The sequence below is a fragment of the Flavobacterium olei genome (genome assembly GCF_039749035.1).
Lineage (GTDB): Bacteria > Bacteroidota > Bacteroidia > Flavobacteriales > Flavobacteriaceae > Flavobacterium > Flavobacterium olei.
Window position 1 is genome coordinate 230,687 of sequence record NZ_JBDKWC010000007.1, and the last position, 115,343, is coordinate 346,029.

The following is a 115,343-nucleotide window of genomic DNA, read 5'->3' on the forward strand; positions in this document are numbered from 1 at the left end:
CGATTGTATCAAACCCTACGCGAAGCAAGGCCTGTATATAGGAAACTTTATTTTTTGTGGGAATATAATCCCGAATCCCCTGCATAGCATCTCTGGGACATTCAATAATTTTGATTTCTTTACGCAAAGCTTACTCTTTTGTAATGGCTAAGTTAGTTTCTTTTTTATAGATATAAAAAATAATTTTAGTTGAAACAATTATTACAATATATTGTAATAGCACTTTACATTACCAAAATAGGTAATAAAACAAAATATTACCTAAAAGCGTAATAAAAAATTTAATTACTTATATTTGTAATAGAAAGTTTATTATTTTTTAATTATATTTGATTATGACCAGCATCATTACAGGAGATATTATCGGATCAAGAAAACAGGAATCTGCACATTGGGTCGAGGATTTAAAAAAAATACTTGCTCCATTGGGTAAAACACCAATTGAATGGGAAGTGTATCGTGGGGATGAATTTCAGATTGAAGTTAAAAATCCCGAAGATGCCTTATTGACCGCTATTTTGGTAAAAGCCCATTTACGCGCAATGAAATCAGACGCAAGAATGAGTATTGGCTTTGGAGATAAAACCCATAATGCCGAAAAAATTTCTGAAAGTAATGGTTCCGCTTTTATTAATTCCGGTGAATTGTTTGAAACTTTAAAAAAACAGAAAGTTACTTTAGCCCTACGAACCGGTGATAAGGATTTTGACGAAAAACTGAATTTAATGTTACAACTGGCTCTTACTTTTATGGATAGCTGGCTTGTACAATCGGCAGAATTTGTGGCCACTGCAATTGAAAATCCGACAGTATCGCAAGAGGATTTAGGACGAAAATTAGGCATTAACCAGGCTGCGGTAAGCAGAAGGCAAAAACGGGCCCAGTTTGATTTGGTGCTGCAGTTAGATCGATATTTTAGAACACAAATAAAACAACTTAGAGTCTCATGATTTTATTTATAAAACTGCTTCTTGCCCATTTACTTGGAGATTTTATCTGGCAGCCTAATTCATGGGTGGCCCATAAAGAAATTAAAAAACATAAAAGTATTTATTTATATGTGCATATTTTTCTTCACGGAGTTTTAGCTGCAATTCTGGCGGGAGAGATCAGTTTTATTCCATATGCCATCTTAATTGCCATAACGCACGGTATCGTAGATTTAATTAAACTCAACTTTCAAAAAGACACTACAAAACGTACCTGGTTTGTTGTCGACCAGATTGCTCATGTTTTAATTTTAGCAGGCGTCGTACTTCTATATCAAAACACCGTTATAATTCCTTTTTGGATTAATAACGAATTCTGGATTTTACTAACCGGATTTTTACTCGTAACAAAACCTTCCTCCATTTTTATTAAAACCATAATATCGATCTGGAGTCCCGAAAGTCAGGACAGTCATAAGGATAATTCGCTGGCCAGTGCAGGTAACTACATTGGCATTTTAGAACGTCTGCTGGTTGTTCTGTTTATATTAACGGCTCATTTTGAAGCCGTAGGATTTCTTCTGGCAGCCAAATCTATTTTTAGGTTCGGAGATTTAAAAGAAGCCAAAGACAGAAAACTGACCGAATATGTCATGATCGGAACCCTGATTAGTTTCGGAATTGCAATAGGAATTGGTTTTATACTTCAGGCGCTTTTACAGTTGCCCTAAAAGCTTTTTATTAATTGCCTTTATCAAAGCAGGACCTTCATAAATAAAACCGGTATACAACTGCACTAAACTGGCTCCTGCATTTAGTTTTTCAATTGCATCATCTGCAGAATGAATTCCTCCCACTCCAATAATTGGAAAAGCTTTGTTACTTTTTTCAGAAAGAAAACGAATTACCTCTGTAGAACGTTTGGTTAATGGTTTTCCGGACAAACCTCCTGTTTCTGACTGGTTAACAGATTGAAGTCCGTCTCTTGAAATTGTTGTATTAGTGGCAATTACACCCGCAATTTGAGTTGTTTTTATAATATCAATAATATCTAATAATTGCTCGTCAGTTAAATCCGGAGCAATTTTCAATAAAATCGGTTTTACTTTCTGAGTGCTTGTTTTTTGTTTTTCAACATTTCTGTTTTGCAATGTCTGCAATAAAGCGGTCAAAGGTTCTTTATCTTGCAAAGCTCTCAAATTAGGCGTATTAGGAGAACTTACATTTACGACAAAATAATCAACATGATTAAAAAGTGCATCAAAACAAATGATGTAATCCTTAACTGCATCTTCGTTATCTGTTACTTTATTCTTTCCGATATTTCCTCCTATTAAGACGCCTGAATTCTTTTTTAAACGTTCAACAGCTTCGAGAACTCCGCCATTATTAAACCCCATTCGGTTGATAATTGCATGATCTTCTTTTAAGCGAAATAATCGTTTCTTAGGATTACCTTCCTGTCCGAAAGGTGTAACAGTTCCTATTTCGATAAAACCAAAACCAAAATCACTTAACTCTTTATATAACTTGGCATCTTTATCAAAACCTGCAGCAAGTCCGACAGGATTTTTAAATTTAATTCCGAAAACTTCTCTTTCTAATCGTGTATCTTTTACTTCATAAATTGATCTTATAAGTGAGGAAACGCCAGGTATTTTTGAAATGAATTTTACAAATGAAAAAGTAAAGTAATGCACTTCTTCAGGATCAAACCAAAAAAGTATCGGACGAATTATCAATTTATACATAAGAGTTGTGTTGTTATTTTCGGATGCAAATTTAAATATTATAGTTTAAAAAGGTGCTTTTTTACGAAAACAAATAATTTCAATTTTGTTCAATTCCTAAATAACCCTGATTCTAAAAAAAATTGCTGTTATAAAGTAAAAGAATAACCTGAAGATGATTTTACTCCCCTTTTTGCGTTGCAAATTCTAAAATGAAACCATTTTAGATCTTTCAGTCTTCCTACTTCGTTTACATAATAGCTAATTTTGAGAGAGTTAAAAAAACAGAAATCCTCAATTTAATTAGAAATTTCAGTGTAATAAGACCACACGCTATAATGTCATTCAAACCTAATTAAATTTAGCATGTAAATCTTTTTTTTATAACTTTATACAACTAAAACCCTGAATATGAAAAATTTAGAATCAGCAATAACAAAAATCCCAGCACTCTGGTTTGCCGGATTGTTTTTTTTACTTTCAATTAACAGTTTTGCACAACGTGGACGAGGAGGTTTTCACGGAGCCGGTGGCGGGGGTATGCACAGAACAGCAGGCACATCTCAAATGAGACAGACCAGAGAAGCAGCACCTACTGTAACGACACGACCAGGATCTAACAATTCGGGAACCAAAATCAACAGGTCTTACAATAATTCAAATAGTAACAACAGAACCAATACTGTCAACAGAAATTCTAATACTATCAACAGAAATAATATAAGCAACAGAAATACCAATATTAGCGGTCAGACCAGAAACAATAATATAAACAGAAATCGTGACATCAACATCAATTACAATCGAAATACAATTGTGAGAAGAAATACAGTTATTTATACGCGACCTCCTTATGTGTATGGCGGTTACCGGTATAACACTTTTCATCCGTATTATTATCATCCTTACAGACCTTACTATTGGGGGCCGGTCTGGCATCCGTGGGGCTTTTTTGTGGCAACTTTAGCTGTGACTGCTATCGTCGTAAGCGTAGAAAGCACGCAATATCATTATGATCAGGGCGTTTGGTATGCGCCAAGCAATGGCGGTTATCAGGTTGTTCCTGCTCCGGTTGGAGGAACCGTAAATAGTATTCCGGGTGGCGCACAAACCGTTAATACGGGTACGGTAAATAATTATTACTACGGCGGTACCTATTATGAAAAAGAGGGTAACTCATACAAAGTCGTACCGCCAACGGCCGGAACGTTGGTAGATAATTTACCGGACGGTGGTAAAGAAGTTACAGTTGGAGATGTAAAATACATCAAATTTGGAGAAACTTACTATCAACCCGTGCAGGTTGATGGCAAAAATAAGTATGAAGTGGTTATGGTGGAAGAAGATAAAAAATAATTCAAATCTTTTAACTCTACAAGTTTAGTATAGTTAAGTTAATTTTTTATAATTTTATATCCGCTATAGACAATCAATTATGTCGTTTTAAATAACAAACCATGAAAAACAAACCATTTTGGATTTTGGCATTGCTTACCATATCCATCATTTCAATTGCTTACAGTTACAACCGATTTTCAGTAACAGAACAAAAAGCAGCGGTAGCAGCGATAGAATGTCATGATATCCCGACCAACGGAGAATCTGAATTTAAACCAACAATTGAAAATAAATTTAAACCAGCGGAAAAAGCTCCGGAAGGAATGGTCTGGATTCCGGGTGGTGAGTTTTCCATGGGTTCAAATGTCGAAGACGAAAGTTTGTGCAGCATAAAAGGTGTAACTAAAGATGCAGCTCCTGTTCATCGTGTATATGTCGACGGTTATTATATGGATGAAACCGAAGTAACGAATGAACAGTTTGAAAAATTTGTAAAAGCTACTGGCTATATAACGGTTGCAGAACAAAAGCCTACCAAGGAAGAATTTCCTACTGCAAGCGAAGCAGATTTAATTACGGGTTCTGTAGTTTTTACTCCTACTCCCTCTGCCGTTAATCTTAATGATTTTCTGCAATGGTGGCGTTATGAACCCGGTGCCGACTGGAAACACCCTGAAGGACCGCAAAGTACCATTAAAGGAAAAGAAAAATATCCGGTTGTTCATGTTGTTTATGAAGATGCTGAAGCCTATGCAAAATGGGCAGGAAAAAGACTTCCCACCGAAGCCGAATGGGAATTTGCTGCAAGAGGCGGAAAATCCGGAAATCTATATGCGTGGGGCAATGATTTAAAACCTAAAGGAAAATTTCAGGCTAACATTTATCAGGGGCATTTTCCAATAAAAGATGGCGACACGGGTGAAGACGGCTTTAAAGGAATCGCTCCGACAGCGCAATATACTCCAAATCCGTACGGGCTTTATGACATTGGCGGAAACGTATGGGAGTGGATTCATGACTGGTACAGCGTCGATTATTACAAATCTTTAGCAGAAAGCGGCAAGGTCACAAAAAACCCGCAGGGCCCGGGTGCTTATAATGATCCAAACGATCCAACACAGATTAAGCGTGTGCACCGCGGCGGCTCTTTTCTCTGCACAGATCAATATTGCACCAGATACATGGTGGGGACGAGAGGAAAAGGAGAAATCAGATCTGCCGCCAATCATGTCGGTTTTAGATGCGTAAAAAGCAAATAATAATCTTATAAAACTATAAAGGGATTCTGTTCAGAGTCCCTTTTTTAATTCACTCGGATATAGGAAGCTAAATTATCACGCAGAAAAATTTTTCTATATTTGCTAAAAATTCAAAAAAATGCAACATATTATAGATCGTTTTATTAGTTATGTAACAATAGATACTGAATCGGATCCAAATTCTCAAACAACACCAAGTACTCAAAAACAGTGGAATCTGGCCAACAAATTAGTTGAAGAACTAAAAGCAATTGGTCTTGATGAAGTAACCATTGACGACAAAGCTTATATTATGGCTACTCTTCCCAGTAATGTAGATCATGAAGTGCCGACAATTGGTTTTGTTTCTCATTTTGATACTTCACCGGATTTTAGCGGTGCAAATGTAAAACCACAAATTGTAACCCATTACGATGGAAAAGATATTGTTCTGAATGCTGAGAAAAACATTATTTTATCTCCGGATTATTTTAAAGATTTATTACTCTATAAAGGGCAGACCATTATTACAACCGACGGAACAACTCTTTTAGGTGCAGATGATAAAGCCGGAATTACAGAAATTGTTTCTGCAATGGAATATTTGATTCAGCATCCGGAAATTAAACATGGGAAAATCAGAATTGGTTTTACTCCGGATGAAGAAATCGGTCGTGGTGCACATCATTTTGATGTAGAGAAATTTGGTGCACAATGGGCATATACGATGGATGGAAGTCAGATTGGCGAACTGGAATATGAAAACTTCAATGCTGCCGGCGCTAAAATTACTTTTAAAGGAAAAAGTGTTCATCCAGGTTATGCAAAAGGTAAGATGATTAATTCTATGCTTCTTGCTAACGAATTTATTAACGAACTTCCAAAGGGAGAAACACCTCAGGAAACTAAAGGTTATGAAGGTTTTTTTCATGTTCATCATATAAAAGGTAACATTGAGGAAACCGTTTTGGAGCTGATAATCCGTGATCATAACAAGAAGAAGTTTGAAAAACGAAAAGAGCTTGTTCTTAAAATTGCAAGACAGTTCAATAAAAAATTTGCAAAGAAATTTGGTGAAGATATTGTGATTGCCGAAGTAAAGGATCAGTACTATAATATGAAAGAAAAGGTTCTGCCTGTAAAACATATTGTTGATATTGCCGAAAAAGCAATGAGAGAATTGAACATAAAACCAATTATAAAACCAATTCGCGGCGGAACAGACGGTTCTCAATTGTCGTTCATGGGATTACCTTGTCCGAACATTTTTGCGGGTGGTCATAATTTCCATGGAAAATACGAATATGTTCCCGCAGAAAGCATGCAGAAAGCAACTGAAGTTATTGTAAAAATTGCAGAACTTACTGCAATTCCCGGAATTTTCTCCTCTGCAGAAAAACCTAAATCAAGAAAGTAATTGGAATCGAAATCCGAAAATAAAGGCATTTGGAAATACGGCGATAAATGGGCAGAAGAATTACTTTTCTTAAAATCTATTATCGACAAAACCGAACTGACTGAAACCATCAAATGGGGTGGCCCAGTTTATGTTTACAACAAAAAAAATGTTATTGGACTTGGCGGATTTAAAGATTATTTTGCCATTTGGTTCTTAAATGGAGTATTTCTAAAAGATGAAAAAAAGAAACTGATCAATGCTCAGGAAAACTTAACTAAATCACTTCGTCAATGGCGTTTTACCTCTAAAGAAGAGATTAATGAAAAAGAAGTTATAGAATATATTCTGGAAGCGATTGAAAACGAAAAGCAGGGGAAAGTAATTCGAAAATCAAAAAAAGAAGCCATTGTTTCTGCCATTTTGGAAAAAGAAATGATCGAGAATCCAGCTTTAGCGGAAGCATTTCAGAAATTTTCTCCTTATAAACAATATGAGTTTCTGGAATATATTGAAAGCGCCAAACAGGAAAAAACGAAACTTTCCAGAATGGAAAAAGTGATTCCTATGATTTTGGGAAATGTTGGTTTAAATGATAAATATAGATAAAATATAGAAATTCGAATTTTTTAATTCCAATTCCAAGCTATAAGCAGCCTTTGTCAAAGTTTAAAACTTTGACAAAGGTTTTTTTGTGAGGAACTAATCAATGATCAAAAAACTATTTTAAAAGAAAAATCCCAAATTCTAAATATAGAATTTGGGATTTTTAAATTTATTTATAATCTTATAAAAATTATGCTTTCTTATTTAAAGCAGCACTCATCTCTAAAGAAATTGCCGAACGCTCTAATTTTAATTTTCCTGACATTGTTTCAATAATAACTGTAGTTTCTGCAAGCTCAACCACTTTACCGTGAAAACCACTTTTTGTTACTATTCTGTCTCCTACTTTCAGGCCGCTTTCAAATTCTTTTTCGTTTTTAGCTCTTTTTTGTTGTGGTCTAATCATGAAGAAATAGATTACTACAAACATTAAAACGAATGGCGCAAATTGAGTAAATTGTCCCATAATTTAATTTAGTTTTTGGATTTATATTTAATATTTTTTTCCTAGATAAGAATTTTAGATTTTTACATTAACCCTCTTCCTACTTTTACCATCTTTTTATTGGCCGTTAATTCTTTAACGAGATTATCTAAAATTCCGTTGATAAAAATACTGCTTTTTGGAGTAGAATATTCTTTAGCAATCTCTAAATATTCGTTAAGAGTTACTTTTACCGGAATCGACGGGAATTTTAAAAACTCGCAAATGGCCATTTTCAAAATAATTGTATCAATTTCGGCAATACGATCGCTGTCCCAGTTTGGTGTTTTGTCTTCGTATTCTTTAGCGAAAGCAGTTTCATTTAAAACCGTTCTTCTAAATAAATCTTTAGCAAAATCTTTATCCTCTACATCTTTATACAATCTTGGCACTCTAAAGTCGTCCGGATCCTGTGTTTTGATGGCTTTTAGCTGTTTGATGATATGCGTGTTTACCACTGGAATATCATCAACCCAGGTTAATTTGTCATCCTCTAAATATTCGTATAATTTATCATTCGGAACAATTACATCCGAAAATAAGTCAATTATAAATTGTCTGTCTTCTTCAAATGTATTCACATCATTGCTCATGTATTTTTTATACAAATCGCTTGATTTAACATCATTTAAAAGCAAAATGATATAATCATCATTTAAAGACCAATTATTGATTTTACGATTTTCTAAAGCAATACTAAGAGAATTGCTTTCGGCAAGAAGCTGAAAAATCTTATTGTTTACAAATTTTTGGTTTGGATTACGTTCTGCTGCAGTAGCAAGATGTTTTTTACTTGACAGATGTAAAAAAACAGATTCTTTTTTACAGATTTCTATCAATGAAGAAAGCATTATAAGGTATAAGTCCTGAATATTGTCAATGCTGTAAAAAAGAAATTTTTCCTCTTTTTCCATATTATCAGAACCGCTTTGGTGCATTGCATAAATGGATTGCATTACTTTAACGCGTATGTGTCTTCTGTTTACCACCTTGTAAGAACATTTAAAAATTAGTCTGCAAAAGTATAACTTTTATGCGTATATTAAAATAAATTCCTAAAAAAGTGACTGCTTTTAGCCACAGTTTTTCAGCATTCATCAAAAAAGAAACCTCCGTTTACAGATTATCTGCAAACGGAGGCCAATTTTATATAAACGAACAGTAAATATTCCTTAAAGAATATTATTTTCTGTTCTCGATTCTTCTTTGATCAATACGGTTTTGAGCAATTGTAAGAGCCGCTTTATGAGTAGTCATGTTGTTTTTTGCTGCAAAATCGATAATCTCCAAAGTAGTATTGTAGATGTTTTCGGTTTTAGTCATGATTTCAGCTTTACCATAGTTTGCCAATTCAGCGTAAACATTGATAATTCCACCAGCGTTAATCAGGAAATCAGGAGCGTATAAAATTCCTCTTTCTGTTAATCTCGTACCGTGAACATTCTCGTCTGCTAACTGATTGTTGGCCGCACCTGCAATTACTTTAGCTTTAATTTTTTCAATAGTAGCATCATTAATAGTCGCTCCCATTGCACATGGCGCATAGATGTCTACATCTGCAGTATATAAATCTTCTCCGGTATAAATTGTTGCATTGTATTTTGAAGCAACCTGATATAATTTTTCTTCATTAATATCTGTAATCGTTACCTGTGCTCCTTCTTTAGTTAAATATTCAACCAAAGTCTCACCCACATGTCCGATTCCCTGAACCAAAACTTTTTTACCTTCTAAAATATCAGAACCAAACTGACTTTTAGCAGCTGCTTTCATTCCTAAGTAAACACCATACGCCGTAACAGGAGAAGGATTTCCTGAACCACCTCTTTCCTCAGAAATACCCGTCACATAAGGTGTAACATCTCTTACAGTATCCATGTCTTTTGTCTCCATTCCGACATCTTCTGCAGTAATATATCTTCCGCTTAATGAGTGTACAAATTCACCAAATTTACGCATTAACTCAGGAGTTTTCTGGGTTTTTGCATCACCAATAATAACCGCTTTACCTCCTCCAATATTAAGTCCGGTAATGGCAGATTTAAAAGTCATACCTCTCGAAAGACGTAAAACATCATTTAAAGCTTCCCATTCTGTGTTGTAATTCCACATTCTGGTTCCTCCTAAAGCTGGTCCCATAACCGAATTATGAATACCGATAATTGCTTTTAAACCTGTATCTTTGTCATTGCAAAATACAATTTGTTCGTGATCGTCAAAAGATAACTGACCAAAAACAGGATCCATTTTTTGAAGTTCTTTTCCAGTTGCAAAAGTTGCATCCATAGCGCTAGTATAAATTAGTTAAAATTATGAATTTGTCAAAAAGACTTCTCAAACATAATTAAAAAATACACATGTGCTAATTTTTTATCTTTAAAATAACAATATTACAATCCAATTGTTTTGATTAAATCGCAAATTATTATAATTTTATTTAATAATAATTCTTAAATACAAAACAATTCAATATAAGATTTCTTAAAAAAATGAAAGAATTAAGCTATTTAAACAAATATTTCATCAAATATAAATACAGTTTTTCACTTGGTATTTTAATAACCATAATCGCACAAATATTTTCTTTATTTACTCCAAAGCTCATTAGTAAGTCACTGAATGCTATTGAAAATTTCGATAAATTATCAGCTGCAGACCAAAAATCTGAGGTAGTAATTGCCGCATTTCGACAGGATTTAATTCATAACGTTCTATTAATCATAGGAACAACGATTGTAGCGGGCTTTCTGACTTTCTTAATGCGTCAGACTTTAATTGTAATGTCCCGTCATATAGAGTTTGATTTAAAGAATGAAGTTTTCCGTCAGTATGAAAATCTTTCGCAAAATTTCTACAAACAAAACCGAACGGGAGATTTGATGAATCGAATCAGCGAGGACGTTTCAAAGGTCAGAATGTATGTTGGCCCTGCGGTAATGTATACTATTAATACATTTATTCGGTTTGCGATCGTTATATTATATATGTATAATGTATCGCCGAGACTTACCTTATATACCATATTGCCATTGCCGGTTCTTTCTTACTGTATTTTCAAATTAAGTTCTGAAATTAATAAACGAAGCACCACTTTCCAGCAATATTTGTCTAAAGTTTCTAGCTTTACCCAGGAAATCTTTTCGGGAATTCGGGTCATCAAAGCGTATTCATTAGAAAATCAACATCAAAATAATATGGTCAGTCTTGCAGAAGAAAGTAAACGTAAAAGTTTAAGTCTGGCAAGAGTGCAATCTTTATTCGGTCCCTTGATGATTGCCCTCATCGGAATCAGTAATCTAGTGGTTATTTATTTTGGAGGCGTAATGTATATTAACGGCACCATCCCAAACATCGGTACCATCGCCGAGTTTATATTGTATGTCAATATGCTGACCTGGCCGGTGGCGTCTTTAGGATGGGTTTCTTCGATGGTTCAGGAAGCAGAAGCTTCTCAAAAACGTCTGAATGAATTTCTGAAAATTGAACCTGAAATTAAAAACAATAACGAAAACTCTTCTGTAATTGACGGAAATATTGCTTTCGAAAATGTTTCTTTCACTTATAATGACACGAATATTAAAGCTTTAAAAGATGTTTCCTTTACAGTTAAAAAAGGAGAAACACTAGCGATTTTAGGAAAAACCGGTTCGGGAAAATCAACTATTCTTTCGCTTATTTCCAGACTTTACGATGTTACGGATGGAGAAGTTAAAATTGATGGCAATGAAATTAGCTCTTTAAACCTGAATGATCTTCGAAATAATATCGGAATTGTACCGCAGGATGCTTTTCTTTTTTCAGATACTATTAAAAACAACATTAAGTTCGGAAATCAAAATGCAACTGATGAAGAAGTGTTTGACGCTGCCAAAAATGCAGTGGTTCACGATAATATTATTGCATTTAACAAACAATACGACACCATTTTAGGAGAAAGAGGAATTACACTTTCCGGCGGACAAAAGCAGCGGGTTTCCATCGCAAGAGCCATTATTAAAAATCCTGCTATATTACTTTTTGATGATTGCCTTTCTGCCGTAGATACAGAAACCGAAGAAATGATCCTGAATAATTTGTTTAAAATCTCAAAAGACAAAACAACGATCATTGTAAGCCACCGAGTTTCTTCAGCTAAGAATGCAGACAAAATTATCATCCTCGAAGACGGACGCATCATTCAACAAGGCTCTCATAATCAATTAATAAATGAAGAGGGATATTATGCAGCGTTATATTTAAAACAACTTTCGGAAAAAGAATTACTTTAATTGTTGCGTAATAGATAATTTTTTATGATTTTTGATTACTATTAATTCCAAAAATGATAGAACGTATTATGAGAGAAAATGACATGTTAGAAAAAGAAGAGATTTTTTCTAAAGTTTTACGAGCAGGAAGAAGAACTTATTTCTTTGATGTGAGAGCTACCAAAGCTGATGATTATTATATCACTATTACTGAAAGCAAAAAATTTACTGAAGAAGATGGTTCGTTTCATTTCAAAAAACACAAAATCTATTTATACAAAGAAGATTTTGGTGCTTTTGCAGAAATCCTGGAAGAAATGACTTCTTATGTTTTAAACCACAAAGGCGAAGAAGTAATTTCTGAGAGACATCAAAAAGATTTTAAAAAAGAATATAGTTCTACTGAGAAATCTGAATCACGATCAAGTTTTACAGATATTGACTTTGATGACATTTAATCAAAATCAAATTTTACATAAAGTAAAAGTCCAAATTGTTCTGCATTTTGGACTTTTTTTATATATTTATTTGTGAGATGTTATTGGTAAAATGTAAAACGCTTTTTAGAACTCATTTTTTTATATAACATTCACTTTTAACTTCTAACATTCCACTTTTAAAAAATGAAAAAATTAATCATCCTCTTAACTTTCTTCCTTTACGGAATTTCACTTACAGCACAGAATACAGAATACGAAACCAAAAGCAATATCCAGTATTATAATGCTGCGGCTAATAAATCTGATAAATATATTAATGAAAGATGTGTCCTGGATATTTATTATCCTAAAAACAAAACAGGATTTGCAACGATCGTATGGTTTCACGGCGGAGGACTTACGGGCGGAAATAAAGAAATTCCGGAAGCTTTAAAAAATAAAGGTTTTGCCATAATTGGTGTAAATTACAGATTGTCGCCAAAGGTAAAAGCAGAAAAATGTATTGAAGATGCGGCGGCGGCTGTGGCATGGGCATTCAATTCTATTAGCAATTACGGCGGAGATAAATCACAGATCTTTGTGTCTGGGCATTCTGCCGGAGCTTATTTAGCCAATATGATTGGTCTGGATAAAAAATGGCTTCAAAAAGAAAACATAGACGCTAACCAAATTGCCGGATTAATTCCGTTTAGCGGGCAATGCATTACACATTTTGAAATAAGAAGAGAAAACGGAATTCCCGAAAAACAGCCAACAATTGATCAATTTGCTCCTTTATATTTTGTTCGTGCTGATGCTCCTCCATTATTATTAATTACCGGTGATCGTGAATTAGAAATGTTAGGACGTTATGAAGAAAACGCCTATATGGCCAGAATGATGAAATTGGCCGGACATAAACAAACTAAATTGTATGAGCTTGACGGTTACGGTCACGGAATGACAGAACCCGGTTTTCCGCTTTTGGTTAATGAAGTAAACCGTATTTTAAACGAACGCAAAAAATAATCACTAAATACAAATTCCACGGCAATGGAGACACAACTTTTAATTATTCCGGGACTCGGAGATTCCGGAGAAAAACACTGGCAGACTTTTTGGCATAAAAAATTTGAAAACTCTATTCGGGTTGTACAAGACAACTGGGATGAACCTATTCGCGAAGAATGGCTGGACAGATTAAGCGAAAACATTTTAAAATTAAACCAGCCCACAATTTTAGTTGCGCACAGTCTGGCGGTTTCATTGGTTTTGCACTGGGCAGAAAAAAATCAGAATTCTAATATTATTGGAGCATTTCTGGTGGCTCCGGCAGATGTAGATTCACCTCAGCACACGCCTGAGTGCATCAGGAATTTTGCGCCAATGCCCATTTACAAGCTTCCTTTTCCGTCAATAGTTGTTGCGAGCGAAAATGATCCCTACGCTACATTTGAAAGAAAAAAATATTTTGCAGAAAAATGGGGAAGCGATTTTGTAAACGTTGGACAAAAAGGTCATATTAATTCTGATTCTGATTTGAAGTATTGGGAAGAAGGTCAGCTCATTTTACGTGACTTTATTTCAAAAATTTAAGTCGGGCTTTCAGGTCTTCAGTCTTAGCGTCCCGAAGTTTCGGGACGCTAAGACTGACAATTCCACAAGCTATTAAGATAACTATCAACTCCAGCTCAAGAACTAGCCAATTCGAAGACCATTTGGAATTTTAAAATCGGGAGCAAGTAAAACGACATCTTCCTCCTCGCCTACTGCACCAAGCACCAAACACTCACTCATAAATTTTCCGATTTGTTTTTTTGGAAAATTGACTACCGCAATAATTTGTCTGTCGATTAAATCTTCTTTCTGATATCTTTTGGTAATCTGTGCCGATGATTTTCTAATTCCAATTTCAGGACCAAAGTCAATTGTTAGCTGATAAGCCGGCTTTCTGGCCTCAGGAAAATCATTTACTTCGACAATCGTTCCAACGCGCATATCAGTTCTTTCAAACTCGTTCCAGATTAAATCCATTTTATATATTTTGATTTACAAACCTATTAATTTTGTAATTAATGACCCTAATTCTATAAGCTTTTTCTTCCTGTTATATTTTAATTTTACCTCACACAAAATAGACACTAACGTAAAAAGATATATATAATGGAACATACTGAACCAAACGCATGTATGACGATTAAGGATTTTGAATCTAATCTGAAACAAATACATACCGACAAATACATTGAAACTGCTCAAAACGTACGACTTTACGTGAAAGATTACGGACAGGGAAAACCTGTAATTCTTATACACGGATGGCCGCTTTCTAATGAAATGTGGGAATATCAGATTGACAATTTAGTGCAAAATAATTTTAGGGTTATTGCCTACGATCGTCGCGGATTTGGTAAATCCTCTCAACCTTGGGACGGCTATGACTATGATACTCTGGCAGATGATTTACAGGAAATTATCGAACAATTAGAACTTACAGATGTAACTCTGGTAGGATTTTCTATGGGTGGTGGTGAAGTGGTTCGTTATTTCAGCCGTCACGGCGGAAAAGGTGTTACAAAAGCAGCTTTGATCTCATCTGTAGTTCCTTTTTTACTTAAAACATCGGATAATCCGGACGGTCATCCACGGGAAAAAAGTGATACTACCGCAGAAGCGATTAAAGAAGACAGAATTGCATTTATAGATAATTTTGGAAAAACATTTTTCGGAGTAAACATTATCAACAAGCCTCTAAGTTCTTCTTTATTAGAGTATTACAGAAATCTTTGTGCGGCAGCGTCGCCAAGAGCAACTTTAAAATGTGCAGAATCTTTCAGTTTCACCGATTTCAGAGATGAGCTTGATTTTGTAAAAGTTCCTACATTGATCATTCACGGAGATGATGATAAAATTGTACCAATCGATCTGACCTCTAAGAAAGCTTCTGAAGGAATCGCAAACAATACATATATTGTTTATGAAGGTGCACCACACGGTTTATTCTATACAGAAAAAGAGAAACTGAATGCAGATTTACTTCAGTTTCTTAATTCATAAAAAAATATAAAAATTTTACAGAAGTATCCAAAGAAGCAAGCTGATCCAGCTAACTGCTTCTTTGGATATTTTTTTATTGTGCTTTTATTTACAGATTTTTAAACCTATTTTTGAAAATCAAATTTGCATCAAATGGCACGAACTGAATCAACAATGCTTCCTCTCGGAACTATTGCTCCCACTTTTTACTTAAAAGACACCAACTCAAATGACTTTTATTCGTTTGGAGATTTAAAAGGTTCAAAGGGAACTCTTGTTATTTTTATCTGTAATCATTGTCCGTTTGTGCTGCATGTCATTTCAGAAATTGTTATGATCGCCAATGATTATCGCGTTCAGGGAATTGGTGTAGTGGCTATTTCCAGTAATGATATTATAAAATATCCCGAAGATTCCCCCGAATTGATGACTGAATTTGCAATGGAACACAAGATCGATTTTCCCTATTTGTATGATGACAGTCAGGAAACTGCAAAGTCGTATCAGGCAGCTTGTACTCCGGATTTCTATTTATTTGATAATCAAGACCAACTATTTTATCGTGGGCAACTCGACGATTCCAGACCCGGTAATGGAATTCCACTTAGCGGAAGCGACCTCAGAGGTGCCATTGACGCTTTACTTTACAACAGAAGTTTAAAAGAACCTCAACGTCCAAGTGTAGGCTGTGGGATTAAATGGAAGTAAAAACGTACGAAATTCAAAAAGATTACCTATCTTTGCCGATCAATTTTGATTGTCTAATGGGAAGTATAATATCATTTACAGTGTATAAAAAGTCGTTTTGCGTTGCAGAACCGCTTCCGGCTGTAATTATTTCGCATAGTAAGGCCTTTATTATTTAGGCCTCCGTCTACTTCGGTTTTTTTCTTCTTGACGGAGGATTTTATCAAATTTTATAATTCAATTTTATCTGAAAGCACATTTGCGCCTTCAGCTATTTCCGTTTTCTTTTAACACAGATTTATCTCAATTCAGAAAAAAGATTGAGGTCTTAATTGTTTTTCTTTAAATACATATAATAAATTAATATAATGAATACAGCTATGAAACCCATACCAACATTCTGCTCAGCAGATTACAAACTCCTACGTGAGTTGATTTTAAAAAGTAAAAATGATACAAATGCAAAAGAAGCCAATCAGCTTTCTCAGGAATTAGACCGGGCAGTGGTCAGCAAAGGAGAATTAACGGATGAATCAATCATCAGAATAAATTCTACCGTAACCGTTGAAGATGTAAAGGCAAAAAAACAAATGAAAATTCAAATTGTACTTCCCTCTGTTGCAGATGTAAAACAATCAAAAATTTCAATATTAGCGCCATTAAGTGTGGCTATAATTGGTTTTAAGGAAAATGACGAAGTAGATTGGGAACTTCCTGCCGGAATTAAAACTTTAAAGATCGTTGCTGTCAGCAATGCATAATTTTTTTGAACACCTCATTCGTGAAGGTGTTTTTTTATATCTTATCTAAAACAAAAAACTATTCAATACCATTACTGAATAGTTTAGTTCTTTTTAAATCGCAAATTTTATAACTGCGAATAAATGAAATTGTTGATTGATGCCATTTTCAAATCATCAAGCTTTGCCTTCTTTTGCATTCTCACCAAAATTGGTTTCCACTCTTCTTTACTAAATTGTTTGGGCTCGTACCATTTGTGGCATTTCGCACAATTATTATCATAAAGTTTTTTGCCTTCTGCCAAAGCGGTATCTCCAAATATTAAATCTTTAGCAGATACTTCCTTTGTCGGCGGCGGAGGTGGCGGTGGCGGCGTTTCTGCAACGGTCTTTTTACCGCCACATGATACTAATACCAAAACCATTCCGGCCAGAATTATATTTTTCTTCATTGTCTTTGTTTTTTGTAAATATAAAAAAAATCCCATTCGGCGGGCGAATGGGATTAGCTATAAAGACAATTTAAAATTGATCTAATTTTTATTTTACGTCCATTAATTCAACGTCAAAAATCAAAGTTGCGTTTGGCGGAATAACTCCTCCAGCACCAGCTGGTCCGTAACCTAAATCAGATGGAATTACAAAACGTGCTTTGTCTCCAACCTGCAATAAGGCGATACCTTCGTCCCATCCTTCGATAACTTGTCCGATTCCTAATTTAAATTCGATTGGTTTTTTACGCGGATAAGAAGAATCAAAAACTTTTCCGTTCTCTAAAGATCCTTCGTAGTGAACAGAAACTGTTTTACCTGCCTCAGCTCTTTTACCTTCTCCTTTTTGGATCATTTTATAACGTAAACCACTTTCTGTTTTATCAAAACCAGCAGCCAGTTGTTCCATTTTTGCTTCAGATTCTGCTTTTAAAGCAGCTTCTCTTTTCAGACGTGCTCCTTTTAAACCAATAAAAGACTCAATAGCATTCCATTTTTGCGCTTCTTCTCCAACTCTGATAATTTCTACAGAATCAAGATTATCACCTTGTGCTACAGCATCTACAATATCCTGTCCTTCTAATACGTGTCCGAAAACAGTGTGTTTGTTATCTAACCATGGAGTTGGAACGTGCGTAATAAAAAATTGAGAACCATTACTTCCAGGACCAGAATTGGCCATAGATAATACTCCCGGACGATCGTGTTTTAAACTTGGGTGAAATTCATCATCAAATTTATATCCCGGATCTCCTGTTCCGGTTCCTTTTGGACAACCTCCCTGAATCATAAAATCAGGAATAACTCTGTGAAAAGTTAATCCGTCATAGAATTTTTGTCCCTGAGGTTTTACTTTATTTTCCATATTACCTTCTGCAAGAGCTACAAAGTTCCCTACAGTTCCCGGCGTCAAATCGTGTGTCAATTTTACTAAAATCGAACCTTTGCTAGTATTGAATTTAGCGTATATTCCGTTTTCCATGTTGTTATTTTTAATTTCAACGCAAATTTACAAATTAATTTTTTAATCAATTTGCGCTTTCTGTTTTTTAGATTTATAAGTAAGTGCGTAAATGGCCAGTGATACTAACGACAAAACCATACATCCTATTGTGACGGCCGGCCATCCTCCTAATTTCCATAATAATAATCCGTAAGCAGATCCGGCAGCGGTTCCTAAAAAGCTAAAGGACATAAATACTGTATTTAACCTGTTTCTGGCTTCGGGCAATAGTGAGTAAACTCTGGTTTGGTTGGAAATGTGCACACCCTGAATTCCGATATCGATAAATACGATTCCGATTGCAATTCCGATTACACTTTCTGCTGAGAAATAAAAAACCAAAAAGCTTATTAATATCAATAAACAGCCATAACCAACTGCAATTCTCGAATTTCCTTTGTCTCCCAGCCTTCCAACAAGAGGCGCAGCCAATGCTCCCGAAGCACCAACAATACCGAACAAACCTATCGTAGCACTGTTAAAACCAAACGGATCTCCTGAAAGCAATAATACCATTGTCGTCCAGAAAGCGCCAAACTGAGCAAAACTAAAAACATTAATTGCCGTTGCTTCGCGTAAAACCGGCTCTGTTTTTATTAGTGTAAAAAGAGACTGGATCAATTGTCCGTAAGTTCCCTGAAACTGCGGTCTGTTTACCGGAAATTTATTCTGGATAACAAAAAAGATTAAAAGACAAATTCCGGCAGCAATGTAAAACATAGATCTCCAGCCCAGAACTTCTCCAATAAAGCCGCTTAAAGTGCGCGAAAGCAGGATTCCGACTAAAAGTCCGCTCATAATGGTCCCAACTACTTTTCCTCTTTGCTCGGGTGCGCTTAAAGATGCTGCCAGAGGCAAAATAAGCTGTGGTACAATAGATGTAATACCAATTAAAAGTGACGCGACCTGTAATACAAAGAAACTTTTTGCTGTTGCTGCAATTAGCAAGGCAATTACAGAGGCAAAAGTGGTCATTAAAATTTGTTTTTTTCGTTCTATTTTATCACCAAGCGGTACCATAAAAAACAATCCGATGGCATAGCCCGCCTGCGTAAGATACGTTATAGTTCCGGCATTGGCTTCGGGAATTTTAAATTCGTTGGCGATTAATACAATCAAAGGCTGGCAGTAATACAAATTTGCAACGATAAGACCAGTGCAAACTGCCATAAACAGTACGTTTGTTTTGGATAAATTCATATTACAAAAATACTATATTCAGCTTAAACTAGAAAAAGCTTCACTTTTTCTTTTATAAAATTCAGTACAATCAGCCGTTTTTATATTGAATCTGTATTATTGATGCTTAAACATTAATCGTAAAGATTTGCTTTCGCGAAAGCGGAGATAAAAACTGATTTGCTTATTTTAATATTCCAAAAAATCTTCTCTCATCGGACTAAAAACATCCGTCAGCATTCCAGCTTCCAGACATAGCACGCCATGAACCGCGTGAGGCGGGATATAAAAACTGTCACCTACTTTTAATGTTTCTGTAACGCCATCAATAGTGACATCAAATTTACCACTTTCAATGTAAGTTACCTGCGTGTGGTGATGGTCGTGCAGAACGCCGATTGCTCCTTTTTCAAAATGAACATTTACCAGCATTACCCGATCATCAAAAGCTAAAATCTTGCGTTTGATGCCTTCTCCTGCGACTTCCCACTCTATTTCGTCTCCTTTTATAAACTTTTTACTTGTTGTCATACTACACTTTTTAAATAGATATTCTACAAAAATATGGCTTTGAATATTAGGAGTTAGATTAATTCTTTAGAAATAAAATCACAACTCTTCTTTATAGAATCATAAGAATTTAAAGCAAAATTATTTTCCTGTTCCACAAAAAAATGAACCATTCCGGATTGTTTCGCAGCTGCAAAAAAAGGTTTAAAATCAATTGTTCCCGAACCTACTTCTGTATTTAAATCGTTATTCTTTTTATCTTTATCTTTAACATGCCACATTTTAAATCTTCCATGATTTTCCCTGAACAATTGAAGAGGATCGTTTCCTGAATGAACTACCCAGTATAAATCTAATTCGAAAAAAACCAAATCCTTATCGGTTTCTTTTAATAAAATATGGAATCCAGTTACTCCGTTATGGTTTTGAAATTCAAAATCGTGATTATGGTATGCTAATTTTAAACCTGCAGCTTTACACATTTTAGCCGCTTCATTGAGACGTGCAGCAATCTTTTTGTAATCTTCGATATTTCTTCTGAAAGGTTCATCAACCCAGGGAATCGTTAAAAATTCGCTTTTCAAAATTTTAGCTGCTTCAATTGAAGCAATTAATTCTGCGGTATTTCCATCATACAAAAAGCTTCCCAAATTATAATGTCCGCTAACCGCTTTTAAGTCATTTTCATCCAAAATCTGTTTTAATTCTTTTGGTGTCAATCCCCAAAATTGATCTTTGGTTGAAAAACCGTATGTTTCAACATTAGTATAACCCGCCTTTGCTACTTTTTCCAGAGTCGATTTTACATCTTTAGGAAGTTCTTCGCGAAGCGTATACAATTGTAATCCTATCTCTTTTTTATTCATAGAAAATGCTAATGACGGTAAAGCTAAAACTGCTGTTGTCGCCAGACCTGTTGTTACAATAAAGTTTCTTCTGGTAATCATTGCAATGGTATAAAATTCAGAAAGTAAATATATTATAAAAAATGACGCTCAAAGTTTTTTATGAAAATTTCGAGTGCTTTTTCTGTTTCAGCATCTACAATTTCTCCATTTGTATTAACTTTTCCACGCACGCCCTGAATTAAAAGCTGGGTCGAAGCATCAAGTTTAGCTTCGAGCGTTTTCATAATGAGTAAAAGTTGCTCATGTGCCATTTCTCCGGAAGCAGCAGCTGTAATAAGACCCGATTTTTTATGAGATAAAATAGTCGTCGAAACACACCATTCCAGGGCATTTTTTAAACTTCCCGGAAGACTGAAAACATATTCAGGAGTACAGATAATGATACCCTCTGCCTCTATTATTTTGTTTCGGAATGCAATAATATCTGCCGGAGGATTTTCGGTATCTAAATCCGGATTGAAATGCGGAAGCGCCGCTAAATCTTCAAATATTTCAACATTAAATTCTGCATTTAAATGATTGGCGATGTACTGCAGCATCTTAAAATTGCTTGAATTTTTTCTTGTACTTCCGGCGATGGCCAGTATTTTTATTTTTTGGATGGACATTGTACTAAATAAAAAATTCGTATTTCTAAGTAAGTCTTAAAAATACGAATTTCTTATAATCTTTTTAAAAAATTTAATTGGAAGTCAATAAATTCATTCCAAGCATTTTTTGTGAATCGATAGCCTGAGGAGGAAAATTTTGTTTCTCCTGTTTCGTAGAAGTTACTTTTCCTTCCTTATTGATATAAACATAATTATAGTTCCAGTAATTTTTTCCTGCCATTCCTTCAGAACCATTATTGATAAAAATCTGATCGGCATAAACCAGAATTTCTCCATTGTTATTATTTTCCAGAGTTCGAATAGGAGTTCCCCAGTTCGTTAATATCTGTGATTTAGTTTCTCCTACAGATCCTACCACTGCAGAACTGTTGCTCGCGCACGAAATAAAAAGCGAGACTAGTGCAGGCAGGAATATTAATTTCTTCATTAGATAATGTTTTTTAGAATTAGTTGGTGATAAATTCAATGTAATTAGGTGATGTAATAATACTTAAAGATAAAACATTTCGTCTTACATAATTATCTGAGTATGTTATATAATTATTATATGAAATTGAAAAACAATATCTTACAAACTAAAAACGAAAACTTACGGTCTTCTGTTTTTTTGAATTTTGTTTTTTTATTTGCCCACTATTAACTTGTATCTTTGCATTCGACAATAATTAGAGAATACGAAATGCGAATTGATATTATTACACTTTTACCCGAACTTTTAAGAAGCCCTTTTGAAGCTTCTATTATGAAACGTGCCATTGACAAAGGTCTGGTCGAAGTTCATTTTCACAATCTCCGGGACTATAGTACAAACAGACAGAAAAGTGTAGACGATTACCCGTTTGGAGGCGGTGCGGGTATGGTAATGACAATTCAGCCAATTGATGATTGTATAACACATCTTAAAAGTCAGCGGGAATATGATGAAATCATTTATATGTCGCCCGACGGAGAAACGTTAAATCAGAAAATGGCCAATACAATGTCTATGTACGAAAACATTATCATTTTGTGCGGACATTATAAAGGAGTTGACCAACGAGTGAGAGATCATTTTATTACGAAAGAAATTTCAATTGGAGATTACGTTTTATCCGGTGGAGAATTGGGAGCTTTGGTTTTATCTGATGCTTTAATTCGTTTAATTCCCGGAGTTTTAAGTGATGAAACCTCAGCATTAACAGATAGTTTTCAGGATAATTTACTTTCGGGACCAATTTACACAAGACCCGCAGATTACAAAGGATGGAAAGTGCCGGAAGTTTTAACCAGCGGCCATTTTGCAAAAATTGACAAATGGCGCGAAGACATGGCATACGAACATACTAAAAACAGAAGACCGGATTTATTGGAAGAAGAATAATTTGTTTTTGGTTTTTTTGTTTTAGTTTTTTTTTGTTTCAGGTTTCAGGTTGGATTATGCAATAAACTTGAAACCTGAAACCTGAAACCTGAAAGCAAACCCCTCCTAAACCTCAATTTATCAACAACTTAAAATAATTTACGATCTACATTTTATAATTCATAATTATTTTCTACATTTGCACCCGAATTTGACCAACCTCTGGCGAGATCCGTGCATGTTGTTCTAATATAAAAACCATAATTTAAATTATCATGGCAGATTTATTAAAATTCGTTCAAGACGAATTCGTTGCTAGAAAAGATTTCCCTGTATTCGGAGCTGGAGACACAATTACTGTTTTCTACGAAATTAAAGAGGGTGAAAAAACAAGAACTCAGTTTTTTAAAGGAGTTGTTATTCAAAGAAGAGGTTCTGGTAACACAGAAACTTTTACTATTCGTAAAATGTCTGGTGCTATCGGAGTTGAGCGTATCTTCCCGGTTAACTTACCAGCTTTACAAAAAATTGAAATTAACAAGAAAGGTGCTGTTCGTAGAGCGAGAATTTTCTACTTCAGACAACTTACTGGTAAAAAAGCTAAGATTAAAGATAAAAGAAGATAATCATTTATCTAAATGTTATAAAAAACCCGTTTCATATTCTTTGAAACGGGTTTTTTTTATGTTCTAAATTCAACACTGATAAAATTGCAATTTTTTAATAGCAAAATCATTGAATTAGCAATTTAACGAGTAGGAAATAACAATCTGTTAATTTCTCCTTTTCTCACCAAAACTCAACCGTTTTCGTTGTGATTTTATTATATTTGCTCCGCTCATTTTGAGCCGAATATACCTTTACATCGTTAACTTCTGACGATACGATTATAAAAAAAAAAGAAAATGACAAAATCAAAAATTTTTTACACCTTAACTGATGAGGCGCCGTTATTGGCAACTTACTCTCTTTTACCAATTGTTCAGGCTTTTACAGCGACAGCTGGAATTGAAATCGAAACCAGAGATATTTCGCTGGCAGGAAGAATCTTATCAAACTTCCCGGATTCTTTGACAGATGATCAAAAAACTGTTGATGCATTGTCGGAACTTGGACAATTAGCAACTCAACCAGAAGCTAACATCATTAAATTACCAAACATTTCAGCATCTGTGCCTCAATTAAAGGCAGCGATTGCCGAATTACAATCACACGGATATAACGTACCAAATTTCCCTGAAGATCCTCAAAACGATGCGGAAAAGGAAATTAAAGCAAAATATGCAAAAGTTTTAGGTTCTGCCGTAAACCCTGTTTTACGTGAAGGAAACTCTGATCGTAGAGCTCCAAGAGCTGTTAAAAACTTTGCAAAAGCAAATCCACACTCTATGGGTGCGTGGTCTGCAGACTCAAAAACAAAAGTAGCTTCTATGCCAGACGGAGATTTTTACGGAAGTGAAAAATCTTTGACCGTAAACGAGGCAAATGATGTAAAAATCGAATTTGTTGCTAAAGACGGATCTACAACTGTTCTTAAAGAAAGTACTCCGTTAAAAGCCGGAGAAATTATTGACAGCTCTGTATTAAGTGTAAAAAAACTTAAAGAATTTGCTGCTCAGGCAATTGCTGAAGCTAAAGCTGCAGGAGTTTTACTTTCTGTACACTTAAAAGCTACAATGATGAAAGTTTCTGATCCAATTATATTTGGCGCTATCGTTGAAGTATATTTTGCAGATCTTTTCAAAAAATACGAGTCTTTATTCGCAGAATTAAATATTGATACCAGAAACGGTTTAGGTGATATTTACGCTAAAATCGCCGGAAGACCAGAACAGGCTGAAGTTGAAGCTGATATTACAAAAGCAATAGAAAACGGACCAGCTTTGGCAATGGTTAATTCTGATAAAGGAATTACCAACTTACACGTTCCTTCTGATGTTATTGTAGATGCTTCTATGCCTGCAATGATTCGTACTTCCGGACAGATGTACAACAAAGAAGGAAAACAACAAGATACATTGGCGGTTATTCCAGACCGTTCTTATTCCGGAATTTACACGGCTACTATCGATTTTTGTAAAAAACACGGTGCTTTTGATCCAAAAACAATGGGAAGTGTTCCTAACGTTGGATTAATGGCTCAAAAAGCTGAGGAATACGGATCTCACGATAAAACTTTCCAAATGAAAGCTGACGGTGTTGTTCGTGTTGTTGATGCAAACGGAACTGTTTTAATGGAACAAAACGTTGAAACTAATGATATTTTCAGAATGTGTCAGGCAAAAGATGCTCCAATCCAGGACTGGGTTAAACTGGCTGTAAACAGAGCACGTCTTTCTAGTACTCCTGCCGTTTTCTGGCTGGATGAAAACAGAGCACACGACAGAGAATTAATCGTTAAAGTTGAAAAATACCTTAAAGATTACGATACAACAAATCTTGATATCAGAATTTTAAACCCAATTGCTGCTACAGAATTTACTTTAGACAGAATTATAAAAGGTTTAGACACTATTTCTGTAACAGGAAACGTTTTACGTGATTACCTTACAGATTTATTCCCGATTTTAGAATTAGGAACTTCTGCAAAAATGCTTTCTATTGTTCCTTTAATGAATGGCGGTGGATTGTTCGAAACTGGTGCTGGTGGTTCTGCTCCAAAACATGTTGAGCAATTTACAGAAGAAGGATATTTGCGTTGGGATTCTCTTGGTGAATTTTTAGCTCTTGGTGCTTCTTTAGAACATTTAGGACAAACTTTAGACAATTCTAAAGCAATTGTTTTAGCAGAAACTCTTGACGAAGCAAACGATAAATTCCTGGCAAACGATAAATCTCCTGCTCGTAAAGTAGGTCAGATTGATAACCGTGGCTCTCACTTTTATTTGGCATTCTACTGGGCTCAGGCGTTGGCTGCTCAAAATAAAGATGCAGAATTAAAAGCGGTCTTCACACCAATCGCTGCTGAATTTAAAGCTAACGAAGCTAAAATTGATGCCGAATTAATTGGTGCTCAGGGAAAAACGCAGAGCATTGGCGGTTATTATCAGCCAACTCCGGAATTGGTAAGCAAAGCCATGCGACCAAGTGAAACATTTAATGCTATTATTTCGAAAATAAAATAATTAAAAAGCTTTTCGGGCATTTTCCAATAAATAATCAAAAGGACAACTCTCAAGGTTGTCCTTTTTTTTATCTTAGCTATATTTAAAGAACTTCCGTGATAATAATTAAGTTAGAATCGTTAACCATGTATATCAAAATCAATACAATGATTACAAAAAGTACCTGCACATTTTTTCTTTTTATTTTAACGATTTTTACCTCATTTGCGCAGGAAAAATTCACGTTAAGCGGAACTGTCAGCGACAGCAAAAACAATGAAACCTTAATCGGGGTCAATATTTATATTCCCACCTTAAAAATCGGAACTACCACAAACGAATACGGATTTTATTCTCTATCGGCTCCCCAGGGACAATATGTGGTAGAAATAAGTTATGTCGGCTATCAAAGCATTCAGAAAAATATCATTTTAAATCAGAATACAAAAAGTAATTTTTCTATAACAGAAGGAAACGGCGAAGAACTTCAGGAAGTAATTATTACCGAAAATAAAGGGAAAATAAATGTAAAATCTCCCGAAATGAGCGTTAATAAGCTCTCTATTTCAACTATAAAAAAAATGCCTGTTGTTTTAGGAGAAGTTGATGTTCTAAAATCTATTTTATTACTTCCGGGCGTTACCAATGCCGGCGAAGGCGCTTCGGGCTTTAATGTCCGCGGAGGCGGTGCAGATCAAAACCTGATTCTTTTAGATGAAGCCATGATTTTTAATTCATCTCACGTTTTTGGCTTCTTTTCTGTCTTTAATCCTGATGCAATAAAAGATTTAAAATTGTATAAAGGCGGAATTCCTGCACGCTACGGAGGAAGAGCTTCTTCTGTTCTGGAGATTTATCAAAAGGACGGAAGCAGTAAGGATTTTCACATGAATGGCGGAATCGGTTTAATTTCAAGTCGTTTGCTTGCCGAAGGCCCGCTGGTAAAAGATAAAGGTTCTTTTTTAATTGGCGGAAGAGCTTCCTACGCCCACTTATTTTTAAAATTGTCTGAAGAAAATAAGAATAATGCAGCGTATTTCTATGATTTAAACACAAAATTAAGTTATAAACTTAATGACAATAACAGTGTATACTTATCGGGTTATTTTGGCCGTGATGTATTTCGTTTAAATAAAAGTTTTACCAATACATACGGCAACTCCATCTTAAATCTCAGATGGAATCATTTATATTCTAATAAATTATTTTCCAATCTTTCTTTAATCTACAGTGATTATTATTATGGTTTGGACCTGGATTTTGTAGGTTTTAAATGGGATTCCGGAATTAAGAATTACAATTTAAAATACGATTTCAAACATTATCTTTCCGATAAACTAAAGCTGAATTATGGTGTAAACGGGATCTATTACGAATTTAATCCCGGAACTATAAAACCTACCGGAGAAGATTCAGGAATTAATCCCGATCAGTTAGATAAAAAATATGCTTTTGAACCTTCTGTCTATTTGGATGCAGAAAGTCAGCTTTCTGAGAAAATTACAGTTGCTTACGGATTGCGTTACAGCTTATTTTACAGACTGGGTTCTTCTACCATCAATTACTATGATAATAATGAAGCTGTGGTCTTTAATGACAATTTGCAGATTTATGAGAAAGGGACACCCACTTCAACAAAGTATTTCGGTCAAAATAAAGTCATTCAAAAATATGACAATTTGGAACCCCGTTTTTCTGTTTCCTATCAATTAAATGAAGATCAGGCGATAAAAGCGAGTTACAATAGAATGGCGCAGTATCTGCAGTTAATTTCGAACACTTCATCTCCTACTCCGCTCGATGTCTGGATGCCAAGTGATACTTATATCAAACCGCAGCTGGCAGATCAGGTTGCTGTAGGCTATTTTAGAAACATTAATGATGATGCTTATTCCCTGGAAGTAGAGACCTTCTACAAGAAAATCCAAAACAGACTGGATTATATAGATGGTGCCGATTTAATTGCCAATGAAGCAATCGAACAGGTTATCCTAAATGGGCATATGAGATCGTACGGTTTGGAAATCATGGTCAGAAAAAACAAAGGCAGGTTTAATGGATGGATTTCTTATACACTTTCCAAATCAGAGCAGCAAACGCAGGGAAGAACACCAGAAGAACCTGGAATTAATAATGGTGAGTGGTATTCTTCTGCTTATGATAAAACACATAATTTAGCGATTACCTCTGCTTATAACCTGAATGAAAAATGGTCGTTTGGTGCCAACTTTGCGCTGCAGTCCGGTCAGCCGGTGACTTATCCGAACGGGCAATATGAATATTTGGGAATTACAGTTCCGAGCTACGGATTGCGAAACGAAAACAGGCTTCCCGCCTATCATCATTTGGATATTTCTGCCACTTTAACACCTCGCAAAAATAAAGACAGAAACTGGAAAGGAGAATGGGTTTTTAGTATTTACAATCTTTACAACCGTATGAATGCGGCGTCGATTAATTTCCGCCAGAATGTGGACACCGGAGTAAATGAAGCGGTACAATTATCCATTTTTGGAGTTGTTCCGGCTGTTAGTTATAATTTCAAATTCTAAAGAATGACTTTAGAAACTAAAAATAAACGTATGAAAAAATCATTTTTTTTAATCGCATTATTTATATCGCTCTTCTTTACAGCCTGCGAAGAAGTCGTTGATGTAGACCTAGAGACTGCTCCGCCAAAACTGGTAATTGAAGCAGCTTTAAATTGGGAAAAAGGCTCAGGTGGTGAACGTCAGATTATCAAATTAACGACTACAACAGGTTATTTTGAAAATACAATTCCAACCGTTTCCGGTGCCATTATCAGTATAAAAAACAGTCATAACGAACAATTTAATTTTAGTGAGATTAAAAAGACAGGTCAATATGAATGCACCAACTTCAAACCCGTTATTGGCGAAGAATACACCTTAACTGTAATTAGCAGGGGAAACAGATATATCGGAACTGAAACTTTAAAACCTGTAGCGCCCATTACCCGAATAGAACAAAAAAACGATGGCGGTTTTACCGGAAAAGATATCGAAATAAGAAGTTATTTTACAGATCCTGCAAACGAAGAAAATTATTATTTATTTAAATACTCTTATTCGAGTAAAATTACCTCAAGTTACTATGTTTCTGAAGATAAATTTTATCAGGGAAATGAAATTTTCAGCAGCACGGATGATGATGAATTGAAACCCGGAGACGATATTGAAGTTACCCATTACGGAATTTCCAAACCGTATTACAATTACATGAATATACTGGTAAGCATTGCGGGGAGTAATGTTGGTGGACCATTTCAGTCACCGCCTGCAACTGTAAAAGGAAATATGATCAATGTGACCAACAAAGACAATTATCCGCTGGGTTATTTTTCGTTAAGTGAAACCAGTACAAAAAAATATAAAATCGAGTGACTATGAAGCCAGTAATTAAAACTATCGCAGAAAAAAAACTTGTTGGACATGCTGTCGAAATGTCTTTCCTGGAAAATAAAACATTCCAGCTATGGAGCGGTTTTATGCCTAAGCGAAAAGAAATTAATAATGCTGTTGATGGCAATTTATATTCTTTAGAAGTTTATCCGGAAAATCATTTTGATAATTTTGATCCTAATGATACTTTTCAAAAATGGGCTGCAGTCGAAGTTTCCGATTATAAAAATGTCCCTGCAGAAATGAAAGCCCTACTTATTCCCACTGGTTTGTATGCCGTTTTTATTCATTTGGGTCCGGCTGCAGAAGCGCATAAAACGTATAGCTATATTTTTGCCGACTGGCTTCCTAATTCTGAATATACAGTTGATAACAGACCACATTTTGCTGTAATGAACGAAAAGTACAAAAAAGACGATCCGAATTCTGAAGAAGAAATCTGGATTCCTATAAAAAACAGAGACTAATCATGGTAACAGAAACATTAAAAACACTATTTAATCGCGATTTAAACAAACTTAAAACCGAAATTGAATCCTATGAAAACGAAAGTTCGATTTGGCAAATTGACAAAAATATCTCAAATTCTGCCGGAAACCTGTGTCTGCACCTAATAGGAAATCTTAACACCTACATTGGCACCGAACTGGGAAAAACAGGTTATATCAGAAATCGACCTTTAGAATTTTCATTAAAAGACATTCCAAAATCTGAATTAATTGAAAAAATTGAAGCCACAATTCAAGTCGTGAACTCCACTATGGAGACACTGAACGATACTGATTTAGAAAAAATTTACCCTCAGATTGTTTTCGAAAAAGAAATGACCACCGGCTTTTTTCTTATTCATCTGGCAACGCATTTAGGTTATCATCTGGGACAAATTAACTATCACAGAAGGTTGGTATTGTAGATTGTAGATTGAAGATTTTAGATTTTAGATTTTAGATTGGGATTTGAATTGTGGTATAGTGGTTTAATATTCTTTTTCTAATTTTCTAATTTTCTAATTATCTAATTTTCTAATTATCTAATTATCCAATTTCCCCAATTATCTAATTAACTTTGCATTTCATTTAAAACTACCAAATGTCATCACATCATATAGTCCGCGACGATCAGGAACCTGCTTTAATTATAGCCAATGGCGCTGCCTGCGACCCCGAATTATTGGGACAATTATTAGAATGGTCTCCGCTTGTTGTTGTTTTAGATTCTGCTATTGAACGGGTAATCGACCTCGGAATAAAAGTAGATGTCCTTTTGGGAGATTTCGATCGTGGCTTTGATCCTGAAATTTATAAAACTTCTCAGTTTCCAATCGAAATTGTCCATGCTCCCGATCAGGATAAAACAGATCTTGAGAAAGCTTTTGATTATCTGATAGAACGCAAAATTCCTGCAGCAAATGTTGTCTGGGCAACCGGAAGACGCGCTGATCACACGATTACCAATCTTACCAATATTGTACGTTATAGAAATCTGCTTAAAATTGTGATTTTAGACGATCATTCTAAAATTTTTCTTTTACCGAATAAATTCGAAAAATGGTACACCGCCAATACTCCTATTTCATTAATTCCGATTGGGGTTGTTAACGGCATTTTTTCATCAAATTTAAAATATACATTAAACGACGACACACTTACGATGGGCTACAGAACCGGAAGCAGTAACGCTGTAGCAAAAGACGGAATGGTGACTATAACACATCATGATGGAGATTTGCTTTTAATGGAATGTTTTGATTAGAAGCAACATTCAATCTTAACATATTAATCAAGGTTATCAATCACTTAAATCATTCGTACAAATTAAATTTCAGAAGAAAAGGATACCTATCTTTGCTTCAAAATCATACAAAATGCTAACAAAAGACAATTCAGAAAAAAACAATCTTCATCCTAGGAATCTTCATCGTAACCGTTACGATTTTGAGCTCCTTATTTCGAATTGTCCAGAGTTGAAGCAATATGTTTCAATAAACAAACATCAAATTGAAACCATTGATTTCAGCAATCCTAAGGCTGTAAAAGTTCTTAACAAAGCTTTACTCAAAACCTATTACAGCGTTGATTTTTGGAGTATTCCGGCCAACTATCTCTGCCCCCCAATTCCTGGCCGTGCCGATTATATTCATTACATCGCCGATTTATTAGCTGAATCTAACAATGGAGGAATTCCGAACGGAGATAATATCTTAGGTTTAGATATCGGAGCTGGCGCAAACTGCATCTATCCGATATTAGGAAATGCAATTTACAACTGGAGTTTTGTCGCCACAGATATTGACAAAAAAGCAATTGAAAACTGTACTAAAATAATCCAAGCGAATCCAAAATTGATAGAAGTTATTAGTTTGCAGCAACAGACCGAATCGCGTTTTATCTTTAAAAACATTATTACGCCAGAGGATCGTTTCGCTTTTACGATGTGTAATCCGCCTTTTCATGCTTCTGCCGAAGAAGCGAACAAAAGCGCTGTGAGAAAAAGCAAAAATCTTAATTTTAAAGAGAAAAAAAGTGATAATCCTGTTTTAAATTTCGGTGGACAAAGTAACGAATTATGGTGCAATGGAGGCGAAATTGCCTTTGTTACCCAAATGATTTACGAAAGCGTACATTATAAATCGCAGTGTCTTTGGTTTACCACTTTAGTTTCAAAAAAAGAAAATCTTCAGGCTATTTACAAAATTTTAAAAAAGGTAAATGCACTTCAGGTAAAAACAATCGATATGTCTCAGGGACAAAAAAACAGTAGAATTATTGCCTGGAGTTTTATTACTGAGCATGAATTAAAAGCATGGAAATTTTAAGAATCAGACATACCAGTCGCAATCCCAAAAAATTATAACCAACTATTCTAAATCTAAAATTTGATTTTATAATTCTCTTTTGCTACATTTAATATAAAATACTAAATATCAAAGCAATGGCAGAATATATTGGTTATCTCGCATCTGTTTTTATTGTTGGAGGTTTTATGTTAAAAAATCTTCGCACCATACGATTTATTAATATGTTTGGCTGTATTTGTTTTGTCATCTACGGCATTTTTTTAAACGATTACAGCGATTTTAGCCAATGGCTTTTACCTGTAATTATTCCAAATGCTATTTTAGCATTTGTTCAGATTTATTATTTGACAGCCGGAAAAAACACACCTTAAAATTTTGATAGTTTAAACCAAAATTCTGTTACACTGTTTTTTTTTGATTACAGTAATTTTATGTACACCTAATTTACTATCATGCTTAAATCTGCTCTTAAAATTGCGGTCTTATTTTTATTTATTGGCTGCGCTTCCACTCAAAAATTTACAGATTATAGTTTCAAAACTAAAAAAGAGAAAAACTCTTATGTAAAAGCCTACGACAAAGCACTTAAACTTTGGGATATTCCTTATACGGAAGAAGATGTTAAAACGTCATTTGGAACGGCACATGTTATTTTGGCGGGACCTAAAAACGGAAAAAAATTAGTTTTACTGCACGGAATGGATGCAAGCTCCACCATGTGGTATCCAAATATTAAAGCTTTAGCAAAAAATCATCGCGTTTATGCCATCGACTTCCTGATGGAACCTAATAAATCGGTATTAACAGGAAGACCTCTGTCATCAGACGATATTGTACAATGGTATAATGAAATTTTTGATCATTATCAACTAAGTAAATTTGATATTGTAGCCGCTTCACGCGGAGGCTGGATTGCCACATTGCTCGCTGTTCAAAAACAAAATTCAATTAATCGCATTGCTCTGCTCAGTCCTGCACAAACTTTTAAATTTATCGATAAACCCGGAAAAACAACGTCAGCATTAATGCTCAAACTTTTTCCTAACGAAAAGAAATTCAGCAAAACCCTCAAGACATTTTCCACACATCCGGAAAAAATAAGTCCGGTTTATAAAAGACAGTTTTATCTCGCCAATAAATACGCCAAATCTAATTCTAGTATGCTTAAAATGACTCCATTTTCCGAAAAGCAACTGGAATCGATCCAAAATCAGGTTTTGATTTTAATTGGTGATCATGATGTTATAAATGGCGAAGAAAGTATTATAAGAGCCCGAAAATTCATGGTTAACAGCGAAACTAAAATAATTAAGGATGCGGGTCATTTCTTATCTATTGATCAGTCAAAAATTGTAAACGATGCTATGATTGATTTTTTAAAATAAGTTTTTTCGAAGCCACAAATTGCACAATTAATGCGATTTATTTTTTCTGCTGATTAAATCGATCTGTGAAAACCGCAATAAAAAACAACACAAATACTGAAAAAACAGAACCAATTAATCTTTGTATCTTTACAAAACCAAATTTTCAGCGCTTCATATGAAATTTCAAGTTTCCTCAGAATATAGCCCAAAGGGCGATCAGCCTCAAGCAATTGAAAAACTTGCCAAAGGTGTAGTCGATGGCGAAAAATATCAAACTTTACTCGGAGTTACCGGCTCGGGAAAAACATTTACGGTTGCCAATGTGATTCAGGAAGTCCAAAGACCGACTTTGGTTTTGGCCCACAACAAAACGCTGGCAGCACAATTGTATTCCGAATTCAAACAATTTTTTCCTAATAATGCGGTAGAATATTTCGTTTCGTATTACGACTATTATCAGCCGGAAGCTTTTATGCCTGTTACAGGAGTTTTCATAGAAAAAGATTTATCTATAAACGAAGAGCTCGAAAAAATGCGTCTGAGCACTACTTCTTCCCTACTTTCAGGAAGACGGGATATATTGGTCGTAGCATCTGTTTCCTGCTTATACGGTATCGGAAATCCGGTCGAGTTTAAGAAAAACGTAATTGAAGTTTTTAGGGATCAGGTTATTTCAAGAACCAAATTACTGCATAATCTGGTTCAGAGTTTATATGCCCGAACAGAAGCCGATTTTAATCCGGGAACTTTCAGAATTAAGGGTGATACGGTTGAAGTCTACCCAAGTTATGCAGATGATGCTTTTCGAATTCACTTTTTTGGAGATGAGATTGAAGAAATTGAATCTTTTGATGCGAAGACTTCTCAGGTTATCGAAAAATTCAAAAGACTGACGATTTATCCCGCTAATATGTTTGTGACTTCACCCGAAGTTTTACAAGGCGCAATTTGGGAAATTCAGCAGGATTTGGTTAAACAAGTCGATTACTTTCAGGAAATAGGAAAACATCTGGAAGCAAAACGTCTGGAAGAGAGAACAAATTTTGATCTCGAAATGATTCGGGAATTAGGTTATTGTTCGGGAATCGAAAATTACTCCCGTTACCTTGACGGAAGACTACCCGGAACGAGACCTTTCTGTCTGTTAGATTATTTCCCAAATGATTATCTGATGGTGGTCGACGAAAGTCACGTGACCGTTTCGCAGGTTCACGCTATGTACGGAGGTGATAGAAGCAGAAAAGAAAATCTGGTAGAATACGGCTTTAGACTTCCTGCTGCAATGGATAACCGTCCATTGAAATTTGAAGAATTTGAAGCATTACAAAATCAGGTTATTTACGTTTCTGCAACTCCTGCTGACTATGAACTGCAAAAATCAGACGGTGTTTATGTGGAGCAAATTATTCGTCCAACAGGACTTTTAGATCCGGTAATTGAAGTTCGTCCGAGTCTGAATCAAATTGATGATTTAATCGAAGAAATACATGTTCGCTGTGAATTGGACGAAAGGGTTTTGGTTACGACTTTAACCAAAAGAATGGCCGAAGAACTCGCCAAATATTTAACTAAAGTAAATATTCGGTGCCGCTATATTCACTCTGAAGTGGATACTTTGGAACGTATTGAAATTATGCAAGATTTAAGAAAAGGTATTTTTGATGTTTTAATCGGAGTAAACCTTCTTCGTGAAGGTCTTGATCTACCGGAAGTTTCTCTTGTGGCCATTTTGGATGCAGATAAAGAGGGGTTTCTTCGTAACAGAAAATCCCTGACACAGACTATTGGCCGTGCTGCAAGAAATCTAAATGGAAAAGCCATTATGTATGCTGATAAAATTACGGAAAGTATGCAGAAAACGATTGACGAAACTAATTACAGAAGAACCAAACAAATTAATTACAACGTTGAAAATAACGTTGTGCCTCAGGCTTTAAATAAAAAGATTGAAAGCGCTTTTACCAAAAATCCTCTTGTGGAATATGAATTAGGGCATCCAATTCCTGTGGCGGCAGAACCATCTACTGCGTATTTATCTAAAGGAGAACTGGAGAAAATGATTCGCGAAAAGCGTAAAAACATGGAAAAGGCAGCCAAAGAACTTGACTTTTTACAAGCAGCTAAACTTAGAGATGAAATTAAAAAACTACAGGAACAGCTTGCTTAATTGTGCTGTTCCTGAAAAATCTCCATTATTTTAATTGGATTAATAATCGTATTTGGTGCTTTTTTCATCATTTCCAATATGCGTTTTACTGCAAAGAGATTTAAGCCCATTTCTAAAGCAATTTGCTGGATCGCCTTGTATTCTCGCTCATGAAGAACTCCGTCACAATGCATTAGCAATGCTAATCGGTAAAACTGATTGATACGCTGCATTTCAGACGGAATGGGAATAGATTTCATTTCCTGATGAAACAAATCCTGAAATTCGGTCTCAGAAATACTCAACTCCACAGCTACCAGTTTTAAAAAATCCAGTTCCCGTTTATGCAAGTGCCCATCAACGGTAGCCAGGGTGATCATTTCTAAAAGTAAACTCTTTTTTTCTGCTTCTGTATTCATCAATTTATTATTTTTAGCTAAAATATTGCTTTTAAATATAATTACAAAACAGGATGACGAATCGGATTTTTATAATGATTTTATTCTTCTCAGCTTTCGTGGGAATTGCACAGGAAAGCACGGCATCTAAAAACGTTTCCACTTTTACCATTGAGGCTCCTCAGTTAAAAACTTCAAAAAAAATCCGAATTTACCTTCCATATAATTATTCAAAAGAAATAAACAAAAAATATAGCGTTATCTATATGCATGATGCGCAAAATTTATTTGATGCCAAAACTTCTTTTTCTGGGGAATGGAATGTCGACGAAAAACTGGACAGCCTGAAAGCACCTGTAATCGTAGTCGGAATTGATCATGGAAATGATAAACGTATTGATGAATTAACTCCCTTTAAGAATGAAAAATATGGCGGTGGAAATGCAGATCAATATCTTGATTTTATTGTAAAAACTTTAAAACCCTACATAGATAAAAATTACCGCACCAAAACAAAGGCAAAAAATACCATTATTATGGGAAGTTCACTGGGCGGACTGGTTTCTTTTTACGGCGCTTTAAAATATCCGGAAGTATTTGGCAAAGCGGGAGTTTTTTCGCCATCGTTTTGGTTTTCAAAAGATATTTATACTTTCGCAGAAAAACAGTCTAAAATAAAAACTAAAATATACTTTCTTGCCGGTGACAAAGAAAGCGATGATATGGTAAATGATCTACATAAAATGGAACGTTTACTGGACACAAAACGCTGTTACTGTCTTCATCTCAATAAAACCAAAATTGTAACAGGCGGAGAACACAATGAAAAACTTTGGCGGGATGGTTTTGTCAAAGCGATTCTTTGGCTTGGTTATTAATTAAAAATATACAAATGCAATGAAACTGATTTTAAGAGAATACAACCTAAAACTAAAACATACATTTACAATTTCCAGAGAATCTATCGATTTTCAGCCTTCTCTGATTGTCGAGTTGCAAAGTGATGGACTTTCCGGTTTTGGAGAAGCTACTTCCAATCCGTATTATCATATTACGGTTCCTATGATGATTAAGGATCTGGAAAAAATCAGAAATAGCATTGAAAGTACCACAGATGAAACGCCTGAAGAATTTTGGGCAAAAATGCATCCTCATCTAGAAGATGACATGTTTGCTTTGTGTGCATTAGATCTGGCTTATAATGATTTATATGCCCGTAAAAAAGGCAAAAAATTATACGAATTATGGAATTACAAAACCGATCGCAATCCGATGACTGATTATACGATCGGAATTGATTCGATTGAAAAGATGGTTTTTAAAATGAAAGAACTTCCCTGGCCTATTTATAAAATTAAATTAGGAACTCAGGAAGATATCGCGATTGTAAAGGAACTTAGAAAACATACAAATGCCATTTTCAGAATTGATGCCAATTGTGGCTGGGGCGTTGATGAAACCATAAATAATGCGGTGGAACTACAAAAACTAGGCGTAGAATTTTTAGAACAACCCATGAGAGCTGATAATTGGGAAGGTCACAAAGAAGTCTTTAAACATTCTGTTCTTCCGGTTATTGCAGACGAAAGCTGTATTATAGAAGAAGATGTTGCAAAATGTTTCAATCATTTTCATGGAGTAAACGTAAAACTTGTGAAATGCGGCGGACTAACTCCGGGAAAACGAATGATTGAAGAAGCTAAAAAATTAGGTTTGAAAACAATGGTCGGTTGTATGACTGAATCTACCGTTGGAATTTCTGCCATTGCACATTTACTTCCGCAACTTGATTATGTGGATATGGACGGCGCACTCCTTTTAGCAGAAGATATTGCCACCGGAGTGACAATAAAAGATGGCATTGTAAGTTATTCAGGTCTAAACGGAACCGGAGTAACGCTGTTATAGTAATGATAGTCGATAAATTTCCAGATCGAATTATTGAAACAGATCAAAAACAGTATTTGTATTTTGGAGGAACGGCGTATTTGGGACTTCCAACAAATAAGGATTTTCAGGATCTGGTAGTGCAGAATATTTTAAAATGGGGAACAACCTATGGAAGTTCACGTACAGCAAATGTGAAGCTCAGTGCGTATGATAGCGGCGAAAAGTTCCTTGCTGTGCATATTGGTTCAGAAAGTGCTGTTACGGTTTCTTCGGGAATGCTGGCAGGAAAATTAGTTTTAGAAAAATTACGAAAAGAAACAGATTGCTTTTTTCATTTAAATGAAATTCATTCCGCTATCAGAGTTGAAAACAGTCTTCCTGTTTTTAGCAATGATAAGTTAAATGATCGTTTAACAGATCCATCAATGGAGAAAATAACGATTTTAACTGATGGCGTTCCTTCTTTTCAAACTGAAGCTGTTGATTTCTCTTTCTTAAAACATATTTCTAAATCTAAGGAAATTACATTGGTTATCGATGAATCACATTCGTTTGGAATTCTTGGCAAAAATGGCTGCGGAATTTATTCTTCCATTCAAGAACCGGTTAAAAGAAAAATCATGGTTTCTTCTTTAGGAAAAGCTTTTGGTTTAACCGGCGGCGTTGTTGCAGGAGATTCTGAATTTATCAGCGAAATAAAAGAAATCGAAACCTTTACGAGCGCCGCGGGAATGAATCCTGCTTTTGTACAGACACTTTCTGATGCCTCAGAAATTTATTCAAAACAACATCAAAAACTGTTAGAAAATCTGCTTTATATTGATTCTCTTTTAATAAAAAATGAACAAATTAAATTTGATAAAACTTACCCTTTGATCTACCTGCTTTCTCATCAAATGGTTGAAAAACTTAAAGCTGAGAATATAATTATTGCCAGTTTTAAATACCGCAAAGATGCAGAACCGTTAAATCGCATTGTGATAACTGCCAATCATCTTAAAGAAGATTTGGATCAATTAATTGGAGTTCTAAACCGATAATAAAGTTTGCACGAATTAAACTAATTTCCCAAATTCTGAATTAGGAATTTAGATTTTCATTCGTGGAATCTTATGCAATTCGGGGGTAAAAAAACTTTAGACAAGCTCCACATTTAAACGTATATTTGCAAGAATTAAGACATCAGGAACGTGGAACTTTAAACTACATAAAACCTGAAACAAAAAATAAAAAGATGACAAATAACGATATCCTAAAAAAACTTCGCGTGGCTTTGATGCTCCGTGATGATCAAATAGTTGAAATTTTAGAATTGGTAGATTTTAGAATTTCGAAATCAGAATTGGGTGCTTTTTTCAGAGCAGAAGATCACGAGAATTATATGGAATGCGGCGATCAGGTTTTGCGTAATTTCCTTAACGGATTAGTGATTCATTTAAGAGGTACAAAAGAAAACCCGAAAAACCCAAATGATGTTTTAGCTAAACACAAAGCAGAAATTCCGAAGAAAGAAACCAATAAAGAAAGACCTGAATTTAAAGCGGCACCAAAAGACAGCGAAAGAGCCAGAGGTGATCAAAAACCTTCAAAAACCGGAGCAGCTAAAAAACCTAAGAAAAAGGAATTTCCAAAAGGTAACGGCAAAGTACAAGTGGTAGAAAAAGTGGTTTACAAAAACGGTAAAAACAAGAAGTAATTTAACCGCAAAGTACGTAAGGTTTTTTTACCTTTAAGACTTAATAAAAACGCAAAGTTCGCAAAGCTATATGGATAAAGCTTTGCGAACTTTGTGTTTTTATTCATAATATTAAAAGAAAAAAATTAGCGTGCTTTGCGGTTAAAAAAAAACCAAAAAAAATCCCTCCGAAAATATCGAAGGGATTTTTATATAATTGGAATTTCTTATTTAATTAAGAAAGTGCAGCTTTAACCTGATCAGCAGCTTCCTGGAATTGAACAGCTGATAAAATTGGCATACCAGAATTATCAATTAATTCTTTTGCGATTTCAGCGTTAGTTCCCTGAAGACGAACAATGATTGGCACATTGATAGCGTCACCCATATTTTTGTAAGCATCAACAACACCCTGAGCAACACGGTCACAACGAACGATTCCACCAAAAATATTAATTAAGATTGCTTTTACGTTTGGATCTTTCAAGATAATTCTGAAAGCAGTTTCAACACGTTTAGCATCTGCAGTTCCACCAACGTCAAGGAAGTTAGCAGGCTCAAAACCAGCGTATTTAATTAAATCCATAGTTGCCATTGCAAGACCTGCTCCGTTTACCATACATCCTACAGTACCGTCAAGATCTACGTAATTTAAACCTACTTCTTTAGCTTCTACTTCGATTGGATTCTCCTCACGAACATCACGCATTTCAGCATATTTTGGTTGTCTGTACAAAGCATTATCATCGATATTTACTTTAGCATCAACAGCCATAATTTTGTTGTCAGATGTTTTTAATACAGGATTGATTTCAAACATAGAAGCATCAGAACCAATGTAAGCATTGTATAATGAATCGATGAATTTCACCATTTCTTTAAAAGCATTTCCGGAAAGACCTAAGTTAAAGGCAATTCTTCTTGCCTGAAAACCTTGTAATCCAACAGAAGGATCTACTTCTTCAGTAAAGATTAAGTGTGGTGTATGCTCAGCAACTTCTTCGATATCCATTCCACCTTCAGTAGAATACATAATCATGTTGCGTCCTGTAGCTCTATTCAATAAAACAGAAACATAAAATTCAGAAGTTTCGCTTTCTCCAGGATAGTAAACATCTTCAGCTACTAAAACTTTGTTTACTTTTTTACCTTCAGCAGAAGTTTGAGGTGTAATCAATTGCATTCCGATAATTTGTCCTGCAATTTCTTCAACTTGTTGTAAATTTTTAGCAAGTTTAACTCCACCGCCTTTTCCACGACCACCTGCGTGAATTTGCGCTTTAATTACATGCCATCCTGTTCCGGTTTCGGCAGTTAATTGTTTTGCAGCAGCCACAGCTTCAACTGCATTGTTAGCCACAATTCCGCGTTGAATGCGTACTCCGTAACTCGCTAAAATTTCTTTTCCTTGATATTCGTGTATGTTCATAATATAGAATTTGTCTGGCTCTGAATTTATTTCAGAAATAAAAGTGCGACAAAAATAGCAAAATTCAACTTAATAGTAAAATCTTTTTCAAATTAAAAATGGCATCTTTCTGGATTCCGTTTTCATCTAAAATGAAAGGAAAATAATCATTAAAGAATTGTATCTAAAATGTTAACACAAAATCACTAAAACGTTTGATATTTAACAAAAACTTCACTGATATCAGTACGTTCGTGACGATTTTTCTTAATATAATTTATTTGCAATTGTATTTTTAGCAATTCGCAATGCTTAATATGACAATATTATCAATTAAGAACCCTTTTTCTAATATTACAACAAAAATGAAAGCAAAACCATAATTTCAATACATTATGTTTAATGAAATCTTTATTTTTGTAGAAAAAATATCAAGAATGAGAGTTAAAGAACAAGGGCTTTATCTGCCTGAATTTGAACACGACAATTGTGGTGCAGGATTTATTTGTAATTTGAATGGTATTAAGTCAAATGATATTATTCATAAAGCATTAGACATCTTAATTAAATTGGAACATCGTGGTGCCGTAAGTTCTGATGGAAGAACTGGTGACGGAGCCGGAATTTTATTCGACATTCCTCATGATTTTTTTAAGAAAGTTTGTGACTTTGAAATCCCTGAAGCAAGAGAGTATGCAGTAGGAATGGTTTTTTTACCAAAAAGCAAAAACCAGGTTTCTTTTTGCATGAATGCATTTGAATCGACTGTTAAAGATCAAAATTTAAAGATCTTAGGCTGGAGAGATGTACCTGTTGACGTTGAAAATTTAGGGCAAATAGCCGCAGAAAAAGAACCTACAGTTAAACAAGTTTTCGTTTCTAAAAACGGTCAGGATTTAACTGAACAAGAATTTAATGCAAAACTTTTTGCAGCTAGAAAAATTGCAGAACATGCCATTAGAGGATCTAAAACCTCAGAAAGCCACATGTTTTATTTTACTAGTTTATCGACAACTACTATTATATATAAAGGTCTTTTGATGCCGGAAGACATCAGCCGTTATTATATAGATTTAAAAGATCCGGACCTGGTTACACGTCTTGCACTTGTACACCAGCGTTTCTCTACCAATACTTTCCCGTCATGGGATCTGGCTCAGCCATTTAGATACATGTGTCATAATGGTGAGATCAATACACTTCGTGGAAACGTAAGCCGTATGCGTGCTCGTGAAGAGCTTATGCAAAGCAAGGTTTTTGGCGATGATATTAAAAAATTATTCCCAATTATCTTAGAAGGAAAATCTGATTCTGCTTCTATGGATATGGTTGTGGAACTTTTATTGATGACAGGACGTTCCCTTCCTGAAGCTATGATGATGGTGGTTCCTGAAGCATGGGAAAAACACCAGACCATGTCTGCCGAAAAGAGAGCTTTTTACGAGTTTAATGCTTGTATTATGGAACCTTGGGATGGCCCTGCTTCTATTCCGTTTACAGATGGTAACGTAATTGGAGCTTTATTAGACCGAAACGGTTTACGTCCTTCTCGTTATACACTTACACACAGTGGTTTCGTAATTATGTCTTCTGAAATTGGTGTCCTGGATATCGATCCTGAAGATGTAATTCAACACGGTCGTTTGGAGCCAGGAAAAATGTTCCTTGTTGATATGAACGAAGGCCGTATCATTGAAGATGAAGAGGTTAAAAAAGCGATAGTTACAAAACGTCCGTACCAACAATGGATAGACGAAAACTTATTGCCGTTAGCTAAAGTTCCGTATACGAACAACCCTACTCCTGTTGAAAAATTAGATTTCTTAACCAGACAAAAGTTATTTGGTTATACCATTGAAGATTTAAAAACCATCATTAACCCGATGGGAGGCCAGGGAGCTGAAGCAATTAGTTCTATGGGTAACGATACGCCATTGGCAGTATTATCAGACCAGCCTCAATTATTGTACAACTATTTTAAACAGTTATTTGCTCAGGTTACCAACCCGCCTTTGGATGGTATTCGTGAGGAAATTATTACTGACATTAGTTTAGCAATTGGTGGAGATTTCAACATTTTTGAAATTGAATCTAAACAATGTAAAAAACTAAAAATCCAAAATCCGGTTATTTCTAATGAAGATTTGGATAAAATTAGAAATATCGATCACGCAGATTTCAAATCGGCTACGATTTCTACTTTATACAAAATAGAAAAAGGAGTTAATGGATTAGAAAGAGCTTTAGAAAAATGTGTTCAGGCGACTTTTAAAGCCGTTTCTGAAGGATGTAATATCATCATTCTTTCAGACAGAGGTGTAAGCGAAGAATTAGCTCCAATTCCTATGTTATTGGCTTGTTCTTACATTCACCACTCTTTGAATATTTTACAGGTTCGATCTAAATTCGGAATCATTATTGAATCTGCAGAACCTCGCGAACCGCATCATTTTGCTTTATTGTTCGGATATGGTGCAAGTGCGATCAACCCTTACATGGTAAATGAAATTATTTACGATCAGGTTGCACAGGGATTCATTACCGGAGTAAAAGCAGATTACGCTGTTGTAAACTACAATAAAGCGATTGCAAAAGGAATCGTAAAAATCATGAACAAAATTGGTATCTCTACGTTACATTCGTACAGAGCTGCCCAGATTTTCGAGATTTTAGGTTTAAACAAAACATTTACTTCTAAATATTTCCCTTACACGCCTTCAAGAATCGAAGGAATTGGTTTGATGGAAGTAGAAAAAGAAGTCAAAAAACGTTTCCAGAAAGCCTTCCCAAATTCAAAAATTGCAAACTTGCTTTCTCTTGAAATTGGAGGTATTTACAGATGGAGACGCGGCGGTGAAAAACACATGTTTAACCCAACCACTATTTCTAAATTACAACAGGCAGTTCGTTTAAACAGCCCAGAAAGTTATAAAGAATATTCTAATGCTGTTAACGAGCAAAGCTCTAACTTAATGACGATTAGAGGTTTATTTGAATTCAACAATTTAGATCCGATTTCTATTGATGAAGTAGAGCCATGGACAGAAATTGTGAAGAAATTCAAAACCGGTGCGATGTCTTACGGATCTATTTCAAGAGAAGCGCATGAGAATTTAGCCATTGCAATGAACAGAATTGGCGGAAAAAGTAATTCCGGAGAAGGTGGAGAAGATCCAAAACGTTTCCAGAAAGAAATTAATGGAGATTCCAGAAACTCTGCAATCAAACAAGTGGCGTCGGGACGTTTTGGTGTTTCGATCAACTATTTGACAAACGCTAAAGAAATCCAAATCAAAATGGCTCAGGGAGCAAAACCTGGAGAAGGTGGACAGTTACCTGGAGAAAAAGTAGTGCCGTGGATTGCTGAAACCAGAAATTCTACACCTTATGTAGGTTTGATTTCGCCTCCGCCTCACCACGATATCTACTCGATTGAAGATTTATCTCAGTTGATTTATGATTTGAAAAATGCAAACCGTGAAGCTCGTGTAAACGTAAAATTAGTATCTGAAGTGGGAGTTGGAACCATCGCTGCAGGTGTTGCCAAAGCAAAAGCAGACGTTATCTTAATTTCTGGTTATGACGGAGGAACTGGTGCTGCACCATTGACTTCATTACAACACACTGGTATTCCGTGGGAACTTGGTTTAGCAGAAGCACAACAAACTTTGATCCTGAACGACTTAAGAAGCCGTGTAGTTTTAGAGTGTGACGGACAGTTGAAAACAGGTCGTGACGTTGCTATTGCTGCTTTATTAGGAGCAGAAGAATTTGGTTTTGCAACTGCACCGCTTGTAGCTTCGGGATGTATCATGATGAGAGCTTGTCACTTAAATACATGTCCGGTTGGTATTGCCACTCAGGATCCGGAATTGAGAAAAAATTTCAAAGGAACTCCAGAGCACGTAATCAACTTTATGTATTTTATTGCTGAAGAATTGAGAGAAATCATGGCTCAGTTAGGTTTCAGAACATTAAAAGAAATGGTTGGTCAGTCACAAAAATTAAATGTGAACAAAGCAATCAAACATTATAAAGCAAATGGCTTAGACTTGTCTCCTATTTTATACAAACCGGAAAAAGCGAAACATGTACCAAACCACAATACGACACAACAAGACCACGAGCTTGAAAATGTATTGGATTTTGATATCATTAAAGAAGCGATTCCGTCTATTTATAGAAAAGAGAAAACACGAGTAACTTTTAAAATTAAAAATACAGACCGTTCTGTAGGTGCTATTTTGAGTAATGAAATCTCAAAAATATATGGCGCACAAGGTTTACCTGATGACACTATTTTAGTTGATTTTGAAGGTTCTGCCGGACAAAGTTTTGGTGCTTTTGCAACAAACGGATTGTCGTTTAAAATTCACGGAAATTGTAATGATTATTTAGGAAAAGGTCTTTCCGGAGGAAAATTGATTATCAAAGTACCTCCTACTGCAACTTTCAAACCTGAAGAAAATATCATTATCGGAAACGTTGCCCTTTACGGAGCTATTACCGGAGAGGCTTATATTAATGGAATGGCCGGTGAACGTTTTTGTGTGAGAAATTCCGGAGCAACTGCTGTTGTAGAAGGAATTGGAGATCACGGATGCGAGTACATGACCGGCGGTACAGTGGTTGTTTTAGGAAAAACAGGAAGAAACTTCGCAGCGGGTATGAGCGGTGGTGTTGCTTATGTTTACGATCCTAATAACAAATTTGATGCTACAGTTTGTAATATGGAAATGGTGGCCTTTGACCCAATGGAGGAAGAAGACGTTACCAAACTACGAAAACTAATCAAAAATCATTCATTGTACACGAGCAGTCCATTAGCAAAAAGAATTTTAGCAGACTGGGAAAATGAACAACAGCACTTCGTAAAAGTAATGCCGACAGATTACAAAAAAGCATTACAAAGAATTGCAGAAGAGAAAAAAATAGAAGAATTAATAGCTTGATAAATGATTGTAGAGTTCAGATTTTAGATTTTAGATTGACGTAACCTCAAAGCTTTGCGAACTTAAAAACTCTCAAAGAATAAAAAAAAGCCTTTGCGCTCTTTGCGGTAAAAAACCTAGAATTTGGAATTTAATCATTTACATTTAATAAAATTGTCATGGGTAAAATAGGCGGATTTAAAGAATATAGCAGAGCCGACGAAAGTAATTTAGCAGTAGCAGAACGTGTTTCGAACTACAATGAATTTACTATTCCGTTAGCAAAAGACAAAATAAAAGAACAAGGATCAAGATGTATGGATTGTGGTATTCCTTTTTGCCACAGCAGTTGTCCGTTAGGAAATTTAATTCCGGACTTCAACGACATGGTACATCAGGAAGAATGGGAAAGCGCTTTAAGGATTTTACAATCCACAAACAACTTTCCGGAATTTACAGGACGCTTATGCCCTGCTCCATGTGAGAAATCATGTGTATTAGGGATTATCGCAGAACCTGTGGCGATCGAAAACATCGAGAAAAACATCGTAGAAAGAGGTTTTGCAGAAGGCTGGATTAAACCACAAATTCCTGCAACAAGAACTGGAAAAACTGTTGCTGTTATTGGTTCCGGACCTGCAGGTCTTGCAGCTGCGCAACAATTAAACAGAGCCGGACACACGGTTACGGTTTTTGAAAGAGACAATGCAATTGGTGGTTTATTACGTTACGGAATTCCGAATTTCAAATTAGAAAAAGGTATTATCGACAGACGTGTAGCTATTCTTGAAGCAGAGGGAATCACCTTTAAAGTAAATGTAAATGTTGGAGTAAACTTTAGCGTAAGCGAATTAAATGCTTTTGATTCTATCGTTTTATGCGGTGGAGCAACTGAAAGAAGAGGTTTGCCAACTAAAGGAGCTGACAGCAAAGGAGTTGTTCAGGCAATGGATTTCTTAACACAGCAAACTAAAGTTGTTTTTGGAGAATCTATTCCGGATCAGGTAAAAGCAACTGGTAAAAATGTAATCGTAATTGGTGGTGGAGATACAGGTTCAGATTGTATCGGAACTTCTAACAGACACGGTGCAAAATCGGTAACTAATTTTGAGATTTTACCAAAACCTCCGGTTGGAAGAAGCGAGTCAACACCATGGCCTTTCTGGCCGTTGCAGCTGAAAACATCTTCTTCTCACGAAGAAGGATGTGACAGAAACTGGTTAATCAATACTAAAGAATTTATTGCAAACGATAAAGGCGAATTAACCGGATTAAAAACTGTTGAAGTACAATGGAAAATGACTCCGGGACAAAGACCTGAATTAATCGAAAAAGAAGGTTCTGAGAAAATCTGGCCTTGCGAATTGGCTTTATTAGCTCTTGGATTTACAGGTCCGGAAAAAACGTTAAGCGAGCAATTGGGAATCGAAACAGATATGAGAAGCAATTACAAAGCTCATAATTATCAGACAAACGTTCCTCATATCTTCACAGCGGGAGATATGCGTCGTGGACAATCATTAATCGTGTGGGCTATTTCAGAAGGTCGCGAAGCAGCAAGAGAAGTAGATTTATTCCTTATGGGATCTACCAACCTGCCTACTAAAGGAAAAGGAGATTTACCGAGTTTATAATTTTAAGCTTCTAAGTTGCTGAGATGCTAAGCTCCTAAGTTTTTTCTTAGCATGCTTTCATCTTAAAATTTAAAAATCTTTATTCCGATAAACAACATAACTACTAACAAACCCTTGAATTTTAAATTCAGGGGTTTTGTTTTTTTGCCACGAATTGTACAAAATTCACTAATCCTTTTTTAAAATTAAAATTCTATTCAAACATAGCCCGAGGTTTCAACCTCGCGGACGCGAAATATATGACCATCGTTATAATCATCCGTTTCCCGAGGTTGAAACCTCGGGCTATGTTCTACAATATCAGCAAAGCATCATTTCAATTCTAATAATAATCTGTGAAAATCATTAGCAACAGTATTAAAAAATTAGTGTTATCCGTGCAATTCGTGGCAAAAAAAATTTGTAACTTTGAGCTTCTGCCCCTTTGGACTTAAAAGAATTTTATAAAAATTTGAAATAACAGACTTTTTGTTTAAAAACAAACAATTTGTTATAATTTGTTATTTTTCTACAATTTATTTGCTGATACACAAAAGAGTAATAACTTTGCTCAAAATAAGTTAAAAATGCAAGCAAAAGATTTACTGCAGTTAGCAGACCAATTTGGAAGTCCATTGTATGTTTACGATGCCGAAAAAATCCAATCTCAGTACAACAGATTAACCAAAGCTTTCTCTAAGGTAGAAAACTTAAGAGTTAATTACGCCATGAAGGCATTGTCTAATGTTGCGATTCTTCAGCTATTAAAGAACATGGGGTCTGGCTTAGACACTGTATCAATTCAGGAAGTTCAGTTAGGACTTCATGCTGGCTATGAACCGGAGAGAATTTTCTTTACACCAAACGGCGTTTCTTTAGAAGAAATTGAAGAAGTTGCCGCAATGGGTGTACAAATCAATATCGACAATTTATCAATTCTGGAGCAATTCGGAACCAAACATCCACATATTCCGGTATGTATTCGTATCAATCCGCACGTAATGGCGGGTGGAAATGCCAATATTTCTGTTGGACATATTGATAGTAAATTCGGAATTTCGGTACACCAGATTCCGCATATTTTGCGAATTGTTGAAAACACTAAAATGAGCATCGTTGGAATTCACATGCACACAGGATCTGATATTCTGGATATCGAAGTATTCTTGTATGCTGCTGAAATCTTGTTTGATACGGCTAAACATTTCAAAGATTTACAATTCTTAGATTTCGGAAGCGGATTTAAAGTTCCTTACAAAAAAGACGATATCGAAACCGATATTGAAGAATTAGGTAAAAAATTATCAAAAAGATTCAATTCTTTCTGTGCAGAATACGGCAGAGATTTAACCTTGATTTTCGAACCGGGAAAATTCCTGGTGAGCGAAGCAGGTTTCTTCTTAGCAAAAGTAAACGTAGTAAAACAAACAACATCAACAGTTTTCGCGGGAATCGATAGTGGTTTTAATCACTTAATTCGTCCCATGTTTTACGGTTCACAACATTATATCGAAAACATCTCAAATCCAAAAGGAAAAGAGCGTTTTTACTCTGTTGTAGGTTATATTTGCGAAACAGATACTTTTGCTAACAACCGCAGAATTCAGGAAATCAATGAAGGAGATATTTTAGCTTTCCGTAACGCTGGAGCATACTGTTTCTCCATGTCTTCGAACTACAACTCAAGATACAAACCAGCCGAAGTTCTATGGATGAACGGACAAGGAATCCTGATTCGTCAGCATGAAACTTTCGAAGATTTACTTAAAAATCAAATTCCGTTGCCACAAGAAGTCGCAGCAGTTTAAAATAAAAAAAAAGAGAATATCATCGAAGTCCCGTTTCTTAATTGAGGCGGGATTTTTTGTTTAGATTATTAGACTTCTTAGATGTTAGACATTTTAGATTTTTTAGTATCTTTTTTTTGTCAGGTTGAACTAATTTTTCGTCCAGTTTTGTCATTTCGACGAAGGAGAAATCTTCGCAAGTTGGTTCAGGCTGAAAAGACAAAGTTGAATATTTAGAAAATTAGTGAAAGGGAAATAATCCTTCAACAATAAATTTCACCAAAGCACCATTATCTCACAATTTTGTGTTTTTTAAAACCAAATCAAACTTCTGCTCTCCAAAGTGTTCTTAAATGTCGCAATAGCTGTACGAAGTCTCCCGACTTCGCACAGCAAAGAAAAATTTTTGTGAATCCAGAGAAATAAAACATTACATAATCCCAAGCTCAACCATACAGGCTTTCATCATTTCATAAGTCCGTTCAATATCATTATCCAGCCCGATCGAAAAACGGATCAGACCATCCGTTAATCCCATTTCTTGTTGCTCCTCCAGCGGAATTTCACTCGAAGTCGACGTCCCCGGAGCACTAAATAACGTTTTATAAAATCCTAAACTTACTGCCAGATAGCCTAAGTTTCTGGCTTGCATTAATTCCATCAATTCATTTGCTTTTGCTAAAGTTCCGACGTCAATCGTCATCATGCCGCCAAAACCATACTCCGGATTAATCATCGTTTTGTATAACTCATGACTTGGATGACTTTTTAAACCCGGATAAACTGTTTTTAATCCGTCATTTTCAAATTTAGTCGCTAGATATGTCGCATTATAACTGTGTTGCTTAATTCGAATATGAAGTGTTCTGAGGTTTTTCATTACGCTGGCTGAGCGCAGACTATCCATAGTAGGTCCCAAAAGCATACTTGCTCCGGAATTTACATTTTTCAATGCATTTATAAATTCTTTAGAAGCACAAGTTACACCGCCAACTGTGTCGCTGCTGCCGTTAATATATTTTGTAAGAGAATGAATCACAATGTCGGCACCCAATTTTGCAGGAGAAACAGACAGAGGCGAAAATGTATTATCTACTACCAGTTTCAGATTGTGTTTTTTTGCCATTTGAGCCAAACCGGCAATATCGGCGACTTCCAAAAGCGGATTACTTACGGTTTCGCAATACAAAACTTTAGTTTTAGAAGTAATTGCTTTTTCTACAACATCCAACTTTGTAATGTCTACAAAACTGGTTTCTATTCCAAAACGTGGCGTAAAGTTTTTAAGAAAAGCATACGTTCCGCCATAAATCGTCCGACTCGAAATAATATGATCTCCAGCACCACATAGCTGCAACAGCGTGGGTGTAATCGCTCCCATTCCCGAAGCCGAAACATTTGCCGTTTCTGTTCCTTCCATAGCTGCCAAAGCCTGATCCAGATATAAATTACTCGGCGACGAATGGCGAGAATATAAATAACAGCCTTCCATATTACCTTCAAAAGTATCAAACATGGTTTTTGCCGATAAAAAAGTATAAGTCGAAGAATCAGAAATCGACGGATTTACACCTCCAAATTCACCAAAATATTGCAGATCCTGAATTTTGTCTGCCGGGTTAAAGTCTTTCATTTTACAGTTTGTTTTTGTTTCAGCTTTCAAGTTTCAGGTTGTTGGAATTTGGAATCTGAAACTTGAAACTATTTTTTTTTGGAATGTTTATTTTCAAAAGAAATTCTATTCAAAGAAAAGTTTTATTAGAAAATTTGTCAACTTATATTTTCATATATAGATTTTAAATCTACTAAATATGAACATTGTAGATTATTTGTTTAATTTTATACCCAAAATGAACTCATAATAGTTTTTCTTTCATTTTGATAATCAATAATCAGGAATGATGGCTTCGTTCCGCGTAATGACAAAAAAATGACTTTAGACGCAACAGATAAAAAACTATTGGTTTTACTTCAAACCGACAGTAAAAAAACAACTAAAGAACTTTCTATAAAACTGAATTTATCTGTAACAGCGGTTTACGAACGTATCAAAAAGCTGGAGCGCGAAGGCATAATCAAAAATTATGTGGCATTAGTAGATAAATCCAAAATAGAAAAAGGATTTGTGGTTTTCTGTCATTTAAAATTGATTCAGCATACCAAAGAATTCCTGACCAAATTCGAAAGCGAAGTAATCAAACTCCCGGAAGTTTTAGAATGTCATCACGTAAGCGGTGATTACGACTATATACTTAAAGTCTTAGTAAAAGACATGCAAGCCTATAGAGAATTTTTAGTAACGAAACTGACTTCATTACAGCACATTGGCAGTACACAAAGTATGTTTATGATTAGCGAAGTGAAGAATTCAACGGTGATTTCTTTTTGATTTCTTATCCCGAGGCTTCGGGACTGAGATGCTGATGTTTTAATCTCGCAAAGACACAAAGTCGCAAAGTTTCAGTCGAAATGACAACTTCGAAAAAAGAACTTTGTGCCTTTGTGACTTTGCGAGCAAAAATACATCAGCAGAAAAAAACTTTTCGAATCTCTGCGTAAAACCTTTGCGAATCTCTGTGACACAAACCCAAATTTCACACAAAAAACATTGAAAATTAAACTTCAAACAGAACTTTATTGCTTAATTTTGTAACCGCTAAATTAAAATTAACAAACTATGAGTTCATTTGACGTAGTCATTATAGGTTCAGGTCCGGGCGGATATGTATCAGCAATTCGTTGCGCACAATTAGGTTTCAAAACTGCTATTGTAGAAAAATATAATTCATTGGGCGGAACTTGCCTTAACGTAGGTTGTATCCCTTCAAAAGCATTATTATCATCTTCTCATCATTATGCAGAAATTGCTCATTTTGCAGATCACGGAATCGAAGTTTCGGGAGATGTAAAAATCAATTTAGAGAAAATGATAGCCCGCAAGCAAGCCGTTGTAGATCAAACCGTAGGTGGAATAAACTACTTAATGGATAAAAATAAAATCACTGTTTTTAATGGTTTAGGTTCTTTTGTAGATGCAACGCATATCGCAGTTGCAAAAGCAGACGGAACATCTGAAACTATCGAAACCAAATATGCAGTAATTGCAACAGGTTCAAAACCATCTTCTTTGCCATTTATCAAAATTGATAAAGAAAGAATCATCACTTCTACTGAAGCTTTAGAATTAAAAGAAGTTCCAAAACATTTAGTAATTATTGGTGGTGGAGTTATTGGTATCGAACTTGGACAGGTTTACTTACGTCTTGGTGCTCAGGTTTCAGTAGTAGAATTCATGGACAGAATTATTCCCGGAATGGATAGCTCATTGTCTAAAGAACTGACTAAAGTGTTGAAAAAACAAGGAATGAAATTCTACGTTTCTCACAAAGTAAAATCAGTAGAAAGAAACGGCGATGCTGTAACAGTTCAGGCTGAAAACGCAAAAGGAGAAACAATTACATTAGAAGGAGATTATTCATTAGTTTCTGTTGGTCGTCGTCCGTACACAGACGGATTAAACGCTGACAAAGCAGGAGTAAAAATCTCAGACAGAGGACAAGTTGAAGTAAACGACCATTTACAGACCAATGTTCCAAATATTTATGCCATTGGCGATGTTGTTCGTGGAGCAATGTTAGCGCACAAAGCAGAAGAAGAAGGAACTATGGTTGCTGAGATTTTAGCAGGTCAAAAACCACATATCGATTATAACTTAATTCCTGGTGTTGTTTACACCTGGCCGGAAGTTGCGGCTGTTGGACAAACAGAAGAGCAATTAAAAGCTGCCGGAATTGCGTATAAATCCGGAAGTTTTCCATTTAAAGCTTTAGGACGTGCAAGAGCAAGTGCTGACTTAGATGGTTTTGTAAAAATCTTAGCTGATGAAAAAACAGACGAAGTTTTAGGAGTTCACATGATTGGAGCACGTACAGCAGATTTAATTGCCGAAGCGGTTACCGCAATGGAATTTAAAGCTTCTGCTGAAGACATTTCAAGAATGAGCCACGCGCACCCGACTTTCGCTGAAGCGGTAAAAGAAGCAGCATTGGCAGCGACAGAAAACAGAGCGATACACGTATAATTTTTTACGCTGAAATATATTTAAACCGTCTCGTTTTATAATGAGACGGTTTTTTTTATTTCTAAAATTTAATCTAAGTATCTTATAATATTCAAAAATAATTTTGTAAATTAGATATACAGTTTAGATGCTATCTTTATGATAATTAAAATGATAGCATTATGAAAACTAAATATATTGTTCCAATTTTGATTGGAGCAGGAATTGGACTCGCATTATCTTCCTGCGGGGGCGGAATTCCGAAAAAAGCACAAGCAGTTACCAATTTTGATGGTTCAAAATACCTTGGAAAATGGTATGAAATCGCCAGATTAGATTACAAATGGGAAAGAGATCTGGACAATGTAACTGCAGAATATTCTTTAAAAGACGATGAAACTATAAAAGTTGATAATAAGGGCTATAATGTCAAAAAAGACAAATGGGAACAAAGCATCGGGAAAGCTAAATATGTCAAAAAAGACAATATTGGTATGCTGAAAGTCTCATTTTTTGGTCCTTTTTATTCTGGTTATAATGTCGTAGCAATCGATCCCGATTACAAATACGCACTGGTGGCCGGAGAAAGTTTAAAATACATGTGGATACTTTCCAGAGAAAAAACAATTCCCGAAAGTGTAAAAGCAGACTATCTGATCAAAGCTCAGGAAATTGGTTATAAAGTGACCGATCTGGTTTGGGTGAAACATGATAAGTCAAATTAAAATAAAAAGTCCGTACCGTCCTTTCAAACCGGAAAGAACGGGACGGACTTTTTATTATTATTTTCAAATCTTTATGCAGTAAAAATACTTCTGTAATTATCCCAATATCTGTAAATCAAAAATAAATTGCCAATAAACAAAAGTATGGCAATTGGAAGTCCCTCCGGAGCGAGAAAATAATTGATAAACAAAATATTTACTGTAATGGGCAGGATCAAAATATTGGCTAAAGTTACATAACGTCCAGTTACAAATGCAATTCCACAAAGCAATTCAATTGATTTAGCGAGCGGCATCAAATAAGTAGAAGCCATTAAACCTACATTAAAAGCCTTGAAATTTCCAGTAGTTTCTGGTTCAGGCATTAAATGGAAAAAATAACTGATGGAGGCAAAAAGTAACAACAAACCAATTAAAACACGGACAATAATAGTGGCAATTTTCATAGACTTAGGATTTTTTAAGGTTAAAAAATATAATTAAGTTATTGGAAAAGATGCAGTCTAAGTCTCAAATTAGAATCAAAAATCACTTTTTTTTGAGATTCCTTTTTAAGTATTCACATTAAATCAATTCGATATTTGAGTATATCTAATTGTATATCAAATATAATGAATTTTTTCTTATGAAATTGCTGCATTTTTGACAGTTTCACAACTCAGCTAATTCTTTGCCTAATTTTTTGCTTCTGTGAGTAAAGGAATTTTGTCGTAATTTTGAAATCTAAAATTTATCTATTTTTGAGAGTTTCCATTCATAAAAATATTACCCATCCCAAACTGTTTAAGGAACAGCTTTTAAGTTGGTCGCAGCAATTTCGCGAAGTCATTTTTTTAGACAGCAATTCCTATCCGCAGGAATATTCCAGTTTTGATTTCGTGCTGGCTGTCGATGCTTTTACATCTTTAAAAACAGATTATTTTAATGCTTTTGAGGATTTAAAACAGTATCAGCAAAATACAAAAGACTGGCTGTTTGGATATCTTTCGTATGATTTGAAAAATGATACTGAAAACCTTAAATCTAATAATTTTGACGGATTAAATTTTCCCGATTTGTTTTTCTTTCAGCCTAAAAAAGTTTTTATCCTGAAAGAAAACCAACTTGAAATTCAGTATTTAATGCTTTGTGATGACGAGCTTGAAGAGGATTTTGATGCTATTCTGAGAGTAAATCCGAATCAATCTGAAAGCGTAGAAAACCTGAAGATACAACAGCGTATTTCTAAAGAAGTATATGTTGAAAAAGTAAAAAAAATGCTGGAACACATTCATATTGGAGATATGTACGAAGCTAATTTCTGTATGGAATTTTATGCTGAAAACGCCATTATCAACCCAATGGAAAAATTTCTGAAGCTGAATGAAATTTCACAGGCACCTTTTGCGGTTTATTTTAAAAACAACAAACAGTTTTTACTTTCTGCGTCGCCCGAACGTTATTTAAAAAAAGTTGGAGATAAGATTATTTCCCAGCCAATTAAAGGGACTTCTAAGCGTTTTTCAGATTCGGTTAATGATGAAGAATCCAAAGCTGCTTTGAATTCTGATGAAAAAGAAAGAGCCGAAAATATTATGATTACCGATTTGGTACGAAATGATTTATCGCATACCGCGCAAAAAGGTTCAGTTGAAGTCAAAGAACTTTGCAAAATCTATTCTTTTCTTCAGGTGCATCAGATGATATCTACTGTAACTTCAAAATTAGATCCACAATATTCTCCTATTGATGTTTTAAAAACAACCTTCCCGATGGGAAGTATGACCGGAGCGCCAAAAATTTCTGTGATGAAAATCATTGAAAATCTTGAAGAAACCAAAAGAGGCTTATACAGCGGAGCATTAGGCTATTTTACTCCTGAAGGTGATTTTGATTTTAATGTCGTGATACGAAGTATTCTATACAATCAGGAAAATAGATATGTCTCATTTTCTGTAGGAAGCGCTATTACATCGCTTTCGGTTCCGGAAAAAGAGTATGAGGAATGTCTTCTCAAAGCAAAAGCAATGCACGAAGTTTTAAGATAGATTTTAGCAGATAATTTTTCGAATTGCATAAATTATTTTAAGTACATAAAATGTTTTGCCAATTTAATCTTTTTGATATTTAATACAAAAATATTAGTCTAATTGAAGTTTACAATGGAATTCGTCTAATTCGCGGCAAAAAAAACATGCTTAACATTTCGTTTGAAAAATAAACAAAACTTATTCTTTACTTTTATAAAATGTTTTCAAAATTTCAAAATCATATCCATTCGAGATTTCCATTTTTGGCAGAAAAAAAACTTTTCCTGGCTGTTAGCGGCGGATTAGACAGTATGGTTTTACTTCATTTATTGCATCAGCTGCCTTATGAAATTGCCGTTTTGCATTGCAATTTTCAACTGCGTGGAGTAGAAAGTTTTGGCGATCAGGAATTTATCCAACATTATTGTAAGGAAAACAATATTCCGGTTTTTACCACACATTTTGATACAGAAGCTTTTGCTAAAGATTATAAATTATCTACGCAGGTTGCTGCGAGAGAACTTCGATACAGTTGGTTTTACGAAACTTTAGAAGAGAAAAACTTCGATTATATCTTAACCGCACATCATGCCGATGATAATCTGGAAACCTTTATTATCAATCTGACCCGCGGAACTGGTTTGGAAGGTCTTACCGGAATTCCCGAACAGAATGATAAAATTATCCGGCCGCTTTTGCCTTTTTCAAGGGAGGAAATTCTTCAATACGCTCAGGAAAATGCCATTGAATGGCGGGAAGACTCCAGTAATGCGTCTAATAAATATCTTCGAAATAAGATTCGTCATGATTTAGTTCCGATGTTCAAAGAAATCAATCCTAATTTTCTGGATGCTTTTCAGAAAACACAATCGTATCTGCAGGAATCTCAGGAAATGGTTGAAGATGCATCTATAATGATTTATCAGCAAGTGGCAAAAGAGGCCGGTGATGATATTCATTTCGATTTGAATCAGTTAAAAAAACTGCCCAATTATAAATCTTATTTGTATCAATGGCTAAATGAATTTGGGTTTTCTGCGTGGAATGATATTTACGACTTGGCTGACGGACAATCGGGTAAACAAGTTTTTTCTGAAGAATTCAGATTATTGAAAAATCGCGAAACTTTGATTTTAAGCCCCTTTTCCGGAAGGGAAGAAAAGGAAGAATTTGAGATTAACGAAAATGTTTCAGAAGTTAATTTTCCCTTAAAAATGACGCTTTGTAACGTAGGTCACACAACATACGATTCAAATAGAGCTATATTTGTCGACGCTGATAAAATCCGTTTTCCTTTACTTTTACGTAAATGGAAAGAAGGCGATGTTTTTCATCCTTTTGGAATGAACGGCAAATCGAAAAAAGTAAGCAAACTTTTTAAAGACGAAAAATTATCTTTAATCGAAAAAGAAAAAGTCTGGATCTTATGTTCTGAAAATCAAATCGTCTGGATTGTTGGAATACGGCAAGATGAACGCTTTAAAATCGAAAAAACTACGAATAAAATATTAAAATTAGAATTGCAATAATGAACTTTACTCAAAATCCACAGATCAGTTTGTCAAAAAATATCTGGACTAAAACTATTTTACTTTTCTTGTTGTTCTTTGCTTTTACATCAGTAAATGCTCAAATGGTAGAACCTGTAAAGTGGACTTCTAAAATTGAAAAAAAATCGGGCAATAATGCAGTGGTAATTTTTGAAGGAACAATAGAAAAAGAATGGCATGTCTATTCTCAGTTTACACCTGACGGAGGACCGCTCGCTCTTGAGGTTTCCTTTAAAAATCAAAAAGGAAATTACGAACTAGTCGGAAAAGCCAAAGAAGGAAAAACCAGAAAAGCCTTTAATGATGTTTTTGGCGTTGATGAAATTTTCTTTGAAGGAAAAGCACGTATCGAACAGGAGATTAAAATTATAAATCCGAACTTAAAATCTGTTGATGCAGAATTGGATTACCAGGTTTGTAAAGAAGTCTGCATTAATTCTAACAAGAAATTCTCCATTACCGTTCCGTCTTCTTTTAATACCGCAAATATTGCAACTGTCGCAGAAGCAAAAACAGATGATACAAAAAGAGAAGGTCTTGCAATTGATACTGCCAAGCCCGCAGTAGAGAAAGTTAAAGCTGAAGAGATTAAAACTGAACCGGAAGTTGCTGTAGACACAGAAATTGCTGCTCCGGCGCCATCAAGAAGTTTATGGTCTATCTTTTTTATTGCCTTTTTATCAGGATTCGCAGCATTATTAACGCCATGCGTTTTTCCAATGATTCCGATGACAGTAAGTTTCTTCACTAAACAAAGTAAAAGTCGTGCAAAAGGAATTAGAAATGCTATTATATACGGACTTTCGATAATCGCCATTTATGTTGTATTGGGGTTAATTGTAACTAAAATATTTGGTGCAGATGCGTTAAATGCTTTATCTACAGATGTTTGGTTCAATTTAATATTCTTTGTAATCTTAATCGTTTTTGCCACTTCGTTTTTAGGCGCTTTTGAAATTATGCTTCCCAATTCATGGGCAAATAAAGCCGACCAACAAGCTGACAAGGGCGGACTTATAGGAATCTTGTTTATGGCTTTGGCTTTGGCAATTGTATCTTTTTCCTGTACAGGGCCAATTGTTGGTACTTTATTGGTTGAGGCGGCATCAAACGGAGGAATTGCTCCGGTTGTCGGAATGTTAGGATTTTCGTCTGCATTGGCACTTCCTTTTATGTTATTTGCTATGTTCCCGGGCTGGTTAAATTCATTGCCAAAATCAGGAGGATGGCTAAATACGGTAAAAGTGGTACTTGGATTCTTAGAATTGGCTTTGGCTTTTAAATTTTTATCCAATGCCGATTTGGTTTTACAACTACATTTCTTAGAAAGAGAAGTATTTATCGCAATCTGGATCGCCATTTTTGGAGCTTTGACATTGTATTTATTTGGAAAAATTACATTGCCTCATGACAGTCCGATGCAGCATATTTCTGTCGGAAGATTGTATTTAGGATTATTAACTTTAGTATTTACCATGTATTTAATTCCAGGACTTTGGGGAGCACCTTTAAAACTAATCAGTGCTTTCCCGCCACCGCCGCAATACAGCGAAAGTCCATTTGGAGTTGGCGGATCATCCAATGGGGGAATTTCTTCAGAGGCAGGTAAAGGTCTTCCTGACGGTGCAGAATTAGGACCGCACGGAATTATGGTATTTCACGATTATGAAGATGGCTTAGCTTACGCTAAAGAAATTAAAAAACCAATTATGCTTGATTTTACAGGTTATGCCTGTGTAAATTGCAGGAAAATGGAAAATAATGTGTGGTCTGATCCTGCTGTTTTGCCAATTCTAAAAAATGATGTGGTTCTGATTTCTCTTTATGTAGATGATAAAAGAGAATTACCAAAAGAGGAACAGTTTACAACTAAAGCCGGAGATAAAATCATAACTGTTGGAGATAAATGGACCGATTTTATGATTTCTAAATATAAAACGAATACACAGCCACTTTACGTTTTAACTGATCTTGAAGGGAAAAATCTACACACTGATAAACCAACAATTAGTTATGTAAGTACTGATGAATATTTGAAATGGCTTCAAAAAGGGATTGCTAATTTTAAGTAAGCTTCTTTTTGTTTGAGGTTTCAGGTTTAAAGTTTCAGGTTTAAAGTTTCAGGTTTTTCAACAGAATAAAGTATAATTTTACTTCTGGTTTCAGTTTATCTATCAGGTTTCTTAAAGAATCTATAATTTAAAATCTACAATAAATCAAAAGCACTCTAAGTCAAATTTAGAGTGCTTTTTTTATCAAGTAACGAAAGTGAAAATTAATTTCTTATAAAAATTCTCCGTGTTGAGAGATGTCTAATCCTAACTCTTCTTTTTCCTCAGTAACTCTTAGCGGCGTAATTTTGTTAACAATGAAGAATAAAGCATAAGAAGCGACAAATGCAAAGATTGAAACAATAACCAAAGCAGTTAACTGATTGATAAATAAAGTTGGGGTTCCGAAAATTAAACCTTGATTATCTCCAACTGCAGGATTAATTGCTTTTGAAGCAAAAACTCCCGTCAACAACATTCCTACCATACCACCAACACCGTGGCAGGCGAATACGTCTAATGCATCGTCGATTTTTCCTTTAGGGAATTTGCTTACTACAATGTTACTTACAATGGCAGAAAATAAACCGATAAAGATGGCGTGAGAAATACTTACAAAACCAGCAGCAGGAGTAATAGCAACCAAACCTACAACAGCTCCGATACATGCACCAAGTGCAGATAATTTATGTCCTAAAATTTTATCCAGGAAGACCCATGCCATTGCAGCAGCGGCAGCGGCAACAGTAGTTGTTCCTAAAGCCTGTGCAGCAAGACCGTTTGCCCCCAAAGCAGATCCGGCGTTGAAACCAAACCATCCGAACCAAAGTAAACCTGTTCCTAATAATACATATGTAATTCTCGCAGGATTTGCTTTTTGAACTTTTCTTTTTCCTAAGAAGATTGCTCCGGCCAATGCAGCCCAGCCCGCACTCATGTGTACAACAGTTCCTCCGGCGAAGTCAAGAACTCCCATTTTGAAGAAAACTCCGTCAGGATGCCATGTCATGTGAGCAAGAGGCGTATATATCAGTAATATGAATAAAACCATGAACAATAAATAAGCCCAGAAACGAATACGTTCTGCAAATGCACCTGTAATTAATGCAGGAGTAATGATGGCAAATTTTGCCTGAAATAATGCGAATAATATAAAAGGAATTGTTGGTGCAAGGCTCCAGGCAGTATTTGTTCCAACGCCTTCGAAGAATAAGTTATAAGACGGATTTCCTATAATGCCTCCAATTGTTGGTCCAAAAGCTAATCCAAAAGCAACAACTGTCCATAGAATAGTAACAATTACCATTGCCATAAAACTTTGAAGCATCGTACTAATTACGTTTTTCTTACCGACCATTCCTCCGTAGAAAAATCCTAAACCAGGAGTCATTAACAATACAAATGCAGTTGCCACGATCATCCATGCAGTATCTCCCGTGTCAAACTTTACTGCTTCTGCCGGAATGGGGTTATCGGCAATAATAAAATTCGAAATAAAGGTTAGTACTAAAATAGTGATAAGAATCACACTTAAAATAATTTTTCGCATAGTTATTTAGTTTTAAATTTTTTATAAAAGTATAAAATGATTTGACACCCCATAAAAAAACAGGGTTGTTGGTGTAATTTTTATTAAATTTAAAATTTAACCCCTATCATTTTGAATGAATTTCTTAAAACAAACTTAAAATTTACAATATGACAACATTTTTTTTACCCTTTACATAAGTTTTAATAATTTTAAGGTTAAATGGTTGCTGTTTTTTGTAAGATATTAGATATTTGTTATTTAAAAAACAGCTTATCTTTTTAACATTGATATATTTTTAATCTTTTTAACAATTTTGGCAATCATAATACAAGTATGAAAAACAGGAAAATAAAATGGGGAATAATTGGACCCGGAAATATAGCAAGTCAGTTTGCTGCTGACCTATTATTAATAGAAAATGCTGAATTGACGGCCGTTGCTTCCCGCGACATTTCTAAAGCAAATGAATTTGCCAGGATTTTCAACGCTTCTAAAACATACGATTCTTATGATTTACTATTTGAAGATCCGGAAGTAGAAATCGTATATATCGCCACTCCTCATAATTCGCATGCAGAATTGTCAATAAAAGCACTAAAAAACGGTAAACATGTTCTTTGCGAAAAACCAATGTCGCTATCTTATAATGATGCAGAAAGAATGATTGAAGCATCCAGAGCACATAATAAATTTTTTATGGAAGCCTTCTGGACCAGATTCATTCCGGCGGTAAAGGATGTTTTGCATAAAATTAATAGTGGAATAATAGGAAAGGTGAACTATGTAAAAGCCGATTTTGCTTTTCACGGAAGTGAAACAGAAAATAAAAGACTTTTTGATCCCGAACTTGGTGGGGGAGCATTGTTTGATATCGGAGTTTATCCCCTATTCCTTTCTTATATATTATTAGGGAATCCAAAAGAGGTAATAGCAAGCGTCATTAAACATAAAAATAATATCGATTTGCAGACTTCAATGCTACTAAACTATGAAGCTGCTCAATCTGTCCTGCATGCTTCTATTGTTTCTGAATCTGATATGAAAGCAGTGATTTCGGGAACAGAAGGACGTATCGAATTAAATGCGCCTTGGTACGTTGCCAATAGCTACTCCTTATTTAAGAAAGACAAACAAACTGTTTATGATTTTCCCACTTTAGGAAAAGGATATGCCCATGAAATTTTAGAATGTCAAAATTGTATTTTAAATAATCAAATTGAAAGTACACTTTGGTCACATCAAAATAGTCTGGATTTAAGTAAGATTGTAGAAGATATTAAAACCCTAATTAAACTTCCATTTTAAATAGATTTTTTTTGTAATAAAATATTTACATTTAATTATTTTTCATTAGTTTTAAAAATATTTAATGAAAAATAATTATGCTAACAAAAGTTTATGGAAGTGCCGTGTTTGGGGTTGAGGCTACAACAATTACAGTTGAAGTTCATATGGATAAAGGAATTGGTTATCACTTAGTTGGACTTCCCGACAGCGCCATTAAAGAAAGTAGTTTCAGAATTGCAGCAGCGCTCAAAAATAATGGTTATAATATGCCTGGCAAAAGAATAACCATCAATATGGCTCCGGCAGATCTCAGAAAAGAAGGCTCTTCGTATGATCTTACCCTTACAATGGGAATTCTTGTTGGCTCTGACCAGATAAAAGCGCCGGAAATTGAACAATATATTATTATGGGAGAGCTTTCTCTCGACGGAAGTCTGCAGCCGATTCGGGGCGCACTGCCAATTGCAATAAAAGCTAAAGAAGAAGGATATAAAGGCTTTTTTCTTCCTGTACAAAATGTAAAAGAAGCTGCCATTGTAGCAGGTTTAAATGTGTACGGAGTTTCAAATCTTAAAGAAATAATCGATTTTTTTGCCGGAAAAGGCACGCTTGAGCCTACGGTTATAGATACAAGAGCCGAATTCTACAAAACCCTGGATTTTCCCGAATTTGATTTTTCCGATGTTCGTGGTCAGGAAAGCATTAAAAGATGTATGGAAATTGCTGCAGCCGGCGGACATAATATTATTTTAATAGGACCTCCGGGAGCCGGTAAAACAATGCTGGCAAAAAGGGTTCCGAGCATTTTGCCTCCAATGACTTTACGTGAAGCTCTGGAAACTACAAAAATTCACAGTGTTGCCGGAAAATTAAAAGAAGTCGGATTAATGAACCAAAGACCCTTCAGAAGTCCGCACCACACTATTTCCAATGTCGCACTTGTTGGCGGAGGCAGCTATCCGCAGCCGGGAGAAATCTCAATGGCACATAATGGCGTGTTATTTCTGGATGAATTACCGGAATTTAAAAGAGATGTACTCGAAGTAATGCGCCAGCCTTTAGAAGATCGTGAAGTAACTATTTCACGTGCTAAGTTTACCATTACCTATCCGTCTTCCTTTATGTTGGTGGCCAGTATGAATCCAAGTCCAAGCGGATTTTTTAATGATCCAAGCACCCCTAATACCTCCTCACCCCACGAAATGCAGCGGTATATGAGTAAGATCTCCGGACCTCTTTTAGACAGAATTGATATTCACATCGAAGTGACTCCGGTTCCCTTTGAAAAATTGGCTGAGGAAAGAAAAGCAGAAAGCAGTGTAGAAATTCGCAAACGTGTAACAGCAGCACGTGAGATTCAGACCAAACGTTTCGAAAATATTGAAAATGTACATTACAATGCACAAATGAGCAGCAAATTAATTAGAGAATATTGTGTGCTGGATGAAGCCTCCAAACAACTATTAAAAACCGCTATGGAACGATTAAATCTTTCTGCGAGAGCATACGACAGAATTTTAAAAGTTTCCAGAACTATTGCAGATTTAGATAATTCCGAGAATATAATTTCGTCGCACATTGCAGAAGCAATTCAATACCGAAGTTTAGACCGCGAAGGCTGGCTGGGTTAGATTTTTCAGCACATAAATCAAAATCAAATTTTATTCTTTCACTATGGGATAGAAAAACTTAAAAGAATTGGCAACTGCAGGATGCAAAATTGTACCATGGTTTTCATCGGGGAAGTAATCAAAATAGACTTTCAGATTTTTATTCTTTAAAGCTTTAATTTTTTCTGCTAATAAATTGGCGTCAACTTCCATAACACGGGGAATTTCCGTTGGCGTCAAACCTTCTTTTCCCACTGCGATGTAGATCTCGGTAGGCTGTTTCAAATTTTGTGTAAGAATTTCAGAATTTAAGTTTAGTAAAGAACCATTATCCCACCATAAACTCGGACTAACAATAACATATTTATTAAAAAGAAATGGTTTTTTAAGCAGGATTTCCGTTTCTAATAATCCGCCTAAAGACTGACCAATAATCGTTTTAGATTCAGTGGTTTTGTACTTTTTATCAATAAAAGGCTGTAATTCCTTTTCAATAAAAGCAATAAATTGATCCGAATGCCCGGTTGTCGGAAAACGGGCTTTATCCTTTTCTATCGTCGTAGGAAAAGTAAAATCTCTTCTTCGGTCTACGGTTGCAATTCCGACCACTATGGATTTAGGAACCTGATTTACCCATTCAAAACTATTAAATTGAACCAATCCCGTAATGTGAATAAAATCCTCATCTGCAGAACCGTCTAATAAATAAATGACCGGATATTTTGTGTCAGCTTCTGCGCTATAACCTTCCGGAAGATAAATATTCAGAATTCTTTTTTCGTTTAATTCCTTAGATTGAATTTCCTCAATTACACCCAACACAAAAGGTCTGCTTTCAGCAGGTGCTGATTTATTTTTTTGGCTGTGTAAAAGTGGAGAGAAAAGAAGTAAAAAGGCCAGGGCAAATTTGTTCATCGAAATAGAGTAAGATAATTTGTAAACGAAATTACGAATTTAATCTCACCCGCTTTTCTTTTATCCCGGCCTTTTAAAATAACTAGCGGTCTTTTTGATCAAAGATTTTATCCAGACCTTCCATGGCAATGGTAAAACCTTCTTTGAAACCCATTTGAATAATCATTTCCAAATCTGAAAGTTTTTCATGTCTGATTTGAATATCCACAAACGTATTTCCATCTTGTTCTGTAAAGTTTACATTCCAGTCAGAACGCGGAAATTCAGCATTTAGATTTCCTTCACTGTCGCAAAAAGCATCCAGATATTTAAAATTAGTTTTTGGAGCAATCGATTTAAAATCAGCAATAGCCCAATGTTCTTCGCCCGCGGGACCTAACATGGCATACAATCTGCGACCGCCTTCTTTAAACTCCATATTCTTGGTTTTAGATTTCCACGGAGCCGGAGCCCACCATTGATCTAAAATTTCAGGTTCTGTCCAGGCCGACCAAACCGTTGCAAGATCAGCATTAAATTCACGTTTTACATGCACCGAACTCGTTTCCTTATTTACGATAAAATCCATTAATAAATTATTTTTCATATTTCTGCGATTTAAAATTTGATACAATTTTACTTTTTGGCTTCAAATATTGCATCCAGACTTTTCAGTGCAACGGTAAATCCTTCTTTGAAACCCATTTCTATAATTTTTTCCAATTCTTCCCAACTGTCTCTGGTAATCGAAATATCGACAATGGTCACATCTTCTTTTTCAGAAAAATTAACATCCCAATGTGAACTGCCAAATTGCGAATTCGGCTTTCCATCGGCATCACAAAAAGTCGAAGAATATTTAAAATTAGTTTTAGGAGAAATCGAGGTATAGTCAAAACTACTCCAGTTTTCCTGCCCCTCTGGTCCTACCATTGCATAAAGCCTGCGTCCGCCTTCTTTAAATTCCATGCTCACCGTTTTCGACTTAAAAGGAGCCGGCGCCCACCATTGGTCCAAAATTGCGGCTTCTGTCCATGCAGACCACACTTCCGGAAGTGCAGCATTAAATTCACGCTGTATATTTACAGTTTTGTTTTCCTTGTCTACCGTAAAATTCATTTGCAAATCATTTTTCATTTTCTTTAGGTTTTAAGTTAAATAACACTTGATCCAATTGACTAAAACGCTGTTCCCAGAGCACTTTAAATTGCTCCAGCCAACGGTCAATTTCTTTCATTTTATCAATTTTGAGCTGATAATAAATTTCACGGCCCATTTTTTTTTCTTCCAGTAAATCACATTCATTCAGTATTTTGATATGTTTGGAAACCGCCTGTCTCGTAGTCTGAAACTTTTCTGCAATAGCATTTGGCGTCAGTGCGCTTGAAGAGATCAATACCAAAATCGCTCTTCTCGTCGGGTCGGCAATCGCCTGAAAAACATCTCTCTTCATTAGATTAAAAATAAAATTAGCAACTAATCAGTTGCAAATATAAGCAACTTTTTGGTTGCGCAATAATAAATATTGTTTTTTTAAATAAAAAGAGAGTTGTTTTACGAAGAAGTTTGTATTAATTGGATGATGTAGTTCTGTTTATAAGGTAACAAGAACAGTATGATTTTCAATTTATTGAGGAGCAGAAAAATTATTTTTACAAGACCAGCTGTCCCGCTTTCGCCTTTATCTCTTTGTCCCGATTGCCATCGGGACTGCGAGGATATCGGCTCTATCGGGGCTAGTTTAGGCTTTTTGTTTTTCAGAAGAAGGAGAAAAACTAAGAAATTTTATTCTTCCCATTTTTCCATCAGATTTTTATCCCACAATTTTTGGGCAAAATCTTTAAATACTTTAGGGCCTTTCTTAAAATTTTCATCCATTTTAAATTCGCCGCCCAAATAATAATTCTCACCATTATCATGAACTCCAACCTGAACTTTGTTCTCCCCTCTCATCGCATATTTCTGATTTCCTTCGTACATAATTACCTTCATATCAGACGGACTTACATCACCATGACAAACCGTTTTATACATCAGCCAGATTTCGGCAATCCCATTATGGTTAAGATCGGTAACCTGAAAAGTATTTTTTACGAAAGATGCATCGATATCCACAGGACAATCTGAAATAAAATCATAAACGCGCCAGGTTTGTCTGGCGTCATTTGCGGAAACTATATAATGGTACGCAAACAACTCAGCATCTGAACTGTCCTCAAATTCATGTTTAAATTTTTTATTGATGTGGTAACCTGTTTCAGTAGTAATAACAATATTATGGCCTAATTTGTCTTTCCATCGAACCGCATTTTTTACGAAACCTTCATATTTTACAGAAGCAGGAAATTGTGTTGAATCTATTGCTGTAATTTCTAAAGCAGGAAGTTCTTCACTTGCTTTATCTTTTAAATTAACAGGTACTTCTTTTTTTTCATCCGATTTACAATTTGTAAACAAGATTACCAGTAATAGAATAACAATATTTTTCATAGTAATTAGTCGATTTGCATACCGCTTTCAGAATCAAATTGTTTGCGCTCTTCCTCGCTCATATTGTTACGTAAAACTCTTATGGTATAGCCGCCAAATAATTTTCCGTTTTCAAGATACATCCAGTCACTTATTTTAGAAGGATCAACATTAATACTGTCTCCAGCCTTATATTCCGTTACATATTCGGGTGTATTATTTAAAATTCCAACATATTTACCCTCTTTAAATTGTATTGCTCCAACCCACATATGTTCGACTCCTTTTGAGTTCGCAAACTTAACTTTCAATGCCTGACTGTCTGCATTAGGATTTTCTAATCCCTTGTTGAAATCACTTAATGTCTGATTTGCTTTTGCAATTGCATCATTCATCTCCTTGTCTTCACTTTTTACACCATAAATTACTGGTTCATTTTCTCTTTCAATTTTATTGGATTCTTTACAACTTATCAGAAAAAGTACGCTCAAAAAGACGATTAATTTTGTTCTCATTTTTATTAAATTATTTAAAATTGATTTATGAATCCAGTTTTCGAATAACTAATGCTATTTCGATCTGACTTAGAATACCAATGCGAATATAAAGAAATACCTATGAAATTTCTGCAGTATTAATTCTAAATATATTTAAGCCACCAATGCTGATTTTCGGCTTTGTATTTTCCAAACCACTGGCAAGGTTTGTAGAGAATAACCACAACACAAATCCAGATTAAATAGATAGTGCCAAGAGGCAGACCACTTTCTGCACCTTTTGGCCTCCCGAAAGTGCCGGAAGAGAATTCGAACTGCGGCCAGTTAAAACCTTGTGCAAAAAGCATTATCAAGGTTAAAATATGAATGACATAAAAATGTACAACGAAATAAAACAAAGGCACTTTGCCGTAAATTAAAGTTACTTTTTTGGTGTTACTTTGAAACTCCTCTGCAAAAGCAAGCAGCAAAAACATAATTCCTAAAGTGACAAGACAAAACAAAAGAGAAGGTGGATATTTGGTCACATTCATAAAAGATAAAAACGTAAAAACAACATCTTTCTGCGTGGACCACAAAGCGGGATCGCCATAAATATTAATAAACCGAAGTGCGCCAAATAAACTTAAAGCAAGTAAACCAATTTTTAAGAATAATCTCTTTCTCGTTTCTTGTGCCCGCTCAAAGAATTTTCCGGTTGCAAAACCAACCATCATAATTCCCAACCACGGAATTGGCGGATACCCCATTACGAAAGCTCTCTCACCAAACGGAACTACAATCGGGCTAAAAAATGGCGACAGAACGGCTTTTACAACAGAACTTTCTGCAAACGGAATAAGCGGTAAAAGATTGTGGCAAAAAATAATAATTAATCCGGTAATGCCAAGTGTTTTCGGGCGAATTTTCAAGAGCAGTCCCAAAATGAAAAATCCAAATCCTATCGCGGCTATCACTTCGAACAAAAGTGTATGAAAACCAATATCGAAGAACAATCCGAAATTGACAATTGTAAATTCCAGGAATATGAGCCAAAAACCTCTTTTGATCAGAAGCTGACGCTTGTAGGCAATATCATTTTTAGTTTGAAGCGAAAGATAAACTGAAGTTCCGGCAAGAAAAACAAAAATTGGCGCACATAAATGCGTAATCCAACGAGTAAAAAAAAGCAATGGCGAAGTAGTTGCCAAATCGGTCGGACTCTGTGTAATTGAATCGATGTGCATCAAATCCCGAACATGGTCCAAAGCCATAATAATCATTACAATTCCCCGGACTATGTCGATGGATAGCTGTCGTTTCATAATATTGATTTTTAAATACTTAAAGTAAATCTAAGGAATTATTTTTAAGTATGTATAATCGCATTCTAAATAGAATTATCAGGAAATCAACAAATCATGCGATCAATTTAGGGGGACGACATCTTTGATCAAAGTAGAATTGTAAAATAAAAAAGACTTACTAAAGAATCTCCAGCTAAAAAACCGGAGCAATTAATTTTTATTTTTTCTAATTTTTACCTGATACACAATTTCCCAAAACACAATAGAAAAAACAGCATTTGCAAAAATGGCAGTTTTAATTTCGTAAGGATCATATTTGGTCAGTAAATGTAAATCGGCAAATTTTAAAGCCAGAAACATAGACAAAGCCGCAATCGCGAGTGCACAAATTACGTTTAAAATGGGTTTCCATTTTAACGCGGTAAAAGCATATATAAGGTTGAAGGAAGCGAAACCAACTCCCAAAGTTACAAAGGCATCACCATTGAATTTTTCATTTACTTCTAATAAAAAATGTGTTGAAGTAAGATATAAAAAGAAAAGTATAGAATAAATTAAGATTCGTATTTGTGGTTTCATTGCATATTATTTTAACTTTCGAAGTTACGAATTAAAAATGAAGTGTAGATTAGGACAATTAATTTATGGCAATAAGGCTTCTATTTTGTTCTCCGATTTTTCTTTAACAGGACTGTCCGCTTTAAAACTCCAGATAATCAGGAATTTTCCTTTCACCACATATTCTTCGGGATGCTCTTCTGTAGGTTCGCCGGCTTTTCCCCACAATAAGCCTTGTAAAAAACGATCGCCTTTAAAAACATGTTCAAACTCAAAATACATGATAGAACCACGGTCTGCTTTGCTTTTAAAACTCTGAATGGCTTTATTTTTTACCATACCCACAATGTTGCTGTACGTCTCAATATCATTATAAAAAGTACAGGCCTGAGGCGTAATACATATATTTCCGTCGCTAACCATATAACCGCCTTTCGGAATTTCTTTGGGTTTTAATTTTAAATCAGCGATGGTTTGACTTAAGATAGTTGTAGTAAATAATAAGAATAATGCCGACAGGGAAATAGTAGGTTTCATATTTTTGAGGTTGAATTGGGAGGTGCTAAAATATGATTTTTTACTTAAGTTATTTCAAAGTCAGATTATAATTTCACAAAAAAACAAATGATTACACATAAAAAAAAACCGCTTTGAAAATATCCAAAGCGGCTTTTATATTTTACTTTAAGTTCTAACTTTTAACTTCAGCGAAATTAAGCTTACTGTTTTTTCGGCTATAGCCAAAGTATATCAGAAGTCCAATAATTAACCAGACGGTAAAGTAAATCCAGTTCCATACACTTAATTCGGCCATCATGTACAGACAACAAATTAATCCTAAAAGTGGAATTAAGGATAGATTTTTTCTAAATGCCCAAACCGCTAATCCAACCAATACAAATAAGAATATCCACATTGGAATTTTATGTTTGAATAAATGAAAGCCTGTTTCGTATTTTAAAGAATCGTTTATTGGCAAACCTTTTACAACTTCTGCATATTTAGTTTCATCGTCCTGGTATTGTCCCAGCAAATGTTCCAAATCTGATTTTTCATTTCGTTTATCAACTTCAATACTTTTTAAATACACCGAAACTTTATCTGAATCTTCTTTATCCAGAGATGTTATAATAGTTGTGGCGTCAAAAGTCTGCGCTTCATTATTAATAAAAGCCATTGTCGCTTTATTGTTAATTGCAAAGGCATAATACAATCCGATTAGGATTAAAAAAGGCAGAATATATTTTGAATTGATATAAGGCGTTTTGAATTTCCCTCTCGGAATTTCGGGTTTATTCTGCAGTACTAAAACTCCTGCACACACTAGTACAAAGGCAAATAATGTCCCGATGCTGCATAAATCGGTTACCATGGTCAGGTTTAGAAATAAAGCCGGAATCGCAACCACAAAACCAGTTACAATTGTAGCAAAAGATGGTGTTTTGAATTTTGGATGTACTGTAGAAAATTTCTTTGGCAATAATCCGTCACGGCTCATACTCATCCAGATTCTGGGCTGTCCCATCTGGAAAACAAGCAAAACACTCGCCATTGCCACAACAGCACTTACGGCGATAATTCCTGACATCCATCTTAAATCTAATTTCTCAAAAACAAATGCTAAAGGATCTCCAACGTTTAGTTCTGTATAATTGACCATTCCGGTTAAAACTAAAGCAATAGCGATATATAAAATTGTACAGATAATAATCGCCCACATCATTCCGCGTGGTAAATCACGCTGCGGATTTTTACATTCTTCTGCCGTGGTTGAAATGGCGTCAAAACCAATATAAGCAAAGAAAACTGCCGAAACTCCTTTTAAAACACCTCCTACTCCATTTGGTGCAAAAGGATCCCAATTCGCCGTATCTACATAAAATACTCCAACCGCAATTACTAAGAGAACCACGCAAAGTTTTACCACAACCATTAAATTACTCGCGTTACGGGATTCTTTCATTCCCCGGTAAACCAATGCTGTAATTAATATAATAATAAATAGAGCAGGAATATCTGTAACAAAATGGAATGAACCAAATGTAGGTGCCGTTGTCCAGGCTGTGTGCGCATCCTGCAAAGCGGTACTTAAATTCGCAAAAGACTTTCCGCCTCGCATCAAAGCTTCTGCATCATTAAATCCGTTTGAAGCGGTCAGGTAATCCATCTGGATCCATTGCGGCAAATGAATACCGCCACTTTTGAGCAAGCCCGTAAAATAATCACTCCACGATATGGCTACCGTTATATTACCTACAGCATATTCCATAATTAATGCCCAGCCAATAATCCATGCTATAATTTCTCCAAAGGCTACATAAGAATAGGTATAGGCACTTCCTGAAACCGGAACCATAGAAGCAAATTCCGCGTAAGCGAAAGCAGCAAAACTACAAGCCAAAGCCGTAAATAAAAAGAGAAAAATAACCGCCGGACCTCCGTCTGCACTGGCTTTTCCAATAGTACTAAAGATACCGGCACCAACAATCGCTGCAATACCAAAAGCAGTTAAATCTTTAGTCGTCAGGTGTTTTCCTAACGCATCATGACCATCGGCTTCATTTTTTGCAACTTGTCTTAATATATCCTGGACCGTCTTTTTTCGGAATAAATTTGAAAATGCCATATAGTGGTTCTGCAGTTAAAATTAATTTAATTTAGACTTAACGCTTTTATTTTGCAAATAATGCAAAAATTATCTTTATATCAAATATATAAAACGATTTTGTTTTACGGTGTGATTTTTTTTTTGCCACAAACATGATAAGACATGCGTTCTATTTTATTTTAAAAAAACAATAGTGACGAAGTAAAGCAAGCTACTACTATTTTATTTATCTGTGATTGTATTTCCCCTTCCAGATTTGGGTAGAGAATGGCGATTTGTAACTTCAGTATCTGCGTAAATTTTTAATTCTAAACAACAAAATAAGTATCGGAGAGACAAGCCTCCTGTTTCCTTAAAAACCTCTTCGTCATTTCCCACTTAAAAGCTATCTTTATTAAAAATGTAACTTTTCTCTAAATCAGCTTACTAATATGTAACTATTTAACCTAAAAGACAAATTATGGAAAAAATCTCAAGACGTTCTTTTGTAAATAAATTTGGGCTCGGCGTTGGCGCTACGGCTGTCATGACTACGCTTCCTTCTTTTTTAACCGAAAATGAGGAAAACAAACAGCCTTATACCGGGAAAAAATTAAATGTCGCCTTATGCGGATTAGGTGTCTATGCTGAATTACTGGCAGAAGGAATTAAAACCTCTGAATATTGCAGCCTTAACGGAATTATTACCGGAACTCCTTCTAAAGCTGCTACATGGAAAACCAAATACAATATCCCGGAAAAAAATATTTACAATTATGAAAATTTTGATGAAATTGCAAAAAACAAAGACATTGATTTAGTATATGTTGTAACGCCAAACGGACTCCATAAAGAATTTACAATCCGTGCCGCAAAAGCCGGTAAACACGTTATTACCGAAAAGCCAATGGCTATTACCGTGCGGGATTGCGAAGAAATGATAAAAGCCTGCGAGCAGAACAAGGTACAGCTGGCAATTGGATATCGTCTGCATTATGAACCGACGCATTTGGAAATTAAAAGATTGGGGCAGCAAAAAGTTTTCGGACAAATACGTTATATAGAAAGCTCGCTGGGTTATAAAACTTACGATACAGTGGCGAAAGAAGCAGTCAATATAAATGATCGTGACGAATGGAGACTTAATAAAAAGCTGTCGGGCGGTGGTCCGTTAATGGATTTAGGAATTTACTGCATACAGGCAAGCCGATATATTTTAGGTGAAGAACCGATTTCTGTTACTGCACAATTTGGGACGATTAACGATAAAAATCGCTTTTCTGAAACAGAAGAGAGCATATCCTGGCAAATGGTTTTTCCGAGTGGCGCGATGGCAAATTGCAATAGTTCCTGCGGTTATAATATCGACAGAATTTATACCACTGCAGATAATGGATTTTTCGAATTAAGTCCTGCTTTAAGTTATGGTCCGTATACCGGAAAATCATCGCAGAGCCCGATAAAATTTCCACCAATTGCACAACAGCAAACCCAGATGGATGAAATTTCTAAAATGATTTTAGCCAACAAAAAGCTCCCAAATCATATCACCGGTGAAGAAGGGCTTAAAGATATCAAGATTATTAATGCGATTTATAAAGCTGCTGAAACGGGCAAAAAAGTTAGCCTGACATAACTTATTTGTCCACAGATTTATGAGTCAAATCTTTGGCAATATTTCTTTCATGGAGATTAACGCAGATTTTTAATATAATAATTTCCGTAATCCCTGGCAATATTTTTCATGCAGATTTAACAGATTTTAATCTTGATAATCCTTTAATCTGTCGCAATATTTCTTATGCAGATTAATGCAGATTTAAATAAATCAGCATCATCAGCTTAAATCTGTTAAATGTGCGTGAAACAAAAATCAATACCTATTTTAAGCAGCTTCTCAAAATACTAACCGGATGCTGCGCTTCCCTTTTGGTTCCGTCATAAATCTGATGGCGGCATGAAGTTCCTGCAGCGGCAATTTTGACGTTTTCTGCCGTGTTGCGTACTTTTGGAAACAAAGTGTCCTCGCCCATCTGCATGCTGACGTTATAATGTTCCTTTTCATAACCAAAAGATCCCGCCATTCCGCAACAACCTGAATTGTAAATTGTAACTGTATTATTTTTAGGAAGGTTCAGCATTGCAAAAGTCGCTTCGACAGAACTTAAAGATTTCTGATGGCAATGTCCATGAATTTTAATTTCCCTCGTTTCTTCAGAAAATGATTCCGGGGTGATTTTTCCGTCGATGATTTCTTTCTTAAAAAATTCTTCTATTGTAAAAGCATTTCTGGACAATTTTTCAGCAGCTTCTTTATCATCCGCTAAGCGTAAATATTCGTCTCTAAAAGTTAAAATTGCCGATGGCTCTATTCCGACTAAAGGTGCGTTGGCTAAAACCAAATCTTTAAAAACATTTACATTGTGATCGGCAATTTGCTTTGCTTCTTCCAAAAACCCTTTAGAAAGATAAGCTCTTCCACTTTCTTCGTGATCAATAATCAAAACCTGATAACCTAATTTTGTTAAAAGTTCAAAGGCGTCAATTCCGATATTTACGTCATAATAATTCGTGAATTCGTCTACAAATAAATACAATCTTCCGTTTGGAAAATCAGCGGTAGCAGGTTTGTTGCCGTCTAACCATTTTCTAAAAGTCTTTTTCGCTAAAAGCGGAACCTGTCTTTCGGCTGCAATTCCCATTGTTTTTTTAACGAAAGGCTGATTTGAAATAAAATTGGTAACCGACGGGAATTTACTTCCCATTTTATTCAGTTTGGCATTATGGGCAAAAATCTTATTTCGTATCGAAAATCCGTTTGCTTTTTGGTATTGGTATAAAAATTCTGCTTTCAGCGTTGCAACATCTACATTACTCGGGCATTCGATTGCGCAGGCTTTACAGCTTACACACAATTCAAAAACTTCATAAAGTTCTTTCTGGTCAAATTTATTTTCTTTTTCAGAATACGTCAGATATTCGCGTAAAGCATTCGCTCTCGCACGTGTGGTTTCTTTTTCGTTTTTAGTCGCACGATAACTCGGACACATTGCGCCTCCCGCCGATGGTAATTTTCTGCAATCGCCCGAACCGTTGCATTTTTCGGCCGCACGCAGAATTCCTAAACTGTCTGAGAAATCCTGAAACGTTTTAATATCCGGTTCAACGCGTCCGGAAATTACACGATGATTTTCATCCATTTTCAGTGCGTTTACAATCTTACCAATATTCAAAACCGAATTCGGATCAAATGCTAATTTAATACGTTTTAGTAATTCGTAATTTTTATCTCCGATCATAAACGGAATAAATTCCCCGCGGACAATTCCATCGCCGTGTTCCCCGCTTAGTGAACCTCTGTATTTTTTTACCAGATGCGCCACTTCTGTCGCAATGGTTCTGAATAATTTTAAATCTTCTGTTTTCTTCAAATTCAAAACCGGACGCAAATGCAATTCTCCTGCCCCAGCATGCGCATAATAAATGGCTTCCTGACCGTACTTTAACATCATTGCAGAAAATTCAGCAATATATTCCGGTAAATCGTTTACCTCAACCGCGGTATCTTCAATAGAATCCGCCGCTTTGTTATCGCCTACGATACTTCCTAAAAGTCCGAGACCTGCCTTTCTGAGTTCGTTTGCTTTTTCAATATCAGTACCGTAAATTTTTACACTGGCATAGCCGAAATTATGCTTTTCTAAATCTGCAATTAAGGCATCGGCTTGTTTTTCTGCATCCTCCAGACTATGCGATGCCACTTCAAACATCATAATCGCTTTAGGCTCTCCCACTAAAAAGAAACGATTTTTGACATGTTCCCTGTTGGTTTTGGTGCAATCCAGAATCGTATCATCAATCATTTCGCAAGTGTACAAATGATGTTTCATCGCCACTACAACGGATTCCAGAGATTCCTGAATGGTATGATAATGTGCCACGACCATAATATTATGAACGGGTGGTAAATCATCAGCTTTCAGCGTCACTTCGGTTGTAAATGCCAAAGTACCTTCGCTTCCGCAAAGCAGTTTCCCGAGATTAATTGTAGGCTCTGTTCCGCCAAATAATTCTGATTTCAGGAGAATATCCACTGCGTAACCCGTATTTCTGCGGTGAATTTCCGGTTTCGGAAACTCTTTTACAATTTCATCCTGAGCTTCTCTTACAGAAAGTTCGTCGTAAATTGTTTTATATATTTTTTTTTCTAAAGCGTCTCCTTTGGTTTTTTCGATAAATTCCGCCGAAGTTAATTCACCAAAAGTAACTTCTGTTCCGTCACTTAAAATGGCTTTCACTTCTACAATTTTATCTCTCGTAACGCCATATCGTATCGAAGTTGTTCCCGAAGAATTATTTCCTACCATTCCGCCAATCATAGCACGGTTGGAAGTGGAAGTTACAGGAGCAAAAAAAACACCGTGTGGTCTCAGGAATAAATTCAGCTCATCGCGAATTACGCCTGGCTGTACGGTAACGGTTTTCTTTTGGGAATCATACGAAATAATTTTTGTAAAATGTTTCGAAACGTCAATTACCAATCCATCCCCTACTGCCTGTCCGGCGAGCGAAGTTCCGGCTGTTCGTGGCGTAACCGAAATATTATGCGTTGCTGCAAACCGGATTAATTTCGCAATATCTTCAGTTGTTTTAGGCAATGCCACGGCATTGGGCCTGATTCTGTAAACCGAGGCATCGGTAGAATACAGCGTTTTATGAAGCTCATCAAATAAAAGTGTGCCTTCGAGCGTTCCGGCTAGTTGCTCTAAATGAGATTGGGTCAACATGTAAGTAGTGCTTTTTATAAAAATAATTCCTGAAAAACTCAGAACGCAAAGATAAAAATATAGCACGGTAAAATGTTTCAATTTGGCAATTTATCTAGGGCATCCATTATATTTTATAAAATTCTGCAGGAATCGTGTAAAACATTTTTTGAGCGAAAAAAGTAATTTTAAAATTTTACATTTTTTACGCCTTATATTATGGAAAATTTCTTTCAGGACGTTATCAGCCACCTTGAAGGCTATTACAATAGCATTGTCGATCTTACACCAAAATTTATTCTGGCCATTTTGGTCATTCTTGCCTCCTGGTTTATTGCAAGCCGCGTTGGTCTTTTTGCCGGAAACCGTCTGAAAGCGAGAATGCATGACCGCCTGCTCGCCACTTTTATTGCGCGTTTAATTAAATCGTTTTTAATCATTATCGGAATCCTGATGATGTTCCGTATTATTGGTCTGGAAGGCGTTGCCACAAGCATGCTGGCCGGAGCCGGAATTTCTGCTTTTGTAATCGGATTTGCGCTGAAAGATATTGGAGAAAACTTCCTTGCCGGAATCCTGCTGGCTTTTAAACGTCCTTTTAACATTGGTGATATCATTGAAAGTAACGGCGTAAAAGGAGAAGTCATTAACCTTAACCTGCGTGATACTGAAGTAAAAAGTGATTCTAAAATCATTTACATTCCAAACGCACTTTTAATTAAAAATACGCTAACCAACTACAACAGCCAGGGTTTTCTTCTGCAGACTTTCACCATCGGACTCGAATACGGTTCTGACTATACCCGCGCCATCGAACTCGTAAAAGAAGTGTTGGGAAACAGCGAAGATGTAACCGAAAAAGACCATGAAAATGCTGCCGTAATTACAGACGTCGCCGCGGCGGGAGTTATTCATTTAAATATCAGATACTGGATTAAGACAGGTCCATATAACGAAAATTCGGAATGCCGCTCTAAGATTATTGCTGCAGTTTTGAAAAAATTGAAAGAAAATGAGTTTGTTTTGAAATAAGCTTCTGAGTTGCTAAGGAACTAAGGTTCTGAGGTTTTTGTTTTTGTGATTATTTTTTGAACATATCAATAAGAAACTAAAAAATTAAAAAACAATTATCCCCCTGAGCGAAGTCGAAGGCTTTTGAAACTTTGATATGCGATTTTTTTTAAGGAGCAATTTCCAGCTATCCGCTATATCTTTTGTGTCTCGTGAAAAAACGAGACACAAAATGATGCCGCTCCTATCTGGGCTAGGGCAATTGTTTTCAAAAGAAGAATTCTTATTATTTAGACGAAGCAAATATGAGACAGCGAATAGGTGAATCGGCTACACAGGAATTCCCAAAAATATTGACAATCTTTGTGGTTACGCATTTTATTTCCTTCAGTCGAAATGATAAACTATCTTAATTGTTTTTAAATATTCGGAAAATGAAATAATATTATTTATAGATCAAATACGGCATTCTCATTTTTTTAAATTTCATAATTCCTTCTTTCCAGCTTTTTCTAATTTCTTCTTCAGAAACTCCTGATTCTATTTGCTGTTGCAGTTTTTCATTTCCTGCTCTTATGGCAAATTTTCTTTTATCAAAAAACTTCGATTTATCGGCTGTTGTCTGATACGCTTTAATCAGCCATTTTATTTCCAGTTTATCAATTTTTGGAATTCCGGATAAATCCTCTCCATTGCACTCAATACCATTGTACAAAGGATCTTTATCTCCAAAGTTTGGTTTTGGGGTAAAGGCGAAATTGCTTTTTGGTAAATAAGGCGAACCATAAATTTGAAATTGTTTTTCGGTACCGCGTCCCATACTTACGTTGGTTCCTTCAAAAAGGCATAAACTCACATAAAGATTAATAGCCTGATCGTTGGGTAAATTCGGCGAAGGCCTTACCGGTAAACTATAACTCATTGTTCGGTTATAATTCAAACACGGAATTACCATCAATTTACATTGTATGCCGTCTTTCAGCCATTTTTGACCGTCTATCATTTTAGCTTCTTCACCGAGAGTCATTCCGTGCAACAAAGGAGTGGGATGCATACCGATGCCGCTTTTAAAAGCAATATCCAAAACGGGTCCGTCCACAATATGAATGTTCGGATTTGGGCGATCCAAAACGATTAAGGGCTTGTTGTTTTCTGCGCAAGCTTCCATAATTCTGTGCATGGTGGAAACGTAGGTATATAATCTCGTTCCGACATCCTGAAGATCAAAAACGATAATATCAATGTCTTTCAATTGCTCAGCAGTAGGTTTGTTGTTTTTGCCGTACAGCGAAGTAATCGATAATCCTGTTTTTGAATCTGTCTCGTCTGAAACATGTTCACCCGCATCAGCTGTTCCTCTAAAACCATGTTCGGGTGCAAAAATGGTTTTTATTTTTATCTTTTCTCTGACCAGAAAATCAACCAAATGGGTTTTCTCGTCGATTATTCCCGTTTGATTGGTTACAATACCGACGGTTTTCCCTTTTAATAAAGGAAGATACGCTTTGTAATTCTGTGCTCCGGTTTTTATCTGGGCAAATGAAACTGTGGTTATTAAGACACAAATTAGGATTAGTTTTTTCATAATGTTATGTTTTGTTTTGCCACGAATTGCGCTAATTTTCACTAATTTATAGCCACAGAATAATGGGATTAAATAAGCTTTGACAATTTTAACGCAGATTTTGCAGATTTAAGCAGATTGAAATTTGATTTTCTTTTAAATAATCTGTTTTGGATCTGCTTAAATCATTTTAAATCTGCGTGAAAAATTAGTCCAATTCGTAGTAAAAAGTTTTCTCGCAGATTTGGCAGATTGAGCAGATTTTAATTTGATTTTTCCTTAAATAATCTTCCTAAATCATTTTAAATGTGCATAAACAATTAGTGAAATTAGTGCAATTCGTGGCAAAAAAAATTTAACGCATATTTTGCAGATTCGAACAGGATTTAAATTGATTTCCTTTAAAAAATCTGTGCAAATCTGCTTAAATCATTTTAAATCTTCGTGCCAAAAAAGATACGTTAATTTTTTAGTTTGATACCTAACAGGTTTTTGAAACCTGTTAGGATAAAATCAATTATTTATTTGCTTCCAGATTTTTGGACACAAATCATCTTTGTACATCAACCGGTTGGTTCTGGTTGGGTTAACGCGATTGGTCAGCACAATTAAGAATTTTCCGTTGTCTGGATTCATAAAGAAAAAAGTTCCGGTGAATCCGGTGTGACCGAAATCATTTTCTTTATAAAACTCATCGGGTTTCCTTTTGTCGAAACCTATTCCCCGATAAATTCCTTGTTTTACTAATGGCGACCTTATAAATTCTTTGATCACTTTTGATTTTAAAACCTGCTTTCCATTATACTTTCCACCATTCAGCAACATTTGACAGATTACAGAAATAGATTGTGCATTGGCAAATAATCCGGCATTCCCCGAAACTCCGCCTAAAATTGCCGCAGCTTCATCGTGAACAAATCCGCGGATCGTATCTTTTCTAAAAAAAGGGTCGTATTCTGTCGGTGCCACATTTTCCAAAGAAGTCCATTTTAAAGGATTATAACCTATTTTCGAAATTCCAAGTTCGCTGTAAATTCCGTTTGCCAGCTGATCTAATTTTAAACCTGTTTTGGTTTCAATCATTTGCTGTGTAAGCAATAAATTTAAATCGCTGTACAAATATTTTCCTCTCGGATGCGTATTAGCTGCTGCTATTTTTTCATAAACCAATTTATAAAAATCCGGATTCAGCCAAATGTTTTTATAAACCTGAACATAATTGGCTTTGGGTTCAAAAGAAACATATTTGGGATCATAGATGATATTTTTATTGACGAACATCGTGTCAAAAAGTTCCTGATAATTTTCTGATTTGTCCTTACTCAAAAATGGCGAACCGTCTGGCGTCGACAATAAGGCCTGATAAAAAGTGATACTTGGCGTAAGTCCGGAAGTATGCGTGAGCATTTCGAAAAGAGTTAAATTGGCAATCGCTGTGTTTTTATACATCGAAACGACATCTCCTAATTTTTCATTCAGTTTTATTCTGTTTTCACCAACCAAACGCATTGTTACCAATGTCGCGCCTAAAATCTTAGACATCGAAGCCAGATCATAGACGTCTTCTGATTTTACCTTTTCTTTTTTGGAATAATCAAGAAATCCGCAATTTTTCGAAAGATAAATCGAGTCTTTATTTCCAACAATAACCTGAGCGCCGGGAAAAAATCCTTTCTCTAACGCATTATTCATTATCGAATCGATGAAAATTTCATTTCTGTCCGAATCCAACTTTTTATTGGATTGTCCAAAAGACTGAAATGCTATTCCGAAAGTAATTCCAAAAACAATCGCAATTTTAAATAGTATCTTTTTCATCTTATTACGGATTAATTCTTAAATCCTGAGCTGCCATTAAAAGCTCATTATTGGTTCCGGTTATTTTAATTCTCACGGCTTTTACGGCTTTTTTCGGGTAAATTGAGGCATTTCCGTAATCGAAAATTTCCCCTTTTTCAAAATCAGTTCCGTTAAACGAATATTCCACATAACCATCATTAACAATAAATCTGGGATGATGTGGAATTCCGGTTAAAACTTCAATTTTTGATGATACTACAGGATTTGTAAAAGTGTACAAAATCCAGTCGCCGTCTTTGCACGCCACATCGGTTCTCAAATACGTTTCGATATTATAATCTTCTAAATTCGAAATTGGAAATTTAGGATTTTCTGCCATCGAAGAAGTTACTTTTACTTCCGGCTCCAAATATGAGGAACAATTGAAATTTGCTTTCGCGGAAGATTCTTTTACTTCTTTATTTTCAACCACAAATTCCAGGCGATACGTATTTTTTTCGTTATAATTTTCGATCACAAATCGAAGACGGGGTTTAGATTTTAACGTTTTTTCTTCAGAATAAGTCTGAAGCAGTTTATCATTTTCAAACAAAGAAACAGCTTTAATCATTCCGTTTGCAGCTTCGTCTTTTTCGGGTGTAAAAGTCAAATACCAAATTCCTTTTTTATCAATATGTTCCGAAATATTCTCAGAAATTGTCAGGGATTCTGCTTTAGAAGTATTCCAAACCGCAACAGGAAGTTTTTCTACTTTTACTGACGGACTTGCCGAGTTTTGATCAAAAAAAGTTCGAAACTGATATTGCTCGTAATTCTTCGTCTGAATCGGATTTGTATAAATTGGCGATTGTCTTGTCGGTTCCTTTCCCTGCGCATCATAGCGCACAATTGCTCCCGCATAAGGAGCAGTTACTGTGATGGTTCCGTTTTTATAAATTGCCGTTGGCGGAAAATCTCTAAACGCAATTCCCATATTCGCCAGACGCTGCAGGTGACTGTTGGTCAATCTTGCGTAAAAATCATCCCAGTTTTTATCTTTTTTCTGAGACCATCCAATTTCAGAAAGCGCGCAAATTCTCGGGTAACTCTGGTATTCCATAATTCTTGCCGGACGATCCAGATATTCACTCCACAAAGCGCCTTGCACGCCTCTAATTCTTTTCTGTTCGTCTGGAGTTAAATCATTATTGGGAATTGGCTCGAAAGAATACGCTCTTTTCGTATCTGTAATAGCAGCCCAGCGATGGCCTCGTTCGTTTTCAGACTGCGCCATATCGTAATACGTATATTGTCCCGGCATCATGATGGTCGAAAAACCTTTTTTTGCCGATTCGATTCCGTATGAGATTCCCTGCCACGCAAAGATTTCTGTATTCTTACTAATTTCGCCGCCTTTCAGAATTTCGTTCCAGCCACCGGTTTTCTTATTATACTTAGCTACGATTTTTTCTACCCTTCTAAAAAAATAATTCTGCAGCTGATAGGTATCTGTAAACCCTTCTTTTTGCATCAAAGCTCTGCATTTTGGGCAATGTTCCCAATTGGCGCGGTTGACCTCATCGCCGGCCACGTGAATATATTCGAAAGGAAAAAGTCCGGCAAATTCTTTAATAATCAAATCTAAAATTTCGTAATTCTCTTCTCTTCCCACACACCAGACATTTTTTACTTCTCCCTGAACACTTTTGGTTTCCTGCTCTGTAACGCAGCCCACTTCAGGATATGCAGCCGTTACAGCGCGGGAATGTCCGGGAATTTCAATTTCCGGCATGATAGAAATACCTCTTTCGAGAGCATAATCGACAACTTCTTTAATATCTTCCTGCGTATAAAAGCCTCCATATCGCTGATTTCCTGAACCATAAGATGGCAGTAACACTTCGCCTGGTCCTCGCCACGCTCCTTTTGCAGTTAAATCCGGCATTGCTTTTATTTCTACACGCCAACCGTTATCATCGGTAAGATGCCAATGAAAAATATTCATTTTATGAGCAGCCAGCCAGTCAATGTAATTTTTTACAGTTGGTTTGTCAAAAAATTGTCGGGAACAATCGAGCATCATACCACGCCAGTCAAAACGTGGATAATCTTCTATTTTTACAAACGGGATTGTGCCTTTTTTCACTTCTTTCGCAGAACAAATTTGCAATAAAGTCTGGTAACCATTTAAAACTCCTTTTGAAGTTTTTCCTTTTATAATGACACCTTTTTTGGTAACACTCAATTTGTAACCTTCATTGGGAAGATTTAATTTTTCATCAACCAAAAATAAAATGGCGTTCTTTTGGGTTGTAATTCCAAAAGAAACAATCGGGTTGGTATGGGTGTTTTTTGAAAATCCGCTTTTTATATAATCTGCACTTTTTTTAATTTTTTCATCCACAATAATATTTACTGTCGACGGAATTACAAAAGCGCCTTCTTTCTGTTTTACTTTTACAGGTTTCGGAATAATATCGAGTTTCTGCGCTTGTAAAACTGAAAACGAACTCAGGAAAATGGCAAATAAATAAATGTACTTTTTCATTACTATATTTTATTTTACCAAAAATTCTGCGGGAGAACTTTCGGTTTGGGTTTGGCTTAAAGCCGAAATAGCGTACGTATATTTATTGAAATCAGGATTTGGTACTTCTAACTTTGTTAAAGTGGTCACATAATATATATTTTCTCCGCTCGAGAAATCGGTAATTTTACCTTTTGGAAATCTGTAAATCACGTATTTTTTATCGTTCAGGGCAGCTTTCCAGCTTAAAATTCCTCTGTCTCCCTTTTGGACAGCAACAGCATTTGTCGGTGTCTGCGGACTTATTCTTGTAATCCTGTTGGCCTCGGGTGTCAGCGCAATGTATTTATATTGTTTTTCGATTAATGGTTTTCTCAATGTATCTCCTTTTTTCAGAAAATTAGAAGCCGTAAAATGCATTGATCCGTCGATTAAAGGCATTTTTCGAATCATTTCAATTTGTTTTACAATTTGATCGGGACTTCTCCATTCCGGTTCTTTTGCGGTATTTGATATTTTATAATCTCCATGACCAACATACACATTTGCGCCAAATTTGTGCGCTGCCCACCAATTTGCCAAAACTTCAAAATTAGCCCTGTCAAATCCAATATGCCAGTACAATTGTGGTGTTACATAATCGATCCAGTTCTCTTTTTGCCATTTTATAATATCGGCATACAAATCGTCATAATTGGTTTGCCCCGCTACAGTATTAGATCCATCTAAATCTTTGGCTTTGTTTCGCCAAACTCCAAACGGCGAAATTCCGAATTCTACTTCCGGTTTATTGGCGATTATAGTATCGCGTATCTGTTTGATGATCAAATCGACATTATCCCTTCTCCAATTGTCTTTATCCTTAAACTGACGCGGTTCTTTCGCGAAAGCTTCTTCATCGGGAAATTCCTGCCCGGTAATTTTATAAGGATAAAAATAATCGTCCATGTGGATGGCCTGAATATCATAATTGCGAACAATTTCTCCCACTACAGAAGATACAAAATCTCTGGTTTTCTGATATCCGGGATTAAAATACCGGCTTTTTCCGTAGGTCACAAACAACTTTGGCTTTTTAAAAAACAAATGTGATTTTGCCAGAACATCTCTAACAGTATCTTTTTGTACCCGGTACGGATTAAGCCACACATGCACATTCATTCCTCTTTTTCCGGCTTCATCTATCATTAACTGCAAAGGATCAAATCCCGGCGCAACTCCCTGCGTCCCAGTGATCCAGTGCGAAGCAGGCTCTTTTGTCGATTTGTAATAAGCATCCGCCGTTGGACGAATCTGAAAAACAACCGTGTTCAGATTGTTAGAACGAAGATTGTCGAGAATGGCAATCATTTCGGTTTTCATTTCTTTATCTGACAATCCGGGTTTTGATGGCCAGTCGATATTTTCTACGGTTGAAATCCATGCGGCCCTCATTTCTCTTTTTGGAGAATGCTGACTGAACATCTGGTTATGAAACAGCAACAGAAGTAATAAAATTTTTATACTTTTCATATTGTTTTGATTAGTTAATATCGTAAAAAGTTAGTTTAATTTGTAAATTCCGCCTTCAATCAGAGAAGTCCATACTTGTCCATTTGTGTCAATAGAAAATCCGTTTACGCTTGAAGTTCCTAAAACAAGCTGCTTGATTATTTCAAATTTTGCAGCATCAACAATGATTACTTCTCCTTTTCGGCTTCCTATATAAATTTTATTGTTTTTTTGTAAAATCGGAGCAGGATTATGATCGTAATCAATTTTCAGATCCAAAACTTTACTCTGACTAATTAAATTTTCTTCGGTTAATTCTAAATCATCAGATAAAGGGAGCCTCAAGAGTTCGCCATTCATTGTTTTGGCATAAAACCATTTTCCGTCATCGCTTGTTCCCATCGATTCTCTTACTTTCCATTTTGATGTTCTTAAAAGCGTTTTCCCAGTTTCAATGTCCAAAATGGTCAGAAACCTTTCAGGAGAAACCAGATACAATCTTTTTTGAGAAGCCGCCACATTAACATTTCCCGGAGAATATAAAATTTGTTTTTCATTACCGTTATTCCACTGCCAGATTAGCTCTCCTGTTTTTTTATCCAGACAATAAACATAACTGTCCCATACACCGAAAATTATTTTATCACCCTGAATAAGCGGTGTTCCCTGAGAATACGATTTAGGCAGTTTATTTTCCCAAAGTAATTTTCCGGTAGCCGCATCGATGCAAACAAATGCAGCAGAACTCTCTGTATACACTTTATTATTTTCTACAATTGGCGAACCCACAGCTACACCTCCAACGGCAGTACTCCATTTTTGCTTTCCAGATTGGGTGTCAAATCCTAAAATAGTGCCTTCAATTGTACCTGCAATCAGATTGTTTTTAACAACAACAGGAGAAAAATAAAGCGCATTTCCTGTCTCGATTTTCCAGTTGGCAGTTTTGTTTTTTAAAGCAACAGACTGTATTTCGCCAAGCGAATTGGTGAAATAAAGATTCTTTTTATCAAACGCAGGAACGCTGTAAAGAGACGCGACATCTTTTATAAAAACCGGAAATGGAGTATTTGAATTTTCTTTAGGAATTTCAATTTTAGATGGATTAGAAGAAACTGAAAATCTGAAAACACCAGGTTTATCGAGTTCTTTCTGATAAATTCTGATACTGTCATTGCTCACAATTACCTGATTGTAACTTTTTGTTTTTCCGTCACGCGAAGTAATAGAAGCTCCCATTATGCCACTTAAACCTGAAAAGTCGTATTTCTTTAAAGTATGTCCATGACCGCAGAAACTCGCCACCGTTGGATATTTCTCCAGAACAGAAAGTACTTCTTTATAATTGCTTACGCTATTGTCTAATGGATAATGAGCAAAATTAAGAACTTTTTTGTGACTGTTTTTTAAACTGTCTTTTAAGGTTTTATCCAGCCAAAGCACATCTTCATGTTTTACAAATCCGTCGCCCATTTTCATATAAGGACCACAAGGAAAACCGATGAAAATATAGTCTCCCTTTGAGAAAACAAAACGGTCACTTCCCCATATTTTTTTGTACGTCAGACCGGCACTTTCGCTCCAGTTTGTTTCATGATTTCCTGAAATTACATAATAAGGCTTTTTTAGGTTTGATAGTATCGAATGCACTTGTTTCAACTCATCATCTGCACCGCGATTAGTCAGATCTCCGGTAACGACAACAAACTCGAAATCTGAATTATTGATCTCTTTTACAATGTCTTGAAGTAAAAAATCATTTTCATTCCCGACAGAAACATGCAAATCAGTGAGTTGAACAAATTTTATTACGGTTGATTTTTCATTATTTTGAGAAAAACCAGTTGCAATAAAAAAAAGCGTTAATATTTTTAAATAGAAATATTTCATAGATATTGTATTTTTTGTAAATAGATTTTTAAATGAAATTAGGCAGGCTCATTTCATTTATTTCTAAAAAATGGCGTGTAAAAAAGACCTAACAGGCTTTAGAAAACCTGTTAGGATAACCAACCAAAATAATGTAAAGCTAACTTGTGTGGTAATTAGCACTACATATCTTTTTATATTTTTGCTTTTTGACTGAAAAAATTACTAAAAAACAAAAGCTGGAAGTTTAGTGCATTTTCCCAATAGCTAAGATTATGTTCTCCGGGACGTTCGATGTAATCGTGATTTATTTTCCTGGTCAGCATTTTTGCGTGCAGATCTCTGTTTACATTCATAAAAAAGTCATCCACACCACAATCAATAATCATTTTTAAACTATTATTGGGCAATAAATCAAGCATATTGACTACCGTATTTTTGTCCCAGTTTTCAGGAAATTCGGTTATGGTGCCGAGACGTTTTTTGATATCCCAATTATCAGGAAACGGACGAAAATCGACACCACCGCTCATACTTCCTGCTGCGCCAAAAATATCCTGATGTTTTATAGACAGATACAAAGCACCGTGTCCGCCCATGCTCAGGCCCGAAATAGCGCGGCCATCACAACTTGTAATTGTTTTATAATTTTTATCGATGTACGGAACCAGTTCTGCCGTAACATAGGTTTCGTATTTATACGTCGGATCAATTGGGCTGTCAAAATACCAGCTGGAATAATTTCCGTCTACGCCGATAACAATAAAATCATACAGATCGACCTGTTTTTTTAATTCTTTAAAATCTTTGGCCCAGGACGCATAATTACCGCTATAACCATGAAGAAGATATACTACCGGAAATTTTTTACTGCTTTTTTTATAACTGTCCGGAAGCATTACACATGTTTTGATGTTTTTTTTCATCGAAGCGCTAAAAACCTGAACAGTATCAACCTGTGCCGCTTTTGCAGAAAATAATGTTGCTAGAAAAAATAATAAATAGATTGCTTTCTTCATTTTATTGTTGCTTTTTTGTTTCAGTACTTATTTCAAACATGCTCTTAAAATACTCACCGGATGCTGCGCTTTTCTGCTGGTACCGTCAAAAATCTGATGGCGGCAACTAGTTCCGGCAGCGGCAATTTCGGTGGAAGATTCTGTTTTTCTGATTTTGGGAAATAAAGTGTCCTCTCCCATTTTCATACTAATATCATAATGCTCTTTTTCATATCCAAATGAGCCAGCCATACCACAGCAACCTGAATTGTAAATACTTACCAAATTATTCTTTGGCAAATTAAGCATTGCAAATGATGCTTCGACACTACTCAGTGATTTCTGATGACAATGCCCGTGAATTTTTATGCTTTTTGCTTCATTTGAAAATTGACCGGAATGAATTTTTTCTTTTGCTATTTCTCTTTTAAAGAATTCCTCAACTGTAAAAGTATTTTTTGCTATTTTTTCGGCACTCTTTTTATCTTCCGCCAGACGGATATATTCATCCCTAAAAGTCAATATTGCTGATGGTTCCAATCCGATTAAAGGTATGTCGTCAGAAATAAGATTCTTAAATATACTGATATTTTTATTTGTAGCCTGTTGCGCTTCCTCCAGAAATCCTTTCGATATAAAAGCCCTTCCACTTTCTTCATGTTCGGTTACTAACACTTCATAACCTAATGCCGTTAATAATTCGTAAGCATCTATTCCCACATTCACGTCGTAATAATTCGTAAATTCATCACAGAAAAGATACAATTTTCCATTCTTAAAAGAATTATTGTCCGCGCTTTTTCTATTTTTTTTATACCATTTTCTAAAGGTAGTTTTCGCTAATAATGGCACTTGTCTTTGAGGTGCAATTCCCATCATTTTTTTTACGAAGGGAAGATTTGCTGTAAAATTTGTTACTGCAGGCGTAATACTGCCGACTTTATTAACCTTGTTATTAAAAGCAAATATTTTGTTACGGACAGAAAATCCATTTGCTTTTTGATACTGATATAAAAATTCTGATTTTAAAGTTGCAATATCGACATTACTCGGACACTCGCTGGCGCAGGCTTTACAGCTTACACACAACTCAAATACTTTGTAAAGTTCTTCGTGATCAAATTTGTTTTCTTTCTCAGAATGCGTCAAATATTCTCTCAATGCATTAGCCCTCGCACGTGTGGTATCTTTTTCGTCGCGTGTTGCCCGATAACTGGGACATAAAGTTCCTCCGGCCGATGGTAACCTTCTGCAATCTCCAGAACCGTTGCATTTTTCTGCTGCACGCAAAACTCCCAGACTATCAGAGAAATCCTGGATTGTTTTAATATCCGGTTCGATCCTTCCTGCTTCCACCCGGAGATTTTCATCCATTTTATAAGCGTTAACAATTTTCCCCGCATTTAAAGTAGTCTGCGGATCAAAAGCAGCTTTTATTCTTTTTAATAAATTATAGTTTTTTTCACCAATCATAAAAGGTAAAAATTCACCACGGACTATTCCGTCGCCGTGTTCACCACTTAATGAACCCCGGTATTTTTTAACTAAAACGGCCACTTCTGTAGCGATATTTCTAAACTGGTGTAATCCTTCTTTTGTTTTTAAATTCAATACGGGGCGCAAATGCAATTCTCCTGCTCCTGCGTGCGCGTAGTAAATCGCACTTTGTCCGTGACTGGCCATCATAGCGGCAAAATCGGCTATAAAATTAGGAAGGTCGCTCAATTCTACGGCAGTGTCTTCAATTGAATCGGCCGCTTTATCATCCCCGACAATACTTCCTAAAAGCCCCAATCCCGCTCTTCGGACTTCGTTTACCTTGGCAATATCATCTCCATAAATCTTTGGTAAGGCATAACCGAAATTATTTTCCTGCAAATCTTTAACCAAAGCGTCGGCCTGTATCTCCGCATCTTCCATACTGATATACGAACCCACTTCCAGCATAATTACAGCTTTTGGTTCACCTTGTATAAAAAATCTGTTTTTAGCCTGTTCCCGGTTTGTCTTGGTACAATCCAGAATAGTGTCGTCCATCATTTCACAAGTGTATAAATGATGACGCATTGCGATTACAACCGCTTCTAAACTTTCCTGAATGGTATGAAAATGCGCCACAACCATCACCGAATTTTTCGGTGGTAAATTGTCTGCTTTTAAAGTAATTTCTGTGGTAAAAGCGAGTGTTCCTTCACTTCCGCAAAGCAGCTTTCCTAAATTTATGGTAGATTCTGTACCCGAAAATAATTCCGATTTTAATAAAACATCAATTGCATAACCCGTGTTTCGACGGTGAATTTCGGGTTTTGGAAATTCTCTTATAATCTCTTCCTGATTGTCCTTATTAGAAAGTTCTTCGTAAATTGTTTTATAAATTTTACTCTCCAAAGAATCGCCTTTTGTTTTTTCTAAAAATTCTTCTGACGAAAGATCCTTAAACACAGCGAGGCTTCCATCGCTTAAAACGGCTTTTATTTCGATGATCTTATCTCTGGTTACGCCGTAGCGGATAGAGGTGGTTCCCGAAGAGTTATTTCCCACCATTCCGCCAATCATACATCTGTTGGTTGTTGAAGTATTAGGGCCGAAAAACAAACCGTGAGGCTGCAAAAACAAATTGAGTTCATCGCGAATAACGCCCGGTTGCACGGTTACTGTTTTTTTCTCCGGATCAAATGCAACGATTTTGGTAAAATGTTTTGAAACGTCTACAATTATACCGTTACCAACAGTCTGACCTGCCAGAGAAGTTCCTGCAGTTCTTGGAGTAATAGAAATGTTATTTTCTGAGGCAAAACGAATTATCTTAATAATATCCTCTACAGATTTTGGGATTGCTACGGCTTCGGGAATAATCCGGTACGCAGATGCATCTGTAGCATATAATTTTTTATGAAGTTCATCATAAAGTAAATCTCCTTCTAATGATTCTGATAATTGCTGTAATGGAAGAAAATTGGACATTGGTTGGTTTGGTTGTTACTATTCGGTTTAACAAATATAAACAAAAAACCATGCCATTTCATTATTTTGCGTTATTTAACAAAATAAAATTTAAAAAACGCAAAAAAACGCAATCTGTTTTCAGAATTAGTGTCTTTATAAAACAAAAACACCTGTTTTTCGATATTCTTCCAGTCTTGCATCCTGCGGATCTAATTCGGTAACAATTGTATCAAGTTGTCCAAGATCGCACACTGCGTGAGGCATTTTGGTATTTAATTTATTGGATGAAAACATAGAAACAACTTTATCAGAAGCTTCAATCATTGCTTTTTTAACTATAGACACTTCATAACCAATTTCTGTAAGTCCTTGTTTTATACTAATGCTGCTTGCTCCAATAAAACAAATATCAGCCTTAATTTTAGATACAACCTGAATAACATCCATACCAATAGTTACCATTGCATTTTTTTGCATTTTTCCACCTATAAAAATTAAATCAATATTGGGATGTTGGGACAATTGCATGGCTATTGGTAAACTGTACGTATATATAGTAGCTTTTAAATCGGAAGGAATAAGCTTTGCAAAAACGAGATTTGTACTTCCGCCACTCATTATAATTACCTGGTCGTCATGAAGTAAGGATAAGGCTTTTGATACAATTTTTTTCTTTTCTTCTTCCTGATTAATCGGAATCTGAAACACATCTGCAGATTTTTCCACAAATTTTACAGCCCCGCCATATACCTTCTCCAGCAGCTTTTTACTGTCTAATTCATTCAAATCCCTTCTGATAGTATCTTCTGACAAATCGAGAGCCAATGCTAAATCTGTTGTAACAACTTTTTGGTCTTCATATAATTTAGTCATTATAAATTTATGTCTCTCGGCTTTCAGCATTTTTTTTAAAGATTTAAAATTCAGAGCAAATATATCAAATAATTCAATTAAATATTATCCATTATATCAATAACCGCAACTGTTGGCAATATCAATTCTTACAAATAGATTTTCTACATAAAATAATAAGTAAATTTGCGTTATTTTGCATTATTTAAGTTAAAAATTAAAAAAACACGACAAAAGTCGCATTTGTATGCAATAAATAAATATATTTGCTTAACAACCATTTAAAAAAACCAAATAATCATGAAAAAATTACTCCTTATTTCATTGTTGGTTTTGTTCATTCAATCAACCTTTGGACAAACAAAGACAATTACCGGAACCGTAAAAAACAAAACAGATGGTTTTCCCCTTCCCGGAGTTAGTGTCCTAATTCAGGGAACTTCAAACGGTACAACCACCGATTTTGATGGAAACTACACTATTAGTGTTGCTCCGGGACGAAGCCTGGCTTTTAGTTATATGGGATTTGAAACTACTATCGTAAAAGTAGATGCCCAACAAAAAATCAATGTCGATCTTGCAGAAAGCACTTCAAAACTGGACGAAGTGGTTATTGTGGGATTCTCTTCTCAGAAAAAAACCAACTTAACGGGTGCTGTAGCTAATATAGATGTTGCCAAAACAATTGGAAGCAGACCATTAACAGATGTTAGTAAAGCCTTACAGGGAACCACTCCTGGTGTAAACGTGGCTTTTAACTCTGGAAATATCAACCGTGCCGCCAGTATTAATATTCGTGGTGCAGGGACTATCAATGGTTCCGATGCTCCATTAATATTAGTTGATGGTGTTCCCACAGACTTATCCCTTATCAACCCAAATGACATTGCTACGATGTCGGTACTTAAAGATGCGGCTTCGGCTTCTATTTATGGTGCGCGTGCAGCATTTGGTGTTGTTTTGATTACCACTAAAGGTGGAAAAACAGGAGAAGGACAGGTAAGATTCTCTTATAGTGCCAATACAGCCTTTACAAATCCGATTTCTACCTTGAAATTTTTAGATCCAACGGATGAAATTCCTGGCCTAATTGCCGCGGGAACCAGAACTGACGGTTCTGTACCGGAAGTTTTTGGTATGAATTACAATACTTTACTGGACGGAATTAAAAACTGGAAAGAAAAATACGCTAACAATCGTACCAGTCGCGAAATGGTTTATGGGGAAGATTGGGAAATTAAAAATGGTACTCCTTATTTTTACAGAGTTTGGGATGCGAATAAAGAATTGTACGCAAGTAATGCAGTACAGACAACTCACAACCTTTCTGCACAAGGAAATCTGGGAGAAAAAAGTTCTTTCTTTGCTTCTTTCGGACTTACAAATCAGGATGGTATGTTACGCGTAAATCAGGAAAAAAGACAAAGAATCAATATTAATTTAGGATTTACGACAAAACTGGCGGATTGGCTTACAGGAGATTTCAAAGTAATGACTATTAACAGTCAGTACGACCAGCCATTCAATTACTACGGAGGTTCGGGAACTGATGATACCTCTTACGGAGGATATTTTGGATATGCGCTTCGCTGGGGACAATACTTCCCAAACTTCGGAACATACCGAGGATATAATTTCCGTACTGCCGGAGGATATTTGTCTAATGCTTCAAGAAACGAAAACAACAGAAGAAATACGCGATTAAGTGCCAGATTTACTGCAGATATTACAAAAGATCTTAACTTAATAGCTGAAGTAAGCAGTGTAAATGACTTTTATAACAGAAAACAAAATGGTGGTAAATTTTTGGCTTGGGACAGCTGGTCTGCAATGCCTTATGACGCTACTACGATTCAAACTGCAACTCCGGCAACTCTGGAAGCAGGAAATGATTACGTTGCACAATCAAAAGCTGAATCTACTACCAATGTGGTAAACATCTATGGTAATTATAAGAAACAATTAGGAAACCACAACTTCAAATTCTTAGGTGGTTTTAACTCAGAATGGCAGGATTTCTCCCGTAATTACGCAAGAAGAAATACGTTATTAGACAAATCTAAACCGGAATTTAATCTTGCGGTGGGTGAACAATTTGTTTCAGGATCAGTAAATACTTCATTAAATCCGGCTGAGACTACTTATTCTATTGCAGGTTTCTTTGCCCGCGTAAATTATGACTATAACGGAATTTATCTGTTAGAATTAAACGGACGTTATGATGGTTCTTCCAAATTTCCAACCAGCGAACAATGGGGATTCTTCCCTTCTGCCTCTGTAGGATATAAAATTTCTAATGAGAAATTCATGGAAGGAACACGTGACTGGTTGAGCGATCTTAAACTTCGTGCTTCTATTGGTTCTATAGGAAATCAAAACGTCGGAAATAATGCTTTCTTGTCTATCCTGAATGCCACGAACCCTTCATGGATTAATAGTGGCACTACCTTACCTCCTTCTAGTGGTTTACCAACAAATGTCGATCCTTCCTTAACCTGGGAGAAAGTATATACTAAAGATGTTGGTATTGATATCAGAATATTCGACATGCTGGGTGCTTCTTTTGATTGGTACCAGCGCGATACTAAAGGAATGCTGGCTCCGGGTATAACACTTCCGGGATCGTTTGGACAGAATGGTGCTCAGACTAACTCAGGAAATATGAGAACAAGGGGATGGGAATTAGCTTTAAATTTCAATAAAAATTTAGGCAAAAATGCTTCCGTATTCGTAGATCTTGCTTTGTCTGATTATAAATCAGTAATTACAAAATGGAATAATACATCTAAATTATTAAATGTTGTAACCACTACCAATTCTCCTTACTATGATGGGTTTGAAATTGGGCAGATCTGGGGTTTAACCAGCGACAGATTACTACAGGCAGACGACGTTATTACCAATAATGGTAAAACAGTTAATGGTGTAGATTACTCTAAAACCATGGGTGGTAACTTTAAATATGGCGCGGGTGATGTACATTATGTTGATTTAGACGGAGACGGAGCAATAACCCGTGGAGCCGGGACCGCAGATGATCATGGAGATTTGCGTAAAATTGGAAATTCAACGCCACGTTATAAATACGGAATTACATTAGGTGGTAAACTACACGGATTCGATATTTCAGCTTTCTTTCAAGGGGTAGGAAAACGCGATTACTGGGCTTCTTCTGATGCTGTTTTACCTTTCTACCGCGCACCTCAGCAAATGTATGAGAACCAGTCAGATTACTGGACTCCCAAAAATACCGGTGCTTACTGGCCAAATCCATATTATGGTAACGAAGCAAATACCTTGGGTTCAGGAACTACTGGTCAGAATAACTTTGTTACATCAACACGATATTTATTAGACATGTCTTATTTCCGTCTAAAAAACTTTACTCTTGGATATAATTTACCAACCAACATTGTAAAAAAAGCAGGATTAGAAAAAGTAAGATTATATACTTCGGGAGAAAATTTATTGACCTGGAAAGACAAACGTCTTCCTGTAGATCCTGAAATTGACGAAGCAGAAGTTTTCTGGGGAAGAGCTTATCCTTATACCAAAACATGGTCTGTTGGAGTTGATTTATCTTTCTAATACTAACAATTCAAAACTTTTAAAATGAAAAAATCAATTATAAAATCTAAGTTCCTGCAGTTGTTTGCTGTAGCTTTAGTAGGAATGAATGCTGTTAGTTGTTCTGATTACCTGACAGATGATCCGGCTGACAAATTTACCAATGATAACTTCTGGCAGACAGAAGACAATGTAAAAACATTCTCCTGGCTTAACTATGATACCTTTTATGGTTACGGAAACGGTACTACAATCGGATTGTCTTCTTTCTATTACCATGGTTCTGATTACAAGGTAGACGACAACCTTGCTGCCTTTACCTTTTACCAAATGCCCATAACGGCTGCTACGACAAATGTATATTCATGGAATGAGTACTATACGCTCATTCGTCGTTGCAACTTAATGCTGGAAAAAGTACCCACTGTAAGCATGCCACAAGAGAAAAAGAACCATTACATGGGAGTTGCAAAATTTTTCAGAGGGTATACTTATTTCCGTTTAGCACAAAAATTGGGTGATGTTCCCTATAATGACAAATTTTTAGCTCAGAATGATGCCGAAGTATACGCTCCTGCATTGCCAAGAGCACAGGTTATCGATAAAGCGATCGCAGATTTAGAAGAGGCAGCGAATTTAATGCTTGTTGCAGATGATAAAAACGTAACTGTAAACAAATATACAGCGTATGCTGCTTTGAGTAACGTTTGTATATACGAAGGAACGTACCGAAAATATCATTTAGGACAAGATGGAAGTGCCTATTTAAACAAAGCTAAAACCGCTTCTTTGGCTGTTATGAACAATCCTGCTTATAAATTAAACGCAGATTGGAAATCACTTTACAATTCGGTTGAATTATTAGGAAATACCGAAGTGATATTGGCAAAACGTTACTTAACAAACGTGTTGATGCATTCACTTCAAAACTATACTAATACCTCAACGATTCAGTACGGATTAACAAAATGGGCAGCAGACAGTTATGTTACTACAAACGGATTGCCAATTCAGCAGCCTGGAAACAGCCAATTTACTGGTGATGACACTCCTGCAAAAACTTTTGCTAACAGAGATCCCCGTTTTGCAAAAACTGTAAATCCGGCAAACTATGGTTACAAAGGAAAACCTTACGGTACTGCAGCTTTAGTCTCTATGTCCGGATATATTTTTGAATTGTACAACAACCCTGCAACAACAGGTCCGGATGTTACAACCGGGGGAAGAAATTATACCGATGCACCTATTTTTACATTAAGTGAAGTATATTTAAATTATGCTGAAGCCTGTGCAGAATTGGGTACTGCAACAAACAGCGATCTTGATTTATCTATTAATAAAGTACGTGCACGTGCCGGAATTGCGCCTCTGACAACAGACGGAACCAATGCCTCTGCGGGAGGTGTTCAAATTAATGATCCCAGAAGAACTTCTTCTTTAGAGGCAATTTCAGGAGTTGTAAATCCGTTAATTTGGGAAGTTCGACGTGAACGTCAGATTGAATTTATGAGCTGGACCACATTAAGACAGGCAGATATCTACCGTTGGAAAAAAGGAGATTATCTGGATACAAATAAAAACCCTGATGTAAATCTTGGAGCCAGAATTGGAACTCCTGTAGGTTCTCAAACTGTGGTTGATGGTAATGGATATGTAAAAATCTATCCTGCCAGCGCAAGAAATTTTGAGCCAAAACATTACTTAATGAATATCCCGACAAACGATATTGATTTGTACAAAGCTCAGGGTGTAGAGTTAAAACAAAACCCGGGCTGGTAATTCTAATAACAAATTACCATCCTAATTTTAAGCTGCCTCTGTAAAATAATTTTCAGAGGTAGTTTAAAATATTACTTACTCCGAATAGAAAAAAATATTTTTCTACACTACTCCACTTCATCACAATCAAAAAACATCAGATAGTAATCAAATAATAATCTAATTTTATGTAGTTTTTATTTGTGTTCTAACTACTAAAGTATTTCAAAATGATAAAATTTATCGCTAAAAGTCTTTTTTGTTTAAGTTCTTTAATTTGTACTTATTCGTATGCAAATGAAAACATTATAAGCCATGAGACTTCAGAAACAACAGTTTCGGCTATTAAGACAGGAGCTGATAATTATGAAAAATACTTACCATTACTTAAGAATAAAAAAGTTGGAATTGTAACCAATCAAACCGGAATTTTATCCAATAAAACCCATGTGGTAGACTTTTTACTGGAGAAAAAAATTGCACTACAGACCATATTTGCTCCCGAACACGGTTTTAGAGGAACAGCAGATGCAGGTGAACATATCGTAGACGGAAAAGACTCAAAAACCGGACTGCCGATTATTTCACTTTACGGAGACAATAAAAAACCTAAAGCGGCGCAACTGGCCAATATAGAAGTCATGATTTTTGATCTTCAGGATGTCGGTGCACGTTTTTACACCTATATTTCTTCACTGCATTATGTAATGGAAGCCTGTGCAGAAAATAATATTCCGCTTATCGTTTTTGACAGGCCAAATCCAAACGGAAGTATTGTGGACGGACCTTTATTAGAAAAGGAATTCACCAGTTTTGTCGGCATGCACCCCGTTCCGTTATTACACGGAATGACAATTGGCGAATACGCCCAAATGGTAAATGGAGAAAAATGGCTGAAAGACGGAATTAAATGCAATTTAACTATAATTCCATGTTCGGATTATAAAAGAGAAATGGCTTATAGTTTACCCGTAAAACCTTCACCCAATTTACCAAATGACCAATCGATAAACTTATACGCGAGTTTATGCTTTTTTGAAGGAACAAATGTTAGCATGGGGCGCGGAACCGAAAAACAATTTCAGATTTATGGTTCACCTTATTTGAAAAAGACAGGTTTCAGTTTCACTCCTAAACCTAATTTTGGTGCAAAAGATCCAGTTTATAACGGAAGAGAATGTTTTGGCGAAGATTTAACTGCTTATCCGAAACTCAAACAATTAGAAATTAAATGGCTCATTAAAGCCTATCAAAATACCAGCGATAAAACGAAATTTTTTAATGGCTTTTTTACCAAACTGGCCGGAACTAAAAAGCTACAACAGCAAATTGAATCGGGAGTTTCTGAAAAAGAAATCCGCGAAAGCTGGAAAAAAGATTTAGAAACTTTTAAAGCAATGAGAAAACAGTATCTGATTTATTAAATTCTGTCTTGTATAAGCTGTTTGAAATAAAGCAGATTTATTTGTTTAACCATAGCTGAACGTTTTCAGCTTTGTCAAAGTTTAAAACTTTGACAAAGCTTTGCCGAAGAAGCCGGCAACTGTTCTGTGCATTAATGCAAATGAAATGCCTTTTTCCACGTTCTAAAAACTATGTCTCTATGTGTTAAAAAAAAACATCCAACCAAAAAAATATCAAAATTGTAATATCCCAATATTTACCATTTACAAATCAAAAAAAAAGAAAGATGAATAATAAAAATCCTGAAACAGAACAAGAATCTTTGTACAAAGACTTGGACCAAATGACCGTGAAAGAGCTGCTAACCAGCATTAATACAGAAGATAAAAAAGTACCGCATATTATAGAAGAACAAATTCCGAAAATTGAAAAACTGGTAAAAGCCATTGTAAAAAAAATGCAATTGGGCGGACGTTTATTCTACATCGGAGCCGGAACTTCGGGGCGTATCGGAATTTTGGATGCTTCTGAATGCCCGCCTACTTTTGGGGTTCCTCATGACATGATTATCGGAATTATTGCCGGCGGTGATACAGCAATCCGCAAAGCAGTTGAAAATGCAGAAGACGATACGGAACAAGCATGGAAAGATTTAGCTAAATTTGAAATTTCGAGTTTAGATTTCATTATCGGAATCGCTGCTTCAGGAAACACTCCTTATGTTTTAGGCGCTTTGAAAAAAGCAAAAGAACATAATATTAAAACGGGAAGCATTTCCTGCATCAGCAACGGATTAATCGCTCAGGAAGCAGATTATCCTATTGAAGTGATCGTTGGACCTGAATTTCTTACCGGAAGCACGAGAATGAAAGCCGGAACAGCGCAAAAACTGACCCTGAATATGATTTCAACATCGGTAATGATCAAGCTAGGAAAAGTAAAAGGCAACAAAATGGTTGATATGCAGCTGTCTAACGAAAAATTAGTAAAACGCGCCATCAAAATGATCATGGAAGAACTGGAAATTGAACATGATCTGGCTCAGGATTTATTGCATCAACATAAAAGCGTACGTGCTGTTTTATTAGCTCACACAGTCAAAAAATAACCTAAATTCTAAACCAAAACCATAATGTCTTCTACTACAATTCTCATTTTCATCTTTGTTTATTTTGGACTTTTACTTTTTATCTCAAACGTAATCAGTAAAAAAGGACAGGACAACGATTCTTTTTTCAAAGCAAATAAAAATTCAAAATGGTATTTGGTTGCTTTTGGTATGATTGGAACTGCGCTTTCGGGCGTAACTTTTATCTCGGTTCCAGGAGAAGTGGGTTCACCAAACGGAGAACAGTTCAAATATTTTCAGTTTGTTCTAGGAAACGCTATCGGTTTTATTATCATTGCAAAAGTGCTGCTGCCTCTTTATTACAGAATGAATCTTACATCGATTTACAGTTATATCGAGCAACGTATGGGAGTTAGAAGTTATAAAACCGCAGCATCGATTTTCTTAGTCAGCAGAACCATCAGTTCAGCATTCAGACTGTATCTGGTTGTCATTGTATTGCAGCGTTATGTGTTTAATGATTTCAATATTCCATTTCCTGTAACAGTGCTTTTGGCTTTGGCTTTGATATTTTTATACACTTTTAGAAGCGGTTTAAAAACAATTATTATTACAGATACCTTACAAACATTTTTTTTGGTCAGTTCTGTTTTTATCACCATTTATTTTGTTTGCGACAGTTTAAATTTAACCGTTCTGGAATCCGTTTCAACGATTCAGAAAAGCAATTATTCTAAAATATTTTTCTTCGATGACTTTTTTACGAGCAAGTACCACTTTGTAAAACAAATTTTAGGAGGAATGTTTGTCACCATTGCAATGACAGGGCTCGATCAGGATTTAATGCAGAAAAACCTAAGCTGTAAAAATATTGGCGAAGCACAAAAAAACATGTTTACGTTTACCGGAATTTTCGTTTTAATCAACATTATCTTTTTAAGTTTAGGTGCATTATTATATATTTATGCCTCCAAAAATAATGTTGAAATTCCGTTAGATTTAACAACGGGAAAGCCAAGAACCGATTTACTTTTTCCGGAAATCGCTTTAAATCATCTTTCCATTGTGCCGGCATTTTTTTTCCTTTTAGGAATTATCGCCGCCACTTTTGCCACAACAGATTCTGCTTTAACAGCTTTAACAACTTCATTTTGTGTCGATTTTTTGGGAATGGATAAAGCAGAAAATCTCGATAACAACAAAAATGTAAAAATCAGACATTGGGTGCATTTTGCCTTTTCAATTTTACTTTTTCTGGTTATTATTGTTTTAAATTCCTTTAATGATGCATCAGTTGTGGCTTTAATATTTAGAGCGGCATCTTATACTTACGGACCATTATTAGGATTATACGCTTTTGGATTGTTACAGAAATCAAGATTGGTAAACGATAAACTGATTCCGCTTATTTGTGTTATTTCACCAATTTTAACGTATTTCTTAAGCGAACACTCAGCGCAATTATTTGGTTATACTTTTGATAACGAATTAATTATCGTAAACGGATTATTTACTTACATCGGAATTTATTTTACCAGCAGACATTCCAGCGAAAGAATCTCTTTTTAATTCCACAAAACATAAAATAGCCATACAAATCTAAAATTTGATTTGGGAATTATATGGCGCAAAAATTATTTCATGAAAAATGCTCTTATCAAAATAGGCCTTTTTACTGCGGTTCTTTTTTTAATCGTCAATTGCGGCGTTTCTAAAAAAAGCAAAACCACAGTTGAAACGGCCACACCAGTTTCAACAGAAAATAATGAAGTTTATACCGCCAAAGCCAAATCAGAAAGAAAACCTTTTTTAAAAGATTGTGATGCCGAAACTCGTTGGACAGACAGTATTTATTCTCAAATGAATCTGGATGAAAAACTGGGACAATTGTTTTTTGCGAATGCGTACTCTAATAAAGATTCTGTGCATGAAAATAAAGTACGGGAACTGGTTTCGAAATATAAAGTGGGCGGTATCATTTTCTTTCAGGGTGGTCCGGTACGTCAGGCGAAACTGACTAATGATTATCAGGCAAAAGCCAAAGTTCCGTTATTCATAGGTCTCGATGCAGAATGGGGACTTGCCATGCGTTTAGACTCGACATACCGTTATCCCTGGAACATGACTTTGGGTGCGATTGACGATTTAGCTTTGCTGGAAAAAGTCGGCAGAAACATGGGAATGGAATGCAAAAGAATGGGAATCCATTTTAATTTTGCACCAGTTTTAGATATTAATACCAATCCGCTGAATCCCATCATTGGAAATCGCTCTTTCGGCGAAAGCAAAACCAATGTAGCAAATAAAGCGGCTGCAGTAATGAAAGGTATTCAGAGTCAGGGCGTTTTGTGTACGGGAAAACACTTTCCGGGTCATGGAGATACCGCCACAGATTCTCATAAAACACTTCCAACCGTTTTACTTTCAAAAGAACAAATCGATCAGGTCGATTTATATCCTTATAAACAGCTTTTTGATGAAGGTCTGGCTTCTGTAATGGTGGCGCACTTAAATATTCCGTCGTTAGAACCAACACAAAACATTCCGTCTTCTGCTTCTTATGCTATTGTCACAGAATTACTTCAAAAACAAATGGGCTTTGAAGGCTTAATTTTTACCGATGGTTTAGGTATGAAAGGCGCAAGCGATTTTAAACCCGTTGGAGATTTAGAATTAGCTGTTTTATTAGCCGGAAATGATATTTTCTTATGCCCGGATGATGTTCCGAAAGCTTTAGAAAAACTAAAAATCTTTTATGCAAACGGACAGATTACAGAAGAACGTCTGGCACATTCTGTAAAAAAGATATTGCATTATAAATACAAAGCGGGTTTAAATAAATATCAGGCTATTGATTTAAAGAATTTAAAAGAAGATTTAAACAGTCCGGACAAAGACGCACTTCATTATACTTTATATGAAAATGCAGTGACAATTCTTAAAAATGAAAAAGAAATTCTTCCTATAAAAGATCTGACAAAAAAGATCGCTTATGTGAAAATGGGCGAAGATACCAACAGTGATTTCATTACCACTTTAAAAAAATATACCGAAATTACAGAACTTTCCAACACCAATGTAGATTCTTTAAATACCGAATTAAAGAAATTTGATCTGGTAATTTTAAGTTATCACAAAGTGAATAAAGCCTGGGAGAAACATGATTTTACTTCAGACGAATTGTTTTTTCTGAATAAAATTGCGGAGAAAAACAAGGTGATTCTGGACATTTTTGCAAAACCGTATTCTCTGCTCGCAATTACCAATTTCGATGCTATTGAAGGATTGGTTGTTTCGTATCAAAACGCTCCGATTTCTCAAATTGTTTCTGCCGAAATTCTATTTGGTGCCAAAGGCGCAAAAGGCAAATTACCGGTTTCTATAAATGATAATTTCAAAGTAAACGACGGATTAACAACCGAAAAAAAAGATCGTCTGGCTTTTCAAATGCCGGAAAACGTCGGAATGAGTTCTGCCGTGCTTTCTAAAATTGATGCTATTGCACAAAAAGCAATCGAAGGGAAAATGGCACCCGGGATGCAGGTTTTGGTTGCCAGAAAAGGCAATGTTGTTTTTCAGAAATCGTACGGATATCATACTTATAATAATGATGTAAAAGTCTCCAATACCGATTTATACGATGTTGCTTCGATTTCAAAGATGATTTCGACTTTGCCTAATGTAATGCAATTGTACGATAAACAAAAAGTGACTTTAGAAACTAAATTAGGATCAATGTTGCCTTTGTTTTCAAAATCAAATAAAACAGATATTACGTTTAAAGATTTGCTCAATCATTATGCAGGATTAATTGCGTGGAGTCCGTTTTATAAATCGACTCTGGATGCAAAAGGTTTTCCGTCTGCGGAATATTATCGTAAAATTCCGGAGAAAAATTTCACTACGAAAGTGGCTGATAGTCTTTTCATCAGAAATGATTATCACGACACCATCATGAAATTTATTGCCGATTCTCCTGTTTCGCTAAAAAAGGAATACAAATACAGCGATTTTACTTTTATCATTTTAAAAGAATATTTAGAAAGAGTTACGCATAAAAAATTAGAAGATTTAAGTCAGGAAAAATTCTTTAATTCTCTGGGAATGAATTACACCACGTACAATCCGTTGTTGAGATTTGATAAAAATGAAATTGCCCCAACTGAAATTGATACCTATTTCAGACATCAGCTCATTCAGGGTTACGTCCACGATATGGCGGCCGCCATGGAAGGCGGAGTTGCAGGTCACGCTGGAGTTTTTTCGAATGCAATGGATGTCGCCAAAATGATGCAGCTGTTTCTTCAAAAAGGAAATTATGGTGGCGAACAATACTTTTCTTCAGCAACATTTGATACTTTCAACACTTGTTTTTACTGCGCTCAGGGCGTAGAAAGAGGTTTAGGTTTTGATAAGCGATTAGGAAAAGATGGACCGACTTGTCAATGCGCCTCGGCTTCTAGTTTTGGACACACTGGGTTTACCGGCAATATGGTGTGGGTAGATCCGGCTAACGAAACAGTCTATGTGTTTTTATCGAACAGAACCTATCCGGAAGTTGGTGAAGAAGGAAATAAACTGGCGAAAGAGAAAATTCGGGAAGATATTCAGAAAATAATTTATGAATCTATAACGAAGTAAATCGTTGTGTATAATTGGGAATAATTATATTTAACACATAGAAACATAGATTTTATTTCACGCAGAAAAGATTATAAAAGAGAAACTCGTATCTCACACATAGTCTAACGTGAGCATCCTTGTCAAAGTTTAAAACTTTGACAAAGCTTTCGCAAAGAGTCACAACGTCTATGTTTGTTTAAACAAGCGAAACGCCTTTTACACGGTTTCAAAAAACTATGTCTCTATGTGTTGAAAATTATTAAGCTATTTTAAAATTGCACTTTCATGAACAAAAATATAAACGCACTTTATCAAATTGCTCAAAAGCAAAGCCGAAAAATAATCGGTCTTATGTCTGGAACTTCGCTTGACGGATTGGATATTGCACTTTGCGAAATTTCCGGGTCAGGCGTTGATACCGATGTAAAATTACTTCAGTTTGAAACCGTTGATTATTCGGAAGAAATAAAAACTGAAATCCGAAAAGTCTTCGCCCAAAAAACGATCGATTTTCAGCATTTGGTTTTACTCAACGAATGGATTGGTTTGCTGCATGCTGAAATGATAAACAAAAGTTTAAAAAAATGGAATATTGATTCCAAAGAAGTAGATTTAATTGCCTCTCACGGACAAACCGTTTTACATGCACCTAAGTTTTTACATAAGCAGGAAAAATTCCCAAATGCTACTTTGCAAATTGGCGACGGCGATCATATTGCTGTAAAAACGGGAATTATAACGCTATCCGATTTCAGACAAAAACATGTTGCAGCCGGTGGCGAAGGCGCGCCGTTAGCTGTTTACGGCGATTATTTTCTCTTTGGGAAAGAGGGAGAAAACCGCATTATGCTCAATATTGGCGGAATTGCCAATTTTACGTATCTCCCAAGCGCGATAAATGCCGAAGAGACTTTTGTAACCGACACTGGTCCTGGAAATACACTTATCGATCTTTTTGTAAAACAATATTTCCTGGATAAAAGTTTTGACAAAGATGCCGAAATAGCTAAACAAGGTACGGTAAACCAATCCCTTTTAGAACATTTAAAAGACAATGCATTTTTTAAACAAGATTTTCCGAAAACCATTGGTCAGGAACTTTTTGGTTTTGATTATGTTACTATTGCTTTGGCTAAAAGTGATAATAAAAACATTACACCTCAGGATTTATTGGCGACTTTGACACGGTTTAGTGCCGAAACGATCGCAGAAGCCATTCAGTTTGCCTCCAAAAACAGTAACCGTAAAATAGAAGATTTCAAAATTTATGTTTCAGGCGGAGGTGCACACAATCCATTATTAATAGAATGGCTGAAAGAATTATTGCCTTGTCAGTTTAATAAAACCAACGATTTAGGAATAAACAGTGATGCCAAAGAAGCGATTTTGTTTGCTCTTTTAGCAAATGAAACAGTTGCAGGAGGAGATTTCAATTTCGGAACTGCAAAAATTCCGTCAGTAACCATGGGGAAAATTTCTATGCCGGATTAAATTTTTAAACATATAGAATCATAGATTTTGGAATGAAGAAAAGGCATTTCACTTGTTAAACAAACATAGACGTTGTGTTATTCTACGAAAAACTTTGTCAAAGTTTAAAACTTTGTCAAAACTGCTAAACACCAAGCTATTTTGGAGAAATGAGTTTCTCTTCCTTACTCTTTAGCAATAAGATGTATGCCCATAAAGTTTTTAAAATAATTTTAAAGTCAACAAAAAATAAACTATCAACAAACCAAAAAACCATGACAAAAGAACGTTTAACCTCACTTGATGTATTTAGAGGATTTACTATTTTCCTGATGACGATAGTAAACAATCCCGGAAGCTGGTCTTCGATTTATCCGCCATTAGAACATGCAGAATGGCACGGCTGTACACCAACCGATTTAGTTTTTCCTTTTTTCGTATTTATAATGGGAACAGCAATACCATTTGCTATGCCCGTGAAACATCTGGACAGCGCTGTTTTTAATAAAATTTTAGTCCGTTCTCTGCGAATCTTTTGTTTAGGATTATCTCTGGGCTTTTTTGGCAGAATTCATTTGTTTGGTCTGGAAGGAATTCCGCTTTTGGCTTTGAGACTTATTATTTTCTTCGGAATTGCTTATGCACTTTTGGGAAATTTTACTTTAAAAGTCAAAACTTATCTGGTTTTCGCAATTTTAACCGTATTACTTTTTCTAACCTACAGCGGCTTGGAAGGATTTGAAGACGTTAGAATTCCCGGTGTTCTGCAAAGAATCGCCATTGTTTATTTTTTTACTTCGCTTTTGTATTTGAAAACGAATTTAAAAACACAACTTCTTGTCGGAGGATCAATCTTAGTTGGATATTACCTATTAATGGCTTTTGTTCCCGTTCCCGGATTTGGAGAAGCCAACTTTGAAAAAGGCACCAATCTTGCTGCATGGCTGGATAATTTGGTTTTAAACGGGCATCTATGGAGCGTTTCCAAAACATGGGATCCCGAAGGAATTTTGAGTACTTTACCGGCAATCGTAACCGGAATTACCGGAATGTTTATCGGACAAATTTTAAATTTACCTGTTCCTAAAATCGAAATTATAAAGAAACTGTCTATCGCCGGAATCGTTTTATTAGTTTCCGGATTACTCTGGAATATCATTTTCCCAATCAATAAATCGCTTTGGACCAGTTCGTATGTATTATACACGGGCGGAATCGCAACCATTTGTCTCACTTTACTTTACTATATTATTGATGTAGCAGATTATAAAAAATGGGCTAAATTATTTTTAATCTGGGGAGTAAACCCTATGATTGTCTTTTACTTTTCAGGCATAATTCCGAGGGTTTTGGGTTCTGTTAAAATGCAAAATCCCGAAACGGGTGGCGAAGAAATCAGCCTTCAGTCTTATATCTACAATTTTGGGATTGTGCCCAACTTTGAAAATCCATTAAATGCATCATTGGTTTATGCATTGTCTTACGCCGCATTCTGGTCTGTGATTCTATGGATTTTATATAAAAGAAAACTGATATTTAAAGTTTAGGTTTTTTAGAAAAAATGGTATTATAATTGCGAAACTTAAATTTCTTATAATCATCTAAAAAAACTATTTTTGGTTTTTGTTAAAAACTTTAAAATGCATAAAAATCAGTCTCTAATATTCTCTGCCCTATTTATTTTGCTCGTTTCGACGATCTCATTTGCACAGGAAACCATAATGCATCCTAAAAACGAATTCAGAGGTGTTTGGATTGCTACCGTTGTCAATATCGACTGGCCAAAAACTGCCACAGATAACGTAGAGAAAGAGAAAGCTGATTATCTGGAAATTTTAGAAACTTATAAAAAATTAAATTATAATGCTGTAATCGTTCAGGTTCGAAGTGTTGGAGATGCTATTTATCCTTCTGAGTTTGCGCCATGGTCGCGTTTTCTGACGGGAAAAGAAGGTGTAGCGCCCAATCCTTATTACGATACTCTGGCGTGGATGATTGAGCAGGCACACAACAGAGGATTTGAATTTCATGCCTGGCTGAATCCGTATCGTGCTACTTTCGATTTAAATAAAAACTTACTAAGTCCCAGCCACGATATTTTCAAACATCCCGAATGGATGATAGAATATGGCGGAAAATATTATTACGATCCTGCTCTGCCGGAAGTTCAGGAACATTTGACAAAAGTGGTTAAGGAAGTTGTGGACAAATATGACATTGATGCGATTCATTTTGATGATTATTTTTATCCGTATGCAGTTGCCGGAAAATCATTTAACGACACCGCTTCTTATAAAAAATATGGTGCCGGATTAAGCATTGGAGACTGGCGCCGTGCGAATGTGAGCAACTTTGTGCATACTATTTCGACAACCATAAAAGACAGCAAACCGTGGGTTCAGTTTGGTATCAGTCCGTTTGGAGTCTGGAGAAATAAATCTAAAGATCCAAGAGGTTCAGAAACGCAATCAACATCCAATTATGATGATTTGTATGCTGATCCAATGTTATGGATGGATCAAAAATGGATTGATTATATCATGCCGCAATTGTATTGGAGTATGAATAATCCAAGAGCTTCTTATTCAAAATTAGTAAAATGGTGGGCAGAAAATGCTAATAACACGGCTGTTTATATCGGACACGCGCCATACAAAATCAGAGATGACGGAGATAAAAGCTGGAATTTTGCAACTGAGATTCCAACGCAGGTAGATTATGCACGAAGTTTTAAAAACGTTTCCGGAAGCGCTTATTTTAGTGCCAAATGGTTTATGGGCAAAAATTTTGATGTTGTCCGTCTGTTAGAAGAAAATCAATATAAATATCCCGCACTTCCTTTAGCCGTTCCGAATTTGAGACATGTTATAATTGATACTCCAAAAGTTTTAGAATACAGCAAAGACAGCATCAAATACACTTTTACAATCAAAAGTCCTCTCAATACAAAAGTGCGCTATATGGTAGTTTATGGCGGAGAACACATTTCTAAAATTGATAGTAACGATGCTACAAAAATTATAGAAAAAGTTACGATAAAAGAGGAAGATGGTAAAATCACTTTTTCTATCGCAGGCGGAAAACTGAATTTATACAAAGCCTGTGCCTTAACCTTTATTGATTATTATGCGAACGAAAGTACGCCAACCGCAATAGACTTAAAAAAACCATTTAAAAATTATATCCCCGCACAGCCAAATGAAAACAGATAATAAACCGTGGTTCTGGATTCCGCTTTTAAACTTTGCATCTGGTTTTCCGTATGTTATCATCATTTCCGTATCTGTATTGATGTATAAGAAATTAGGAATCACTAACGAAGATATTGGTTTATATACAAGTTTATTATATCTGCCTTGGGTCATTAAACCATTATGGAGTCCTCTAATTGAACTTTACGGAACAAAACGTAAATGGTTTTTAGCAATGCAGCTAATTATTTCAATTGCTTTCTTAATTGTTGGGTTTACCATACCGGTAAATAATTTTTTCATATTAACTCTGGCGGTATTCTGGGCAGCAGCCTTTGCTTCAGCATCCAACGATATTGCAAGTGATGGCTTTTATCTACTTGTTCTGCCTAAAGAAGAACAATCTTTTTTTCTAGGAATTAGAAGTACATTTTACAGAGCATCAATGATTGCAGGAAATGGACTGGTAATACTTTTAGCAGGATATCTCGAACATAAATACGGAGATAATCAAAAAGCATGGTCATACACTATGATTATAGTCGGATTATTTATGACTGTAATTACAGTGTATAATTTTATTTTTACACCAAAAAATGAAGTTAAGCTTTCTGAAATTAAAAAAGATAATCACCAAAATTTTGCTACTGTATTTATAAGTTTTTTTAAGAAAAAACAAATTCTTATAGTTTTACTCTTCATTCTTGTTTTTAGATTGGGAGAATCTCAATTACTTAAAATGCTGACTCCTTTTCTTGTTGATCCAATTAAATATGAATTAGTTGAAGCAAGCTCAGATCAAAACGAAAATAATGCATTGGCGCTATACAATCAAAAAGTAAAAACAGGCCAAACACTTACAAATTCAGAACTGCAATTATTATATTCTAAATTACCATTAAAAGCTCAAACCAGAAACGAAAAAAAACCTTTACTGGAAACTAAAGCAAAAACTGAAACCGAATATAAAAAAGCAAATGATGTTAGAATTAAAATCATCGATAAATTAATTTCTTCTAAAAGAAACCAAGAAGTTCTTCAAAAAGGCGGAATGGGACTTGACACTGAAGATGTGGGTCTAATTTACGGAACTTTTGGATTAATTGCGCTAACCATTGGTGGAATTCTGGGCGGAATCGCTATTTCAAAACAAGGTTTAACAAAATGGATGCTGCCAATGTTTTTGGCAATGCATCTTCCTATAATTGGTTTTATCCTTTTGGCTTTCTTTCATCCAACATCCATTTATTATATTTATGCCGTTGTAATTCTGGAACAATTTGGTTACGGATTTGGTTTTACCGGTTTTATGATGTATCTGATTCATGTTGCCGAAGGAGAATCTAAAACAGCACATTACGCATTGGCAACCGGTTTTATGGCATTAGGAATGATGCTTCCGGGAATGATGAGTGGTTATATTCAAAATTATTTAGGCTATCAAAACTTCTTTATTTGGGTTTTTATTGCCACAATTCCAGGTCTGATTTTATCACGTTTTTTAATATTCCCGAAAGATTTTGGGAAGAAGCAAGAAGAAGTTTAATCCCAAATCAAACTTTAACCTATGGAAATTAATGAAAATTTGCAGACCGAACGCAATCTGAAAGGAAGTGAGTTCGAGAAAACCGGAAATCTGGAAAAAGCGATTGAGTTATATGAGGAAAATGTCGCAGAAAGCTTTAAAGGAAATCACCCTTACGATCGTTTAGCAACAATTTATAAAAATCAGCTCGATCTCGAAAACGAAATTCGGGTTTTAGAAAAAGCAATTGTGGTATACGAAGAAATTACAATTGAAGACCGTTTAGAAGGTTTACCAAAACTTTTCCGTTTTAAAAATCGATTAGAAAAAGCAATTGAAACTAAGAAACAATTAGCTAAACAAAAGAAAGCTAAATTGAAATAGAATATATTAAATATATAGAAACATAAATTTTTTAGTTTGTTTGGAAAAGTAAAAAGAGAAACTCCTTTCTCAACACATAATAAACTTTGGCAGCTTTGTCAAAGTTTGAAACTTTGACAAAGCTTTGCGTAGAAAAAACAAATGCAATAAAATATGATTAATATTAAAAGAACCAGTTCAGACGATATTGATTTTATAAAACTTGTAACTTTATTAGATCAGGATTTAGCAATTAGGGACGGCGAAGATCATGCGTTTTACAATCAGTTTAATAAAACTGATAAAATAAAACATGTTATTGTTTATTATGAAAATAATGTTCCGGTTGGCTGCGGCGCTTTCCGCGAAAAAGAACCTGGAAAAACAGAAATCAAACGCATGTATGTGCATCCGCATCACCGCAAAAAAGGAATTGCATCTGCGATTTTGGCAGCACTCGAAATCTGGGCGAAAGAAGTGGGTTATACTTATACCATTCTGGAAACCGGAAAAAATCAGCCGGAAGCGATTAACTTATATCAAAAATTAAATTATACCATCATACCCAATTATCCGCCTTATGAAGAAATGGATAATAGTGTTTGCATGAAAAAGACCTTATAACAATGAAAATTACTGCCGAAGAATTACGAAAAAAAATAGGACAATTTTTCTTTCCCGCCGTCTTTATCAACGATACCGAAGAAAATATTCAGGAAACCGAACGTTTAATAAAAGAACACAATATTGGCGGACTGACTTTTTTTCACAGCCGTGCAAGCGCTGCAACGAATTACGAAAGCAAGAAAAAAATTGTTTTCAACGATGACAGTTACGAAAAAATCAAAGCCCTTATTATACGTTATCAAAAAGCGGCTCCTACTCCACTTTTAATCAGTATTGATGCCGAATGGGGTTTGGCAATGCGTATCGAAAAAACACCACAATATCCGTATGCAATAACGCTGGGTGCTTTACCTGAAAACAAATCTGATTTAGTTTACGAAGTCGGAAAACAAATTGGACTGGATTTAAAAGCCGCCGGAATTCACTACAATTTATCGCCTTTGGCAGACATCAACAATAATCCTGATAATCCTGTAATTGGTTATCGCTCTTTTGGTGAAAATAAAGAAAAAGTAGCCCGTTTTGCCGTTGAATATTTAAACGGAATGTCAGAAGTGGGCGTTCTTGGTTGTCTGAAACACTTTCCCGGACATGGAAATACCAATGTAGATTCGCATTTAGGATTGCCCGTTTTAAAAGAAACTCTGGAAGAATTACTGGAAAACGAATTATACCCTTTTATAAAAGGAATCGAAAACAAGGTCGACTCTATTATGATTGGACATTTGGCCGTTCCGAGCTTAAATAACGGAAAAAATACATCGGCAACATTATCAAAAGCCGTTATTCAGGATTTATTGAGAGATCAATTAGGTTACGACGGTTTAGTGATTTCTGATGCCTTAAATATGCACAGCGTTTCTAAATTGTACGAAAGAAAAGGCGAACTGGAATGGGAAGCTTTCAATGCCGGAAATGATGTTTTATGTTTTGCAGAAAATGTTCCGGAAGGAATTGAAGCCATTTACAAAAATGCTTCACCGGAGCGAATTTTACAAAGTTATGAAAGAATCAGAAAAGCAAAAGAAAAAGTCGGAATTCTGTCTCAGGATAATTTTGCATCGGGCGAATTAAATTTCGAAAAGACAGCTGAATTAAATTTTAAAATTGCGCAAAATTGTAGCACAAAGATCATTGATAACGGGATTTCAGATTTGATTTTTAAATCTCAAAAAAACAACAAGCTTGCCAAACTAAGTTTATATAAGAATACCGAAAATACATTTTTCAAAACCTTAAATTCAGAATTAATTTCGCCGGAATTTGCTTTCGAAAGTCCTGAAAATAATATTTCTGAAATCGAAAAAAATCTGCAAAACTTCGAAACTCTTTTAATTGCTTTATTTCCGCCAAAAGCGAAACCCTTAAATAATTTTGAGATTGACGATCAGGTTTTCGAATTGCTTTCTAAACTTCTACAAACCAAAAAATGCATTATTTATGTGTTTGGAAATCCGTACGTTTTGCCTTTAATTCCAAATCTTAGTAAAGCTTCAGGACTCATTCAGCTGTATCAGGATTTTACAGAATTTCAAAAAACGGCTGCAATTCAGATTTTAGAAAATAAGTCTTATGTGGGTGTTCTTCCCGTAAATATTGATATTCAATAGTTTACATCGTTAAATAGTCAAAACTTATCAACTTATAAATTTTTATAATCACATCTTATTGTAACGACACTCACTTATGCCCTACTTTTGCACCAGAATAAATTTTTAACGTAAAACGAAAAATATGTCTTTAGTAGGAAAAAAATTCCCAAGTATTGCAGTAGATGCTATTTCAGAAATGGGTGATAATTTAAAAATCAACATTTTTGAAGAAGCAGTTAACAACAACAAAAAAGTACTATTGTTCTGGTATCCAAAAGATTTTACTTTTGTATGTCCAACAGAATTACACGCCTTTCAAGCTGCATTACCAGAATTTGAGCAAAGAAATACAATCGTTATCGGAGCTTCTTGCGACACAAACGAAGTACACTTTGCCTGGTTAAACACACCAAAAAACAATGGTGGAATCGAAGGTGTAACTTACCCAATCTTAGCAGATACAAATCGTAACCTAGCTAACATTTTAGGTATTTTAGATATCGAATCTACAAGTTACAGCGAAGATACAGATTCAGTAATCATTGAAGGTTCAAACGTAACTTACAGAGCTACTTACCTAATTGACGAAACTGGAAAAATCTTCCACGAAAGTGTTAACGACATGCCATTAGGACGTAACGTAAACGAATACTTAAGAATGGTAGACGCTTACACACACATCCAGACTAAAGGTGAAGTTTGCCCTGCAAACTGGGAAGCTGGTAAAGAAGCAATGTCTGCTGACAGAGTTAGTACTGCTGAATACTTAAGCGCAAACTAATTTTTTATAAAGGTACAAAGGTTCAGAGGTGCATAGCAGCAAAGGTTTTTACTGCATAAACACACAAGACTTCTCTGAACCTTTGCTACTTTAAAAATTCACTCTAATTAAATAAGCAAAGGTAAAATCCAAGCAAATATATTTTGCAAAATACCTACCTATACAAAGTTTCCAAAAACTTTGCCCCTTTGAACCTTTGCGCCTCTGAACCTTAAAAAAAGAAACAAATGTTAATCGACTTAAACGAAGATACGTTAGCAGATTTAGTTGCTAAAAACGAAAAAGTAGTAGTACAATATTCAGCTTCATGGTGTGGGAATTGCCGTATTATGAAACCAAAATTCAAAAAATTAGCCACAGAAAATGAAGCTATCACTTTTGTTTTGGTTGATGCAGAAAATTCTCCTGAATCAAGAAAATTAGCCAACGTAAGCAACCTGCCAACTTTTGCTACTTTCGTAAACGGGCAGTTAGTGGGAGAAACACAAACGAACAAACAAGAAGTTTTAATCGATCTTGTTAATGCAATTGCTTAATTTAGATCGTTAGACTGTCTTAGAATTTTAGACTTCTAAATATTGTCTAAAATCTAAAAAAGTCTCACAAATCTAATGTCTAAAAATCTAAGAAAGTCTAAATTATGAAATTACCGGTAATTAAGCATTTAACGCAATTCATCGAAGAAAACGATCAGGATTACATTATAGAAACAATTGAAGTTCTGGAAGCCATGACCGAAATTCCTTCTCTTAAAGACGAAGAATTAGACGTAATCGGCGAACTGATTTCAAATATGTACGGCGCCCTTGAAGTACAGAAACTAGTTGCTCAGGGAACCGACAAAAAAGAAGCTTTAAATACGTTTATGAAACGTGTTTTAGGTTCCATCGATAAATAATCGAGCCTCTTTTTCAAAGAAAAAACAAAAAAACATGACGGAGAAAGCGTTTCTATTTTAGGGACGCTTTTTTATTTTTAGTCCTTAGTAATTAGTTCTTAGTCCTTAGTCCTTAGTAATTAGTTCTTA

Annotated in this window: 95 protein-coding genes (1 of these 95 cut by a window edge); 58 read left to right on the top strand and 37 right to left on the bottom strand. The window is 35.5% G+C overall.

Annotation, left to right across the window (positions count from 1 at the left end):
- A protein-coding gene (locus ABEB31_RS18915; protein ID WP_347053221.1) for a beta/alpha barrel domain-containing protein crosses the window boundary here: on the bottom strand, positions 1 to 127 show its 5' end (the start). 740 nt of this gene lie to the left of the window's left edge; the window shows 127 of its 867 coding nt (coding positions 1-127); its start codon is at positions 125 to 127; the stop codon falls past the left edge of the window.
- 208 nt (positions 128 to 335) lie between these two features.
- On the opposite strand from ABEB31_RS18915, the gene ABEB31_RS18920 reads away from it, so the two are divergent.
- Positions 336 to 950, top strand: coding sequence for a hypothetical protein (locus ABEB31_RS18920; protein WP_347053222.1), 615 nt, complete (start codon positions 336 to 338; stop codon positions 948 to 950).
- Positions 947 to 1,660, top strand: a complete 714-nt coding sequence (locus ABEB31_RS18925) for a DUF3307 domain-containing protein (protein WP_347053223.1) — start codon at positions 947 to 949, stop codon at positions 1,658 to 1,660. Before ABEB31_RS18920 ends, ABEB31_RS18925 begins: the two co-directional genes overlap by 4 nt.
- Here ABEB31_RS18925 and ABEB31_RS18930 read toward each other — a convergent pair.
- The gene (locus ABEB31_RS18930; protein ID WP_347053224.1) at positions 1,646 to 2,680 is read right to left on the bottom strand and encodes a quinone-dependent dihydroorotate dehydrogenase; all 1,035 of its coding nucleotides are present in this window, start codon (positions 2,678 to 2,680) and stop codon (positions 1,646 to 1,648) included. The two genes, ABEB31_RS18925 and ABEB31_RS18930, sit on opposite strands and share 15 nt — an antisense overlap.
- A gap of 390 nt (positions 2,681 to 3,070) precedes the next feature.
- Between ABEB31_RS18930 and ABEB31_RS18935 the strand changes: the two genes are divergently transcribed.
- The 4 genes from ABEB31_RS18935 to ABEB31_RS18950 all read left to right on the top strand — a co-directional run bounded on the left by ABEB31_RS18935 (position 3,071) and on the right by ABEB31_RS18950 (position 7,240).
- Positions 3,071 to 4,015 (top strand): DUF6515 family protein, encoded by a 945-nt coding sequence (locus ABEB31_RS18935; protein WP_347053225.1) that lies wholly within the window; start codon positions 3,071 to 3,073, stop codon positions 4,013 to 4,015.
- 101 nt (positions 4,016 to 4,116) lie between these two features.
- On the top strand, positions 4,117 to 5,256 hold the full coding sequence (locus ABEB31_RS18940; RefSeq protein WP_347053226.1) for a formylglycine-generating enzyme family protein: 1,140 nt from the start codon (positions 4,117 to 4,119) through the stop codon (positions 5,254 to 5,256).
- Positions 5,257 to 5,374: 118 nt separating this feature from the next.
- Complete coding sequence (gene pepT, locus ABEB31_RS18945; protein WP_347053227.1) at positions 5,375 to 6,652, top strand: peptidase T; 1,278 nt, start codon at positions 5,375 to 5,377, stop codon at positions 6,650 to 6,652.
- Positions 6,653 to 7,240, top strand: coding sequence for a YdeI/OmpD-associated family protein (locus tag ABEB31_RS18950; RefSeq protein ID WP_347053228.1), 588 nt, complete (start codon positions 6,653 to 6,655; stop codon positions 7,238 to 7,240).
- Between the two features lie 187 nt (positions 7,241 to 7,427).
- Here the strand turns inward: ABEB31_RS18950 and yajC are convergent, their stop codons facing one another.
- The 3 genes from yajC to ABEB31_RS18965 all read right to left on the bottom strand — a co-directional run bounded on the left by yajC (position 7,428) and on the right by ABEB31_RS18965 (position 10,007).
- Entirely contained in the window at positions 7,428 to 7,703 is a 276-nt protein-coding gene (gene yajC / locus ABEB31_RS18955) for a preprotein translocase subunit YajC (protein WP_347053229.1), read from the bottom strand.
- A gap of 62 nt (positions 7,704 to 7,765) precedes the next feature.
- Entirely contained in the window at positions 7,766 to 8,677 is a 912-nt protein-coding gene (gene nusB / locus ABEB31_RS18960; RefSeq protein WP_347053230.1) for a transcription antitermination factor NusB, read from the bottom strand.
- A 226-nt stretch (positions 8,678 to 8,903) separates the two neighbouring features.
- Complete coding sequence (locus ABEB31_RS18965; protein WP_347053231.1) at positions 8,904 to 10,007, bottom strand: Glu/Leu/Phe/Val family dehydrogenase; 1,104 nt, start codon at positions 10,005 to 10,007, stop codon at positions 8,904 to 8,906.
- A gap of 203 nt (positions 10,008 to 10,210) precedes the next feature.
- Here ABEB31_RS18965 and ABEB31_RS18970 point away from each other — a divergent pair, with 203 nt between their 5' ends.
- From ABEB31_RS18970 to ABEB31_RS18985, 4 genes are all read left to right on the top strand, one after another.
- On the top strand, positions 10,211 to 11,989 hold the full coding sequence (locus ABEB31_RS18970) for an ABC transporter ATP-binding protein (RefSeq protein WP_347053232.1): 1,779 nt from the start codon (positions 10,211 to 10,213) through the stop codon (positions 11,987 to 11,989).
- A gap of 68 nt (positions 11,990 to 12,057) precedes the next feature.
- Positions 12,058 to 12,426 carry a PUR family DNA/RNA-binding protein gene (locus ABEB31_RS18975; RefSeq protein ID WP_347053348.1) on the top strand — a complete coding sequence of 123 codons (369 nt, stop codon included), beginning with the start codon at positions 12,058 to 12,060 and terminating at the stop codon, positions 12,424 to 12,426.
- 165 nt (positions 12,427 to 12,591) lie between these two features.
- On the top strand, positions 12,592 to 13,416 hold the full coding sequence (locus ABEB31_RS18980) for an alpha/beta hydrolase (RefSeq protein WP_347053233.1): 825 nt from the start codon (positions 12,592 to 12,594) through the stop codon (positions 13,414 to 13,416).
- A gap of 24 nt (positions 13,417 to 13,440) precedes the next feature.
- Positions 13,441 to 13,983: an RBBP9/YdeN family alpha/beta hydrolase gene (locus ABEB31_RS18985; RefSeq protein WP_347053234.1), complete on the top strand. Its 543-nt coding sequence runs from the start codon at positions 13,441 to 13,443 to the stop codon at positions 13,981 to 13,983.
- Between the two features lie 102 nt (positions 13,984 to 14,085).
- On the opposite strand, the gene ABEB31_RS18990 is transcribed toward ABEB31_RS18985, so the two are convergent.
- Positions 14,086 to 14,421, bottom strand: a complete 336-nt coding sequence (locus ABEB31_RS18990; RefSeq protein WP_347053236.1) for a tRNA-binding protein — start codon at positions 14,419 to 14,421, stop codon at positions 14,086 to 14,088.
- A gap of 129 nt (positions 14,422 to 14,550) precedes the next feature.
- Here ABEB31_RS18990 and ABEB31_RS18995 point away from each other — a divergent pair, with 129 nt between their 5' ends.
- The 3 genes from ABEB31_RS18995 to ABEB31_RS19005 all read left to right on the top strand — a co-directional run bounded on the left by ABEB31_RS18995 (position 14,551) and on the right by ABEB31_RS19005 (position 16,871).
- Positions 14,551 to 15,444 carry an alpha/beta fold hydrolase gene (locus tag ABEB31_RS18995; RefSeq protein ID WP_347053237.1) on the top strand — a complete coding sequence of 298 codons (894 nt, stop codon included), beginning with the start codon at positions 14,551 to 14,553 and terminating at the stop codon, positions 15,442 to 15,444.
- Between the two features lie 132 nt (positions 15,445 to 15,576).
- On the top strand, positions 15,577 to 16,131 hold the full coding sequence (locus ABEB31_RS19000) for a thioredoxin family protein (protein WP_347053238.1): 555 nt from the start codon (positions 15,577 to 15,579) through the stop codon (positions 16,129 to 16,131).
- Between the two features lie 359 nt (positions 16,132 to 16,490).
- Complete coding sequence (locus ABEB31_RS19005) at positions 16,491 to 16,871, top strand: GreA/GreB family elongation factor (RefSeq protein WP_347053240.1); 381 nt, start codon at positions 16,491 to 16,493, stop codon at positions 16,869 to 16,871.
- A gap of 107 nt (positions 16,872 to 16,978) precedes the next feature.
- Here the strand turns inward: ABEB31_RS19005 and ABEB31_RS19010 are convergent, their stop codons facing one another.
- The 7 genes from ABEB31_RS19010 to ABEB31_RS19040 all read right to left on the bottom strand — a co-directional run bounded on the left by ABEB31_RS19010 (position 16,979) and on the right by ABEB31_RS19040 (position 21,979).
- The gene (locus ABEB31_RS19010; protein ID WP_347053242.1) at positions 16,979 to 17,302 is read right to left on the bottom strand and encodes a c-type cytochrome; all 324 of its coding nucleotides are present in this window, start codon (positions 17,300 to 17,302) and stop codon (positions 16,979 to 16,981) included.
- Positions 17,303 to 17,390: 88 nt separating this feature from the next.
- Entirely contained in the window at positions 17,391 to 18,323 is a 933-nt protein-coding gene (locus ABEB31_RS19015) for a peptidylprolyl isomerase (RefSeq protein WP_347053243.1), read from the bottom strand.
- A 42-nt stretch (positions 18,324 to 18,365) separates the two neighbouring features.
- A complete protein-coding gene (locus ABEB31_RS19020; RefSeq protein WP_347053244.1) occupies positions 18,366 to 19,514 on the bottom strand; it encodes an MFS transporter in 1,149 nt (382 codons plus the stop codon).
- 198 nt (positions 19,515 to 19,712) lie between these two features.
- Positions 19,713 to 20,054 carry a cupin domain-containing protein gene (locus ABEB31_RS19025; protein WP_347053245.1) on the bottom strand — a complete coding sequence of 114 codons (342 nt, stop codon included), beginning with the start codon at positions 20,052 to 20,054 and terminating at the stop codon, positions 19,713 to 19,715.
- 53 nt (positions 20,055 to 20,107) lie between these two features.
- Positions 20,108 to 20,980: a sugar phosphate isomerase/epimerase family protein gene (locus ABEB31_RS19030; protein WP_347053246.1), complete on the bottom strand. Its 873-nt coding sequence runs from the start codon at positions 20,978 to 20,980 to the stop codon at positions 20,108 to 20,110.
- A gap of 32 nt (positions 20,981 to 21,012) precedes the next feature.
- Complete coding sequence (locus ABEB31_RS19035; RefSeq protein ID WP_347053247.1) at positions 21,013 to 21,549, bottom strand: NADPH-dependent FMN reductase; 537 nt, start codon at positions 21,547 to 21,549, stop codon at positions 21,013 to 21,015.
- 73 nt (positions 21,550 to 21,622) lie between these two features.
- Positions 21,623 to 21,979, bottom strand: a complete 357-nt coding sequence (locus ABEB31_RS19040) for a hypothetical protein (RefSeq protein ID WP_347053248.1) — start codon at positions 21,977 to 21,979, stop codon at positions 21,623 to 21,625.
- 252 nt (positions 21,980 to 22,231) lie between these two features.
- Here ABEB31_RS19040 and trmD point away from each other — a divergent pair, with 252 nt between their 5' ends.
- The 12 genes from trmD (at position 22,232) to uvrB (ending at position 35,748) form a co-directional block, all read left to right on the top strand.
- Entirely contained in the window at positions 22,232 to 22,912 is a 681-nt protein-coding gene (trmD, locus tag ABEB31_RS19045; RefSeq protein WP_347053349.1) for a tRNA (guanosine(37)-N1)-methyltransferase TrmD, read from the top strand.
- A gap of 254 nt (positions 22,913 to 23,166) precedes the next feature.
- Entirely contained in the window at positions 23,167 to 23,517 is a 351-nt protein-coding gene (rplS, locus tag ABEB31_RS19050) for a 50S ribosomal protein L19 (RefSeq protein ID WP_095931369.1), read from the top strand.
- A 279-nt stretch (positions 23,518 to 23,796) separates the two neighbouring features.
- The gene (locus ABEB31_RS19055; protein ID WP_347053249.1) at positions 23,797 to 26,016 is read left to right on the top strand and encodes an NADP-dependent isocitrate dehydrogenase; all 2,220 of its coding nucleotides are present in this window, start codon (positions 23,797 to 23,799) and stop codon (positions 26,014 to 26,016) included.
- 146 nt (positions 26,017 to 26,162) lie between these two features.
- Complete coding sequence (locus tag ABEB31_RS19060) at positions 26,163 to 28,547, top strand: TonB-dependent receptor (protein ID WP_347053250.1); 2,385 nt, start codon at positions 26,163 to 26,165, stop codon at positions 28,545 to 28,547.
- 30 nt (positions 28,548 to 28,577) lie between these two features.
- On the top strand, positions 28,578 to 29,399 hold the full coding sequence (locus tag ABEB31_RS19065) for a DUF4249 domain-containing protein (protein ID WP_347053251.1): 822 nt from the start codon (positions 28,578 to 28,580) through the stop codon (positions 29,397 to 29,399).
- A gap of 2 nt (positions 29,400 to 29,401) precedes the next feature.
- Positions 29,402 to 29,884 (top strand): GyrI-like domain-containing protein, encoded by a 483-nt coding sequence (locus tag ABEB31_RS19070; protein WP_347053252.1) that lies wholly within the window; start codon positions 29,402 to 29,404, stop codon positions 29,882 to 29,884.
- A 2-nt stretch (positions 29,885 to 29,886) separates the two neighbouring features.
- Complete coding sequence (locus tag ABEB31_RS19075; protein ID WP_347053253.1) at positions 29,887 to 30,330, top strand: DinB family protein; 444 nt, start codon at positions 29,887 to 29,889, stop codon at positions 30,328 to 30,330.
- Between the two features lie 176 nt (positions 30,331 to 30,506).
- Positions 30,507 to 31,169 (top strand): thiamine diphosphokinase, encoded by a 663-nt coding sequence (locus ABEB31_RS19080; protein ID WP_347053254.1) that lies wholly within the window; start codon positions 30,507 to 30,509, stop codon positions 31,167 to 31,169.
- 112 nt (positions 31,170 to 31,281) lie between these two features.
- The gene (gene rlmF / locus ABEB31_RS19085) at positions 31,282 to 32,232 is read left to right on the top strand and encodes a 23S rRNA (adenine(1618)-N(6))-methyltransferase RlmF (protein WP_347053255.1); all 951 of its coding nucleotides are present in this window, start codon (positions 31,282 to 31,284) and stop codon (positions 32,230 to 32,232) included.
- A 116-nt stretch (positions 32,233 to 32,348) separates the two neighbouring features.
- Positions 32,349 to 32,585, top strand: a complete 237-nt coding sequence (locus ABEB31_RS19090) for a uroporphyrinogen decarboxylase (protein ID WP_347053256.1) — start codon at positions 32,349 to 32,351, stop codon at positions 32,583 to 32,585.
- An 81-nt stretch (positions 32,586 to 32,666) separates the two neighbouring features.
- The gene (locus ABEB31_RS19095) at positions 32,667 to 33,599 is read left to right on the top strand and encodes an alpha/beta fold hydrolase (protein WP_347053257.1); all 933 of its coding nucleotides are present in this window, start codon (positions 32,667 to 32,669) and stop codon (positions 33,597 to 33,599) included.
- Positions 33,600 to 33,756: 157 nt separating this feature from the next.
- Entirely contained in the window at positions 33,757 to 35,748 is a 1,992-nt protein-coding gene (gene uvrB / locus ABEB31_RS19100) for an excinuclease ABC subunit UvrB (RefSeq protein WP_347053258.1), read from the top strand.
- Here the strand turns inward: uvrB and ABEB31_RS19105 are convergent.
- Positions 35,745 to 36,146, bottom strand: a complete 402-nt coding sequence (locus tag ABEB31_RS19105; RefSeq protein ID WP_347053259.1) for a TerB family tellurite resistance protein — start codon at positions 36,144 to 36,146, stop codon at positions 35,745 to 35,747. The two genes, uvrB and ABEB31_RS19105, sit on opposite strands and share 4 nt — an antisense overlap.
- Positions 36,147 to 36,220: 74 nt before the next feature.
- On the opposite strand from ABEB31_RS19105, the gene ABEB31_RS19110 reads away from it, so the two are divergent.
- From ABEB31_RS19110 to ABEB31_RS19125, 4 genes are all read left to right on the top strand, one after another.
- Positions 36,221 to 37,003 (top strand): alpha/beta hydrolase, encoded by a 783-nt coding sequence (locus ABEB31_RS19110; RefSeq protein ID WP_347053260.1) that lies wholly within the window; start codon positions 36,221 to 36,223, stop codon positions 37,001 to 37,003.
- 19 nt (positions 37,004 to 37,022) lie between these two features.
- Complete coding sequence (locus ABEB31_RS19115) at positions 37,023 to 38,033, top strand: dipeptide epimerase (protein ID WP_347053261.1); 1,011 nt, start codon at positions 37,023 to 37,025, stop codon at positions 38,031 to 38,033.
- 2 nt (positions 38,034 to 38,035) lie between these two features.
- A complete protein-coding gene (locus ABEB31_RS19120; RefSeq protein WP_347053262.1) occupies positions 38,036 to 39,055 on the top strand; it encodes an aminotransferase class I/II-fold pyridoxal phosphate-dependent enzyme in 1,020 nt (339 codons plus the stop codon).
- Between the two features lie 194 nt (positions 39,056 to 39,249).
- On the top strand, positions 39,250 to 39,711 hold the full coding sequence (locus tag ABEB31_RS19125) for a DUF1456 family protein (RefSeq protein WP_347053263.1): 462 nt from the start codon (positions 39,250 to 39,252) through the stop codon (positions 39,709 to 39,711).
- Positions 39,712 to 39,925: 214 nt separating this feature from the next.
- On the opposite strand, the gene sucC is transcribed toward ABEB31_RS19125, so the two are convergent.
- Positions 39,926 to 41,119: an ADP-forming succinate--CoA ligase subunit beta gene (sucC, locus tag ABEB31_RS19130; RefSeq protein WP_347053264.1), complete on the bottom strand. Its 1,194-nt coding sequence runs from the start codon at positions 41,117 to 41,119 to the stop codon at positions 39,926 to 39,928.
- A 416-nt stretch (positions 41,120 to 41,535) separates the two neighbouring features.
- Between sucC and gltB the strand changes: the two genes are divergently transcribed.
- The 3 genes from gltB to lysA all read left to right on the top strand — a co-directional run bounded on the left by gltB (position 41,536) and on the right by lysA (position 49,450).
- On the top strand, positions 41,536 to 46,050 hold the full coding sequence (gene gltB, locus ABEB31_RS19135) for a glutamate synthase large subunit (RefSeq protein ID WP_347053265.1): 4,515 nt from the start codon (positions 41,536 to 41,538) through the stop codon (positions 46,048 to 46,050).
- Positions 46,051 to 46,208: 158 nt separating this feature from the next.
- Complete coding sequence (locus ABEB31_RS19140; protein WP_347053266.1) at positions 46,209 to 47,663, top strand: glutamate synthase subunit beta; 1,455 nt, start codon at positions 46,209 to 46,211, stop codon at positions 47,661 to 47,663.
- Between the two features lie 497 nt (positions 47,664 to 48,160).
- Entirely contained in the window at positions 48,161 to 49,450 is a 1,290-nt protein-coding gene (gene lysA, locus ABEB31_RS19145; protein ID WP_347053267.1) for a diaminopimelate decarboxylase, read from the top strand.
- Between the two features lie 409 nt (positions 49,451 to 49,859).
- Here lysA and ABEB31_RS19150 read toward each other — a convergent pair whose 3' ends face one another.
- Positions 49,860 to 51,062: an aminotransferase class I/II-fold pyridoxal phosphate-dependent enzyme gene (locus ABEB31_RS19150; RefSeq protein ID WP_347053268.1), complete on the bottom strand. Its 1,203-nt coding sequence runs from the start codon at positions 51,060 to 51,062 to the stop codon at positions 49,860 to 49,862.
- A 297-nt stretch (positions 51,063 to 51,359) separates the two neighbouring features.
- Between ABEB31_RS19150 and ABEB31_RS19155 the strand changes: the two genes are divergently transcribed.
- The 3 genes from ABEB31_RS19155 to ABEB31_RS19165 all read left to right on the top strand — a co-directional run bounded on the left by ABEB31_RS19155 (position 51,360) and on the right by ABEB31_RS19165 (position 54,214).
- Complete coding sequence (locus ABEB31_RS19155) at positions 51,360 to 51,818, top strand: Lrp/AsnC family transcriptional regulator (protein WP_347053269.1); 459 nt, start codon at positions 51,360 to 51,362, stop codon at positions 51,816 to 51,818.
- Positions 51,819 to 52,106: 288 nt separating this feature from the next.
- Positions 52,107 to 53,510 carry a dihydrolipoyl dehydrogenase gene (lpdA, locus tag ABEB31_RS19160; RefSeq protein ID WP_347053270.1) on the top strand — a complete coding sequence of 468 codons (1,404 nt, stop codon included), beginning with the start codon at positions 52,107 to 52,109 and terminating at the stop codon, positions 53,508 to 53,510.
- 161 nt (positions 53,511 to 53,671) lie between these two features.
- Positions 53,672 to 54,214: a lipocalin family protein gene (locus ABEB31_RS19165; protein ID WP_347053271.1), complete on the top strand. Its 543-nt coding sequence runs from the start codon at positions 53,672 to 53,674 to the stop codon at positions 54,212 to 54,214.
- Between the two features lie 71 nt (positions 54,215 to 54,285).
- On the opposite strand, the gene ABEB31_RS19170 is transcribed toward ABEB31_RS19165, so the two are convergent.
- On the bottom strand, positions 54,286 to 54,660 hold the full coding sequence (locus ABEB31_RS19170) for a DoxX family membrane protein (RefSeq protein ID WP_347053272.1): 375 nt from the start codon (positions 54,658 to 54,660) through the stop codon (positions 54,286 to 54,288).
- A gap of 294 nt (positions 54,661 to 54,954) precedes the next feature.
- Between ABEB31_RS19170 and ABEB31_RS19175 the strand changes: the two genes are divergently transcribed.
- From ABEB31_RS19175 to ABEB31_RS19185, 3 genes are all read left to right on the top strand, one after another.
- Entirely contained in the window at positions 54,955 to 56,241 is a 1,287-nt protein-coding gene (locus tag ABEB31_RS19175; RefSeq protein WP_347053273.1) for an anthranilate synthase component I family protein, read from the top strand.
- Positions 56,242 to 56,441: 200 nt separating this feature from the next.
- Complete coding sequence (gene tilS, locus ABEB31_RS19180; protein WP_347053274.1) at positions 56,442 to 57,752, top strand: tRNA lysidine(34) synthetase TilS; 1,311 nt, start codon at positions 56,442 to 56,444, stop codon at positions 57,750 to 57,752.
- Positions 57,752 to 59,845, top strand: coding sequence for a protein-disulfide reductase DsbD family protein (locus ABEB31_RS19185; protein WP_347053275.1), 2,094 nt, complete (start codon positions 57,752 to 57,754; stop codon positions 59,843 to 59,845). Before tilS ends, ABEB31_RS19185 begins: the two co-directional genes overlap by 1 nt.
- A gap of 211 nt (positions 59,846 to 60,056) precedes the next feature.
- Here the strand turns inward: ABEB31_RS19185 and ABEB31_RS19190 are convergent, their stop codons facing one another.
- Entirely contained in the window at positions 60,057 to 61,373 is a 1,317-nt protein-coding gene (locus ABEB31_RS19190; RefSeq protein ID WP_347053276.1) for an ammonium transporter, read from the bottom strand.
- Between the two features lie 315 nt (positions 61,374 to 61,688).
- Between ABEB31_RS19190 and ABEB31_RS19195 the strand changes: the two genes are divergently transcribed.
- Positions 61,689 to 62,660, top strand: a complete 972-nt coding sequence (locus ABEB31_RS19195; protein ID WP_347053277.1) for a Gfo/Idh/MocA family protein — start codon at positions 61,689 to 61,691, stop codon at positions 62,658 to 62,660.
- A 77-nt stretch (positions 62,661 to 62,737) separates the two neighbouring features.
- Complete coding sequence (locus ABEB31_RS19200; RefSeq protein ID WP_347053278.1) at positions 62,738 to 64,273, top strand: YifB family Mg chelatase-like AAA ATPase; 1,536 nt, start codon at positions 62,738 to 62,740, stop codon at positions 64,271 to 64,273.
- Between the two features lie 30 nt (positions 64,274 to 64,303).
- Here ABEB31_RS19200 and ABEB31_RS19205 read toward each other — a convergent pair whose 3' ends face one another.
- The 10 genes from ABEB31_RS19205 to ABEB31_RS19250 form a co-directional block, all read right to left on the bottom strand.
- On the bottom strand, positions 64,304 to 65,167 hold the full coding sequence (locus ABEB31_RS19205) for an alpha/beta hydrolase (RefSeq protein WP_347053279.1): 864 nt from the start codon (positions 65,165 to 65,167) through the stop codon (positions 64,304 to 64,306).
- 82 nt (positions 65,168 to 65,249) lie between these two features.
- A complete protein-coding gene (locus ABEB31_RS19210) occupies positions 65,250 to 65,753 on the bottom strand; it encodes an SRPBCC family protein (RefSeq protein ID WP_347053280.1) in 504 nt (167 codons plus the stop codon).
- Between the two features lie 29 nt (positions 65,754 to 65,782).
- Entirely contained in the window at positions 65,783 to 66,283 is a 501-nt protein-coding gene (locus ABEB31_RS19215; RefSeq protein ID WP_347053281.1) for an SRPBCC family protein, read from the bottom strand.
- Positions 66,273 to 66,599, bottom strand: a complete 327-nt coding sequence (locus ABEB31_RS19220) for an ArsR/SmtB family transcription factor (RefSeq protein ID WP_347053282.1) — start codon at positions 66,597 to 66,599, stop codon at positions 66,273 to 66,275. Before ABEB31_RS19220 ends, ABEB31_RS19215 begins: the two co-directional genes overlap by 11 nt.
- 332 nt (positions 66,600 to 66,931) lie before the next feature.
- A complete protein-coding gene (locus ABEB31_RS19225; RefSeq protein ID WP_347053283.1) occupies positions 66,932 to 67,636 on the bottom strand; it encodes a M949_RS01915 family surface polysaccharide biosynthesis protein in 705 nt (234 codons plus the stop codon).
- Positions 67,637 to 67,641: 5 nt separating this feature from the next.
- Positions 67,642 to 68,130, bottom strand: coding sequence for a YegJ family protein (locus tag ABEB31_RS19230; protein ID WP_347053284.1), 489 nt, complete (start codon positions 68,128 to 68,130; stop codon positions 67,642 to 67,644).
- Between the two features lie 125 nt (positions 68,131 to 68,255).
- Positions 68,256 to 69,416 carry an acetyltransferase domain-containing protein gene (locus ABEB31_RS19235; protein ID WP_347053285.1) on the bottom strand — a complete coding sequence of 387 codons (1,161 nt, stop codon included), beginning with the start codon at positions 69,414 to 69,416 and terminating at the stop codon, positions 68,256 to 68,258.
- Between the two features lie 192 nt (positions 69,417 to 69,608).
- Positions 69,609 to 69,977 carry a hypothetical protein gene (locus ABEB31_RS19240; RefSeq protein ID WP_347053286.1) on the bottom strand — a complete coding sequence of 123 codons (369 nt, stop codon included), beginning with the start codon at positions 69,975 to 69,977 and terminating at the stop codon, positions 69,609 to 69,611.
- Between the two features lie 63 nt (positions 69,978 to 70,040).
- The gene (locus ABEB31_RS19245) at positions 70,041 to 70,493 is read right to left on the bottom strand and encodes a hypothetical protein (protein WP_347053287.1); all 453 of its coding nucleotides are present in this window, start codon (positions 70,491 to 70,493) and stop codon (positions 70,041 to 70,043) included.
- A gap of 154 nt (positions 70,494 to 70,647) precedes the next feature.
- Positions 70,648 to 72,582 (bottom strand): amino acid permease, encoded by a 1,935-nt coding sequence (locus ABEB31_RS19250; RefSeq protein WP_347053288.1) that lies wholly within the window; start codon positions 72,580 to 72,582, stop codon positions 70,648 to 70,650.
- A gap of 442 nt (positions 72,583 to 73,024) precedes the next feature.
- On the opposite strand from ABEB31_RS19250, the gene ABEB31_RS19255 reads away from it, so the two are divergent.
- The gene (locus ABEB31_RS19255; RefSeq protein WP_347053289.1) at positions 73,025 to 74,179 is read left to right on the top strand and encodes a Gfo/Idh/MocA family protein; all 1,155 of its coding nucleotides are present in this window, start codon (positions 73,025 to 73,027) and stop codon (positions 74,177 to 74,179) included.
- Positions 74,180 to 74,423: 244 nt separating this feature from the next.
- On the opposite strand, the gene ABEB31_RS19260 is transcribed toward ABEB31_RS19255, so the two are convergent.
- Entirely contained in the window at positions 74,424 to 77,330 is a 2,907-nt protein-coding gene (locus ABEB31_RS19260) for an FAD-binding and (Fe-S)-binding domain-containing protein (protein ID WP_347053290.1), read from the bottom strand.
- 198 nt (positions 77,331 to 77,528) lie between these two features.
- On the opposite strand from ABEB31_RS19260, the gene ABEB31_RS19265 reads away from it, so the two are divergent.
- Positions 77,529 to 78,341, top strand: coding sequence for a mechanosensitive ion channel family protein (locus ABEB31_RS19265; RefSeq protein WP_347053291.1), 813 nt, complete (start codon positions 77,529 to 77,531; stop codon positions 78,339 to 78,341).
- Between the two features lie 424 nt (positions 78,342 to 78,765).
- Here the strand turns inward: ABEB31_RS19265 and ABEB31_RS19270 are convergent, their stop codons facing one another.
- The 8 genes from ABEB31_RS19270 to ABEB31_RS19305 all read right to left on the bottom strand — a co-directional run bounded on the left by ABEB31_RS19270 (position 78,766) and on the right by ABEB31_RS19305 (position 92,397).
- Positions 78,766 to 79,905: an exo-beta-N-acetylmuramidase NamZ family protein gene (locus tag ABEB31_RS19270; protein WP_347053292.1), complete on the bottom strand. Its 1,140-nt coding sequence runs from the start codon at positions 79,903 to 79,905 to the stop codon at positions 78,766 to 78,768.
- A 492-nt stretch (positions 79,906 to 80,397) separates the two neighbouring features.
- Positions 80,398 to 81,702 carry a serine hydrolase domain-containing protein gene (locus ABEB31_RS19275; protein WP_347053293.1) on the bottom strand — a complete coding sequence of 435 codons (1,305 nt, stop codon included), beginning with the start codon at positions 81,700 to 81,702 and terminating at the stop codon, positions 80,398 to 80,400.
- A gap of 4 nt (positions 81,703 to 81,706) precedes the next feature.
- Positions 81,707 to 84,211 (bottom strand): beta-N-acetylhexosaminidase, encoded by a 2,505-nt coding sequence (locus ABEB31_RS19280; RefSeq protein WP_347053294.1) that lies wholly within the window; start codon positions 84,209 to 84,211, stop codon positions 81,707 to 81,709.
- Between the two features lie 9 nt (positions 84,212 to 84,220).
- A complete protein-coding gene (locus ABEB31_RS19285; RefSeq protein WP_347053295.1) occupies positions 84,221 to 85,702 on the bottom strand; it encodes a glycoside hydrolase family 10-like protein in 1,482 nt (493 codons plus the stop codon).
- Positions 85,703 to 85,732: 30 nt separating this feature from the next.
- Positions 85,733 to 87,571 (bottom strand): outer membrane protein assembly factor BamB family protein, encoded by a 1,839-nt coding sequence (locus ABEB31_RS19290; protein WP_347053296.1) that lies wholly within the window; start codon positions 87,569 to 87,571, stop codon positions 85,733 to 85,735.
- A gap of 173 nt (positions 87,572 to 87,744) precedes the next feature.
- Entirely contained in the window at positions 87,745 to 88,569 is an 825-nt protein-coding gene (locus ABEB31_RS19295; protein WP_347053297.1) for an alpha/beta hydrolase, read from the bottom strand.
- A gap of 27 nt (positions 88,570 to 88,596) precedes the next feature.
- Entirely contained in the window at positions 88,597 to 91,512 is a 2,916-nt protein-coding gene (locus ABEB31_RS19300; protein ID WP_347053298.1) for an FAD-binding and (Fe-S)-binding domain-containing protein, read from the bottom strand.
- A 135-nt stretch (positions 91,513 to 91,647) separates the two neighbouring features.
- The gene (locus ABEB31_RS19305; RefSeq protein WP_347053299.1) at positions 91,648 to 92,397 is read right to left on the bottom strand and encodes a DeoR/GlpR family DNA-binding transcription regulator; all 750 of its coding nucleotides are present in this window, start codon (positions 92,395 to 92,397) and stop codon (positions 91,648 to 91,650) included.
- A gap of 249 nt (positions 92,398 to 92,646) precedes the next feature.
- On the opposite strand from ABEB31_RS19305, the gene ABEB31_RS19310 reads away from it, so the two are divergent.
- The 16 genes from ABEB31_RS19310 (at position 92,647) to ABEB31_RS19385 (ending at position 115,214) form a co-directional block, all read left to right on the top strand.
- The gene (locus ABEB31_RS19310) at positions 92,647 to 95,934 is read left to right on the top strand and encodes a SusC/RagA family TonB-linked outer membrane protein (protein ID WP_347053300.1); all 3,288 of its coding nucleotides are present in this window, start codon (positions 92,647 to 92,649) and stop codon (positions 95,932 to 95,934) included.
- Between the two features lie 24 nt (positions 95,935 to 95,958).
- Positions 95,959 to 97,692: a RagB/SusD family nutrient uptake outer membrane protein gene (locus ABEB31_RS19315; protein WP_347053301.1), complete on the top strand. Its 1,734-nt coding sequence runs from the start codon at positions 95,959 to 95,961 to the stop codon at positions 97,690 to 97,692.
- 209 nt (positions 97,693 to 97,901) lie between these two features.
- The gene (locus ABEB31_RS19320) at positions 97,902 to 99,095 is read left to right on the top strand and encodes an exo-beta-N-acetylmuramidase NamZ family protein (protein WP_347053302.1); all 1,194 of its coding nucleotides are present in this window, start codon (positions 97,902 to 97,904) and stop codon (positions 99,093 to 99,095) included.
- A gap of 266 nt (positions 99,096 to 99,361) precedes the next feature.
- On the top strand, positions 99,362 to 100,183 hold the full coding sequence (murQ, locus tag ABEB31_RS19325) for an N-acetylmuramic acid 6-phosphate etherase (RefSeq protein WP_347053303.1): 822 nt from the start codon (positions 99,362 to 99,364) through the stop codon (positions 100,181 to 100,183).
- Positions 100,184 to 100,207: 24 nt separating this feature from the next.
- On the top strand, positions 100,208 to 101,713 hold the full coding sequence (locus ABEB31_RS19330; RefSeq protein WP_347053304.1) for a sodium:solute symporter: 1,506 nt from the start codon (positions 100,208 to 100,210) through the stop codon (positions 101,711 to 101,713).
- A 72-nt stretch (positions 101,714 to 101,785) separates the two neighbouring features.
- Positions 101,786 to 104,785 (top strand): serine hydrolase domain-containing protein, encoded by a 3,000-nt coding sequence (locus ABEB31_RS19335; protein WP_347053305.1) that lies wholly within the window; start codon positions 101,786 to 101,788, stop codon positions 104,783 to 104,785.
- Positions 104,786 to 105,052: 267 nt separating this feature from the next.
- Positions 105,053 to 106,258 carry an anhydro-N-acetylmuramic acid kinase gene (locus tag ABEB31_RS19340; protein WP_347053306.1) on the top strand — a complete coding sequence of 402 codons (1,206 nt, stop codon included), beginning with the start codon at positions 105,053 to 105,055 and terminating at the stop codon, positions 106,256 to 106,258.
- Between the two features lie 254 nt (positions 106,259 to 106,512).
- On the top strand, positions 106,513 to 107,784 hold the full coding sequence (locus ABEB31_RS19345; RefSeq protein WP_347053307.1) for an acyltransferase family protein: 1,272 nt from the start codon (positions 106,513 to 106,515) through the stop codon (positions 107,782 to 107,784).
- 93 nt (positions 107,785 to 107,877) lie between these two features.
- Positions 107,878 to 109,449, top strand: coding sequence for a glycoside hydrolase family 10-like protein (locus ABEB31_RS19350; protein ID WP_347053308.1), 1,572 nt, complete (start codon positions 107,878 to 107,880; stop codon positions 109,447 to 109,449).
- Positions 109,436 to 110,974 carry an MFS transporter gene (locus ABEB31_RS19355; RefSeq protein ID WP_347053309.1) on the top strand — a complete coding sequence of 513 codons (1,539 nt, stop codon included), beginning with the start codon at positions 109,436 to 109,438 and terminating at the stop codon, positions 110,972 to 110,974. The genes ABEB31_RS19350 and ABEB31_RS19355 overlap by 14 nt, the downstream gene beginning before the upstream one ends.
- Before the next feature lie 21 nt (positions 110,975 to 110,995).
- Complete coding sequence (locus ABEB31_RS19360) at positions 110,996 to 111,337, top strand: tetratricopeptide repeat protein (protein WP_347053310.1); 342 nt, start codon at positions 110,996 to 110,998, stop codon at positions 111,335 to 111,337.
- 153 nt (positions 111,338 to 111,490) lie between these two features.
- The gene (locus ABEB31_RS19365) at positions 111,491 to 111,940 is read left to right on the top strand and encodes a GNAT family N-acetyltransferase (RefSeq protein WP_347053311.1); all 450 of its coding nucleotides are present in this window, start codon (positions 111,491 to 111,493) and stop codon (positions 111,938 to 111,940) included.
- Between the two features lie 2 nt (positions 111,941 to 111,942).
- A complete protein-coding gene (locus tag ABEB31_RS19370) occupies positions 111,943 to 113,553 on the top strand; it encodes a glycoside hydrolase family 3 protein (protein WP_347053312.1) in 1,611 nt (536 codons plus the stop codon).
- 124 nt (positions 113,554 to 113,677) lie between these two features.
- Complete coding sequence (locus ABEB31_RS19375; RefSeq protein WP_057119327.1) at positions 113,678 to 114,316, top strand: peroxiredoxin; 639 nt, start codon at positions 113,678 to 113,680, stop codon at positions 114,314 to 114,316.
- A 227-nt stretch (positions 114,317 to 114,543) separates the two neighbouring features.
- Positions 114,544 to 114,852 (top strand): thioredoxin family protein, encoded by a 309-nt coding sequence (locus tag ABEB31_RS19380; RefSeq protein WP_007805605.1) that lies wholly within the window; start codon positions 114,544 to 114,546, stop codon positions 114,850 to 114,852.
- A gap of 104 nt (positions 114,853 to 114,956) precedes the next feature.
- Positions 114,957 to 115,214, top strand: coding sequence for a DUF6952 family protein (locus ABEB31_RS19385; RefSeq protein ID WP_008462029.1), 258 nt, complete (start codon positions 114,957 to 114,959; stop codon positions 115,212 to 115,214).
- Positions 115,215 to 115,343 lie beyond the last annotated feature (129 nt).

Excerpts from the sequence above, each read along its gene's own strand:
- ABEB31_RS19305 (WP_347053299.1), bottom strand. The coding sequence starts at position 92,397 with ATGCTGAAAGCCGAGAGACATAAATTTATAATGACTAAATTATATGAA.
- ABEB31_RS18920 (WP_347053222.1), top strand. The coding sequence starts at position 336 with ATGACCAGCATCATTACAGGAGATATTATCGGATCAAGAAAACAGGAA.
- ABEB31_RS19205 (WP_347053279.1), bottom strand. The coding sequence starts at position 65,167 with ATGAACAAATTTGCCCTGGCCTTTTTACTTCTTTTCTCTCCACTTTTA.
- ABEB31_RS18970 (WP_347053232.1), top strand. The coding sequence starts at position 10,211 with ATGAAAGAATTAAGCTATTTAAACAAATATTTCATCAAATATAAATAC.
- ABEB31_RS19265 (WP_347053291.1), top strand. The coding sequence starts at position 77,529 with ATGGAAAATTTCTTTCAGGACGTTATCAGCCACCTTGAAGGCTATTAC.
- ABEB31_RS18990 (WP_347053236.1), bottom strand. The coding sequence starts at position 14,421 with ATGGATTTAATCTGGAACGAGTTTGAAAGAACTGATATGCGCGTTGGA.
- ABEB31_RS19015 (WP_347053243.1), bottom strand. The coding sequence starts at position 18,323 with ATGGAAAACGGAATATACGCTAAATTCAATACTAGCAAAGGTTCGATT.
- ABEB31_RS19255 (WP_347053289.1), top strand. The coding sequence starts at position 73,025 with ATGGAAAAAATCTCAAGACGTTCTTTTGTAAATAAATTTGGGCTCGGC.
- ABEB31_RS19225 (WP_347053283.1), bottom strand. The coding sequence starts at position 67,636 with ATGAAAAATATTGTTATTCTATTACTGGTAATCTTGTTTACAAATTGT.
- ABEB31_RS19120 (WP_347053262.1), top strand. The coding sequence starts at position 38,036 with ATGATAGTCGATAAATTTCCAGATCGAATTATTGAAACAGATCAAAAA.
- ABEB31_RS19380 (WP_007805605.1), top strand. The coding sequence starts at position 114,544 with ATGTTAATCGACTTAAACGAAGATACGTTAGCAGATTTAGTTGCTAAA.
- ABEB31_RS19245 (WP_347053287.1), bottom strand. The coding sequence starts at position 70,493 with ATGAAACCTACTATTTCCCTGTCGGCATTATTCTTATTATTTACTACA.
- ABEB31_RS19260 (WP_347053290.1), bottom strand. The coding sequence starts at position 77,330 with ATGTTGACCCAATCTCATTTAGAGCAACTAGCCGGAACGCTCGAAGGC.
- ABEB31_RS19285 (WP_347053295.1), bottom strand. The coding sequence starts at position 85,702 with ATGAAAAGTATAAAAATTTTATTACTTCTGTTGCTGTTTCATAACCAG.
- ABEB31_RS19125 (WP_347053263.1), top strand. The coding sequence starts at position 39,250 with ATGACAAATAACGATATCCTAAAAAAACTTCGCGTGGCTTTGATGCTC.
- ABEB31_RS19280 (WP_347053294.1), bottom strand. The coding sequence starts at position 84,211 with ATGAAAAAGTACATTTATTTATTTGCCATTTTCCTGAGTTCGTTTTCA.
- ABEB31_RS19080 (WP_347053254.1), top strand. The coding sequence starts at position 30,507 with ATGTCATCACATCATATAGTCCGCGACGATCAGGAACCTGCTTTAATT.
- ABEB31_RS18930 (WP_347053224.1), bottom strand. The coding sequence starts at position 2,680 with ATGTATAAATTGATAATTCGTCCGATACTTTTTTGGTTTGATCCTGAA.
- ABEB31_RS19090 (WP_347053256.1), top strand. The coding sequence starts at position 32,349 with ATGGCAGAATATATTGGTTATCTCGCATCTGTTTTTATTGTTGGAGGT.
- ABEB31_RS18980 (WP_347053233.1), top strand. The coding sequence starts at position 12,592 with ATGAAAAAATTAATCATCCTCTTAACTTTCTTCCTTTACGGAATTTCA.
- ABEB31_RS19350 (WP_347053308.1), top strand. The coding sequence starts at position 107,878 with ATGCATAAAAATCAGTCTCTAATATTCTCTGCCCTATTTATTTTGCTC.
- ABEB31_RS19110 (WP_347053260.1), top strand. The coding sequence starts at position 36,221 with ATGATTTTATTCTTCTCAGCTTTCGTGGGAATTGCACAGGAAAGCACG.
- ABEB31_RS19030 (WP_347053246.1), bottom strand. The coding sequence starts at position 20,980 with ATGATTACCAGAAGAAACTTTATTGTAACAACAGGTCTGGCGACAACA.
- yajC (WP_347053229.1), bottom strand. The coding sequence starts at position 7,703 with ATGGGACAATTTACTCAATTTGCGCCATTCGTTTTAATGTTTGTAGTA.
- ABEB31_RS19220 (WP_347053282.1), bottom strand. The coding sequence starts at position 66,599 with ATGAAGAGAGATGTTTTTCAGGCGATTGCCGACCCGACGAGAAGAGCG.
- ABEB31_RS19115 (WP_347053261.1), top strand. The coding sequence starts at position 37,023 with ATGAAACTGATTTTAAGAGAATACAACCTAAAACTAAAACATACATTT.
- ABEB31_RS19235 (WP_347053285.1), bottom strand. The coding sequence starts at position 69,416 with ATGAAACGACAGCTATCCATCGACATAGTCCGGGGAATTGTAATGATT.
- ABEB31_RS19320 (WP_347053302.1), top strand. The coding sequence starts at position 97,902 with ATGATAAAATTTATCGCTAAAAGTCTTTTTTGTTTAAGTTCTTTAATT.
- ABEB31_RS18985 (WP_347053234.1), top strand. The coding sequence starts at position 13,441 with ATGGAGACACAACTTTTAATTATTCCGGGACTCGGAGATTCCGGAGAA.
- uvrB (WP_347053258.1), top strand. The coding sequence starts at position 33,757 with ATGAAATTTCAAGTTTCCTCAGAATATAGCCCAAAGGGCGATCAGCCT.
- ABEB31_RS19055 (WP_347053249.1), top strand. The coding sequence starts at position 23,797 with ATGACAAAATCAAAAATTTTTTACACCTTAACTGATGAGGCGCCGTTA.
- trmD (WP_347053349.1), top strand. The coding sequence starts at position 22,232 with ATGCGAATTGATATTATTACACTTTTACCCGAACTTTTAAGAAGCCCT.
- ABEB31_RS19195 (WP_347053277.1), top strand. The coding sequence starts at position 61,689 with ATGAAAAACAGGAAAATAAAATGGGGAATAATTGGACCCGGAAATATA.
- lpdA (WP_347053270.1), top strand. The coding sequence starts at position 52,107 with ATGAGTTCATTTGACGTAGTCATTATAGGTTCAGGTCCGGGCGGATAT.
- ABEB31_RS19105 (WP_347053259.1), bottom strand. The coding sequence starts at position 36,146 with ATGAATACAGAAGCAGAAAAAAAGAGTTTACTTTTAGAAATGATCACC.
- ABEB31_RS19215 (WP_347053281.1), bottom strand. The coding sequence starts at position 66,283 with ATGAAAAATGATTTGCAAATGAATTTTACGGTAGACAAGGAAAACAAA.
- ABEB31_RS18975 (WP_347053348.1), top strand. The coding sequence starts at position 12,058 with ATGAGAGAAAATGACATGTTAGAAAAAGAAGAGATTTTTTCTAAAGTT.
- ABEB31_RS19165 (WP_347053271.1), top strand. The coding sequence starts at position 53,672 with ATGAAAACTAAATATATTGTTCCAATTTTGATTGGAGCAGGAATTGGA.
- ABEB31_RS18940 (WP_347053226.1), top strand. The coding sequence starts at position 4,117 with ATGAAAAACAAACCATTTTGGATTTTGGCATTGCTTACCATATCCATC.
- ABEB31_RS19355 (WP_347053309.1), top strand. The coding sequence starts at position 109,436 with ATGAAAACAGATAATAAACCGTGGTTCTGGATTCCGCTTTTAAACTTT.
- ABEB31_RS19210 (WP_347053280.1), bottom strand. The coding sequence starts at position 65,753 with ATGAAAAATAATTTATTAATGGATTTTATCGTAAATAAGGAAACGAGT.
- ABEB31_RS18935 (WP_347053225.1), top strand. The coding sequence starts at position 3,071 with ATGAAAAATTTAGAATCAGCAATAACAAAAATCCCAGCACTCTGGTTT.
- ABEB31_RS19270 (WP_347053292.1), bottom strand. The coding sequence starts at position 79,905 with ATGAAAAAACTAATCCTAATTTGTGTCTTAATAACCACAGTTTCATTT.
- ABEB31_RS19010 (WP_347053242.1), bottom strand. The coding sequence starts at position 17,302 with ATGAAGAAAAATATAATTCTGGCCGGAATGGTTTTGGTATTAGTATCA.
- ABEB31_RS19230 (WP_347053284.1), bottom strand. The coding sequence starts at position 68,130 with ATGAGAACAAAATTAATCGTCTTTTTGAGCGTACTTTTTCTGATAAGT.
- ABEB31_RS19385 (WP_008462029.1), top strand. The coding sequence starts at position 114,957 with ATGAAATTACCGGTAATTAAGCATTTAACGCAATTCATCGAAGAAAAC.
- ABEB31_RS19360 (WP_347053310.1), top strand. The coding sequence starts at position 110,996 with ATGGAAATTAATGAAAATTTGCAGACCGAACGCAATCTGAAAGGAAGT.
- nusB (WP_347053230.1), bottom strand. The coding sequence starts at position 8,677 with ATGCAATCCATTTATGCAATGCACCAAAGCGGTTCTGATAATATGGAA.
- gltB (WP_347053265.1), top strand. The coding sequence starts at position 41,536 with ATGAGAGTTAAAGAACAAGGGCTTTATCTGCCTGAATTTGAACACGAC.
- ABEB31_RS19060 (WP_347053250.1), top strand. The coding sequence starts at position 26,163 with ATGATTACAAAAAGTACCTGCACATTTTTTCTTTTTATTTTAACGATT.
- rlmF (WP_347053255.1), top strand. The coding sequence starts at position 31,282 with ATGCTAACAAAAGACAATTCAGAAAAAAACAATCTTCATCCTAGGAAT.
- ABEB31_RS18965 (WP_347053231.1), bottom strand. The coding sequence starts at position 10,007 with ATGGATGCAACTTTTGCAACTGGAAAAGAACTTCAAAAAATGGATCCT.
- ABEB31_RS19240 (WP_347053286.1), bottom strand. The coding sequence starts at position 69,977 with ATGAAACCACAAATACGAATCTTAATTTATTCTATACTTTTCTTTTTA.
- ABEB31_RS19155 (WP_347053269.1), top strand. The coding sequence starts at position 51,360 with ATGACTTTAGACGCAACAGATAAAAAACTATTGGTTTTACTTCAAACC.
- ABEB31_RS19020 (WP_347053244.1), bottom strand. The coding sequence starts at position 19,514 with ATGGCAGTTTGCACTGGTCTTATCGTTGCAAATTTGTATTACTGCCAG.
- ABEB31_RS19075 (WP_347053253.1), top strand. The coding sequence starts at position 29,887 with ATGGTAACAGAAACATTAAAAACACTATTTAATCGCGATTTAAACAAA.
- ABEB31_RS19005 (WP_347053240.1), top strand. The coding sequence starts at position 16,491 with ATGAAACCCATACCAACATTCTGCTCAGCAGATTACAAACTCCTACGT.
- ABEB31_RS19250 (WP_347053288.1), bottom strand. The coding sequence starts at position 72,582 with ATGGCATTTTCAAATTTATTCCGAAAAAAGACGGTCCAGGATATATTA.
- ABEB31_RS19330 (WP_347053304.1), top strand. The coding sequence starts at position 100,208 with ATGTCTTCTACTACAATTCTCATTTTCATCTTTGTTTATTTTGGACTT.
- ABEB31_RS19310 (WP_347053300.1), top strand. The coding sequence starts at position 92,647 with ATGAAAAAATTACTCCTTATTTCATTGTTGGTTTTGTTCATTCAATCA.
- tilS (WP_347053274.1), top strand. The coding sequence starts at position 56,442 with ATGTTTTCAAAATTTCAAAATCATATCCATTCGAGATTTCCATTTTTG.
- ABEB31_RS19290 (WP_347053296.1), bottom strand. The coding sequence starts at position 87,571 with ATGAAATATTTCTATTTAAAAATATTAACGCTTTTTTTTATTGCAACT.
- ABEB31_RS18925 (WP_347053223.1), top strand. The coding sequence starts at position 947 with ATGATTTTATTTATAAAACTGCTTCTTGCCCATTTACTTGGAGATTTT.
- ABEB31_RS19070 (WP_347053252.1), top strand. The coding sequence starts at position 29,402 with ATGAAGCCAGTAATTAAAACTATCGCAGAAAAAAAACTTGTTGGACAT.
- sucC (WP_347053264.1), bottom strand. The coding sequence starts at position 41,119 with ATGAACATACACGAATATCAAGGAAAAGAAATTTTAGCGAGTTACGGA.
- ABEB31_RS19365 (WP_347053311.1), top strand. The coding sequence starts at position 111,491 with ATGATTAATATTAAAAGAACCAGTTCAGACGATATTGATTTTATAAAA.
- ABEB31_RS19345 (WP_347053307.1), top strand. The coding sequence starts at position 106,513 with ATGACAAAAGAACGTTTAACCTCACTTGATGTATTTAGAGGATTTACT.
- ABEB31_RS19150 (WP_347053268.1), bottom strand. The coding sequence starts at position 51,062 with ATGAAAGACTTTAACCCGGCAGACAAAATTCAGGATCTGCAATATTTT.
- ABEB31_RS19065 (WP_347053251.1), top strand. The coding sequence starts at position 28,578 with ATGAAAAAATCATTTTTTTTAATCGCATTATTTATATCGCTCTTCTTT.
- ABEB31_RS19140 (WP_347053266.1), top strand. The coding sequence starts at position 46,209 with ATGGGTAAAATAGGCGGATTTAAAGAATATAGCAGAGCCGACGAAAGT.
- ABEB31_RS19315 (WP_347053301.1), top strand. The coding sequence starts at position 95,959 with ATGAAAAAATCAATTATAAAATCTAAGTTCCTGCAGTTGTTTGCTGTA.
- ABEB31_RS19170 (WP_347053272.1), bottom strand. The coding sequence starts at position 54,660 with ATGAAAATTGCCACTATTATTGTCCGTGTTTTAATTGGTTTGTTGTTA.
- ABEB31_RS19000 (WP_347053238.1), top strand. The coding sequence starts at position 15,577 with ATGGCACGAACTGAATCAACAATGCTTCCTCTCGGAACTATTGCTCCC.
- rplS (WP_095931369.1), top strand. The coding sequence starts at position 23,167 with ATGGCAGATTTATTAAAATTCGTTCAAGACGAATTCGTTGCTAGAAAA.
- murQ (WP_347053303.1), top strand. The coding sequence starts at position 99,362 with ATGAATAATAAAAATCCTGAAACAGAACAAGAATCTTTGTACAAAGAC.
- ABEB31_RS19040 (WP_347053248.1), bottom strand. The coding sequence starts at position 21,979 with ATGAAGAAATTAATATTCCTGCCTGCACTAGTCTCGCTTTTTATTTCG.
- pepT (WP_347053227.1), top strand. The coding sequence starts at position 5,375 with ATGCAACATATTATAGATCGTTTTATTAGTTATGTAACAATAGATACT.
- ABEB31_RS19025 (WP_347053245.1), bottom strand. The coding sequence starts at position 20,054 with ATGACAACAAGTAAAAAGTTTATAAAAGGAGACGAAATAGAGTGGGAA.
- ABEB31_RS19375 (WP_057119327.1), top strand. The coding sequence starts at position 113,678 with ATGTCTTTAGTAGGAAAAAAATTCCCAAGTATTGCAGTAGATGCTATT.
- ABEB31_RS19370 (WP_347053312.1), top strand. The coding sequence starts at position 111,943 with ATGAAAATTACTGCCGAAGAATTACGAAAAAAAATAGGACAATTTTTC.
- ABEB31_RS19300 (WP_347053298.1), bottom strand. The coding sequence starts at position 91,512 with ATGTCCAATTTTCTTCCATTACAGCAATTATCAGAATCATTAGAAGGA.
- ABEB31_RS19185 (WP_347053275.1), top strand. The coding sequence starts at position 57,752 with ATGAACTTTACTCAAAATCCACAGATCAGTTTGTCAAAAAATATCTGG.
- ABEB31_RS19340 (WP_347053306.1), top strand. The coding sequence starts at position 105,053 with ATGAACAAAAATATAAACGCACTTTATCAAATTGCTCAAAAGCAAAGC.
- ABEB31_RS19335 (WP_347053305.1), top strand. The coding sequence starts at position 101,786 with ATGAAAAATGCTCTTATCAAAATAGGCCTTTTTACTGCGGTTCTTTTT.
- ABEB31_RS19035 (WP_347053247.1), bottom strand. The coding sequence starts at position 21,549 with ATGTCCATCCAAAAAATAAAAATACTGGCCATCGCCGGAAGTACAAGA.
- ABEB31_RS19200 (WP_347053278.1), top strand. The coding sequence starts at position 62,738 with ATGCTAACAAAAGTTTATGGAAGTGCCGTGTTTGGGGTTGAGGCTACA.
- ABEB31_RS19190 (WP_347053276.1), bottom strand. The coding sequence starts at position 61,373 with ATGCGAAAAATTATTTTAAGTGTGATTCTTATCACTATTTTAGTACTA.
- ABEB31_RS19275 (WP_347053293.1), bottom strand. The coding sequence starts at position 81,702 with ATGAAAAAGATACTATTTAAAATTGCGATTGTTTTTGGAATTACTTTC.
- ABEB31_RS18995 (WP_347053237.1), top strand. The coding sequence starts at position 14,551 with ATGGAACATACTGAACCAAACGCATGTATGACGATTAAGGATTTTGAA.
- ABEB31_RS19095 (WP_347053257.1), top strand. The coding sequence starts at position 32,667 with ATGCTTAAATCTGCTCTTAAAATTGCGGTCTTATTTTTATTTATTGGC.
- ABEB31_RS19295 (WP_347053297.1), bottom strand. The coding sequence starts at position 88,569 with ATGAAGAAAGCAATCTATTTATTATTTTTTCTAGCAACATTATTTTCT.